Genomic DNA, 111,986 nt, shown 5'->3' on the forward strand with positions numbered 1-111,986 from the left:
CCATGTCTTCCCGCTGATCGCGCGCGACGGCGGCGTGCTGGTGCGCGCGGGGCATACCGAAGCCGCGGTCGACATCTCGCGCCTCGCCGGGCTCAACGCCTCGGGCGTGATCTGCGAGATCATGAATGAAGACGGGACGATGGCCCGGCTCGACAATCTGATCGACTTCGCCCGTCGCCACCGGCTCAAGATCGGGACCATCCGCGATCTGATCGAATACCGCATGAAGCACGACCACCTCGTGGAACGTGCTGGCGAAAGCACCTTCACCAGCGCGCATGGCGGCGAATGGCGGGCGATCAACTATCGCAGCACGGTGGATGGTAGCGTCTCCGTGGTGCTGCAGAAGGGGCAGGTCCATTCCGACCGCTCCACTCTTGTGCGCATGCACCGCATCTCTCTGTTCGACGACGTGCTCGGCCGGTCGGGAGACAAGCGCGACACCCTGCAGCGCGCAATGCGCACGATCGGCGATGAAGGCAGCGGGCTGATCGTGTGCCTGATGCCGGGCCAGCCCGACAAGCTGCAGGCGGAAGTCGCCGGCCGGCCTGCGAGCGGGGACCTGCGCGAATATGGTATCGGTGCGCAAATCCTTGCCGATCTCGGCGTATCCGAAATGACCCTGCTGACCAATTCCCACCGCAATGTGATCGGCCTCGAAGGCTATGGCATCACCGTGGTGGGCGAACGCCCTATTCCGGAGTAATTTGATGGCCCGTTTCCTGATCGTCGAAGCGCGTTTCTACGCCGAGCTGAACGATAAGCTGATCGAAGGCGCGCGTGCCGCGCTGGAAGACGCCGGACACCAGGCCGACGTGCTGACCGTTCCCGGCGCGCTCGAAATCCCCGGCGCCATCGCGCTCGCGGCGGAGAGCGGCCAGTACGATGGCTTCGTCGCCATCGGCGTGGTCATCCGGGGTGAGACCTATCACTTCGAAATCGTCGCCGGCGAAAGTGCCCGCGCGATCATGGCGCTGACGATGGACGGGATTGCGATCGGCAACGGGATCATCACGGTCGAGAACGAGATCCAGGCGCAGGTTCGCGCGGATCCGGCGCAGAAGAACAAGGGCGGCGAAGCGGCGAAGGCTGCCATCGCGCTGCTCGATATCGCAGGCAGGTTCGCCGACCGAAGCTAACCTTCCCTAATTGCGGGGCGTGGCTGGCGCCTCACGAATTGGTGCGGTCATGAACGGACCGCTCGAATGGATCGCCGCGATCGGCACGATGATCGCCGCAGGACTGATTGCCGCCGACCTCGGTCGCAAGGCGACCGGTTGGGGCTTCGTCCTGTTCTGCGCGGTTGCGGTGACGTGGGTTGCCTCAGGCCTGATCGAGAATGCCATCCCCATCGCGGCGATGAACGCGATCTTGCTGCTGATCAACGCATGGGGCGTGTGGCAGTACCTGCTCAGCCCCAAGAGCCGGAAGAAGATCGAGAAGCTCGAACGGCTCGAGCAAGAGGCCGAAGAGGAAGTGGAGGCGGAGGAGAGCCACGCACCCTCCTCCGCCTGATCGCTGTTACCAGACCTTCACGCGCTTTTCGGGCGGCAGGTACAGCTTGTCGCCTTCCTTCACGTCGAATGCCTTGTACCAGGCATCCATGTTGCGCACGGTCAGCGCACGGTACTGGCCCGGCGCGTGCCCGTCGGTCGCGATCCGCTGGCGCAGCGCGGCTTCGCGCATCTTGGTCGCCCAGGTCTGCGCATAGGCGATGAAGAAGCGCTGATCGCCGGTGAACCCGTCGATCACGGGCGCTTCCTTGCCGCCGAGCGAGGCGTGATAGGCATCATAGGCCGCCTGAAGCCCCGCGATGTCGGCGATGTTCTCGCCCAGCGTCAGTTCGCCCTTCACGTTGAGGCCGGGGAACGGTTCGTACGTATCGTACTGGTCGGCCAGAGCCTTGCCTGCTTCCTCGAACTTCTTGCGGTCGGCATCGGTCCACCAGTCGCGCATCGCGCCGGTCGAGTCGAACGCGGCGCCATTATTGTCGAAGCTGTGGCTGATCTCGTGGCCAATGACCGCACCGATCGCGCCGTAGTTATAGGCCGGGTCCGCCTTGGGATCGAAGAACGGCGGCTGCAGGATCGCGGCGGGGAAGTTCAGCGCGTTCTGGACCGGCAGGTTCACCGCGTTGACCAGCTGCGCGTTCATCCACCACTCACCCTTGTCGAGCGGCTTGCCCACCTTGGCCAGCTGCTGACGATAACGCAGCTTTTCCGCCGCCTGCACGTCTGCATAGGCATCGCCTTCCTTGATCGTCAGGCTGTCGTAGTCGGTCCACTCGTCGGGATAGCCGACGCCGACTTCCATGGTTTCGACCTTCTTCTTGGCTTCGGCTTTGGTCTCGGGCGCCATCCAGTCGACCGCTTCGATGCGGTTGGCGAAGGCATCCTTGATATTGTCGACCATGCCCTCGATCTCGGCCTTGGCCGAGGCCGGGAAGTATTTCTCGACGTAGAGCTTGCCGAGCGCATCCCCCATGTAGGTGTTGACCGCGGCCAGCGCGCGCTTGTCACGCGGGCGCTGCTGCTCGGTGCCCGACAGGGTCTTGCCGTAGAAATCGAAGCTCATCTGGTCGAGCTTGGTCGGCAACACGGCGGTGTTGGCGTTGATCTGGTGGAACACCAGCCAGTCTTTCCACGCCTCCAGCGGCTCGCTTTCGACCAGTTTGGAAAGCCCGGTGATCGCGCTCGGGTGGTAGGCGTCGAAGGTCTTGAAACCGTCGAGCTGCGCCGCCTTGAAGAAGGCGTCCCAGTCCATGCCCGGCGCCTTCGCCTCGAAGTCCTTCTTCGACCACAGCGAGCTGGCGGTGGCCCAGTCGTCGCTATCCTCGCGGCTGACATGCGCCCGGGCGATCTTCATCTCCAGATCGTAGATCCGCTTCGCCTTGGCATCGGCATCGTCGATATCCGCCGCTTTCAGCAGGTTGGCGATGTAGGTCTGATAGTCGCCGCGCAGCCCCGCCATCTTGGCGTCGGAGGAGAGGTAATATTCCCGCTCGGGCAGGCCGAGGCCGCCCTGCAGGATGTAGGGGACCACTTCGCCACCCTTGAGTGCCTGCGTCACGAACACGCCGAACAGGTTCTCGGTCTCGAAATCGGTCGCGTTGAGCGGGTCAACATCGGCGCGAACCTGGCTGCCGAGCACCTTGGCCAGCTGCTGCTTGTCCGAAATGCCCTCGAAGCGGTTCAGGTCCGCCTGGATCGGCTTCATGCCCGCAGCGTCGATCGCTTTGGTGTCGAGGAAGGCCTGGTAGAATTTCTTGACCTTGGCCGCGTCGGTGCCGGGTTCGGGATCGGAGCTGACGATTTCCTTGATCAGCGCGGCGATGTTCTTTTCGGTCTGCTGGTCGGCGATGAAGAACCCGCCCACGCTCGACCGGTCTGCCGGGATTTCCGTCTCATCGTACCACTTGCCGTCGGCATAGCGGAAGAAGTCGTCGCCCGGATTGGCCGAGGTATCCATCCAGTCGGGCCGGATGCCAAGTTCGGTGCCGGGGGTTGAGGCGACCTGCTCGCTCGCGTCGGGGCTGTTGCAGGCGACAGGGCCAAGCGTGGCGACAGCGGTGCCGAGCATCAGCGCGGCGATGAGACGTGTTTTCATAGGGGAATCCTCGCGGCCCGGCAGAGCGTCGGGTCTTCTGCGAGGGCCGATCTAGGCCCCTGATTCGGCTGCCGCAATCGCGGCTCGTCGAAAGAATGGTGGGTTTGGTCGAAAAACCGCCCCCGCCCTTCCCGGGTCAGCGCGCCAGGCGACCGAAACAGGCGTGGCCTGCGTAATGCGCGCTGTCGCCCAGCTCTTCCTCGATCCGGATCAGCTGGTTGTACTTGGCGAGCCGGTCCGACCGGGCGAGGCTGCCGGTCTTGATCTGCCCGCAGTTCGTGGCGACGGCGAGGTCGGCGATAGTCGAATCCTCGGTTTCGCCCGAACGGTGGCTCATCACGGCGGTGTAGCCTGCGCGGTGCGCGATATCGACCGCGTCCAGCGTTTCGGACAGCGTGCCGATCTGGTTGACCTTGACCAGCAGCGAGTTGGCGAGGCCGCGCGCGATCCCGTCGCGCAGGCGCGCGGGGTTGGTCACGAACAGATCGTCGCCGACCAGCTGGACCTTGTTTCCGATCTTGTCGGTCAGCGCCTTCCAGCCTTCGAAATCGTCTTCGGCCATGCCGTCTTCGATCGAGCGGATCGGGTAGTCGTTGCACAGCGCGGCGAGGTAGTCCGCCATCTCGACGCCCGAGAGCGTCGCGTCTTCGCCTGCCAGCACATACTTGCCGTCCTTGAAGAACTCGGTCGATGCGCAATCCAGCGCCAGCACGATGTCGCTGCCCGGTGCGAACCCGGCCTTCTCGATCGACTGCATGATCAGGTCGAGCGCATCGCGCGTGCTGCCGATATTGGGGGCGAATCCGCCCTCGTCGCCCACCGAGGTGGACAGGCCCTTGGCGCTCAGTTCCTTCTTGAGCGTGTGGAACACCTCCGCGCCCCACCGCACCGCTTCGGCGAGCGTGGGCGCGCCGACGGGCATGATCATGAATTCCTGAATGTCGATCGGGTTGTCGGCATGTTCGCCGCCATTGATGATGTTCATCATCGGCACCGGCAGGACATGCGCGGACACACCGCCGACATAGCTGTAGAGCGGCAGGCCGCGCGCATTGGCACCGGCCTTCGCCACCGCGAGGCTGGTGCCCAGCAGCGCGTTGGCGCCCAGGCGGCTCTTGTTCTCTGTCCCGTCGAGCGCGATCAGCATCGTGTCGATGTCGCGCTGGTCCTCCGCGTCCACGCCCAGCAGGGCATCGGCGATGTCGTTGTTGACCGCGTCGATCGCCTTGGTGACGCCCTTGCCCAGATAGCGATCCTTGTCGCCATCGCGCAGTTCCACCGCTTCGTGCGCGCCGGTCGATGCGCCCGAGGGCACCGCGGCGCGGCCGAAGCTGCCGTCTTCCAGCAGGCAATCCACTTCGACGGTCGGATTCCCCCGGCTGTCGAGAATTTCGCGCGCGTGCAGGTCGATAATGGCAGTCATTGGGCCTCCGGTCTCAGTCATGCTATCCAGGCCGGAGAATACGGGCCGACCTTGGTTTCGGCGCGGCTTATGCGGTGGAACGAACCCATGCAAGCTGCGTTGCAACATACGAGGACGGAGCCGCGTTCGGCCTGTCGAATACGAATTGCAATAAGAGGGAAACACCCATGGCTACTGACGACAAGATCAACGACACCAGTGCGGTTCCGCTGACCACCGATGCCGCGGGTGCCCCCGCCGGCTCGGCCGCTGCCGAAGGAACGCTCGGCGGCAAGGAAGAAGCCAAGTCGCGCTTCAACTCCGCGCTCGACGAGGCCAAGGCCGGTGCCCAGGCGCTGCGCGGCGAAGCCAGCCAGCGCGCGCAGGTCTACAAGGAACAGGCCGCCGCCAAGAGCAGCGAATACAAGGATCAGGCGCTGGCCAAGGGCGGCGAACTGGCCGTCGAAGGCAAGCACAAGGCGAGCGAAGCGCTCACCTCGCTGAGCAGGCTGGTCGCCGAGAACGCGGCCAAGATCGACGACAATTTCGGCCCGAAATATGGCGACCACGCCCGCAACGCCGCCCGCGGCCTGCAGGATGCGGCGAGCCATATCGACACCAAGTCCTACGACGAACTGGGTGACGAAGCGCGCCAGTTCGTGCGCAAGAATCCCGGCTTGTCCGTCGGCCTCGCGGCGTTCGGCGGCTACGTCCTCGCCCGCATGTTCCGCCGCTGAGCGGAGCCGGCGAGGAGGGGCTGTGCCGGATCGAAGCGATCATCACCACCAGCCTGCCGCGTCTCACGATGCGGCAGGCTCCCTTAACCCGAACCTGAACCCCGAGACACCGCATCCAGAAACGACCCGCGCTCACGAAGAGCCGCTGGGTTCGCTGTTCGACGATGCCTATGCGCTCTACGAGGACGGCAAGACCTATCTGGAAGCCGAAGTCGCCTTCCAGAAGTCGCGGGCGAGCTATGCCTCGCGCGAGACCGGGTCGGGCATCGTTTTCGCGCTGGGCGCGCTGGCCTTCCTGCACCTTGCCCTCATTGGGCTGGTCGTGGGGCTGATCATCGCGCTTGCGCCGATCATCGGGCCATTCGTCGCGGTCGCTGCGGTGGTCGGCACCCTGCTGGTGCTGATGATCATCGTCGGCTTGGTCGCACGTTCGCGCTTCAAGCGGGTCAGCCAGGCCTTCAAGGGGGACGGCGCATGAAGCCGCACAAGGCCCGGATGGAAGAAGACCGCGCGCTGCGCGATGCGGCGCGCGCGCTGGTCAAGGATGACATTGATCACCTGAAGGGCGATGTAGAGGAAAAGGGCATCGTCGCCCGGATCGCCAACTCCGCCCTGCTCGGCGCGACCGACATCTTCGAAGAAGGCAAGGAGCTGGCCGAGAAGCACAAACCGGCCTCCTACGGCATCGGCGCCGTGATCGCGGCGGTGATCGGCTGGTGGGCGCTGGGCGGTGGCCGGTCCGATGAATCGGACGATGAGGACTATGCGTGGGACGAAATCGACTGACCGCCGGGTTAAACCCGGAACTCTCGCGCAGTCCCAGCGCTTTACAATCAAAGCACACTTTTAAGGCTGGAGACCAAGCATGAGCACCCAGGAACAGCGCGACGAATTGCGCCGCAAGATCGAACAGAGCGAACGCCGCAACGAAGAACGCAGCCTTGCTGACATGGCGCGCGACGCGACGGACAGCGCGACCGAATTCGTCAAGGAACACCCGATCCTGACCGTCAGTGCCGTTGCCCTGATCGGTCTCGCGATCGGCTCGCGTACCTCCAAAGGCCGCGAACTGACAGGTCGCGCGGTCGGCTTTGCCGATCACTTGGCCGATCTGGGGATGGCCTATGCCAGCGGCATGGCGAGCAAGGTCGGCGATGCCACCCGCCACGGCGGTGACCGCTTGGTCGACTTCGGCGACGATGTCGCCTTCGGCAGCCGTGCGGCCCGTCGTAACGCGGCGTATTATGCCGATCGCCAGAAGGACGCCGCGCGTCACGCCGGTCGCCGTGCGGCGCGCAAGGCCGGACGCAGCTATCGCGATCTCAAGTCCGCCCTGCCCTTCTAGTCGGATAACGCGCGTGCGGGATTGCTCCTGCACAGCTTGTTGTTTTTGGGCCCGCGCGCGTTAAGGCGTGCGGGCCCTTTTCATATCCATTTCAAACTCAGCGGAAGGCCCCCGATGTCGCAAAATTCGGACAACAACGTTCAGGAAACCACCTCCCCCCAGTTGCTCCATCTGGTGATGGGCGGCCGGGTGAAAGACCCGCGCTCGGTCGAGTTTCAGGACCCGGAGAGCATCCACGTGGTGGGCGTGTTCAGCACCTACGAACAGGCCGAGGAAGCTTGGCGTGCCAATGCGCAGCGCACGGTCGACGATGCGGAAATGAAATACGTGATCGTCCACATTCACAAGCTGCTCGAACCGGCAGCCTGAGCGTCCGCGCGCGACCTGCTCACGCATGAGCTATCGCATCCGTCTTTTCCGCGAGGATGACGCGGATGCGCTGGCGACCATCGCCGTGCGCGCGATCGAGCTGATCGGTCCGCGCGCCTATTCGCGCGATCAGGTGGCGGCGTGGGCCGCGCGCCATGGCGACGACCGCTACTTTATCGAGCGGGTGCGCGATGGGCAGACGATCTTCATCGCGGCGGACGAAGGCGACCACCCCTGCGCCTACACGCTTCTGGAAGTACCGGAGGCCGATGGCTGCCACGTCGACCATCTCTACTGCGATCCCGGCCACACCCGGCGCGGTCTGGCAGAACAGCTGCTAGCCCGCGCCGAACGGTTCGCCCGGGATGCGCGCGCACCGCGGCTCTATACCGAAGCAAGCGAGCTGGCCCGCCCTGCGTTCGAGCGGGCAGGCTATCGCGTGGAGCACAGACGCGACTTTGCGATCGAACACGCGGGCCGCAGCGTGCCGATCCACAATTATGCGATGGAGAAGGCCCTGGCCTGACACCGCAGTTCAAGCGGGTCAGGCCGGCAGGCTCAGATAAATTCGATCTTGTCGACGAGGTAGAACTTGTCGCCCGACGGCACCGTCACCTCGACCTCTTCACCCACCTTCTTCCCGATCAGCGCGCGCGCCAAAGGCGAATTGTAAGAGATGCGGGCTGACTTTGCGTCCGCTTCGGTCTGGCCGACGATCTGGTATTTGATCGGCTTGTCGTCCTCGTCCAGCAGGGTCACGGTTGCCCCGAACACCACCTTGTCGCCAGACAAGGTCGAGGGATCGATAATCTGCGCGCGGGTTACGCGGTCCTCGATCTCGGCGATCTGCGCCTCGACCTGACCCTGACGTTCCTTCGCGGCGTGATATTCGGCGTTTTCCGAAAGATCGCCATGTGCACGCGCTTCTTCAATCGCGTCGACGATCTTCGGACGTTCCGCGCGCAGGGCTTTAAGATCGGTCGTAAGCCGCTCATAGCCTTCTGCCAGCATCGGAACTTTTTCCATGGGTACCCCCGATCTATCCTAAATGGTCTGCACGCCCGCCACATCTTTTCCGAAAGTCCCGCCTGCGCCGCGCCCGGATCGGGGCGGTAGAGGCAAGGAGCGGTTTTCGGGGAGGAGAGCGGACGTCAGGTCCCGGAATAATAGGATTGCAGAGAGCGAACTTCAAGCGGTTGAGACGTAAGGGCAGTAATCGCCTCCACAGCTGCGCGCCCGGCAGACGCCGTGGTGAAGTACGGCACCTTGTGTTCGAGCGCGCTCGCGCGGATCGACTGGCTGTCGCGCAGGCTCTGCCAGCCTTCGGTCGTGTTCAGGATCAGGTCGATTTCGTGGTCGATGATCCGGTCGACGATATGCGGGCGACCCTGAGCAACCTTGTTGACCAGCGTGACCGGGAGGCCCTGATCGGCGAGGTAGGCGTGGGTGCCACCGGTCGCGACGATCTCGAACCCGTCCTCCACCAGTTCGCGCACCGCATCGACGATTGCCGGCTTGTCGCTATCCTTTACGGACACGAACGCCCTGCCCCCGCGCGGCAAGATCATCCCTGCGCCCAACTGCGCCTTCGCAAAGGCCATCGCGAATTCGCGGTCCAGCCCCATCACCTCGCCGGTGGATTTCATCTCGGGTGAGAGAACCGGGTCCACGCCGGGGAAGCGGCCCCAGGGGAACACGGCTTCCTTGACCGCGACATAATCCAGCTCGCGCGTGATCGGCGGCAGGTCGGCCAGTTTCTCGCCCGCCATGATCCGCGCAGCATATTTGGCGATCGGCTGCCCGATCGTCTTGGCGACGAACGGCACCGTGCGGCTTGCGCGCGGGTTGACCTCGATCAGGTAGATTTCGCCTTCCTTGACCGCGAACTGCGCGTTCATCAGGCCAACCACCTTGAGCTCGCGCGCCAGCGCTTCGGACTGGCGCTCGATCTCCTCGACCACTTCCGCGCTCAGCGAATAGGGCGGCAGGGTGCAGGCGCTGTCGCCCGAGTGTACGCCCGCTTCCTCGACATGCTGCATCACGCCGGCGACCACGATGTCGGTCCCGTCGCACAGCACGTCGACATCGCATTCGATCGCATCGCGCAGATACTGGTCGACCAGCACCGGGCTTTCGCCCGACACCTTCACCGCGCTGGCAATGTAGTCGTCCAGCTGGGCTTCGGAATCGACCACCTGCATCGCGCTGCCGCCGAGCACGTAGGACGGGCGCAGCAGCACGGGATAGCCGATCTTGCGTGCGGCGGCGGCGGCTTCATCGCGGCTCTTGGCGATGCCGTTGTCGGGCTGCATCAGCTTCAGCTTGTTGACCAGCTTCGCGAAACGCTCACGGTCCTCGGCCAAGTCGATCGCGTCGGGGCTGGTGCCGAGGATCGGAATGCCCTCGTCCTCCAGCGCCTGCGCCAGCTTGAGGGGGGTCTGGCCGCCGAACTGGACGATCACGCCGACCAGCTCCCCCTTCACCATCTCGCGCGCGAGGATTTCGAGCACGTCTTCCGCAGTCAGCGGTTCGAAATAGAGGCGATCGGAGGTGTCGTAATCGGTCGAGACGGTTTCCGGGTTGCAGTTGACCATGATCGTCTCGAACCCGGCATCGCTCAGCGCGAAACAGGCGTGGACGCAGCAATAGTCGAACTCGATGCCCTGCCCGATGCGGTTGGGGCCACCGCCCAGAATGACGATCTTCTTGCGATCCGACGGATCGGATTCGTCTGCCGGGGCACCGAAGGCCGGGGCCTCGTAGGTCGAATACATGTAGGGCGTGACGGCCTCGAACTCGGCGGCGCAGCTGTCGATCCGCTTGTAGACCGGCAGCACGCCCAGCTTGTGGCGCAGCTTGCGCACTTCCTCGGCGCTGGTCGCGCCCGCCATCGCCTGCATCGCATCGTGCAGCAGGCCCGAACGGGCAGCCTGCGCACCCGGCGCCGCGCCGACCGACTGGACCGCAAGCCGTGCGAGCTGGGCATCGGAAAAGCCCATCGCCTTCAGCTTGCGCAGCTCGGCCGCATCGCGCGGCAGGCCGTTTTCGGCGACCTGCTTCTCCGCCTCAACGATGGCTTCGATCTGGCGCAGGAACCACGGATCATAGGTGGTCGTCTCGCGGATCGTTTCGAACGGCAGACCGGCGCGGAACGCCTGCCCGATGCCGAGCAGGCGCGAGGGCGTGCGGCGGCTGATCGCGGCGAGGATCTGGTCGTGCGAGGCGTCTTCCAGCTCCTCGACCGGGTCGAGCCCGTCGAGCCCGGTTTCCAGCCCGCGCAGCGCCTTCTGCAGGCTTTCGGGGAAGGAACGGCCGATCGCCATGACCTCGCCGACAGACTTCATCGCGGTCGAGAGCACCGGCTCGGCGCCCTTGAACTTCTCGAACGCAAACCGGGGAATCTTGGTGACGACATAGTCGATCGTCGGCTCGAAGCTCGCGGGCGTCGCGCCGGTGATCTCGTTGGTGATCTCGTCCAGCGTGTAACCGACCGCCAGCTTCGCCGCGACGCGCGCGATGGGGAAGCCAGTCGCCTTCGATGCCAGCGCAGACGAGCGCGAGACACGCGGGTTCATCTCGATCACGATCAGGCGGCCGTTCTCGGGATTGACCGCGAACTGCACGTTCGAGCCGCCCGTCTCCACGCCGATCTCGCGCAGCACCGCGATGCTGGCGCTGCGCATGATCTGGTATTCCTTGTCGGTCAGCGTCAGCGCAGGCGCGACGGTGATCGAGTCGCCGGTGTGCACACCCATCGGATCGACGTTCTCGATCGCGCAGATGATGATGCAGTTGTCGTTGCGATCGCGGACAACCTCCATCTCGTATTCTTTCCACCCGAGCAGCGATTCCTCGATCAGCACCTCGGTGGTGGGCGACGCATCGAGCCCTTCGCGCACGATCCGCTCAAATTCCGATTTGTTATAGGCGATCCCGCCGCCCGTCCCGCCGAGCGTGAAGCTGGGACGGATGATCGAGGGGAGTCCGGTACGCTCGAGCACCTCGAACGCCTGATCGACGCTCCGCGCGACTCCGCTGGCTGCGCTTTCGAGCCCGATCTTGTCCATCGCCTCGCGGAAGCGCTGGCGGTTCTCCGCTTTGTCGATCGCATCTGCATCGGCGCCGATCATCTGCACGCCGTGCTTTTCCAGCGCGCCGCTCTCGAACAGCTTCAATGCGCAGTTCAATGCGGTCTGCCCGCCCATCGTGGGCAGCAGCGCGTCGGGCTTCTCCTTGGCGATGATCTTCTCGACCACCTCGGGCGTGATCGGCTCGATATAGGTCGCGTCGGCGAACTCGGGATCGGTCATGATCGTCGCCGGGTTCGAATTGACGAGGATGACGCGATAGCCCTCCTCCTTCAGCGCCTTGATCGCCTGCGTGCCCGAGTAATCGAACTCGCACGCCTGCCCGATGATGATGGGGCCCGCGCCGATGACGAGGATGGAGGAAATGTCGGTACGTTTGGGCATCAGGACTCCGAGGGGGTTTTAGGCGCGGCGATGCGCAGGCCGGTATAGCGATTGACGTAGGCGAGATAGTCGACCGTGCCGACCTCATAGCCATGGACGAAGGAACAATTGCGACGAATCTGGACGAGCTGCGTGTCGCGCTTGATCGCGATGTAGCTCAGCACGTGGTGATCGTGCGGCTTGCGGCGGCGGGTGATGATGTCGAGCTCGCGCACGTCGCCGTCATAGGCGCGCGCGCGGTCTTCCTCGATATGCCCCTCGCGCTTGCGCTGGCTTTTTTCAGCTTCGTAGGTCGCTTCGAGGTCGAAGGCGGCGTCGCTGTAGCCTTGAGTGGCGGCGACCACGCGGCAATCCATCCGCCCGCCGACGGGGTATTTGCTCTCTTCGCGAAAGAGCACCGGCCGCCAGAAGGTGACCACCGGCACCCCGCCCGGCCCCGCCTCGATCTCGACCGAGCCATCGGCGGCGAAGATTACGCCAGGCGCGAGTTCGACCGCGGGCCATTCCTGCGCAGGCGCGGGAGCTTGGGCAAGCGCGGGGGCTGCCGCTGCAAGGCCGAGAGCCAGCATCGAGAGAGAGCGCGCGAACATCCTGTTAGAACTCGCGATCCTGCCGCAAGACAATAGCCCCCGCAGCGATGACGACAGAGAAGCAACTGTCAGCATATTTGCGCCTCTCGGTCCGGTGTCCGCTGTTGAAATACGCATCAATCGAGCTGTGCATGCCAGCCATCCATGATCGCGTTGTGCTTCTCGGCGAGGAGATAAAGGTCCCGAAGCGTGGAGGTTCGCCAAGGCTCATCGATAATTTCTGACCTGTCCGCCATCAAACAATCCGTGCTGACCAGCCACTCAACATCTCGCCCGGTCTCTGCGATAGAGCGATGTCTTTTATCCACGTGCCAGTATTGCTCATCGCCTTTGCGGTGAACCTGCAAGCCTAACGATCGCAGCTCTTCGGCAAGTGCGTCGAGATCGTCCCCATAGAAGAAATAGACCACATGTCGGGCCACGGTCAGATCGCTACCCTCATCGCGAATGAGGTCCAGCGTCGCCTTGGCTCGTTCCACTTCGTTGGCAACTCGACCGCTGACCGGAATGCCCCCGCAATTTTCCCGATACTCCGAAGGGTTGGTGTCACCGATTGGGCCGCGCTCATTTGTCGCCAGGCAGCCCCATCCATCGCACCGCACAGAGAAGGCATCTTCGATCTGCAGATAGGTTATCGCCATCTCGCGCATTGTTTCATCGTCGGTTTTCTGAGGCCGGACCAAAAAAAGCCAAGGCTTCCCGTCCTCGTCCTTTTCGATCAGTTCCAGAACCTCGAAGCCCCAGTTTGCGCTCGCTTCCGCGACTCTCTGCAAATCCGTCAGATCTCCGCGAAACGAGACATCGACAGGCCGCGTGACGTCGGAGACATCCCCATTTCTTCTCAATCTGGTCAGGACGACGCGGTCTTCATCCCACGCCTCGTCCCACCGAGCCTGATCGAGAAGAATGGACTTCACCCCAGCATCCCCACGAACTTTTCGAACAGGTAGAAGCTGTCCTGCGGCCCCGGGCTCGCCTCGGGGTGATATTGCACCCCGAACGCGCGCTTGCCCTTGATCGCGATGCCGCAATTGGTGCCGTCGAACAGCGAGACGTGCGTCTGCTCGACATTCGCGGGCAGCGTGTCGCCGTCGACTGCGAAGCCGTGGTTCATGCTGGTGATCTCGACCAGTCCGGTCGCATCGCCCCAGCCCTCACCCACACGCTGCACCGGATGGTTGGCACCACGGTGGCCCTGGAACATCTTGGCGGTCTTTGCGCCCGCCGCTAGGCCGAGCAGCTGGTGGCCCAGACAAATGCCGAAGATCGGCACGTCACGTTCCAGCAGGCCCTGAATCACCGGCACCGCATAGGCGCCGGTCGCGGCAGGGTCGCCCGGGCCGTTGGAGAGGAACACGCCGTCGGGCTCGTGCGCCAGCACATCCTCCAGCGAGGTTTCGGCGGGCACCACCGTCACCCGCGCGCCCGCGCGGACCAGCTGGCGGAAGATATTGTCCTTCGCGCCATAGTCGATCGCGACCACGTGCGGCTTGCTCGCCGCGCTCTCGCCGTAGCCCTTGCCCAGCTCCCACGCGCCGCCGCGCCAGCCTTCGTGCGCCTTGCGCGAAACACGCCGGGCGAGGTCCATGCCCTCCAGCCCCGGCCACTCGCGCGCTTTCTGCAAGAGCGCGTCGAGGTCGAACAGGCCGTCCGCCGCATGCGCGATCACCGCATTGGGTGCGCCGTTCAGACGGATGAGGCGGGTCAGCGCGCGGGTGTCGACGCCGGCGAGGCCGATCTTGCCCTCGTCCTTCAGCCAGGTGTCGAGATCGAGCGTGGAGCGGAAATTGCTCGGGCCCGTGGGAATTTCGCGCATGATGCAGCCAAGCGCGCTCTCAACCTTGCTCTCGATGTCTTCCGGATTCGCGCCGACATTGCCGATGTGCGGGAAGGTGAAGGTGACGATCTGCCCGGCATAGCTCGGGTCGGTCATCACTTCCTGATAGCCGGTCATCGAGGTGTTGAAACACACCTCCCCAACGGCGCTTCCCTCGGCTCCGCAGCCGATACCCCACAGGGCCGTACCATCGGCAAGAAGCAACAGGCCCGTCGCGCCTTCAGGCTGCGCAGGAGTGATCTCGGCTGAAGCCATGGGCTTGTCCGTTCCTTTAAATTTGTCCGGCGATGTGTGCTAAGCCATCCGGCTAGGCCTGCACTCCGCGCCCGTCAAGCGCGTGAAGCGTCTCCCACCCACAGGAACATTTGTTATAGGCGCTCGTCTGAAGAGATAAGAGATAAAGGCAAACCGGAAACCATGATTCGCGATACCATCAAGCAGGAAACGATCGCCGCAATGAAGGGCGGCAACAAGGAGCGGACGGCCGCGCTCCGCCTCATCCAGGCCAAGATCAAGGATCGCGATATCGAGCAGCGCACCGCCAAGGGCGAGGTCAACGACGACGAGCTGGTGACCGACGTGCTGATGAAGATGGCCAAGCAGCGCAAGGAATCGATCGCGATGTACCGCGATGGCGGGCGCGACGAGCTCGCCGCGCAGGAAGAGGCCGAACTGGCCGTGATCGAGGAATTCCTCCCCAAGCAGATGGACGAGGCCGAGACGCGCGCCGCGATCGACCAGGTGAAGACCGATCTGGGTGCAACCGATATCAAGTCGATGGGCAAGGTCATGGCCGAATTGAAGGCGCGCCACGGCGCGACGCTGGACATGACGCGCACCTCGGGCTGGGTGAAAGAGGCGTTGCAGTGATTTCACGCTTCGCCTGTTGTGCCGCACTGCTGGCACTGGCCGCCTGTTCGGGCGGATCGGAAGAGGCGGAGCCCGCCCCTTCTCCCTCACCCACGCTGACCAGCGATGCACCGTCGGAACCGCGCAATCTGGTGGCGTCCGATTTCGGCGAGTTGAAGATCGGGCCGAAGATCGAAGGGCCCGTGGGGCCGGAAGTTGAGGCTTCGATCGTCGCGGGCGGGCGGTCGATCGGCGATATCGTCAGCTATGTCGCGTGCCCCGAAGAATATGACACTTGCGACCCCGAGGATATGCCCGAAGGGACGGTCTATACATATGTCCATATCGTGACCCCGGGCACGGACGAGCCCAATGATCCACCTTTCACCCGGCCCGTGGGGCTGGACGAGGTGGAGGCAGCGACGGTGTTCGCCACCGTGCGCGAGGCTTACGGCTTCACCGGCGCGATCGGCTACGACCGAGAGCAAGCTGCAAAGGCCATCGGCCCCGATGGCGTGATCCGGGTCGAAGACGATAATGGCACACTGGTGTGGCGCGCCGTTGGCGGCAACAACTGGGGCACGGGCGAGCCGATCACCTTCTTCTGGCAGAGCACCCTGCCGCCCGAAGGCCCGGCGGAAGCCTACACGCTGCGCGCGGACGAAAAGATCGCGCTGGCAACCGGCCCCTTCCCGCCCAAGGTCGAAAAGCAGGACGACACCGCTCCCTGATCCGGCCGGCCGTTCGTATCTCGACTTCGTCGGGTGCGAACGGCTAGAACGCATCCAATGGCGCTCTCTCCACAATGGCTCGATCAGCTGCGTACGCGGGTGACGCTTTCCAGCGTCATCATGCGGACGACCAAGCTGCAGCGCGCAGGGCGCGAGTGGAAGGCGTGCTGCCCGTTTCATGACGAAAAGACGCCCAGCTTCACGGTCAACGACCAGAAGGGCTTCTACCACTGCTTCGGCTGCGGCGCGCATGGCGATGTGATCCGCTGGATGACCGACCAGCGCGGCCTCACCTTCATGGATGCGGTCAAGGAACTGGCGGTGACTGCGGGGATGGAAATGCCCGCACCCGACCCGCGAGAGGCGCAGAAGGCAAAGCGCCGCGCCGGGCTGCACGACGCGATGGGCGCAGCGCAGGAATTCTTCGTGCGCGAACTGGCCGGCCCGCGCGGCAACGCGGCGCGCGATTATCTGGACAAGCGCGGCTTCTCTCCGGCGACGATGCGGGAATTCGGCTTCGGCTATGCCCCGGACGAGCGGCAGGCACTCGCCACCGCGCTCGGCACGCTGCCGCCGCAACTGCTGGTCGAAGGCGGGCTTCGGATCGCGATCGACGGCAAGGATCCCTACGACCGTTTCCGCGACCGGCTGATGCTGCCGATCCACGATGTGCGCGGGCGGGTGATCGCGTTCGGCGGACGGATCCTCACGGCGAAGGACGGCGCGCCGAAATATCTCAACTCGCCCGAGACGCCTTTGTTCGACAAGGGGCGCACGCTCTACAACATCCATCGCGCCAGCCCGGCCGCGCGCAAGAGCGACCGGATCGTGGTGGTCGAAGGCTATATGGATGTCATCGCGCTCGCCAATGCAGGGATTGCCGAAGGCGTCGCCCCGCTCGGCACGGCGCTGACCGAGAATCACATCGCCGAGCTGTGGCGCCACGTGCCCTGCCCGATCCTGTGCTTCGATGGCGATGCCGCAGGCCAGCGCGCGGTGCGCCGCGCGATCGAGCGAGCACTGCCGCTTTTGAAGCCGGGGCACTCGCTCAAGATCGCATGGCTGCCCGCCGGGCTCGACCCGGACGACCTCATAAAGAAAAAAGGTGTTGCAGCTTTCGAACAGGTGCTGGGCAGCGCGCAGTCGCTGCTGGAGGCGTTGTGGACGCTCGAAATGCAGGCCGCGCCGCTCGACACGCCGGAGGCGAAGGCGGGGCTGAAGGCGCGCCTGATGACCCATATCGAGTCCATCGAAGAGCCCGATGTCCGCTCGCTCTACCGCCGCGACCTGCTCGACAAATTCTCCGCCTTCGCCTTTCCGCGCCGCGAAAAAGCGCCATTTCAGCCGCGCAAACAATGGCGCCGCGATGAGCCGGAGCCGCTTTCGCCCGAGCTTGCCAAGCGGCTCGCCAACCTTTCGCAAGGCGGCCAGCGGCAGCGCCTGCTGGCCGATGTGGTGGGCCAGCTCGCCCGGTTTCCCGAGCTGGTCGAGAGCCACCGCGAGGCGCTTGCAGAGCTGGGCGAGATCGACCCTGCGACATTTTCTTTGTTCGATCCTGTGCTCGAACGCGCAGAAACGCTTGAAGCCGACGGTAAAAAGGCCATATTCCACGAGCGCTGGGGCTCCCGGTCCGCTGAACAATCCGTATCTGGCTTGCCTAGAGAAGCCCACGATGCAGCGACCGCGCGCGAGGACCTGGCCGAAGCCATCGAGTTGCTGGTCGAAGGGCCGGCGCTTGAAAAGGCGCTGGCTGCCGCGACGGAGCGTTTCGAACACGATCCCGAAGGCGCGTTCGCCGAACAGCAGCGTCTGCTCAAGCGGAAGCTGGCGTTCGACGCTCGCTTGGGCCAGATGGCGACGAGACGGATCGCGCGAGCGACACCGATACGAGATTCAAAAGCCGCTGCTGTTCCTGACGAAAACGGGGAACACATCGGCAAGGAAACGGATTTTCAATAGCCCATGGCATCCGAAGCGAAGACCAAAGAGACCGAAGATGCTCCTCTGATCGACCTCAACGAGGCGTCGATCAAGAAGCTCATCTCAAAGGCGAAAAAGCGCGGCTACGTTACCTATGACGAGCTTAACGAAGCGCTGCCGCAAGGCGAGATGAGCTCCGACCAGATCGAGGACATCCAGGCCGCGATTTCGGAAATGGGCGTTCAGATCGTCGAATCGGACGATGAGGTTGAATCCGAGAAGGACGAGGTCGAGGAAATCGCTCCTGATTCGGGTGCGAAGAAAGATACCAAGTCCGCCGCTGCCGCGCCCAAGAAAACCGTCGACGCGCGCACCGACGATCCGGTGCGTATGTACCTGCGCGAAATGGGCGCGGTCGAACTGCTCAGCCGCGAGGGCGAAATCGCCATCGCCAAGCGGATCGAGGCCGGTCGCGACACCATGATCATCGGGCTGTGCGAAAGCCCGATCACCTTCCACGCGATCATCCAGTGGTCCGACGCGCTCAACGAAGGCGAGATGCAGCTGCGCGAGATCCTCGATCTCGACGCGATGCTGTCCAAGGAACCTCCCGTCGACAAGATGGAGGAGGAGAACGAGGACGACAGCGGCGAAATCTCCGAAGAAACCGCTGGCCCGACCATCCGCGAGGATGACGACGACGACGATGACGAGACCGCCGAGGGCGACGAAGACGGCGACGGCGAAAGCAAACGCCGCGACGACGACGACGAAGAAGACAACACGATGTCGCTGGCCCAGATGGAGGCCGCGCTCAAGCCCGACGCGCTGGAGCGCTTCGCGCGCATCACCGACCTGTTCAAGAAGTTCGAGAAGCTTCAGGCGGAACGCGTCGACGTGCTCGGCCGCGGCGATGCCTTCCCGGCCGCCAAGGAAAAGAAGTACGAGGATCTGCGTGAGCAGCTGACGGCGGAAGTTGAAAGCGTGCAGTTCCACGCGACCAAGATCGAATTCCTGGTCGACAACCTCTACGCCTTCAACCGTCGCCTGACCGCGCTCGGCGGCCAGATGCTGCGGCTTGCCGAACGCCACAAGATCAAGCGGATCGACTTCCTCGACGCGTATCTCGGCAATGAGATGGACGACGAGTGGCTGACCAGCCGCACCAAGGACAAGAAGTGGGCCGCCTTCGCCGAGAAGGAAGCCGAGTCGATCGAACGCATCCGCACCGAGATTTCCGACATCGCCAGCCAGACCGGCATGGCGCTGGAAGAATTCCGCCGGATCGTGAACATGGTCCAGAAGGGCGAGCGTGAGGCACGCATCGCCAAGAAGGAAATGGTCGAGGCGAACCTGCGCCTCGTGATTTCCATCGCCAAGAAATACACCAACCGCGGGCTGCAATTCCTCGACCTGATTCAGGAAGGGAACATCGGCCTGATGAAGGCGGTCGACAAGTTCGAGTACCGCCGCGGTTACAAGTTCAGCACCTATGCGACGTGGTGGATCCGGCAGGCGATCACCCGCTCGATCGCCGACCAGGCGCGCACGATCCGCATCCCAGTCCACATGATCGAGACGATCAACAAGCTGGTCCGCACGAGCCGCCAGTTCCTGCACGAGCAGGGCCGCGAGCCCACGCCCGAGGAAATGGCCGAGCGTCTTTCGATGCCGCTCGAAAAGGTGCGCAAGGTGATGAAGATCGCCAAGGAGCCGATCAGCCTCGAAACGCCGATCGGCGACGAGGAAGATTCGCACCTGGGCGATTTCATCGAGGACAAGAACGCGATCATCCCCGTCGATGCCGCGATCCAGAGCAACCTCAAGGAAACCGTTACCCGCGTGCTCGCCAGCCTGACGCCGCGCGAAGAACGCGTGCTGCGCATGCGCTTCGGCATCGGGATGAACACCGATCACACGTTGGAAGAAGTTGGCCAGCAGTTCAGCGTGACGCGCGAACGTATCCGCCAGATCGAGGCAAAGGCGCTGCGCAAGCTCAAGCACCCGAGCCGCAGCCGCAAGATGCGCAGTTTCCTCGATCAGTAACCAGAAAGGCCCCGGCAATCACCGGGGCCTTTTTTAAAGTGTCAGCTTTGCGAGGCGTTGTGGAACAACCCGGCAAGCGCAAGCCACCCCACACAGAACACGCCCGTGGCGACCCATTCGAAGCCCATGGGCTGCTGACCGACCAGCAGGATGACGAGTTGGCTCAAAGCGCAGAACAGCATCAGCACAGCCATCGCCCCTGCGCGGAAGCGCGTGACCGCTCCGCCGATCAATACAGAAGCCAGCATCGCGAAATAAGCAAGGTTCAGCGGATTTCCTTCGTCGCCGATAAAGCCGACGGCCAGGTTGATCCATACCAGCAGGAACGCCCCTAGCGCCGCGCCCATGGCGGCTACCCGATAGCTCCACCTGTCCGACAGGCGATAACCGAACTCGACCAGCACGCCGAGCGTGGCGAGCCCGACCGCAGCGACCACGAAGTCGCCGAAAGTCCAGAGCATCCCCGGATAGGTCGCCTTGGCGACTGTCGGGATCATGAAAATTGCGAGCAGGCTGCCCCATAAGGCGACCCTCAAGGGGAGCGGCATGGCGGTTCGGGCGGTCGGCGCGTCATTAGTCATGAAAAAGTCCTCGCTGTTGAAGTGTTGCGGGACATCATTTGCCAAGCGCGCGGGTGAGCGGCATGAGCACAAGGTGAGGATCATCTGAGCAATGGCTTCGACGCGTTATCTGTTCGGCGAATTCGCGATCGATTGCGATCAGCGCATCCTGCTGGGTGCCTCTGGCCCGGTACCGCTCAATGCCCGCTACTTCGACGCGCTGGTGCTGCTGGTCGAAAACGCAGGGAGCCTGATTTCCAAGGACCGGTTCAACGAAGAGGTCTGGCGGTCGATGCCGGTCACTGACGAGGCGCTGACCCAGTGTATCCGCTCGCTCCGATCCGCACTGGGTGACAAGGCGTGCGATCCGCGCTTTATCGAGACCGTGCCCAAGCATGGCTATCGCTTCGTCGGCGAGGTTCGACGCGAGGAGATGGCCGAGGGACCACCCTCCACCGCATCCGCGGACCCTATCCCTTATGACTCGGCCTTCGCACTGCTCTGGCGCGCGACGATCGGCGGCGCTGGAGCCGGCTTAATCGGCGGTGTGCTGTATGGGATGATCGGCCTGCCTGACGCGCCCGGTGCCTTGTCGGCCCTGCTTGTGATGGTGGCGTTGTGCGGTGTCGTCGGCGTCCTCGCCGGGCTCGGAGTGGGGGCTGGCCTCGGCGTCGCGGCCTTTTTCGCTCCGCAATCCCGCGCATGGCAGGTGGCAGGCGCAGCTCTTGGTGGCGGACTGGTCGGCGCGTTGAGCGAGTTGCTGGGCGTCGACGCGTTCACTCTCCTCTTCGGTAGGGCACCTTCCGATATGACTGGCCTGCCAGAAGGGCTGACCCTCGGCCTTGCCATCGGATGCGCGTTGCTGGTTCCACAGCGGGAGAGCGACGGACGCCGTAGTCTCATGCCGCTCGCCGTCGCAGTGCCGCTGGGCCTGGTATCCGGGGCGATGATCGCATTTGCGGGCGGGCGTCTGATGGCGGGCAGCCTCGAAAAGCTGGCCGAGGCATTCGGAGACAGCCGGATCGGGCTCGGCAGAATCGCCGCGATGTTTGGCGAGCAGGACTTCGGCCCGCTTTCGCTGGCTTTCGCGACGGCGTTCGAGGCGATGCTTTTCGTCACCATGGTGGTCGCCGCGATCCGGTTGTTGCCGGACCGGCACGGCAACCGAACGCCCGCCGGGGATGTGGGCCGATATGCGGGTAGCGTCTAAGGACACCAGGCACTATGTGCCCCCCATGCGTATCGCGATAGCTTCAGACCATGCCGCGCTCGATATGAAGGCGGCGCTTCACGAATGGCTCGTCGAGAAGGGGCATGAGGTCGCCGACCTTGGCCCGCATACTCCCGACAGCGTCGATTATCCCGACTATGGCTACAGGCTCGCCAGCGTGGTTGCCGATGGCACTGCGATGCGCGGCATTGCGCTTTGCGGCAGCGGTATCGGCATCTCGATGGCGGTGAACCGCAACCCGCAGGTGCGCTGCGCGCTCGTATCCGAACAGCTTTCCGCCCGCCTCGCGCGCGAGCATAACGACGCGAACGTGATCGCGATGGGCGCGCGGCTGATCGGGATCGAACAGGCCAAGGCCTGCGTCCAGACCTTCCTCGAAACCGCATTTGCGGGTGACCGGCACCAGCGCCGTGTCGACAAGCTCTCCAACCCCACCGCTACCGAAGGCGCCTGACACCATGGCCACACAGACCGCCCCCACCAGCGATTCGCGCACCCCGGAAGATCGCTTCTGGCACGACACCCTCGCCGATGCTGATCCCGAGATCCACGCGGCGATTCGCAGCGAGCTGGGCCGCCAGCGCGACAAGATCGAGCTGATCGCGAGCGAGAACATCGCCAGCACTGCGGTGCTGGAGGCCGCAGGCAGCGTGTTCACCAACAAGTATGCCGAAGGCTACCCGGGCAAGCGCTATTATGGCGGCTGCGAATATGCCGACGTGATTGAAACGCTGGCGATCGACCGCGCGAAGGAGCTGTTTGGCTGCGAATTCGCCAATGTGCAGCCCAACTCCGGCAGCCAGATGAATCAGGCCGTGTTCCTCGCCATGCTGCAGCCGGGCGACACCTTCATGGGGCTCGATCTCAATTCGGGCGGGCACCTGACCCACGGATCGCCGGTCAACATGAGTGGCAAGTGGTTCAACCCGGTACCCTATGGCGTGCGCGAGGGTGACGAGCTGATCGACATGGATGCGGTCGCGGCGACCGCGCGCGAGCACAAGCCCAAGCTGATCATCTGCGGCGGCACCGCCTATTCGCGCGTTTGGGACTTCGAGGCGTTCCGCAAGATTGCCGATGAAGTGGGCGCGATCCTGCTGTGTGACATGAGCCACATCTCGGGTCTCGTCGCGGGCGGCGCCCACCCCTCCCCCTTCCCGCATTGCGACATCGTCACCACCACCACGCATAAGAGCCTGCGCGGTCCCCGCTCGGGCGTGATCTTGTGGAATGACGAGAAGTATTCGAAGCCGCTCAACATGGCAGTCTTCCCCGGTATGCAGGGCGGCCCGCTGATGCACATCGTCGCGGCCAAGGCGGTCGCCTTCCGCGAAGCGCTGCGGCCCGAGTTCAAGGAATACGCGAGCCGCGTGGTCGACAACGCCCGCGCGCTGGCAGCGAGCCTCGAAGCGCATGGGCTGCGGATCGTTTCCGGCGGGACGGACAACCACTCGATGCTGGTCGATCTGACCGCCAAGGATGTGACCGGCAAGGACGCAGAAAAAGGCCTCGATCGCGCTTTTCTCACCTGCAACAAGAACGGCATTCCGTTCGACACACGCAGCCCCTTCGTCACCAGCGGGCTCCGGCTTGGCAGCCCCGCGGGCACCACTCGGGGCTTTGGCACCGACGAGTTCACCAAGATCGGTGAACTGATCGCGCGTGTGGTCGAAGGCCTCGCCAAGAACGGGCCGGAGGGCGATGCCCAGATCGAACAGGCTGTGCGCGCCGAGGTCGGCGAATTGTGCGCCGCCTTCCCCGTCTATCCCGGGAGATAAGCAATGGACGAAAAAGAACCCGGTAACGGCCAGGACTGGGTCGAGGACGCCCGCGCCGAACTCAGCGGCATGATGAAACAGAGGATGGATCATCCCTCCACCAAGCCGGTGCTGACCGGCGCGGCGGTCGGCGTGGTCGGTGCGGCTCTGCTGCCGGTCATCACCTGGCCGGTCGGCCTCGCGGCAGGGGCCGGCTACATGCTCTATCGCCGGATCAAGCGCTGAACGAGAAACCCGTCATCGTTCTCGTCCGCCCGCAGCTGGGCGAGAATATCGGCAAGGCGGCGCGCGCGATGGCCAATTTCGGCCTTGGCGAGATGCGGCTCGTCACCCCGCGCGATGGCTGGCCCAACCCTTCGGCCGGGCCAGCAGCGGCGGGCGCGGACTTCATCCTCGACAAGGCGCAGGTGTTCGAAAGCACCGCCGAGGCCGTGGCAGACTGCGCGCATGTCTTCGCCACCACGGTGCGCAAGCGCGGCGTGACCAAGCCGGTGGTGACGCCCGAGCAGGCCGCCGATGCGATCCACGCCGAACCGGGGCGCAGCGCGTTCCTGTTCGGGCCCGAACGTTCGGGCTTGGAAACCGAGGATGTCGCGCTCGCCCGCACGATCCTGACCGTCCCGATCGACCCGGAATTCGGATCGCTCAATCTCGCGCAGGCGGTGATCCTGTGCGCGTATGAATGGTCCAAGCGGAAGGGACTGGCGCAGCCGCCCAAGGAAGATCTGCTGCCACCTGCGCCGCAGGACGAACTCGAAGGGCTGATCGCGCATCTCGAGCGGATGCTGGAGCCCAAGGGCTATTTCCTGCCCGAGTCGCGGGCAGATGCGACCCGGCGCACGCTGCGCGGCGTGCTGACCAAGCCGGGCTGGAACCACCTCGAGGTGCGCACCCTGCGCGGTGTACTGTCTTCGCTGGAAAGGGAGCCTGGGCGCGGTGCCCCCGGGTCTGCGAAGAAAAGCTAAGTACCTGCAAGGCCCGAAGGTATCATTGCTAAACGCGATTTAGACAATTGCGAAAAATACAGGTATGAAGTTCCTGATCTTACGCAAAAAGCTAGATCAGGAGAATATCATGACTCCCATCGCTAAAATAGTGGCACTCGCAATGCTTGTCGCACCCGTCGCCCTATCCGCTCAGGACGCGCCCGACGATGCGACCAATGGCTCCCAAGTCGAAGCCAAGAAAGACAAGAAGGTCTGCCGCAGGATCAAGGTGACGGGCACGCGCATGCCCCAACGTGTCTGCATGCTGCAATCGCAATGGGACGCGGCGGCGACGCGGAACGTGGACGACGAAATCATGACCAAGGGCGATAATACGGATATGGGCGCATGGAGCCCGTTTTCCGGAAGGACCTCGAGCGTGATGGGAATGGGCAGCAAACGCCCCGACTAGAAAGGCATCGCCGATCTGGCTTTTTCGCGGGCGGACGCCACAGCCTCGAACTGTTGCAATCGTCCGTTGCCGGACGGCACCTCTCGGCCAGCGGAGGTTCGGCTTTTCGTTAGACAAACGCCTGCCTCTGACATAGCACAGGCAGCGGCTAACAACCGAAAACCTCCGTTATCAGAGAGTTCTATTTTATGTCCTTGATTGCACGGTCCGTCGCTCTGGCGGTCTTGATCGCTCCTGTGTCGCTGATGGCACAATCCGAACGGGATCAGAGCGATAGCAGCACGACCCAGTCGGAAGCGCAGGCCAAGCCGGCCAAGGAAAAGAAGGTTTGCCGCAAGGTCGCGAAGACCGGTTCGCGCATGGGCCGACGCGTCTGCATGACCGAGGCGCAGTGGGCTGCACTCGAATCCGGCGAAGTCGGTGCCGAGATCCAAATCAAATCTGGCGGTGCGATGACCGGCGGCGCCGGCGGAAACTGACGCGAACGCGGGGCTAGCTGCTCCGCAACCGCTCCCATTCGACCATTTCGTAAGCGATCGACGCTTCGACCAGGGCATCCCAGATGTCGCCCAGTGCGGCTTCGGGGATGCCTTCTCTACGCGCATCTTCGCGCACGTTGTCGATCACCTGAGCCTTGCGCGCCTCGTCGCGCACATGGCCCCGCTCCGGCTTGATCCGCGCGGCCGCTCTCATGTAGCCAAATCTTACCGCGATCAGCCGCATCAGTTCGCGGTCGAGCGTATCTACGCCGAGACGCACTTCGGCCATGGTTTCGCAGTCTTCGGGGGGCTTTACGGTTTCGCTCATCACGATTGCCTCTGCCCTGACCCGGCCATCCTGTCGAGACCTTGACCCACGCACGAATATTGCTATGTGCGCGCTTCGCTTCGCGAGCTTTCCTTAAAAGCCTCACGAGATTGGCCCCGCACCCCGGTGAAGCGGTGGCCGCGACGTGGATTTACTCCCGTCGGTGCGATGCCGGGTTCGATGCTCACCACTGGGGTGGGCCAGCAAATTGAAGGAATGGATTATGTCGAAGCGCAAAAGCGCCAAGTACAAGCTCGATCGCCGGATGGGCGAGAACATCTGGGGTCGCCCGAATTCGCCCGTCAACAAGCGTTCCTACGGTCCCGGCCAGCATGGCCAGCGCCGCAAGGGCAAGATGAGCGACTTCGGACTGCAGCTGCGCGCCAAGCAGAAGCTGAAGGGCTACTACGGCGACGTCACCGAAAAGCAGTTCAAGCGCACCTATCAGGAAGCCGCGCGTATCAAGGGCGATACCGGTCAGAACCTGATCGGCCTGCTCGAACAGCGTCTGGACATGGTCGTCTACCGCGCCAAGTTCGCGCCGACGATCTTCGCCGCGCGCCAGCTGGTCAACCACGGCCACATCACCGTCAACGGCGGCAAGTGCAACATCCCGAGCCGCCGCGTGGTCGTCGGTGACGTGATCGGCCTGGGTGCCAAGGCGAAGGACATGGCGCTGGTCATCGAAGCGCAGAGCCTGCCCGAGCGTGACATTCCCGACTATGTCGCGCCCGACGGCACCGACAAGGTGACATTCACCCGCGTGCCCAAGCTCGACGAAGTGCCCTACCCGGTTACGATGGAACCGAACCTCATCGTCGAATTCTATTCGCGCTGATCGGTTCGCTAAGCTGACAACAAGAGGCGGCCTCTCGGGGCCGCCTTTTTTGTGCGTGGGATCAAGAGGTTCCGACGACAAGCGAGCGAAATTCGACGCGAACGATTTCCTAATAGTTTCCCGTTATCGCGGTCGGATGGACTTACCCGATCTCGACAAGCACGCGCGCGACGAGGACCGACGCCTTGAAGCTTTGGCGGATCTGGCGGTGCTCGACACGCCGGTGGAGGCCGAATTCGACGAGCTGACCGCGCTTGCCGCGTCGACGTTCGGGGTTGAAAGTGCTGCCATCAGCTTGGTCGATCACGATCGGCAGTGGTTCAAATCACGGGTTAACCTGTCTTTTGCGGAAACGCCCCGCGATATCGCCTTCTGCCATTATACCGTCGAACAGCGCGACCTTCTGGTGGTAAACGACGCCGCGCAGGATCCGCGCTTCCGCGACAATCCGCTTGTGACGGCCAAGGGCGGGATTCGCTTCTACGCGGGGGCTCCGCTAATCCTCGACGATGGTTCGTGCATCGGCAGCCTGTGCGTCATCGACCCCGCCCCGCGGCCCGACTTCGACGAGAAGGGTGCCGGTCTGCTCAAGGGGCTCGCCCGCCTCGCTTCGAGCCTGCTCATCGCGCGGCGCGAGCGGCTAACCGGCGAAATTGCAGCTAAGGTCATCAATGCCACCACCGACGCGATCGTCGCTGCGGATCGCGAGGGTAAGATCGTTCTCATGAATGGCGGCGCGGAGGACATGTTCGGCCACCCTGCGGCAGACGTGCTGGGCAAGAGCATCGAGATTCTCATGCCCGAACGCTATCGCCATGGGCACAAGGAACGGCTCGACCGTGCGAGCGCCTCGGGTCAGATGGGCAAGTTGAGAACTTTCGGCGAACTGCCCGTTCAGACGGCCGACGGGGAGGAACTGCTTACCGATATGTCGCTCGCCCGCTGGGGAGGCGACGACTGCGCCGGCGGCTTCGCAGCCATTTTCCGCGATATCCGCGAGAGAAAAGCGCTGGAGACAGACCGCAACCACACCCGCAATCTGCTCGACGCGATAGTCGCCAACTTGCCCTCGCTGCTGTTCGTGAAGGATCTCTCGACCAAGAAATACGTCCTCGTGAACGACAAGGCATGTGAGATTATCGGTTTGCCGGAGAGTGAAGTCATCGGTCGAAGCGACCGTGAACTGTTCGGCGCCATCGGCGAAGAATTCGAGCGACGCGACCTGAAGGCGGCGCAGACCAAGCGACCGTTCCGCTACGAAAGCACATTTGTCAGCAAGAATGGCCAGTCCTTCGATATCCGGACAAGCCGCATCGTGATGGATGGCCCTGATCGTCTTGGGCAATATGTTCTCGGCGTGGGCGAAGACATGACCGATTTTCGCCGCACCGAAGCCGAGAAAAAGTGGCTCGCGCGCTACGACGAGCTGACTGGACTGCTCAACCGGACAAGCCTTTCGGAACTGCTTGCGGATTGTGTGGGCGAAGGCACGCCGTTCGCGATGCTGTGCGTCAACCTGGACCGGTTCAGGGCAGTAAACGAGCAATTCGGCCAGGCGGCAGGCGACGCAGTTTTGCAGGAGATCGGCACCCGGCTACAGATTCTCTGCGGCGCGCAGGCGACGATCGCCCGGGTCGGCGGCGACGAATTCATCATTCTTTTGAAGGGCGACCGGCTGGAAAGCCGGACTATTCAGCTCGCCCAGAAGATCGTTAGCACCGCTGCCGCGCCCATCGTGGCCAACGGGACCTTCTGCCATATCGGCGCGTCGGTGGGCGTGGCCTTCTTCCCCGAAGATGCCAGCTTCCCGCAAGCACTGCGCGACAGGGTCGAACTTGCTCTGGATCGCGCCAAGAAGCAGGGCGGCGGAAGGATATGCCTATTCGATGCGACGCTCGATGCGCAGGTTCGCGATCGCCGGATGCTGGAAAGCGATCTGCGCATCGCGATCGATCGGGACGACATCGTGCTGCATTACCAGCCGGTGATGTCCGTCCGTACCGGGATGGTCAGCAGCGTGGAGGCGCTCGCCCGGTGGGAGCATGAGACCCGCGGACCGGTCAGTCCGGAAATCTTCATCGCGCTGGCCGAGGATTGCGGCCTGATCGACAAGCTGGGCTGTAAATTGCTCAACCGGGCGTGCGAAGACATGCTTGCCCTTCCCGACACCGTGCGGGTCGCGGTCAATCTATCGCCGCAGCAGTTCAAATCGGGCGACCTGGTTCCGACTGTGCGTGCAGCGCTCAAACGTACCGGCGCGGACCCGCGTCGGCTCCAGCTGGAAGTAACCGAGCGTCTGGTGATCGAAAATGCGCAGCAGACCTTCGCCCAACTTGAGGCATTGCGGAGCCTGGGCATTCAGATCCTGATGGATGATTTCGGGGTCGGACATTCCTCGCTCAGCTATTTTCAGATGTTTCCGTTCGACAAGGTGAAGATCGATAAGTCGTTCATCGCCGACATCGAAACCTCGAAGACTGCGCGGGCAATCGTCGAGGCCGTGATCGGCCTCGCACACCAGCTGTCGATGGGCATCGTTGCCGAAGGCGTCGAGTGCGAAGAGCAGCGCAGCTTGCTGACCGAGCTGGGCTGCACGCATCTGCAGGGCTATTTCTTCGGCAAACCCGCACCGCTGCAAAAGGTCGCGCAACTCGTTGCGCGCAAGGGGGCGCCCGCAGTTGCCGGAGCGTTGCGCAGAAACCCACCGCATGGGGGCCACGCATTCACCTCCGGAATGCGTAGCGCAGGCTCCACCACAGGATAGCAATGTTGATCGCGCTGAGCACGATCGCCCAGAACCAGTAGGACAGGCCGAGCGCGGCGGAGATCGCGCCGGTGTCCGATATCTGCGGCATACCGCCCAGCATTCCGCCTTGGGTGAACAGATAGCCCGACTGCGCCCATACGCTGATGACTGCCTGAACGCCGAGCAGCTGGATCGCGAAGCGCTGCTGGTCCGCATTGGCATTGCGGGCGATGGCGAGGATGGCGATCCCGGCGATCGGCAGGACCAGCCAGCCCGTTACGCTGCGGACCCAGATCGCGGTCGTCAGCAACAGTGCTGCCCCAAGCACTGCGAGCGCGATGCGCGTGCCCTTCAGCGTGCGAGACGAAGCGATCAGCGCCGCGCCCGCCAGCGCCGGGCCGATCGGCCCGCCCGCCGCGATGATCGCATCCTGCAGCGCGGTGCGATCGGGCGAGACCAGCGACATCGCGACGCCCGATCCGTCCGGATAGATCACCAGCGAATCGAACCGCTCGCCCATCAGGATGGCGGACAGGCCATGGCCCATCTCGTGGAACCAAGTGGACAGGATGGTGAAGGGATACAGCAGCAGCGCGCCGAAGGGCGCATGCCAGATCATCAGCGATCCCAGACCGAGAATAACGAGCAGCGTGATCCGCTGCTGCCGGTCCTGTTCTGCGAGGTAACTCATCCTGTCCGCAGATAGGTATCGCGAAAGCCGCGCGCAAAGGCGGCGAAGCGATCCTGCGCGATGGCATCGCGCATCGCCTGCATCAGCTGCTGGTAGAAGCCGATATTATGCTCGGTCAGCAGCATGGCGCCCAGCATCTCGCCCGACCTGATCAGGTGATGCAGATAGGCGCGGCTGTATGTGGCACAGGTCGGGCAGGCGCATCTGCTGTCGAGCGGATCGGTATCCTCCGCGAAGCGCGCATTGCGAAGGTTCATCGGGCCATCCCAGGTGAAGGCCTGCCCGTTGCGACCGGAGCGGGTCGGCAGCACGCAGTCGAACATATCGACCCCGCGCTCCACCGCGCCGACCAGATCGTCCGGCTTGCCGACCCCCATCAGGTAGCGCGGGGCGTTGTCGGGCAACTGGCCGGGCGCGAAGTCGAGCGTGGCGAACATCGCCTCTTGCCCTTCGCCCACGGCAAGCCCGCCGATCGCGTAGCCATCGAACCCGATTTCGCTCAGCGCCTCGGCAGAGCGGCGGCGCAGGGTCTCGTCCAGCGCACCCTGCTGGATGCCGAACAGCGCCGCGCGGGCGGCGTGCTCACCGCCTGCATCGAAGGCATCGCGGCTGCGCTTCGCCCAGCGCATCGACATCTCCATGCTCGCCTCGATCTCGGCCAGCGGGCGGTCGGCGCGCGGGCACTCGTCGAACGCCATCACGATGTCGCTGCCCAGCAGTCGCTGGATCTCCATGCTGCGTTCGGGCGTGAGCATGTGTTTCGAGCCGTCGAGATGGCTGCGGAATTCCACGCCTTCCTCGGTCAGCTTGTTGAGCTCGGACAGGCTCATCACCTGATAGCCGCCGCTATCGGTCAGGATCGGGCGATCCCAGTTCATGAATTTGTGCAGCCCGCCCAGTCTCGCGACCCGCTCCGCCCCGGGACGCAGCATAAGGTGGTAGGTATTGCCAAGGATGATGTCCGCGCCCGCTGCGCGCACGCTTTCGGGCTTCATCCCCTTGACCGTGGCGGCCGTGCCGACCGGCATGAAGGCGGGCGTGCGGATCTCTCCGCGCATCATCTGGATCGTGCCGGTGCGCGCGGCACCGCTGCGGGCGGAAATCTGGAACTGGAAACGGGTGCTCATTGCGATCATCCGCTAATGCAGCACGGCGGCGCTGTCGATCCGCCAGCGCATTCGCTTTGTGCCCGCATTCACCTTTCGCTCAGTGCTTGCACTGCAACGCAGGCCGACCGACCAGCATGGAACCCTCGCGCCCTATGATCCGCCAGCTTGCCCCCCTCGCCTGCCTGCTCGCCGCGAGCACCACTGCCGCAGCGCAAACCCCAGCGCGGCCGTGCATCTCGCCTGCGGAGAACGAGGCGCTGGTCGCCTATGTCATGCCGGAGCTTGTCGGCGCGCTGGAACAGCGGTGCGCGGGTGCCCTGCCCGCCCAGCCTTTCCTCGGCACACGCTCGGCTTCGCTCAAGACCCGGCTCGCGCCGCAGGCGGAGCGTGCGTGGCCCCGCGCGCGCAAAGTCGCACAGCGGCTCGCAGGTTCGCGCCTGCCGGTGGACGGGCCTTTCGAAGGCGTCGCCAAGGCTGCGCTCGCACCCGCCGCGGCGACCATGATCGCGCGTGGCTTCGATGGGGAACGATGCCGGATCGCCGACCGCCTGCTGGCCGAACTTGCCCCGCTGCCTCCCGAAAACCTCGCCCGCGTGATGGCGCTGTTCCTCGAGGTGGGCAGCGCCGAGCGCGACGAGGTGCCGTTCCGCGTGTGCCCCGCGAACTAGCTTCGGTCAGAAACCGTAGACCAGCGTGAAGCGGGTCAGCGTATCGGTGCTGCTCTGGTCGGCACGCACATTGCTGTTGTATTCCAGCTGATAGGAAAGGCGCGACCGCAACCGGTCGCTGACCTTGAAATCGATGCCGCTGAGCAGATTGAACGTCGTGTTCGCGCTGTCCACGATCAGCAGCGCCTCGGCCCCGGTTTCGGCCACGGCATTGGCGTCCTGCGTGAAGGTGATACGGTCGGAAAGCTTCCAGTCGAAGTCCATCCCGAAAAGCCCGGCAATCCGGTCGACGCTGGTGCCGTCGGTGCGCTGCGTCACGCGATAGGCCGGGCCAGCCTTGATCGAGAGGGTCGCGGAATCGCTATCGAGCAACGTGTAACCGATCCCTCCTGAAACCGCGTAGCGATGGTCGAAGCCCTGGAACTTGTCATGCTCGTACTGCGCGAGGCCGTAGGCGAACAGGTTCTCGCCCATCTCGAAGCGCGGTTCGTAGGCGATCAGATACCGCTCCCGGCTCGTCACCCCGTTGGAGCGCTGGTAGTCCGCGCTCGCGCGCAGCGCATGGGTCCAGTCGATTCCCTCACGCTTCAGGTTCAGCGCGACCGAGAGACCCGCATCCTCGCTGTTGCCGGTCGACAGGAAGGCACCGACCTGTCCTTCGCCGGACCACAGGTCGAGCAGTCCGGCCTGGCGGATTTCTTCCTGCTTGTGCTGTTCGGCAAGCCGCTTGGCCTCTTCCTGATCGGCCTGCCAGGCGACCGCCAGCGCCTCGATCTCCTCGGCGTGATCGGGCTGGGTCTGCTTGGCCAGGTCGAACACGGTTTCCACCTTCGCCTTGTCGCCGGTGGCGATGGCGGCGTCGATCATCGCCTGCACATCGGGCGGGACTTCGGCGAAGGCGGGCGTTGCAAACAGGCCGCATAGTGCTGCGGCAACAATCGTTCTGGTCGGCATGGCGAGCCGCTTAACGCGTCAGTTGCGCAACCGCCACCCGGTACGGAAGATGTATGCGATGACTGCTGTACAGACCACGAGGAAGGCCAGCGTCAGCGCCAGCGAAACCCAGATGCTGACGTCGGCAGAGCCGTAGAATGTCCAGCGCAGCCCGCTGACGAGGTAGACGATCGGATTGGCCAGCGCGACCGTGTTCCACGGCGCGGGCAGGTCCGCGATCGAATAGAAGGTGCCACCCAGGAACGTGAGCGGGGTCAGGATCAGCATCGGGATGATGCCCAGCTTTTCGAAACTGTCCGCCCAGATGCCCAGGATGAAGCCGAACAGGCTGAAACTGGCCGCGACCAGCAGGATGAACACGAAGGCGAACACCGGATGTGCGATGTCGTAAGGCACGAATATCCGCGCGGTCAGGAGGATGATCGCCGCCAGAATCAGGCTTTTGGTCGCGGCAGCACCGACGAAACCGACCAGCGTTTCCGCCACGCCCACGGGCGCGCTCAGCAATTCGTAGATCGTGCCTGTAAAGCGCGGCATGTAGATGCCGAAGCTGGAATTGCTGGTCGTCTCGCCCAACAGGGTCAGCATCAGCAGGCCGGGAATGATGAACGCGCCGTAATCGACCGAGCCCACATCAGGCATCCGGTCGCCGATCGCGCTGCCGAAGACGAGGATATAGAGCGAGGTGGTAAGCACCGGTGCAAGCACCGACTGGAACGCCGTGCGCAGGAAGCGCCACAGCTCGCGCCGGTAGATCGACCATGCGGAACGCGCATTGAAGCTCATGCCGCCTGCTCCTCTTCATCGCCCAGCAGCGAGACGAAGATGTCCTCCAGGCTGCTTTCGCGCACATCGATGCCGACATAGTCGATCCCGCTCGCGATCAGCGCCTTGGTCAGTTCGGCCACTTCCTCGCGGCCCTTGCCCGTGCCGTCGCCGCCGCGATAGCAGATCGAACGTCCGCCCTCCTCCAGCTCGACCGGGAAGGCGGCGATTGCGGGCGGCAGTGCGTCGAGCGGCTGTGCCAGCATCACATGCGCCTCGGTCCGCCCGAGCCGCGCCATCATCGCGTCTTTCTGATCGACCATAAGGATCTTGCCGCCGCGGATGATGCCGACCCGGTCGGCCATTTCCTCGGCTTCCTCGATGTAATGCGTGGTCAGGATGACGGTGACACCGCGCGCGCGCATCGCGTCGATCTGGTGCCACATATCCTTGCGTAGTTCGACGTCGACGCCCGCGGTCGGCTCGTCGAGGAACAGCAGGTCCGGCTCGTGCGCCATCGCCTTGGCGATCAGCACGCGCCGCTTCATCCCGCCGGACAGCTCCATGATCCGGTTGTTGCGCTTGTCCCACAGGCTCAGTGAGCGCAGGATTTCCTCGATCCGCGCGGGATCGGGCGCGAGGCCGAAGAGGCCGCGCGAATATTCGACCGCATGCAGGACCGGCTCGAACATGTCGGTCGACAGTTCCTGCGGCACCAGCCCGATGCGCGCGCGGGCCTGCCGCCAGTCGCTTTTGGTATCCTGACCGAACGCGCGGATCGTACCCGATGTCGGTCGCACCAATCCGCACACCGCGCCGATCAGCGTGGTCTTGCCCGCGCCGTTGGGCCCGAGCAGCGCGAAAATCTCGCCGCGATTGATGGTCAGGTCGATATTGTCGAGCGCCTTGAACCCTCCGGGAAACACTTTTGTGAGGCCGGCAAGCTCTAGGATCGGTTCAGGCATGCGCGACTATTTGGCGCAAGCGGCAGGCATTACAAGTGAACCGGTCAGCGATTTAACCATCAATTCGCCGATTGCCTGCAATATCGCCCCGCCCGCTCGCGCGATGCCGCCCGGGCGGCGGGTCATCGTGGCGGCAATAGCAGCGAGGAATCCCCGTAGGAATAGAAGCGATATTCGTGCGCGATCGCGTATGCGTAGGCCTCCATCATCCGTTCCCGCCCCATCAGCGCGCTGACCAGCATCATCAGCGTCGATTTCGGCAGGTGGAAATTGGTCATCAGCCCGTCAACCGCGCGAAACTCATATCCCGGCGTGATGAAGATGTCGGTGTCGCCGGCGAATGGCTGGATCGTGTGGTTCTGATCCGCCGCACTTTCGAGCAGGCGCAGGCTCGTGGTGCCGACCGCAATCACTCGGCGCCCCTCAGCGCGCGCGGCGTTGAGGCGTGCGGCAGCCTCGGCGGTGATCTCGCCCCACTCGGCGTGCATCTTGTGCTGCGCGGTGTCATCCGCCTTCACCGGCAGGAAGGTGCCCGCGCCGACATGCAGCGTCAGCGTCTCGCGCACGATCCCCGCCGCATCGAGCCGCTCGACCAGTGCGGGTGTGAAATGGAGCGCGGCGGTGGGTGCAGCGACAGCACCCGCCTTGTCCGCGAACAGGGTTTGGTAATCCTGGGCGTCACGCTCGTCCGCCGCGCGGCGCTGCGCGATATAGGGCGGCAGAGGCATCGCGCCCGCCCGGGCGAGCAGTTCCTCGACCGGCTCCCCACCCGCAAAGGCCAGCGTCCAGCTGCCATCCTCGGCCCGCGCTTCCGCGGTTACCGAGATGCCATCGGGGAACCTGATCGTGTCGCCTTCGCGCAGCCGCTTGGCGTTGCGCACGAAGGCCTGCCAGCGGCGCGCGTCGATCCGCTTGTGCAGCGTCGCGCCGATCGCCGCGCCCGATGCACCCTCTCGGATACGCTCGCCTTCGAGCTGGGCGGGAATCACGCGGGTATCGTTGAACACCAGCACGTCGCCTGCGCGCAGCAGGTCGGGCAGGTCGCGCACCTGCCGGTCGGCAAAGGGCGCAGCGCCGTCCACCACCAGCATCTTCGCCGCGTCTCGCGGGGAGACGGGACGCAGCGCTATCCTCTCCGGCGGGAGGTCGAAATCGAACAGGTCGACTTTCATGAAAGTCGATCCCGATTATCCTGAGCTTGTCGAAGGGCGCGCATGGGGGCTGCCGCTAGCGCGTCGAAGCGACCGGGTCACTCCCCGATCGGGGCGTTCAGTTCGTCCACGCTCATCGTGCGCGCGTCGGTGTTCGCGGGCGCGGCCAGTTGCGCCGGGCTCGGCGCGGGGCGATTGTCCGATGCGATCGATGCCTGCACGATCCGGGTCGGATTGCTGGGCGGCTCGCCGCGTACGATCGCGTCGACCGCATCCATCCCGGCGATCACCCGGCCGAAATTGGTGTATTTCTTGTCGAGGCTGAAGCGCGGGTAGAACACGATGAAGAACTGGCTGTTCGCGCTGTCTTCCGACTGCGCGCGCGCCATGGACACGGTGCCGCGCACGTGCGGCATCGGGTTGAATTCTGCCTTGAGATCGGGGAGCTCCGATCCGCCCTGTCCGGTGCCGGTCGGATCACCGGTCTGCGCCATGAATCCGTCGATCACGCGATGGAAGATCACCCCGTCGTAAAAGCCCTCGCGCGCCAGTGTCTTGACCCGCTCGACATGGTGCGGCGCCCAGTCGGGCATCAGGCGGATCGCGACCCGCTGCCCGTTCGACAGGTCGAGGAACAGGATATTCTCCCGGTCTTCCTGCAGATTGTAGTCGATCGTCGCATAGTCGGACATCTGCCGCTGGGCCGGCGGCGCATCGGCGTCGATGTCCTGTGCCGCGAGCGGAGTGGCGGCCATCGCGGAAAGGACGGCGGCGGAAAAAAGGGTCTTGAGCATGTGTCTCACAAACGAATTGTGGAGGAATGGCGCGGCGATACTAAGCGCGCGCTGTCGGTGCAATGAACGAATGCTGCGGGGCGGCGGCTCTCAATAGTCTCCCTTGAGGCCGATCTTCTCCACCCGAGCGACCACATCGTCGCGCACGGTCGGGCTGACGAAGTTGGAAATGTCGCCGCCGTACAGCGCGATTTCCTTGACCAGCTTGGACGCGATCGGCTGCAGAGAGACGTCGGCCATCAGGAACACGGTCTCGATCTCGTCGTCGAGCTGCTGGTTCATGCCCGCCATCTGATATTCGTACTCGAAGTCCGCGACTGCGCGCAGGCCCCGCACGATCATGCTGGCCCCCTGCGCCTCGGCAAACTTCATCAGCAGCGCGTTGAACCCGATCACCTCGACATTATCGAGGTTCATGTTCGCGACCTCGCGCTTGACCATCACCAGACGCTCTTCGGTGTCGAACATCGGGTTCTTGGAGGGGTTGGTGGTAACTCCGATGATCAGCCGGTCGACCAGACGCGCGGCGCGGCGGATGATGTCCGCGTGCCCCCGCGTGATCGGGTCGAAGGTGCCGGGGTAGATGCCTATACGCTCACTCAACGATCCCGCTCCACAATATATCTGGCAAGGTCGCACAGCACGCCCGCATCCTCGCCGTAATGGGCCAAATGTCCGCAGGCCTGTTCGACCAGCGCCTTCGCCTGCGCGCGCGCGCCCTCGGCACCCATCAGCGTCACGAAGGTCTGCTTGCCCTGCTCGTCGTCCTTGCGCAGCGCCTTGCCCGCCTTGTCCTCGTCACCCTCGTGATCGAGCAGATCGTCGGCGATCTGGAAGGCGAGGCCAATGTCGCGCGCATAGGCGATCAGGTGCCCGCGCGCATCGTGCGGCACACGCGCAAGGATCGCACCCATCTCCACGCTCGCGGTTAGCAGCGCGCCGGTTTTCAGCTGTTGCAGGCGGGTGATCGTGGGCAGATCGTAGGTCGCGCTGTCGGCGGCCATGTCCATCGCCTGCCCACCTGCCATGCCGCTCATCCCGCTCGCCTGCGCAAGGCAGCGGACCAGTTCGGCCTGGATGAAGGGATCGCTGCTCACCGAACTGTCGGTCAGAATATCGAACGCGAGCGCATGCAGCGCATCGCCCGCCAGCACTGCAGTCGCTTCGTCGAACGCCTTGTGCACGGTCGGCTTGCCGCGGCGCATGTCGTCATCGTCCATGCACGGCAGATCGTCGTGGATCAGCGAATAGACGTGGATCGATTCGACCGCCGTACCCGCCAGCACCGCCGCTTCGCGCGACACGCCGAGCATTGTCGCGGTCGCGACCAGCAGCAGCGGGCGCACGCGCTTGCCCCCGCCGATCGCGGCGTGGCGCATCGCCTCCACCAGCGGGGCGCGGGTATCGCCGGGCACCGGGAGCAAGGCGTCGAATGCATCGTCCACATCCGTACGGATCGTGGCGAGTGCCATCTTGAGCCGGGCGCCGTGGGTATCCTCGAAATCCATGTCGGGCGCCTGCGTCACTCGGGGCCGTCGAACGGCTTCGTACCGTTCGGCTGGCCCTTCGCGTCGAGCACGATCGCCTCGATCCGGGCCTGCGCCGCGTCGAGCCGCGCCTGGCACGCCGCGCGCAGCTTCTCGCCCCGTTCGTACAGCGCGATCGACTGGTCGAGCGGCACCTCCCCATCTTCCAGCTGGCGCACGACCTGCTGGAGAGCCCTGAGAGCTTCCTCGAAGCTCATGTCGGAAATGTTCTGTGGATCCTCTGCCATCGCGGGCGAGCATTGACGCCCTGCCGATGCCGGGTCAAGCAAGCGCACGCGGGGTTTGGGGAAGAAAGCACATGTTCATCGGTCATTTCGCGCCTGCATTCGTGGCCGCGGCGCTGACGCCGAAGAGGCCAAGGCTGGCGCTCTATTTCATCGCGGCGCAGGCGGTCGACTGGGCGTTCTTCGCTTTCCTGCTGCTGGGTATCGAGCACATGCGGGTCTCCCCCGGGATCACTGCGATGAACCCGATGGACTTGTACCACATGCCCTATACGCACAGCCTGCTCGGCAGCGCGGGGTTCGCGGTTGGCTTTGCAGTGCTTGCATGGCTGGTCACGCGCGACCGGTTGGCGAGCGTGCTGGCGGGCTGCGTCGTGTTGTCCCACTGGCTGCTCGATCTTCTCGTCCATCGCCCCGATCTGACGCTGGCAGGCAATCTGCCCAAGCTGGGCCTCGGCCTGTGGAATTATCCGGCGGTGGAAATGCCGCTGGAACTGGCGCTGACCTTCGGCGCGCTGGCATTTTTCCTCTCCCGCACGCGCGGCCCCGCGGGGCCTGCGATCGTGCTCGGCGTGCTGCTGCTGGCGTTGCAGGCGGTCAACTGGTTCGGGCCGGAGCCGGAGGCGGTGACGCCGGCGATCCCGATCACCGCGTTCTTCGCCTACGCGCTCGCCACGCTTGGCGCATGGTGGCTGGGCCATACTCGGCGTGCGAAACGGTAGCGTAGGACTGGCGCTGGCACGCGGAGCGGTTTAAGCGCGCGTGCCATGACTACTACCACATCCGAGATCACCCCCGAAGTCGTCGAACAGCACGGGCTGAGCCCCGAGGAATACGAGCGTGTATTGAACGCGCTTGGGCGTGAGCCCAACCTGCTCGAACTCGGCATATTCTCGGTGATGTGGAGCGAGCATTGCTCGTACAAGTCCTCGCGCCTGCACCTGAAGAAGCTGCCGACCGAGGCCGAGTGGGTGATCTGCGGCCCGGGCGAGAATGCGGGTGTGATCGACATTGGCGATGGGCAAGCCGCGATCTTCAAGATGGAGTCGCACAACCACCCGTCGTATATCGAGCCCTATCAGGGCGCGGCGACCGGCGTGGGCGGCATCCTGCGCGACGTCTTCACCATGGGCGCGCGGCCGGTGGCGAATGCCAATGCGCTGCGCTTCGGGCGGCCCGACCATCCCAAGATGAAGCATCTGGTGCAGGGCGTGGTCGCGGGGATCGGCGGCTACGGCAATTGCGTGGGCGTGCCGACTGTCGCGGGCGAGACCAATTTCGACCCGGCGTATGACGGCAATATCCTCGTCAACGCGATGACCGTCGGCGTCGCGGACGCGGACAAGATCTTCTATTCCGCCGCCACCGGCGTGGGCAATCCAATCGTCTATGTCGGCTCCAAGACCGGGCGCGACGGCATCCACGGCGCGACCATGGCGAGCGCGGATTTCGAGGAAGACGCCGAGGCCAAGCGCCCCACGGTTCAGGTGGGCGACCCCTTCACCGAGAAGCTGCTGATCGAGGCGTGCCTTGAACTGATGGCGACCGACGCGATCGTCGCCATCCAGGACATGGGCGCGGCGGGGCTGACCAGCTCCAGCGTCGAGATGGCCACCAACGGCAAGGTCGGCATTCGCCTGAAGATGGACGACGTGCCTCAGCGCGAAGACGGCATGACCCCCTACGAAATGATGCTGAGCGAGAGCCAGGAGCGGATGCTCATGGTCTTGAAGCCCGGCAAGGAAGACATGGCGCGCGCGATCTTCGAGAAGTGGGAGCTGGACTTCGCCGTGATCGGCGAGGTGACCGATACGGGCCGCATGGTGCTCGACTTCGAAGGCGAGACCGTGTGCGACATTCCGCTCGGCCCCCTTGCCGACGATGCGCCGCTCTACGACCGACCCTACCTTAGCCGCGAGGAATACACGCAGTGGGCGAAAATCACGCCCATGACCAACGTGCCCGACAGCGCGGATGTCGGTGCCGACCTGCTCAAACTGATGGGCAGCCCCGCCCTCGCCTCGCGCCGGTGGATCTTCGAGCAGTATGACCGTCAGGTGGGTGCCGACACGCTCCAGACCGGCGGCGATGCAGGCGTGGTGCGCGTGCACGGCACCAAGAAGGCGCTCGCGATCAGCACCGATTGCACCCCGCGCTATGTCCATGCCGACCCCTACGAAGGCGGCAAGCAGGCGGTGGCCGAGGCGTTTCGCAACCTCTGCGCGGTCGGCGCAAAGCCGCTCGCGATCACCAACTGCCTCAACTTCGCCAACCCGCAGCGGCCCGAGATCATGGCCCAGATCGTCCACGCACTCGAGGGCATGGGCGAAGCCTGCCGCACGCTCGACTTCCCCGTGGTGAGCGGCAACGTGTCGCTCTACAATGAAAGCAAGGCGACCGGCGGCGGCTCGGCGATCCTGCCCACACCTGCCATCGGCGGGGTCGGGCTGGTCGCGGATTACGACAAGCTCACCAGCATCGGTTTCAAGGGCGAAGGCGATGCGATCTACCTGATCGCACCCGAGTTCTGGGCCAAGCCCGATCCGGTCCGCTCGCACCTCGGCAAGTCGCTGTGGCTCAAGGAAGTGCATGGCCGCGACGAAGGCCGCGCGCCGCCGGTCGATCTGCTGGCCGAGCGCGGCGCAGGCCAGATCGTGCTCAAGCTGATCGACGAAGGCCTGCTGAGCGCGGTGCACGACTGCTCGGACGGCGGGCTCGCCGTGACGCTGGCCGAAATGGCGCTGGCGGGTGGTCTGGGCGCGGAAGTGACCGCGAACGAGGCATATACCGCCGCACAGTGGTGGTTCGGTGAAGACCAGAGCCGCTACGTCGTCACCGTCAGCCCGGACAAGGTCGAAGCATTCAACGCGATCGTCGCCGAAGGGCCCGAGAGCGAGGCTGCCGCACTGGTCGGCTTCCGCCGTCTGGGCACGGTCGGCGGCGACAGCCTGCTGGGCGTGAAGGTGGAAGACCTGCGCGCCGCGAACGAGGCGTTCTTCCAGGAGTGGATGGAAGGCTAGGCGTGCCCGCAGGCTACTCCGAGACGCCGCTGGCGAAAAAGCTCAACCTGCGCGACGATCAGCGGGTGTGGTTTCACGCCATGCCCGAGAATGTGCAGGACGAGATCGGCGAATATGCGCTGGACCTGATCTTCGTCGCCGATCCTGCGGAGGGAATCGACGCGGCGCACATCTTCGTAACCACGCGCGAAGAGCTGAGCAGCCTGCTCGCCACGTTGCGCAAGCAGATCGCAGCCGACGGCCATATCTGGGTGAGCTGGCCGAAGCAGGCATCCAAGGTGCCAACCGATGTCTCCGAAGACACGATCCGCGAGGTCGCGCTGCCGACCGGGCTGGTCGACACGAAAGTGTGCGCGGTGGACGAGACATGGTCGGGCCTCAAACTGGTGATCCGCAAGGATTTGCGGTGACGCGCAGGCCGGATCGGCTTCCCGGTCGATCTGCTCGCTGCTAGATGCAGGCCCGGGTCGCCTCGATTTGGAGGGGATTCGATCTATGAAACACTGGGCAATGCTCGCCGGGCTGGCGGGCAGCATGGCGCTTTGCGCGCCCGCGCTGGCGCAGGACGAGGTGCTGTCGGTCACCAACCGCACCGGCTACACCATTTCCGAAATCTACATCTCGCCCACCGGCACCGACGACTGGGAAGAAGACCTGCTCGGCTTCGATGTGCTGGAGGACGACGCTGTCCTCAACATCGACTTCTCCCGCTCTGCCGACACCTGCTGGTGGGACATTCTGGTCGTCTACGAGGTCGATGGCGAACAGGTCGCCTGGCCGGAAATCAACTTCTGCGAGATGCAAGGCCAGGTGGCGCTGTATTATAACGGCTCCACCGGAGAGACCACGGCGCGGATGCGTTGAGCCTTTCGACACGCAGGAGCCGCGCGGATAAGGAGGGGCGATGAGCGAGCGCCATCCCCCCTTCCCCGCACTGCCCCACCTCACCGACGAAGAGCGGAACGCGCGCGCCCGCACCGCGTACGAGCGTCTGAAGACTCGCCACTCCTGCCGCAGCTTTGCCGATACGCCCGTTCCGCGCGAAGTGATCGAACATGCGATCCGCGCGGCAGGCACCGCGCCCAATGGCGCTAACCACCAGCCATGGCATTTCACCGTCGTCGGCTCGCCCGAGAAAAAGCGCGCGATTCGCGAGGCGGCGGAGGCAGAGGAGCGCGCGTTCTATGCCGGCAAGGCGGGTGAGCAATGGCTCGATGCGCTCGCGCCGCTGGGTACGGATGCGGACAAGCCCTTCCTCGAGATCGCGCCGTGGCTGATCGTGTGCTTCGCGCAGCGCAAGGGCGGGATCGCGGAGGATGGCACCACGCAGAACTACTACGTCACCGAAAGCGTCGGCATCGCGTGCGGCATGCTGCTGGCGACATTGCACGAGGCAGGGCTGGCGACGCTGACGCATACACCCTCACCAATGGGTTTCCTGCGTGAGATCTGCGGGCGGCCCGAGTGGGAGAAGCCGCTGATGATCGTGGTCGCGGGGCATCCGGCGGCCGATGCCACCGTGCCGGAGCACGCGCTCGACAAGAAGCCGCTCAGCCGGATCGCCAGCTGGCTTTGAAAATCTGGTGAGTCCCAGCGAAAGCTGGAACCTTCTACCAACCAAGCGCTCTTGCCGATGGAGGTCCCAGCTTTCGCTGGGACTCACGATTTAGGCTGCGGCGGGCGCGCCCTGCGGCTCGCTGCCGAGAAGGTCGTAGGGGTCGATACCCTCTTCCTTCCACACCCGGTGGCATTCGCGATACCAGTGCGGTTCGGGGATGTTGAGCTTGGCGCGAGCCTCGTCCAGCGGCATGGCAAGCAATTCGCGGATCGACATGCCGACCAGCGCGGGGCACGCGGTTCCGGTCCGCTGCGCCTGACGCACAGCCTTGTACACCGGCGCCTTGCTGCGCCCGGCCATCTTCTTGATGTTCCACGCCCCGGCATAGCCGATCAGCAAGTGGCCATGGCTGGGCTGCTGGCCATAGGTGAACAGCAGCACGCATTGCTCGCCCAGCGCATCGCGGCCGTAGCCGGTCAGCACATGCATCAGGTCGTGCGTGTCGCGGCTGCGGAAGCCGAACCACTGGACCAGGTCGTCGAACTTCTGCCGGCCCAGCTTGTCCGCCTCGGCCACCAGCCCGGCGGCCGACAGCCCTTCGCGCTCCATGAAGTCGCAATAGGCATGGGCCACGGTACCCTCCGGGAGTTTGCGCAGGGTTTCGTGGTCGTCGAGGATCGGCGGCAGATACGGCTCTTCGGCGCGCAGCCGCTCGCCCTGCTCGCTGAGCGTGAGTTCACGCACGCGCGGCATGAAGCTCTTGTGCGGCAAGGCCTCGAAAATGCGGAAGACGTGGCTGGTATCTTCCTTGTCCTTCAGCAGCTCGCGGAAGTGGTGGATCGCGGTCAGCGGGCGGTATTTGGGCACCGGACGCGCCGGATCGCGCAGCGGCGTACCGTCGCGCGCGCATTCGACTGCAGAGGCTGCGGGATCAACAGAGCTGGCTTCAGTCATGTGATTTTCCTTACTGACACCAGTGTAAATAAACGCTCTCCGCGTCCTGTTCAAGGGCTTTTCGTACAAGCGCACTCAGCGGCGGACCCAGCTCTTCCGGTCGATGCCGAGCAGCAGCAGCAGCGCGGTCATATCCTCGCAATCGATCCATCCGTTCGCCGCCGCGCGGGTCGCGGGCTTGGCGCGGTAGGCGACGCCATAATCCGCCGCGCGCAGCATCGGCGTGTCGTTCGCCCCGTCGCCAAGCGCGAGCGTGCGTGCCCCGTCGCCCAGTTCGGCGGCTTCCTCGCGCAAGGTCCGCTCCTTCGTGGCGCTGTCGCAGATCGGTTTCTGGACCTTGCCCGACAGCTTGCCATCCTCGATCAGCAGGCGATTGCCGACCACCCGATCGAACCCGAGCCGCTCCGCAATCGGATCGGCGAAGCGGTGGAACCCGCCGGTCACCAGCACGCAGCGCGCGCCGTGGGCGGAGAGCGTGGCGATCACCGTGCCCGCGCCGCGCGTGGGCGAAATCCGCTGAGCCAGGCATTGCTCGATCGCGGTTTCCTCCAGCCCTTCGAGCAGGGCGACGCGTTCATCCAGCGCGCCCGCAAAGTCGAGTTCGCCGCGCATCGCGCGCTCGGTTATCTCGGCGACCTCATCTTTCACGCCCAGAAAATCGGCCAGTTCGTCGATGCATTCCTGCCCGATCATGGTCGAATCCATGTCGCTCACCAGCAGGCGGGGAATCGCGATCGTATCGTCAGCGAACAGCGCGGCGATGGGTGCGAGATGCTCCTCCACCAGCGGGGCGACGACATCGCGGGTGCCCTCCGGAATGGAAATTTCGAGCACCTCGCCGCAATGTTCCAGCATCATCGCTTCGGCAAAGGGCTGTCCGGCAGCGGATAATGCGGCCTCCAGCGATTGCAGGCTTGCCTCGGAGGGCACGGGCTCTGCTAGGACACGGGCGATGAGCACGAACGAGATCTCCGGAAAAGCGGTGCAAGGGCCTCTGACGCTCATCGCAGGGCCGACCGCCAGCGGCAAGAGCGCGCTGGCGCTCGACCTGGCCGGGCGGCTGAAGAACGAAGGCCGCAAGGGCGTGATAGTCAACGCCGACAGCGCGCAGGTCTATGCCGACCTGCAGGTGCTGAGCGCGCGCCCCTCTGCAGAAGAGATCGCTCAAGCAGAGCACCGCCTTTATGGTGCGTGGGACGGGGCGGAGGCCTGCTCCGCCGCGCAATGGGCCGAGGCTGCGAAGCGCGAGATTGCCGACATCCACGCCCACGGGGATGTGCCGATCCTGGTCGGCGGCACGGGCCTCTATATCCGCACGCTGATGGAGGGGATTGCGCCCGTCCCCACCATCCCTGCGGATGTCCGCGACGCGGTGCGCGCCCTGCCCACTCCCGATGCCTTTGCCGAGCTCGCGACGGCAGACCCGGCAAGCCACGCGCGGCTCAACCCGGGCGACACGCAGCGCATCGCCCGCGCGCTGGAGGTGGTCCGCGCGACCGGGCTGACGCTGGGCGAGTGGCAACAGCGCAAGGAAGGCGGGATAGCGGACCGGGTCGCGCTGTCGCCGGTCATCCTGCTGCCAGAGCGCGAGTGGCTCTACGCCCGCTGCGATGCGCGGTTTTCGGCGATGCTGGAACAGGGCGCGGTGGCGGAGGTGGAGGCGCTGCTGGCGCGCGATCTGGACCCCGATCTGCCGGTGATGCGCGCGATCGGCGTGCGAGAGATTGCGGGCTGGCTGCGCGGCGAATGCTCGCGCGAAGAGATGATCGAGACAGGCCAGCGCGCCACCCGCAACTACGCCAAGCGGCAATATACCTGGCTGCGGCACCAGCCTCCGCAAGACTGGCCGCGCGTTGAAACCGCAGCGGATGCGCTGGCCGCGCTGGGATAACGGCCCTTCCCTACACGGCCCGGTTGCGGCAGGCTGCGCGCCAATGGATCTACTTCACACAGAAGAGACCGGAGAGAGGATGCAAACGAGGCTTCGCCCACAAAATGCGAAAGGTGACACTGCGCGGGCCGCTGTGCTGCCCATGCGATTGATCCCAAGGCGAAATCCCCTCGCAACCAGTTTTGCAGACACGCCCGGTCACTGTGCCATACGGACCAAGGAGACTGCATGACCCCGCCCGAAGCGATCATCGAACCCGACCTGCCGATCATCGACCCGCACCACCACTTGTGGGATCTTCGCGCACTGCTCGGCTCGTTCCCCGAACCGCTTCATCCGTTTCTCGAAACGGTTCGCCTCTCCGCGCACTACACATTCGACCAGTTCCTGGCCGACACGAGCAGCGGCCACCGGATCATCGGCACGGTCTTCATGGAATGCGGCGCGTTCTACGATGCGTCGCGCAGCGAGGCGATGAAGGTCGTGGGCGAGGTCGAGTTCGTCCGCGGAGTCGCCGCACAGGGCGCTAGCGGCCTCTACGGACCTTACCGCCCCTGTGCGGGCATCGTCGGCCATGCGGACCTGCGCCTTGGCGCGGAGGCGGGCAACGTGCTGGATGCACTGGCAGATGCAGGCGGCCCCCGCTTCAAGGGCATCCGCCATGCCGGCGCGTGGGATGCGGACCCAAGCGTGCTCGGCCCTGCATTCCACCATCCCGAAGGGCTCTACCGCGATGCCGCCTTCCGCGAAGGCTTTGCCGAACTGGGCAAGCGCGGGCTGACCTTCGATGCCTGGGTGCTCGAACCCCAGCTGGGCGACGTGATCGACCTTGCGCGGGCCTTCCCCGACCAGACAATCGTGCTCGACCATTGCGGCACGCCGCTGGGTACCGCCTGCTATGCAGGCAAGCTGGACGAGAACTTCGAGCGCTGGCGTGGCTCGATCCGCGAGCTTGCCAAGTGCCAGAACGTGGTCGTGAAGCTTGGCGGTCTCGCAATGCAGTTCTGCGGGATGCCCGCCGAAGGCCCGACCGACAGCGTGTCATCCGAAGAACTGGCGCAGATGTGGCGGCCTTATGTGGACACCTGCATCGAGGCGTTCGGCCCGGATCGCGCGATGTTCGAAAGCAACTACCCGGTGGACAAGTGGGCGGGCAGCTACGCCACGGTGTGGAATGCGTTGAAACGGCTCGCTTCAGGTGCCTCGGATGAGGAGAAGCGCGCGCTGTTCGCGGGCAATGCGGCGCGGGTCTATGACATCGAGCATCTGCTCGAGTTGACGTAACGGCAATCTCGACACCGCCGGAATCGGCGCATAGACCCCTCGCAAAGAGCTTATCCGGAGAGATCACCAATGCCCCTTCCCGCCCCGTTCGATCGCCTTCGCCTGCCCATCATCGGTTCGCCGATGTTCATCGTATCCGGGCCGGAACTGGTCATCGCCCAGTGCAAGGCGGGGGTCGTCGGCAGCTTCCCGGCGCTGAACGCGCGGCCTTCGGGCGTGCTCGACGAATGGCTCCACCAGATCACCGAAGAGCTGGCCGCGCACAACCGTGACAATCCCGATCGGCCCGCCGCTCCCTTCGCGGTCAACCAGATCGTCCACCGCTCCAATGCGCGCCTCGAAGAGGATATGCAGGTGTGCGAGAAGTGGCAGGTGCCGCTGGTCATCACCTCGCTTGGCGCCCGTGAAGAGGTGTTCCAGGCGGTCGACAACTGGGGCGGGATCACGCTGCACGATGTCATCAACAACCGCTTCGCCCACAAGGCGATCGAAAAGGGCGCGACCGGGCTGATCCCCGTTGCCGCCGGTGCGGGCGGCCATGCGGGCACGCAGTCGCCCTTCGCGCTGATGCACGAGATTCGCGAATGGTTCGACGGGCTGATCGCGCTGTCCGGCTCGATCGCGACCGGTCGTTCGGTGCTCGCCGCTCAGGCGATGGGCGCTGATTTCGGCTACATCGGCAGCGCGTTCATCGCGACCGAAGAAGCCAACGCCGATCAGGGCTACAAGCAGGGGATCGTGGACAGCAGCGCTGAAGGCATCGTCTACACCAACCTGTTCACCGGCGTGCACGGCAACTACCTGCGCAGCTCCATCGAGGCGGCCGGGCTCGACCCGGACGACCTGCCCGAAAGCGATCCGTCGAAGATGAACTTCGGCAGCGGCGGCAACTCCAAGGCCAAGGCGTGGAAGGATATCTGGGGCTCGGGCCAGGGTATCGGCGCGGTCAAGTCCGTCGGCAGTGTGGCCGACATGGTCGACCGGTTGGAGCGTGAGTACAAGGAAGCCAAGGCCGCGCTCGACGAGGCTTCTGCACCCTACTAGGGGCTCACTGGCGGCTCAGCCGGGCCACACGCGGATCGTGCGTCCGTCTGCCGCGGGCTCGATCCGCAGCGGGTGCCCATCGGGCGTGGACAGATTCCCGGTTTCCGACTGCGGCCCGGCATAGACCAGGTGGCGAAACAGCAGCCGGGCGAGCGTATCGACTTGCTGGGTTCCGCCGACCAGCTGGGGTTCGATGCGGAACTCCTGCCCGGTGAAGAAGGCGAGCCCGCTGCTCTGCACCGCCCCGTCGAGCGTGGGCTGAAAGCTGGCGAGCAGCGTCACGGGCAGCTCCCCTCGCGCGGCCCAGGCCTGCAGGTTGCGGGCAAGCAGCGCGGGGCCGAGTGCAAGGCCTGCCGGGGTCCACACGATGCCCGCAGCGCCCAGCGAATCGGCCAGCGCGGCGGCAAGCGCGAACCATTCGCGCAGGATCGCAAGGTTGCCCCGCCCCGCCTCGATATGCGGGCCGAGCCGCAGCGATACAGCGGCGATGCTGGCAGGCGCGAAGTCGTCCGGCAACTCGCGCGCGGACAGCGGGTGCGGCACTGGAAGCGGCACTCCGGGGGCGAGACCGGCAAGGTCGAAGCCAAGCCCGGCACGCTGCAACGCGATGGTGCCGCCTGCGGTGCCACCAAGCTCAGGGCCGGCATGGTCCAGCCATGGCGCATCCCGGGCCACCTGCGTGATCGCGTCGACAGTCGGCCGCGCCCCACGCGGGACCAGGATCAGCAGATCGTCGGCCGGTTCGGGTCGCGCCGGATCGTCAGTGTGAGCGGACATGCAGATCCCCTAGCCCGGCGCCTCACCGCCGGAAACGCCCGGGTACATCCCTTGCGGATAACAGCGCGTTACGTCGAGTGCCGCGGCGCAGGATTGCTCCGGAGTCGAACAGGTTGAGAAAGGTCAGAACACGCCCATCCGCAACCCCTCGGCCATTGCCTCGCCCAGCGCCTCGCATTCTGCCAGGCGATCGTCGGGCACGGTCTTCTGCGCCAGAATCTCTTCGGGCGTTTGCGCCTGCATGTTCACGATGATGCGATCCGCCACGCGTTTCAGCCGCCAGCCCTGCGCAATCCGGTTGATCTGCGCCTGCGCCCCCTCGCCGTCGGACCCGGCGGAGATGATCGTCGCGAAGGCGCGGCCTTCGATTCGGCCAAGCACCGGGTAATAGCAGCGATCGAACATCTCCTTCATCATCCCGCTCATCGTCGCGAGGTTCTCCGGGCAGACGAACAGGTACCCGCTTGCCTCCAGCAGGTCTTCGGGCATCACCTCGTGCGCGGCGAGCACCTGTGCGACGTCGCCGGCGCCTTTAGCGGCGGCCCGCGCCATCGCCTCGCTCGCACCGGTGCGGCTGTGCCATGCGATCAGAAGGGTTGCATCACTCATGCCCCTCACCCTCCGCCCGCGCTGTCGAAAGTCAACGGGGCCGCGCTTTGTTCTACCCGCAAGGCGCGCTAGGAAGCCCCATGGCCACCACTGCTCCAAATTCCAACGCCACCCTCGTCTGTGGTGTCGAGCGCTCGCTCGGCGGGCGCAGCTGGCGCTGGCGCGGAGGTCCGAACCAGTACGATGGCCCGGCCGCCAGCCTGGGCGACGACATCCTGACCCAGCTGCTGCTCGCCCGTGGTGTCGCGCGCGACGATCTGGAACGCCAGCGCGAACCCAAGCTTGCCGCCTTCCTCCCCGATCCGGCGATCTTCCAGGACATGGAGGCGGCCGCAGAGCGTCTGGCGCAGGCGATCCTGACGCGCGAGAAGGTGACGATCTACGGCGATTACGACGTCGATGGCGCAACCTCGGCGGCGCTGCTGATTCGCCTGTTCGGCATGCTGGGGCACGAAGCGGACTACTATATCCCCGACCGCCTGCTCGAAGGCTACGGCCCCAGCGGAGAGGCGCTGGTCAAGCTGGGCGAACAGGGATCGAGCCTGGTGGTCACGGTCGATTGCGGCGCGATGGCGCACGAGGCGCTGGCCGCCGCGCGCGATGCGGGCGTGGAGGTGATCGTGATCGACCACCACAAATGCTCGCACGAGCGCCCGCCCGCCCTCGCCCTCGTCAATCCCAACCGACTGGACGAGGCAGACGAAGCGGCGGCCCACGGCCATCTTGCCGCGGTCGGCGTCGCCTTTCTGGTCGCGATCGCGCTGGTCAGGAAACTGCGGACGCACGGCTATTTCAAGGACCGCAAGGAGCCGGACCTGCGCGGCCTGCTCGATCTGGTGGCGCTGGGCACGGTTGCCGATGTCGCCGCGCTCCACGGCCTCAACCGCGCGTTCGTGTCGCAGGGTCTCAAGGTGATGGCCAAGCGCGCCAATATCGGAATGAGCGCGCTGATCGATGCGAGCCGGCTGACCCGCGCGCCGATCTCGTCCGATCTGGGCTTCGCGCTCGGCCCGCGAATCAATGCTGGCGGGCGCGTGGGCGAATCGACGCTCGGCGTACGCCTGCTGACGACCGAAGACCCGGAAGAGGCCGCACAGATCGCCGCCCAGCTATCGCAGCTGAACGAAGAACGCCGCGCGATCGAGGCGGAGGTGCAGGAAGCGGGCGAGGCGCAGCTGGCCGGGCAAGGCAACCGGGCGGTGCGAATCGTCCATGGCGATGGCTGGCACCCGGGCGTGATCGGGATCGTCGCAGGGCGAATCAAGGAAAAGACCGGGCGCCCCTCACTGGTGATCGCGCGCGACAGTCAGGCCGGGCTCGGCAAGGGATCGGGCCGCTCGATTCCCGGCGTCGATCTGGGCGCGGCGATCATGGCCGCGCGCGAGGAAGGCCTGCTGGAAGCGGGCGGCGGACACGCGATGGCCGCCGGGCTGACCGTGCATGAAGACAAGATCGAGGCGTTTACCGATTGGCTCGAATCGCGCCTCGAACGACAGGTCGCTGCCGCGAGCGCGGAGGCATCGCTCGGTTTCGATCTCTCGCTCGGGCCGCGTGGGCTCACGGTCGAACTGGTCGAGACGCTGGAGCGCGGCGGTCCCTACGGCATGGGCTGGCCCGGCCCGCGAATCGCAATCGGCCCTGTGCATCTGGTGAAGGTCGACCGGGTCGGCAGCGATCATGTGCGCCTGCTTGCGGGATCGCGCGATGGCGGGTCGATCAAGGCGATCGCTTTTCGCGCAGCAGACAGCGACTGGGGGCAGGCTTTGCTCGCCGCGCATCCGGGCACGCGGATGTGGCTCGCCGGGCGCGCAAAGGTCGATACCTGGGCCAATACGCCGCGTGCGGAATTGCACCTTGAGGACGCAGCTTTCATCGAACCGTAAAATACCTGCACAATTGCGAATGACGGGGCTTGACCGCTTCAAACGACGCCCCTAGATGCGCGGCTCGCTTCGGCGGTCCCCGGCTTTTTAGCCGCTCCGCCAGAAGCAGTTCCGGATGTGGCCCCTTCGTCTAGCGGTTAGGACGCGGCCCTTTCACGGCTGAAACACGGGTTCGATTCCCGTAGGGGTCACCATCCGGATGCTGGCACGATGGCCGGCGACTTTGCTCCCGATGACATGTAGACTTCCCCTCCCCTTCAGGGGCCCGGCGAGGCTGCGTGCTGCGCATCTGCGGCCGTGCTCTTGCATGGCGCGAACCGAATTTTCCCCAAGCCAACTCCGCGTCCGTGCCCGCGCTCTGGCGCAGGCCGACAAATCACCCTAGGCAGGCCGCCATGCACAAGCCGCTCACATTCCCCTGGGCCGGTGTAATCATCGCCACCTGCAGCGTCTTCCTGCTGATGCTGGCCGGGATCGGCGTTGGCTATGCACTGGCGGTCTGGCTTGTCTGGACGCTGACCCTGTGGATCACCCAGCCCGACGAACAGCGCGCAGAACCCGATCCGCGACCGGAGGGGATTTCACGCGCCCGGCTCGCAGAGATGATCGAGAACGCCTATTCCCCGCTGCTGCTGGTCGACCGCAAGCGCGTGGTGATTGCCAATGGCTCCGCCCGCAAGCTGCTCGGCCATCATGTCGTCGGGCAGGATATCCGGGTCGCGCTGCGTCACCCGCGCGCGATCGCGCTGCTCGATTCCGAAGATCACGGCGAAGCGATCGTCACCGGGCTGGTTCGCCGCAAGGATGTGTGGCGGGTCAGCCGTTATGCGATCGACGACCGCTCGAGCGTGGTCGAGCTGGTCTCCAAGACCGCCGAATCCGATATCAGCCGCGCGCACACCGATTTCGTCGCCAATGCCAGCCACGAACTGCGCACCCCGCTGTCCTCGATCATCGGCTATGTCGAAACGCTGAGCGAAAACCCTGAAGACATCGACCAGGCGACCGCGCGCAAGTTTCTCGATACCATCCACCGCGAGGCGCAGCGGCTGCAGAATCTCGTCAGCGACCTCATGTCTCTCTCGCGCGTGGAAGCGGAAAAGCATGACCGCCCCGAGCAGCCCGTGCCGCTCAACGCGCTGGTCGAACGCGCCGCGCGCGAGGGTGCTGGGCCCAACCGAATCGAGCGACTGGCTTTCGAGGCGAGCGAGGACTTCGAAGTTCTTGGCGATCCGCAGCAGCTGGAGCAGCTGGTCCGCAATCTGGTAGACAACGCGCTCAAATACGGGCGCGAGGGCACGCCGGTCACCGTCCGGTTGAGCGAATCGGCGCTGGGCGAAGCCAAGCTTGAGGTGGAAGATCGCGGCGACGGAATCGAGGCGGAGCACCTGCCGCATCTGACGCGGCGCTTCTATCGCACCGATCCGGGCCGCAGCCGCCAGTCCGGCGGAACCGGGCTGGGCCTCGCGATCGTCAAGCATATCGTCGAACGCCACCACGGGCGGCTCGATATCGATAGCGAAGTGGGACACGGCACGATTGTCACCGTGCGCCTCCCACGGCTGGGCAGGAGCCGTCCGGCACCCGATGCGGTGCTGGAACGGTTTGCCCGAACGGCACAGCCGGACTCAATTCCAGACGAACCGGACAGACTGTCATAACCCTGCCACATAGTTTCAACAACGCGAGCCGGGGCCCGCTAGACACGCGGCATTTCACTCGCTTCTGATTCTCAAACAAGGGGATGATCGCGCTGGCGGCGGCATCTCCGAACACCACTCAAGGGGCCGCCAACCGCATGTCACCCGTCTTTCTCTTCCTGCTTGCGATCGGCCTCGGGCTGGCCGGCTGGCTCGCGGGGCGCGCGAAGGCCCGTGCCTTCAGCCGCGACAAGGATGCGCCGCGGATCGTCTCGCGGCCCGGTTATCACGCGTGGTACGTGGCGATCTGGGTAGCGGTGCCGCTCGCCCTGTTCGCCGTGTTCTGGAGCATCCTCTCGCCCATTCTGGTCGACCAGTGGGTGCTCGCAACGCCTGCGGGCCAGAGCCTGCCCACCTTCGGTTTCCAGCGTCAGTCGATGCTCGCCGAAGCGCGCGCGGTCGCCTACGGCCATGCGGCGGGCGTGTTCAATCCCGACGCTGCCGCTCTGGTCGAGCCGTTTCGCGAGGCTTCGCGCTTCTACACGCTGGTCGGCTTCGGCTTCGCCCTTGCGCTGGCGGTCATTCTGGGACTGTGGGCGTTCACCCGGGTGCGGCCCGCGTTCACCGCACGGGTGAAGGTGGAGCGCGCCGTGATGGGCGTGCTGCTGCTCGCTTCGCTGGTCGCAATCCTGACCACCTTCGGCATCCTCGCCAGCCTGGTGTTCGAGACGATCCGATTCTTCGGCATGGTCTCCCCGATCGATTTCCTGTTCGGGCTGAGCTGGAACCCCGATCCCATGTCCAATCCGGCGGCACCGCAGGGCGACCGCTATGGTGCGATTCCGCTGTTCTGGGGCACGATCTTCATCGGCGCGATCATTGCGATGATCGTGGCCATTCCGCTGGGCATGATGAGCGCGATCTACCTGACCCAATATGCCAGCTCTCGCTGGCGCAAGATCATTAAGCCTGCTCTGGAGGTGCTCGCGGGCGTGCCGACCGTGGTCTACGGCTATTTCGCGGCGCTGACGGTCGCCCCGGCGATCCGCGACGCTGCGCAAGCGGTCGGCATTCAAAACGCATCCTCCGAAAGCGCGCTTGCCGCCGGACTGGTGATGGGAGTGATGATCATCCCCTTCGTGTCCTCGATGGCGGATGACAGTATCGCTGCCGTGCCCGGATCGATGCGCGATGGCAGCCTGGCCATGGGCGCGACCAAGTCCGAAACGATCAAGAAGGTCCTCATCCCCGCCGCACTGCCGGGCATTGTCGGCGGCGTCATGCTGGCCGTGAGCCGCGCGATCGGTGAGACCATGATCGTGGTGATGGCCGCCTCTACCGCCGCCAATCTCACCGCCAATCCGCTGGAGGCAATGACCACGGTGACGGTGCAGATCGTCGCCCTGCTGACCGGCGAAGGCAGTTTCGACCATCCGGCGACGCTCAGCGCCTTTGCGCTCGGCTTCGTGCTGTTCATGGTCACCCTGCTGCTCAACTTCATCGCCCTGCGCGTCGTGAAGCGCTTCCGGGAGGCGTACGAATAATGACCAGTCCCGCAGATACCGAAGCACGCCGGCCGACCCGCAGCGCGGCGTTCGAAAAGCGCCTGAAGCAGCGCTACGCGCAGGAACGGCGATTCAAGCTGTTCGGCCTGTTCGCGATCATCGTGTCGATCGCGATCCTGTTCGTGCTGCTGGGCAACATGACCATCAACGGCGTCGGCGGCTTCCAGCGCGCCGAGCTGCAGGTGCCGATCGACTTCGCCGAATCGGGCCTCGCCGGAGACGCCGCCTCGCTGAGCCAGCCCGGTGCGGTGCAGACGCTCGAAATGCAGGGCCTGCCCGAGATCGTCGCCTTCGCGGCCGAACAGCGGATGGGCGCGGCAGGTGCCGAACAGCTCAGCCAGGACGCTTGGCGCGAGGTTGCCGAAGATCTTCGCGCCGACCCCGCCATGCTGCGCGGGCAGGAGACCTTCTGGCTGCCCGCCAGCGGCGATCTGGCAAGCGGAATGGACGGCGAGGGCTCGCCCGAAATGCAGGCGCTGGCCGCCCAGCTTGAACGCGAGGGCTATCTGGAAAAGCGTTTCGACTGGGGCTTCCTGACCCGCTCCGACGCGACCGACCCGCAGCAGGTAGGCGTGTGGGGCGCGCTCAAGGGATCGATCCTGACCATGATCGTGACCCTCGCGCTCGCTTTCCCGATCGGCGTGCTCTCTGCGCTCTATCTGGAAGAATACGCGCCCAAGAACCGCTGGACCGACATTATCGAGGTGTCGATCAACAACCTCGCGGCGGTCCCGTCGATCATCTTCGGCTTGCTCGGCCTCGCGGTGTTCCTGTGGATCTTCCCCAATATGCGATCCGCCCCTCTGGTCGGCGGGATGACGCTGGCGCTGATGACAATGCCGGTGATCGTCATCTCCGGGCGCAACGCGATCAAGGCCGTGCCGCCCTCGATCCGCGACGGTGCACTGGCGGTCGGCGCAAGCCCGGTACAGGTGGTGTTCCATCATGTCCTGCCACTCGCCCTGCCCGGCATCCTCACTGGCACCATCATCGGCATGGCGCGTGCGCTGGGCGAAACCGCGCCGCTGCTGCTGATCGGGATGCGCGCCTTCGTCGCCACCCCGCCCGACGGCTTCACCTCGCCCGCCACGGTGCTGCCGGTGCAAATCTTCCTGTGGTCGGATGAAATCGACCGCGGCTTCATCGAAAGGACCAGCGCGGCGATTATCGTGCTACTGCTGTTCCTGCTGGTGATGAACGCCCTCGCCATTTATCTGCGCAACAAGTTCGAGAAAACCTGGTGACCGTAATCCACGACATGGACGACAAGGCCGAGCCCAAGATGCGCGCAAGCGACGTCTCGGTCTTCTATGGCGACAAGAAAGCGATCGACGATGTGTCGATCGACATCCCGACGAAGTTCGTCACCGCCTTTATCGGGCCGTCGGGTTGCGGAAAGTCGACCTTCCTGCGCACATTGAACCGCATGAACGACACGATCCCTTCGGCCCGCGTCGAGGGTCAGATCGAGCTCGACGGCGAGGACATCTATTCCAGCGGCATGGATGTGGTTCAGCTGCGTGCCCGGGTCGGGATGGTGTTCCAGAAGCCCAACCCCTTCCCCAAGTCGATTTACGAGAACATCGCCTACGGCCCGAAGATCCACGGCCTGGCGGAGAGCAAGGGCGAGCTGGACGAGATCGTCGAACGCTCGCTGCAGCGCGCCGGTCTGTGGAACGAGGTCAAGGATCGCCTGGGCGAATCGGGTACCGCGCTTTCGGGCGGGCAGCAGCAGCGCCTGTGCATCGCGCGCGCGATCGCGGTCGACCCCGAAGTCATCCTGATGGACGAACCGGCCTCTGCGCTGGACCCGATCGCGACCGCCAAGATCGAGGAGCTGATCGACGATCTGGCCGGTCGCTATGCGATCGTCATCGTGACCCACTCCATGCAGCAGGCGGCGCGCGTTTCGCAGCGGACCGCCTTTTTCCACCTCGGCAAGATGGTAGAATATGGTCCGACGGACCAGATCTTTACCAATCCGCTCGAAGAACGAACCAAAGACTATATCACCGGACGCTACGGATGATCTCGGAACACACAGTCAAAGCCTTCGATGAGGACATCACCCGGCTGCGCGGGCTCATCACGGAAATGGGCGGCCTGGCCGAAACCGCGCTGGAAGGCGCGCTCGACGCGCTGATCCGCGGGGACGAAGTCCTTGCCGAGAGGATCGTGGCAGATGACCGCAAGCTGGACGCGCTGGAGAGCGAGGTCGACCGGCTCGCGGTGAAAATCATCGCCCTGCGCGCGCCGATGGCCGACGATTTGCGCGAAGTGATCGCCGCCCTGAAGATCGCCGGGGTGGTCGAGCGGATCGGCGACTATGCCAAGAACATCGCCAAGCGCGTCGGGCGGATCGAAGGGCGCACTCGGTTCGAACCGCTCACCCTGCTGCCCGCGATGGCCGACGTCGCGGCGGAGATGGTGCACGACGTGCTGACCGCCTATGCCGCGCGCGATGCCGCGCTGGCCCGCGAAGTGATCGCGCAGGACAAGAAGGTCGACGCCTTCTATAACTCTATTTTCCGCAATCTTGTCAGCCACATGGTTGAAAATCCTGCGACCATTTCGAGCGCTGCGCAACTGCTGTTCGTGGCCCGCAATATCGAGCGTATCGGCGACCACGCGACCAACGTGGCGGAGATGGTCTATTTCGCCGCGACCGGCGATTACCCGCTCGACGAAGACGAGAATTGACCCACGGCTGGTCCGCCATAACAGGCAAATCAGCCGCATATTAGCGAGACACCCAGTGCCTTCTGCCAAGCTGATCCTTGTCGAAGACGACCCGGCACTTGCCGAGCTGCTCGAATTCCGGTTCGCCAACGAGGGCTATCAGGTCCGTGTAACCGCCGATGGCGACGAAGCCCTGCTTATGGCGAGCGAGGACGTGCCCGACCTGATCATCCTCGACTGGATGATCGAGGGGACCAGCGGGATCGAGGTCTGTCGCCGCCTGCGCAGGGACAAGGGGACCGCGCACGTCCCGATCATCATGCTGACCGCGCGCGAGGCGGAGGATGACCGGGTCCGCGGGCTGGAAACCGGTGCCGACGATTACCTGACCAAGCCGTTCAGCCCCCGAGAACTGCTCGCCCGGGTAGCCGCCGTCATGCGTCGCATCCGCCCGGCGCTGGCCGGCGAGACGATCGAGGTCGGCGATATCAGGCTCGACCCCGTTGCGCACAAGGTCGAACGGCGCGGGCGCAACCTGCAGCTGGGGCCGACCGAGTACCGTCTGCTCAAGTTCTTTATGGAGAGCCCGGGCCGCGTGTTCAGCCGTGGGCAGTTGCTCGACGGCGTATGGGGCACGGGCAGCGACATCGAGCTGCGCACGGTCGATGTGCATATCCGGCGGCTGCGCAAGGCGCTGGAGCTGGAAGGCGCGAGCGATCCGATCCGTACAGTCCGCTCCGCCGGATACGCGCTCGAGGCGGTGTGAGCACAAGTGGTTGGCCGCGCTATGCGGTCCCGGCGGTTCTGATCGCGGGCTGGACCGGGGCATTGTTCCTCCCGGTTGCGACCACCGATCACATAAACGAAAATCAGACCTTTGCGGGTTGGATGGTACTGTTTCTCGGCACGCTTTTCGGCTGGATGACCCTCCAGTTCGCAGCGTACGCCAATCCCGTGTTTTTGCTCGCTCTGGCCTATAGTGCTTGGCGCGGCGAAAAGGCCGGGCGGCGGATTTTACGGATCAGTGCGGTGCTGCTTGCGCTGGGTATCGTCAGCGCGTTGTTCTGGCGCAATGTTCCGGACGATTCAGGCATGAACGAGATCATAACCTATCATACCGGATATTATGTGTGGCTGGGTGTGATGGCTGGCGCAGTTGGCTGGCTCTGGTTCATGGCCCGGAAATCACCGGCACACACCGCCTAACCCGCGCGCCGCCTGATCGAGGTGGAAGTGGTCGCGATGCGCTTCATTGTACTCGGGTGAGAGGACGGTGCCGAAGGCCCGGCATGCCCCATCGCGCACCTCGCGAAGGAAGCGGGCCTTGTCGCCCTCCCCCTGCCAGTCGTTGACCACCGCGATCCGGGTACCGTCCGCCAGCACGAAGCCCGCGATGTCGATCGCGTTGGCGGTGGCATGTTCGCTCCACGGGCCTTCGTCGCGCCCGTACATCCGCCGACAGCTGAAACTGCCGAAATGCTCGATCCGCGCGACCTCCTGCCCGAAGATGTCTCGCGCGGCGGGCTGCACGGCATCACGCCGCCAGATTTCCATCGCGGCGGCAGTCGCACAGGTCGTGTCGGGCCGCTCGCCAGCGTAGGGAAAGTCATCGAGCCGTGTGCGGTTGGCGCGAAGGCATGGCGCCTCGCCCAGCGGCTCCAGCGCGGTGAAGGCAACCGCGCTGCGCTCCAGCACCGCGTGGCATTGCGCCGGGTCGTCCCGCAGCGCCGCAATCTTGGAGCGTGTCGCCCAGCCCGGTTCGTCGCGCAGGTCGAGCGGGGCCCACGGATTGCTGCCCGGATTCTCGGCCAGCCACGCCCGCCCGCCGACGAATAGCGCCAGCAGGACCAGGATCGCAAGCACGCGCCGATCGGTCCCGAGGCTGGCGAGCGGCCTCAGCACGCGGACGACACCACGCAGCCATCGGGAATGTCGCTTGCCCTCGCTCATCCTCAATGAAAGTCGCGCGACTTGGGAATGATCCGGACATTGCGTGGATGGCCCCCGGTGCCGGGCAATTCGTCGATCAGGTCGCGGGTGCGGATCGCCCGTCCGCCAGCGGGATCCTCCGCCCCGTCGCGCAGGTCATCGCGCGGGTTGATCTTACCTGACGGCAGCGGTGAATTGACATGGTCCGCCCGCGCCAGCTCATAGCGCAGCGCATCGTCGGACAGGCGGGCAAGCATGTGTGTCGCGTCGGTCATGTGGTGGGCGATGACGTGGATCACCTCCTCATCGTACTCCACCCGCCCGCGCACCTCCATAAGCCGCGCGCCCATCACCACCTTGCGCTGTTTTTCCTTGAGGTCGGGCCACACGACCAGGTTCACCACCCCCGTCTCGTCCTCCAGCGTGATGAAGCATACACCCTTGGCGCTGCCCGGCCGCTGGCGGATCAGCACCACGCCCGCGACCTGTACCATGGAGCGGAACTTCCGCTCGCGCAGGTCGCACGCGCGCACGAAGCCACGCTCGGCCAGATCGGCGCGCAGGAAGGCCATCGGGTGCGCCTTCAGGCTGAGCCGGGTGGTCTGGTAATCGGCAACCACTTCTTCGGAGAGCGGCATCACGGGCAGCGCGGTTCGCACCTTCTCCGCCCCCTCCTCACGCTCTGCCGCCGCGCGAAACAGCGGCAGGTCTGGCGCGGCGATCAGGCTGCGCGCGTCCCACAGCGCCTGCCGACGCGGAAGGTCGAGCGACTGAAAGGCATCGGCGCTGGCGAGCCGTTCGACATACGAGGGAGCAAGCCCTGCGCGATCGCGTAGCTCTGCCACATCACGATAAGGGCCGTTTTCGATCCGTTCCGCCACCAGCTTGGCCGCGACATGCTCAGGGAAACCGTCGATCTGACGCAGGCCGAGGCGCAGGGCCATGTGTCTCTTATCCTCCCCGGCACGGGGAGGAATGTCCTCCAGCGTACAATCCCAGTCCGACCCATTCACATCCGCCGGCAGCACCGCGACCCCATGCTCCGCCGCATCGCGCACGATCTGTGCGGGCGCGTAGAAGCCCATCGGCTGCGAATTGAGCAGCGCGCAGGCAAAGGCCGCCGGATAGTGGCACTTGAGCCAGCTGGAGACGTAAACAAGGTGCGCAAAGCTGGCCGCGTGACTCTCCGGGAAGCCATATTCCCCGAAACCCTTGATCTGGTCGAAGCAGCGCTGGGAGAAGTCGGGGTCGTAGCCACGCTCGATCATCCTCCCGACCATCATTTCCTCATGCGCATGCACCATTCCCCGGCTGCGGAAGGTGGCCATCGCCCGGCGCAATCGATTGGCCTCTGCCGGAGAGAATTTGGCCGCATCGATGGCGATCTTCATCGCCTGCTCCTGAAAGATCGGCACCCCGAAAGTGCGCCCAAGGATCGAGGACAATTCGTCAGGCGGTCCATGCTCGGGCGCGGGCGCGGGAAGCTGGAAATCGGTCTTTCCCGCGCGCGCCAATCGCCGTTGCTTGAGATAGGGGTGAACCATATCGCCCTGGATCGGGCCAGGACGCACGATCGCGACCTGCACCACCAGATCGTAGAATTGGCGCGGTTGCAGGCGCGGCAGCATGTTCATCTGCGCCCTGCTCTCGACCTGGAATACGCCGAGCGAGTCTCCCTTGCACAGCATGTCGTAAACCGCAGGATCCTCCTGCGGGATGGTGGCGAGGGTCAGCGGCCGCTCGTAATGGTCCTCCAGCAGATCGAGGCCCTTGCGAATGCAGGTCAGCATCCCGAGCGCGAGCACATCGACCTTGAAGATGCCAAGATCGTCGATGTCGTCCTTGTCCCATTCGATGAAACTGCGATCGGGCATTGCGCCATTACCGATCGGCACGGTCTCGGTCAGTAACCCGTCGGTGAGGATGAAACCGCCGACATGCTGGGATAGATGTCGCGGCATTCCAATCATTTGACTGGTGAGCGTGAGAACGCGCCTCAAGTGCGGATCGGTGATATCCATGCCCGTTTCGGCAACGTGATCCTCGCCGATCTCGCGCCCCCAGCCACCCCACACGGTCCGCGCGAGCGACGCGGTTACGTCTTCCGACAGGCCCATCGCCTTGCCCACCTCACGGATCGCCATGCGCGGGCGATAGTGAATGACGGTGGCGCACAGGCCGGCGCGATCCCGTCCATACTCCTTGTAGATGTGCTGGATGACTTCCTCGCGCCGCTCATGCTCGAAATCGACATCGATATCGGGCGGCTCGCTGCGCTCTTCGGAAAGAAACCGGTCGAACAGCAACTGGTGCTCGGCAGGGTCGACGCTGGTGATGCCGAGGCAGAAGCATACGGCGGAATTGGCCGCGCTGCCGCGCCCTTGGCACAGAATCGGAGGCGTCTGGCTACGCGCGAAATCGACGATTTCCTTGATGGTGAGGAAATAGGGGGCGAGATCGAGCTTGCCGATCAGCTCCAGCTCATACTCAAGCGTGGTTTTAACTTTAGCAGGTATCACGTTGGAATAACGCCAATTTGCACCCTCCCAGGTCTGCTGTTCCAGATATTGCTGCGGGGTCATGCCGTCGGGATAAGCCCGCTTCGGGTACTCGTACTTCAGATCTTCAAGGCTGAAGGTGCAGGCATCCGCGATATCGCGTGACGCCATGATGGCATGGGGCCAGCGCGCAAACAGGCGGATCATTTCTTCGGGCAATTTGAGGTGCCGCTCGGCATTGGCGTGGAGCAGGTGGCCGGCGGCCTCCACGGTCGTCTTGTGGCGGATTGCCGTCATGACGTCATTGAGCGGCCGCCGCTCGGCCGCGTGGTAATGCACATCATTGGTGGCGAGCAGCGACAGGCCGTGCTCGCGCGCCATCGCGTCCAACCGATCGATCCGCGCGATATCGTCGCCGCGATAGAGATAGGCGGCGGCAAGGTGGCGCAGCGTCGGCAACTGCGCGGTCAGGTGCGCAAGGAGCCGGGGGAATGGCGCGGTCAGTTCGACCTTGTCGTTACCCCGGACCTGATCCGGGCTAACGCTTCCCTTCTGCAGCTCCGAAGAAGGATGACGGAAGGGGATCACATTGCTCGGCACCGCAATCGTGAATCGTACATCGAGATCGTCCGGCGGTAGCAGGATCAGTTGCACATCCTCAGCATGGTCAGCGAGCATCGCGAGGTCGATCTCGCACACACCCTTCTCCTGCCACTTTCCCGAAAGCGTCTGCATCCGGCCTTGGCTGATCAGACGACACAGGCACCCGTAAGCCGCGCGATCCTTCGGGTAGGCGAGAAAGGCGAGGCCTTCGACCGTCTCGATCCGGCAACCGATCACGGGCCGCAGCTTTAGCGTCTTCGCCTCGGTGTGAATACGGACCACGCCAGCCATCGTATTGGCATCGGCAATTCCGAGCGCGTCATAGCCAAGCATTCGCGCGGTGGTAACGAGGTCGACCGCGTCCGAACTGCCGCGCAGGAAGCTGAAGCACGAGACGAGACCCAGCTCGACGAAGGGCGCGCGGGGTGGCGGATCGACGCCATCCGGGTCGATCTCTATCCGGCGCTTGTCGGGGGTGAGTGGTGCGTCGGGCATGGGTGGATTGTCCTGCCCTCCCCGTCATTCGCGCGAAGGCGGGAATCCAGCTTTTCTCGGCGCACCGACCTGCAAAAGAAGCTGGACCCACGCCTTCGCGGGGGTGACGAGAAAAATGGAATGGCTCACTGCTCGGCCAAATCCGCCAACCGCGCGCGGACTGCAGCAAGGTCGGCATCGAACAACGCGGCCTGCTTCTCGCGCGCCTCGCCATCGAGGCGCAGGAGATAGGAAGGATGAGAGGTGACCCACAGCTCGCTGCCGTCCTCAAGCGGGATGGCCTGCCCGCGAACCTTGGAAATGCTGACGGTCTTGCCCAGCATCCCGCGTGCTGCGCTGGCACCCATGGCCAGCACCAGCTTCGGCTTCACCAGTTCGCGCTCGCCCTCGATCCACCAGCGGCAGGTGTCGATCTCCTTGGCAGTGGGCGACTGGTGCAGCCGCCGCTTGCCGCGCATCGTGAACTTGAAGTGCTTGACCGCATTGGTGACGTAGGCCGCACTGCGGTTGATCCCCGCGCGTTCCAGATGCACGTCGAGCAGTTGTCCGGCAGGGCCGACGAATGGCCGCCCTTCCTGATCCTCGTGATCGCCCGGCTGCTCGCCCACGATCATCAGCGCCGCATCGGAAGGCCCCTCGCCCATCACCGCGCGATTGTCCAAGCACCCGATCGGGCATTTGCGGCAGCCTTCGATAGCCTCGCCGATCGCCTCCAGGCTTTCGGGACGTGAGCCGTCATCGCGCTCTCCTGCCGCCACCATTTCGCTTTCCCGCTGCTGCGCACCCGCGATCAGTTCCGGGATAAGCGCGGCTTCGGGCAGATTCTTCCAGTATTTGCGCGGCATTTCGGAGAGCATCGCGCCCACTTTCAGTCGCGCGGGATTGAAGATCGACGCGTAGTAGGTGCGCCACAGGTCCTCGACCGGGTCGCCGTGCGGCGCGTCGGCCTTCTGCGCGGGTGGCCCCTCGCGCATGGTCTCGCCATCCCAGTGGAGCGTGCCCTGCGGCGTCAGGATCGACCAGCGCATGCTCGCAAACCGGCGCCGGAAGAAGCCCGCATTGGCGCGCAGGATGTGATGCTCGGGCTCGAACCAGGCGACGTAATGCTCGCCATCCTCTGCTTCGACCTGTCGGAAGCGGACGAAGGCGTGCATCTTGTGGCTGTCGCGCCGGACGTTCTTGTCGAGTTCCTCGACGCGGCCGACATCCGGATCGGCCTTGTCCTCCATGATCCGCGGATTGCGCTGGAGCCGCCAGAGCAGGCGATAGAGCAGCGCGAAACGCGCCGGATCGCGGTGCAGCGCGGCATTGCTCGCGAGGCTCAGGTAGCGCTTGCTCGCGCGGACCGGAGGGGCATCGGCGGGCGGCTCTGGCAGGCGCATGCCGCCGCTCGAAAAGAGATCGTCGGTCCCACCCGGCTCGACCCACGCGATCTTGTCGGGCGGAATATCGCATTGAATCAGCGCCCGCGCGCGTTCGCGCCAGAAAGCGAAGTCGTCGCTGCGCGGCAGCTGGACGGTGTAATGCGCGTGGGGTTTGACGTGCTGGAGCGCGGTCATGACGCATGCCCCAAGCCCTCACCCCCGCGCAGGCGGGGGTCCAGATAAGAGTGGTGGCACGAACCGGCGGTGTTAGCTGGGGCCCTGCTTTCGCAGGGGTGACGGGAAATGATGGTCATGCCGCAAACAGCTCCAGCTGCTCGGTCTTGGGTGCGAGCAGCGTGCGCAGGTCCGCGCGGTCGGTCAGCATCGTCGGGCGCCAGTCCACGGTGCAGATGAAGGGCCGCACCTTGGTCAGCGACACGGTCAGCCGCGCCACATCGTCGAGCCGCAAGGTCCGGTACCGACGCGAGGCGAGGATGCGGTGCACCGCTTTCACCCCCAGTCCCGGCACGCGCAGCAAATCCTCGCGGCTCGCGCGGTTGACGTCGACCGGAAAGCGTTCGCGGAATTTCAGCGCCCAGGCGAGCTTGGGATCGATGTCGAGTGGCAGGTTTCCGTCGGCCTCGGCCGCCTGCATGATCTCCTGCGGGCGGTAATCGTAGAACCGCATCAGCCAGTCGGACTGGTAGAGGCGGTGTTCGCGGATCAGCGGCGGGCGCTTCAAGGGTAGCACGGCGGAGGCATCGGGGATCGGCGAGAAGGCGCTGTAATAGACGCGGCGCAGGCCGAAACTGTCGTACAGCCGGCTCGCCCGGCCCACGATATCCGCATCGCTCGCCGCGTCGGCACCGACGATCATCTGGGTCGACTGGCCCGCGGGCGCAAAGCGCGGCGCGTGCTTGAACCGCTTCTTCGCATCCTTCGCCTCGACGATATCGCTACTGGTCTTGCCCAGTGCGCCCTCGATCTGGCGCGCATCCTTGTCCGGCGCGAGGCGCGTCAGCCCCGCATCGGTCGGCAGTTCGACATTGATCGAGACGCGATCGGCGTAAAACCCCGCGCGGTGAATGATCTCCGGGTCCGCCTCGGGGATCGTCTTCAGATGGATATAGCCCCGGAAATCGTGCTCCTCGCGCAGGATGCGCGCGGCCTCCACGATCATCTCCATCGTGTGGTCGGAGCTCTTGATGATGCCCGAGGAGAGGAACAGCCCCTCGATATAATTGCGGCGATAGAAACTCAGCGTCAGGTCCGCGACCTCCTGCGGTGTGAAGCGCGCGCGCTGCACATTGGAACTCTTGCGATTTATGCAATAGTGGCAATCGAAGATGCAGTGATTGGTCAGCAGGATTTTCAGCAGCGAGATACACCGGCCATCGGGCGCGTAGGCATGGCAGATACCCATCCCCTCGGTCGAGCCGATTCCCCCGCTTTTGCTGTTGCGCTTGGCCGTGCCGGACGAGGCGCACGACGCGTCATACTTGGCCGCATCGGCGAGTATTTTCAGCCGGTCGAGGATCGGAGAGCTCATTTGTTCTTTATATGTTCACTTTGCCTTCCTGCCTAGCCCCCTTGTCAAATCGTCCCTTTCATGCATATAGTGCAACTGCGGGACCGGGCCCCTCTGGCGCGTCAATGACGCGTGATGTCGGACCGCATCATTAGTCGAAGGGCTGCAACAGCCCTCAGGATGAAGATGCGCGTGCGACCGGGGAAAGCGATCTTTCCGATTACTCCATCGCACGCACAAGGGATGGAGAATGACGTGAAAAGTTTCGTTCTTGGTTTCACCGCAATTTCAATGATGACCGCCACCGCCGTGACTGCCCAGTCGCTCGACTGGCGCTATACCGATGGCACGGCGCCCGAACACTGGGCCAAGGCCAATGCCAGCTATGCTGCGTGCGATGCGGGCAAGATGCAAAGCCCGATCGATCTCAACCAGGCCAATGCGATCGGCGATATCGAACTTTCGACGAATTACGGCCCGGCAAAGGCGAAGCTCAGCCTGGGCCAGCACAAGGTGCAGATCGATGCAGCAGAAGGCCAGGGCATGGTTTCGGGCGACCGCCAGTTCAACCTGATCCAGGTGCACTTCCACACCCCCTCGGAGCATGCGATCGACGGCAAGCGCTATCCGCTGGTGGCCCACTTCGTCCACGCGACGGATGACGGCACGCTGGGTGTTCTGGGCGTGATGTTCGAGGAAGGCGAGGCCAATCCCGGGCTGCAGGCAATCATCGACGCGCTGCCGCAGGGAAACAAGGCGAGCTTCGACATAGACCTGGCCGAGATGGTGCCCGAGGAGCTGCAGGTCTATCGCTACATGGGATCGCTGACCACGCCGCCGTGCAGCGAAAACGTCAACTGGCATGTCGTCGAGGAGGTGCTGGAGGCAAGCCCGGCGCAGATCGCGGTCATGGAGCAGGCGCTCGGCATGAGCGCGCGTTCGATCCAGCCCGCCAACAACCGGCTGATTGTTGCTCCCGCAGACTGACCGGCCATGACAACCGATGGGTGCCGGCCCCCTGAGCGGGGTCGGCACCTGTGTCGACATCACGCAGCGGCCCTGCGCGCGTGCCGACCGGGCCGTGTCAGCGAGGAATTGACATAATGCGACATTTGGCACCTGCGATCGCGGTGGTGGCGGCCATCGCGAGTCCCGCCCACTCGTCTGACGAGGGGTTCGAAGTGTGGCTCAACCCGTCCATCTCAACCGATCTCGACGCGGACACCGCTGTCGAGCTGGAGACCGCTCAGCGCTTGCGCAGTGCAGACGACGGGCGGGTCGACACCTACTTCTTTCGCCTGTGGCTGAAGCAGGATCTGACCGACGCGTTCACCCTAGCGGGCGCGGTCGAGCGACGGATCAATGATGGCGGTTGCGACGAAACCCGTACCATGCAGCAGCTTTCGGGCCGGCACGGTGTGCTGCGCACGCGGCTACGGTTCGAACAGCGTTTCGTCGACGGGGCCGACCGCAGTGGGCTGCGGCTGCGCCCGCGGGTGGGCGTGTCCTTCCCACTGGATGAAGCCGGACGCTGGTCGGCCGGTGCCAATGCGGAACTGTTCTGGACCCTTCTCAGCACACGCGCGGGCGGTGACGATGGCATTACCGGCCTGCGCACGCAGATCGGGCTTGGATATGAAGTGAGCGACCGGGTCGAACTCAGCCTCACCTATCTGCGCCAGCAGGACTTTGAGCCGGGCGGCCCGGACAAGGTAGGACATGCGCCGCTGATCGGGCTCGAATATTCCTTCTAGCCATCACCTGGCGATCCCGGGCCTGGGGATATCGTACGCGCGGTCGGTGTACAAAAGCCCTTTGTGATCCGCATCTTGCGATCTCGTGTCCATTGACGCATGATTGCGTTGGAGGAGAGTACGACATGGATGATCTTTCGATCACGTCGGGTATTGCGAACCGCATCTGGCGCGTGGCGTTGTGGGGTTCCTTTCTCGCCATCCTGATTGCACCGCTGGTCGCGATGCAATTCACCGGCGAGGTGCACTGGACCCCCTTCGATTTTGCTGTGGCGGCGGTGCTGCTGGGCGCGACTGCGCTGGCGATCGAGTTCGCAATCCGCGCCATCGCCCGGCCCGTCTGGTGCGTGGCCGCCGTGCTCGGCATCCTCGCCGTGCTGCTGCTGGTATGGGCCGAGGTGGCGGTGGGGGTGTTCGGGACGCCTTTCTCGGGCAGCTAATAGGGCCGCGATCGCATCAGGCATACAGGCCCTGCAAGAACCACTCAGGCACCCCGCCGCGTCCGTCGCCCGCAATACCGTAGCGATAAATCCAGTAGCGGCGCCCGGCATCATCCTCGATCCGGTAATAGTCGCGCAGCCGCGCGCTGCCGCGTTCGCGCCACCATTCGGGCGCGATCCGTTCCGGACCCTCGACCCGCGCGATCTCGTGCACTTCGCCGCGCCAGCGAAACCTTTGCGGAAAACCGTCGGGCGTGGCGTAGAGCACCGCGATCGGCTCCGCACGGTCGAGCAGCTTGAGCGGGCGCGCGTGGAAGCGAAAAGCTTCCTGCTCAGGTGGTTCGGGCGATAGTGGCGGCTGCCAGGCTTGCGAGCGTTCGGGCACATGGCTTCCCTTCAGCACCGGGCGGCGCACTGCCTTGGGGCCGAGACGCGTGGTCAACCGGTCCACGAAAGCGGATAGCGAGGTGCCGTGCCGTTCGGCAGCGGCCTCGATGTCGTCCTGGCTAGCGGGCAGCGCCTCCGCCCAGCTCGCGCGCAGGCGAACCAGCTCGATCCCGAAGCCCGCGTCGATATCGCCCAGCTTTTCGCCTAACAGCCGCACGATATGGGTCGCATCGCGGGTCGCGGCGGCGAGTTCGAGCCGGCGCACGATCACCTCGCCATCCACGCGCCACATGCCCAGATCGAGCCGCCGGGCACCGGTGCCCTGCCCTTCCAGCTCGCAGATCATGTCTTGCGCAAGATCGGCGAGCACCCGGTCGAGCAGATCGCGATGGCGAATCGGCTCCATCAATCTGCGCTGCACCAGCGGCACTTGCTGCGGCACCACCGGCAGCAGCGGTTCGGGCACCCGGCCGAGCAGCTGGTCCATCCGGACCAGCGGGTTGGCGGCGGGCGATTTGCGGTTGCGGAAACGGCGATGGAGTGCGTCGCGGCCCACCGTGCCCAGCTCGCCGAGCCGCTTGAGCCCGAGCCGCCGCAGCACGGTGAGCACGTCGCCGTCGAGCCGCAGCGCGGCAACCGGCAGATCGGACAGGCGCGCCTCCATATCGTCTTGGGGGGCGAGAATGCTGCGATCCGGCCCGTAATGCGCCAGCGCCCATGCCGCGCCAGAGGTAGGCGCGATCGCCGCGCGCATGGCGAAGCCGCGATGCGTGAAGGCATGATGGACATCCGCCAGCAACTTCGCCTCGCCGCCGAACAGGTGCGCCACTGCGGTCACATCGACCAGCAGGCCGTTGGGTGGGTCGAGCGCGGACCACGGGCCCCAGCGCATGGCCCACGCGGCAAGCTTTTCCAGCTCGGCAAGATCGCCCGCCGGATCGCCGGGTACAGCGACGATCGAGGGACACAGCGTGCGCGCATCGGCGAGCATGGTGCCGATCCGCGCGCCTGCGTTTCGCGCTGCGCTGTTCGTCGCCTGGATGCGCGGGCCGTGCGCGGTCTCGGCAATCAGGACCAGCGGCTGCGCGTCCGCGCCTTCGCCCCGCGCGCAGCCTTCACCCAGACGCCAGCGGTCGATCGCGAAGGCGGCAAGCCAGATCGAGAGGATGCGGCGGGGCGCCATACTCAACCAAGAACCCTCTCCCCGTCGGGGGAGAGGATGGCGACACTTGCTCCGAAGGAGCTCACAGGGCCTAGAGAAGGGGACTTGCCATTTGGAACCTTAGTTCGCCCCTCTCCAACTCCGGCTAGGTCGCTATGCGACCAAGCCTTCGTATCCTCTCCCCGCACGGGGAGAGAGGTTTCGCGCTCCGCCACCAACGCCTCCGCATCCTCGCTCAATCGCCACAGGCCCGGCGGATGCTTGCGCGCGCGGAACAGTTCGGCCTGCCACGCAGGCACGCCCGGAGCCTGACGGTTCCATTGCGGCCTTGCCGAGGGAGCAGCCTGCACCGCCCACCGTTGCCGCGCGGACGAAAGATCGCGCGTCCCATCGAGGCGCACCAGCGTCAGCGGGACACCGTACTTTTCCGCAGCCAGCGTCAGCCGGCGCGAGGCGGTGAAATCGAGCGCGCGGGGGCTGCCCACGATCTCGCCGATCACGAAGGCAACATCGCGGCAGCGCACCGCCTCTTCCAGCGCGAACAGCGCATCCTCGTCCTTCTCGGCGAGCACGTGGATCAGGCGGTGACGAATTTCCTGCGGCAGGCCTGCCCGGAACGGGCGCCCACCGCGCTTCACCGCGGCGCGAGTCTGCACCCACACCACCGCGCGGCGATCCTCCGCCTCCTCCCCCTCTTCGCGCACCCGGTGTCGCCACGCGTCCAGCGCCAGAGCGAGCGCCGCGCCCGCCCCGCTGCCCTCTCGACCGGAGGCGAAGATTTCGCTTTGCGCGACGGCATCCAGCCCGGGCTGCCAGCGCTGTGCGGTGGCATCCGATGCAAGCTGGGCGGCGGTGGGAAGGCTGTCTTGGATCATGGCGGAACGACTCATATGTTCCTTTTATGTTCCATTTTATTCCGGACGGCAAGCATCCGGCGAAGGCCGTTCCATCCGGGGCTCGAAACCATCTCCCCTCCTCGCCGTTGGAGAAACAAAGGAGATCACAATGAGATACAATGAAGGCAAGGCCGACGAACTGCGTGAGAAATTCTGGAAGGCGCTGGCAGACAGCCCCTACCTGTTCCTCCAGCTTGACACCGATCCCAAGAGCGCGGTGCCGATGTCGCCGCAGCTCGACAAGGATGCCAACAGCTCGATCTGGTTCTTCACCCATACCAAGAGCGATTTCGCCAAGCTGGGCGCGGCGACCGCGACCTTCGAGGGCGAAGACCACAAGATGTTCGCGCGCTTCCACGGCACGTTGACCAAGGAGACGAGCCAGGAGCGGTTCGACCAGTTCTGGAATAACTTCGTCGAAGCTTGGTACGATGGCGGCAAGGACGATCCCGACATCCTGTTCCTGCGCATGGATCTGGGCGATGCCGAAATCTGGAACGGCGACATGGGCCTGCTCGACGTCGCCAAGATGGCGCTGGGCATGAACGTCCACGAGGACGCGAAAGACAAGCACGTCAAGGAAACGTCGCTCTAAGCGAGCATTTCCAGCTTATGGAAAAGGGGCACATCCGAGAGGATTGCGCCCCTTTTTCATGCATCAGGCAGGCGGCGGCTCGATCGGCACCATCGTTTGCTCACCCGCGACATCGTCGACCACTTCCACGATCCCGCGCCCCAGATGGCTGCGCGAGCGGCTGTAGGCGAAGTAGATCACGATCCCGAGCAGGCCCCAACCGGGCAGGAACAGCATCGCCTCGTATGGCAGGTTGAGGAACAGGAACACGCAGCCCGCAATCGTCAGCGGCGCAATCAACCACGCCGCAGGCACCCGGAACGCCCGTTTGCGCGAAGGATCGCGACGGCGCAGCACCAGCAGCGCGACCGCCACCATCATGAAGGCGTAAAGCGTGCCAGCGTTCGAGATATCGGCCAGCTTGCCGACCGGGAAGAACGCTGCACCCAGGGCCACCGCGCCGCCGGTGAGCATGGTCACGATATGCGGCGTCTTGAACTTCGGGTGCACCCGGCTGAGGCTTTCGGGCAGCAACCCGTCGCGCGCCATCACGAAGAAGATGCGCGTTTGCCCGTAGATCAGCACCAGAATGACCGATGGCAGCGCAAGGAACGCGGCGATGCCCAGCAGGTTACCGATGCCCGACCAGCCGATCTGGCGCAGTACATGCGCCAGTGCCTCGTTCGAGCAGACCAGCGGCAGTTGGTCCGCGGCATAGGTCGCGCACTGGCGCGCGAGCTCTTCCGACCCGGTCGGGAACGGCACGCCGTTCGGCCCCATGATCGGCTGCCCGCCAATGGTGCCGATCGCGCCCGCCGCGACCAGGATGTAGAACACCGTGCAGAACAGCAGCGATCCGACCAGCCCGATGGGCACGTTGCGCTGCGGGTTCTTGGTCTCCTCCGCCGCGGTGGAGACTGCATCGAAGCCCACATAGGCGAAGAAAATCGTCGCCGCCGCGCCGACTGCGCCGAGCCCCGAGCCAAAGCCGCCGAACACGCCGGCAGGCAGGAACGGGTTGAAATGGCTCGCGTCGAAATCCGGGCTGGTGAAGGTCAGCGCAATGAACGCCGTCAGCGCGGTCACCTTGATCAGCACCAGCACCGCGTTGACCTTGGCACTCTCGCTCGTCCCCACGATCAGCAGGCCGGTCACCAGCAGCGCGATGATCAGCGCGGGCAGGTTGATCAGCCCGCCCGGTGCGCCGCCCAGCACCAGCGGCCCGGCGGCAAGCCAGGCCGGCAGCTGGACGCCGAGAATTTCGTTGAGGAAAGTGCCGCTGAAATAGCCCGACCAGCCGACCGACACGGCAGCGGCGGCGATCGCGTATTCCATGATCAGCGCCCAGCCTACGGTCCACGCAAGCAACTCGCCCACGCTGGCGTAGCTATAGGTATAGGCAGAGCCCGCGACAGGAATCATCGAGGCGATCTCTGCATAGCAGAGCGCCGCGATGATGCAGACCGCTCCGGCGATGGCGAAGGCGAGCATCAGGCCCGGTCCAGCCTTCTGCGCGCCTGCCGCCGTCAGAACGAAAATCCCCGTGCCGATCACGCAGCCGATGCCGAACAGCATCAACTGGAACCAACCGAGAGTGCGATGGAGAGACTTCTTCTCCGCCGTCGCCAGAATGGCGTCGAGCGGCTTTACGCGGCCGAAAATCATGGGCGCAGATCCACGGTCCGGTTGCGAGACCCCCTCGCCCTGCCGACCGCGTCTGCGCCAATATTACAACTCGAAGACCTCGGGAAGCCGGATTCTTGCCTCAGCTCAGCAGGCTGGGGAACAATCCGGTAACCAGAATGGTCGCCACCGCCAGCGGGCACAGCCACGCGAGCAGGAAGCGCCACAGCGCAAAGACCGGCGCGGAAAGCTGGGTGGTCGTCTCCAGCAGCCGCCGGTCCGCCTTCCAGCCGATGAAGATCGAGGTCAGCAGCGCGCCCAGCGGCAGCATGATCTTGCCGGTGAACCCGTCCACCGTGTCGAGGATGTCGGTATCGGCGAAGATCGGCCAGAACGACAGCGGCCGCACATCCGACCACACGTTGTAGCCCAGCAGGCAGGCGATGCCGATCAGGAAAGCGCCCCCGCCGAAGACCAGCGCGGAGGTCGTCCGGCTCCAGCCCAGTTCTCCGATCCCGTAGGCGGTCGGCACTTCGAGCAGCGAGATCGAGCTGGTGATCGCGGCGACCAGCACCAGGATGAAGAACAGCAACCCGATGAGCGAGCCCGCCGGCATTGCCTCGAACGCGAAGGGTAGCGTCTGGAACACCAGCGTCGGCCCTGCTGCGGGGTCGAGCCCCACGGCGAACACGATGGGGAAGATCATGAGCCCGGCGATCAGCGCCACCGCGGTGTCGGCGATCGCGATGGTGACCGCAGTCGATCCCAGCGGAGTGCCTTCGCGGATATAGGAGCCATAGGTGATGATCCCCGCCACGCCGAGCGAGAGCGAGAACAGCGCCTGACCCAGCGCCGAGTTCATGACCTCAGGCGTCAGGCGCGACCAGTCGGGGGTGAAGAGGAAGGCTGCCGCCTCGCTAACGTCGCCGACGACGGCGCCGTAGATGGTGATTCCGATCAGCAACACGAAGAAGGCGGGCATGAGCCAGGTCGCGGCCTTTTCGATCCCGCCCGATACGCCGCGCGCCACGATGAACAGCGTGCCGCCCATGAAGGCGAAGTGCATCCCCAGCAGCAGGCTGGGGCTGGCGAACAGGTTGGTCAGGCGGTTGGCGATCTCGTCCTGGCTCTGCCCTTCCAGCGCGCCCCGGAAGGGATCACCCGCAGCAATGGCCGAACCGAAATCGGCGGCGAAGACGCCCGCGTAGTAGAGCACCCAGCCCGCGACGACCGAATAGAAGGAGACGATCAGGAAGGCCGCCAGCGCACCGATCGCACCGAACGAAACCCAGCCCTTGGAGACGTTCGATTCCTCGGCGACGCGGCGAATGGAGCCGATCGCATCGGTCTGCCCTGCCCGGCCGATGAAGATTTCCGCCAGCAGCAGCGGCAGGCCCAGCAGGAACACGCAGCCGATATAGAAAATCACGAAGGCCCCGCCCCCGCTCTCGCCAGCCAGTGTCGGAAACCGCCAGAGATTGCCCAGCCCCACCGCTGCGCCGATCGCGGCGAGGATGAATGCCGAGCGCGAGGACCAGCCCTCAGCCGAGGTTGTCCCCGTGGTTGTCGATGTGGCGACCATTGAAATTCTCTCCCTGCCGCACCTCTCGGGCGCGGTTTACCCTTTGCATTGGCGGGGCTTTTGCAATGTTTCTTCCGCCACGTCGAGTGCTGTGCTTTGCGTTTGTCCCGTCGAGGGGCTAGCACGCGGTCCATGTCGACAACCTTCCAGATCGATACGGCGACCAGCCGCGCGACCCCCACCCCGCAGCCGATGAAGCGGCTGACGGTCCCCAAGATCCAGAATCGCAAGGCGGATGGCGAAACCAAAGAGCCGCTGGTGATGCTGACCGCATACACCGCACGCCAGGCCCAGTTGCTGGACGAGCATTGCGACCTGCTGCTGGTCGGCGACTCGCTCGGCCAAGTGATCTACGGCTTGCCCTCCACGCTTCAGGTTACGCTCGACATGATGTGCGCGCATGGTGCCGCCGTGGTTCGCGGCAGCTATCACTCCGTGGTCGTGGTCGACATGCCTTTCGGCGCGTATGAGGGCAGCCCGCAGCAGGCCTTCGAAAGCGCGAGCCGGATCATGGCCGAAACCGGCTGTGCGGCGGTGAAGCTGGAAGGCGGCGAGGCGATGGCGGAGACCATCTCGTTCCTCTCGCAGCGCGGCATCCCGGTGATGGCGCATATCGGCCTCACCCCGCAGGCGGTGAACGCGCTGGGCGGCTATGGCGCACGCGGACGCAGCCAGGAAGAGCACGCCAAGATCATCTCAGACGGCAAGGCCGTGCAGGAGGCAGGTGCCTTCGCTGTCGTGGTCGAAGGCGTGGTCGAACCGATCGCGGTCTCGCTGACCCAGTCGCTTGAAATCCCGGTGATCGGCATCGGCGCTTCCGCCCAGTGCGACGGGCAGGTGCTGGTGGTGGACGACATGCTCGGCATGTTCGAACGCGTGCCCCGCTTCGTGAAGAAATACGGCAACCTCGCCGAAGAGATCACCGACAAGGTGCAGCAATACGCCAGCGAAGTGCGCGCGCGCAGCTTCCCGACCGAAGACCAGACGTACCAGCCCAAGAGCTAGTCTCCCCCTCAACCCACCGGATCGCCCCGGCACCGCACGGACACCAATTTCGTGAACACACTTCTGCGACATTACTGGGGCTCGCTGCTCTTCACTCTCGTGTGCTTCATCGCGGCCGGGTTCTACGCCTGGAACGCGGGCGGCAGTGTCGGCAGCGTGGCCCACGTGCTGTGGATCGTGCTGGTCCTCTCGATCCTCGAAATCTCGCTCAGCTTCGATAACGCAGTGGTCAACGCGACCGTGCTGCGCGAGATGGACGAGAAGTGGCAGCGCCGCTTCCTGACATGGGGCATACTGATCGCGGTGTTCGGGATGCGGATCGTCTTCCCACTCGCGATCGTGGCCGTAGCGGCCAACCTCGATCCGCTGTCCGCAATAGACCTCTCGCTCAACGATCCGGAGCGCTACGAGGCGATCGTATCATCGGCGCATGTCGGCATCGCAGGCTTCGGCGGTGCCTTCCTGACCATGGTCGGGCTGAATTTCTTCTTCGACGGCGACAAGGATGTCGACTGGATCCGCGGGCTGGAGCTGGCGCTGCGCCGCTTCTCCGAAATCCGCGCGGCGGAGATCGGCATCCTACTGCTGATGCTCTACGGCATTTCCACGATGCTGCCCGAAGGTGAGGCGATGGTCTTCCTGACCGCCGGCATCCTGGGCCTGGTCACCTACATCGCGGTAGATGCGATCGGCACGGTGCTGGACAAGGTGGAACGCCGCAAGATGGCCGAAGGCGCGGTGCGATCCGGCCTCGGCGGGTTCCTCTACCTCGAAGTGCTCGACGCGAGCTTTTCCTTCGACGGGGTGATCGGGGCCTTCGCGCTCTCGAACAACATGCTGATCATCGCACTGGGGCTGAGCATCGGGGCGCTGTTCGTGCGTTCGATGACAGTCCACCTCGTGCGCGCGGGCACGCTGACCAAGTACCGATTCCTCGAACACGGGGCCTTCTGGGCGATCATCGCGCTGGGCCTGATCATGCTGCTGTCCGCGAAATTCCACATTTCGGAGAGCATCACCGGTCTGATCGGCGCAGTGCTGATCGGCATCTCGCTGCTGTGGTCGATGCGCTACAACCGCAAGCACGGCATCGAGCGCGAAACCGCCTAGTTCTGCAGATCGTACTGCTTGAGCAGATCGTAGAGCGTCGGCCGCGACACGCCGAGCAGCTTTGCGCTGCCCGAGATATTGCCTTCCGTCCGCGCCAGCGCCTTGCGGATCACCTGCCGGTCGACCTGCTCGCGCGCGCCCTTCAGGTTGAGAGGCGCGGCATCGTCCATATCCGGTGATGCCAGATCGAGGTCTTCGGCGCCGACCAGCTTGCCGTCGGCCATGATCACCGCGCGCTTCACCCGGTTCTCCAGCTCGCGGACATTGCCCGGCCACTTGTGCGCGTCGAGCGCGGCGAGCGCATCGGGCGCAAAGCCCTTTACCGAGGGGTTCATTTCCTGCGCGAAGCGGTTGAGGAAGGCCTTGGCAAGCAGCGCAGCATCGCCTGCACGTTCGCTGAGCGAGGGGATGCGCACGACGATCTCCGCCATGCGGTAGTAGAGATCCTCGCGGAACGTCTCTTCGCCGATCATTGCGTCGAGATCGCGGTGGGTGGCGCAAACGATCCGCGTGTCGACCGCAATCGCCTTGCGGCCACCTATCCGCTCGATCGTGCGTTCCTGCAAAAAGCGCAGCAGCTTGACCTGCAGGGCCAGCGGAATGTCGCCCACCTCGTCGAGGAACAGCGTCCCGCCGTGGGCGGCTTCGATCTTGCCCTCGGTGGTCTTGACCGCGCCGGTAAAGGCGCCCTTCTCGTGCCCGAAAAGCTCGCTTTCGAGCAGGTTTTCGGGGATCGCGGCGCAGTTGATCGCAACAAAGGCCCCCTCGCGGCGCGGACTTGCGTCGTGAAGGCCGCGTGCGAGCAGTTCCTTGCCCGTCCCGCTCGCGCCCAGCAGCATTACCGATGCGTCGGTGTTCGCCACCCGCTCGATCGTGCGGGCGACCTTCACCATCTCGGGTGCGCCGGTGATCAGCGTGCCGAGCACGGTCTTGGTCTTGCCGACCTTCTCCGCCAGGCGACGGTTCTCCGCCTCGATCCGGTGGAGGTTGAGCGCACGCGATACGATCAGTTCCAGCGCCGCAATATCGACCGGCTTGTGGTAGAAATCATAGGCCCCCGCCGCGATCGCATCGAGCACGCTTTCATGCGCGCCGTGCCCGCTGGCGATAATCACCTTGGTCGCGGGGGCCTGTGCCATGATTGCGTCGAGCACTGCGAAGCCCTCGCTTGTACCGTCCGGATCGGGCGGCAGGCCGAGATCGAGCGTGACCACCGGCGGTGCCTCCGCGCGCAGGATCGCCAGCGCATCCTCGCGCGTACCGGCCACGAACACCTGATAGCCTTCGAAAGCCCATTTGAGCTGCGTCTGCAGGCCCTCGTCGTCTTCGACGATCAGCAGCTTGGGTTTGGGATCGCTCATCAGGCTGCCTCGCGGGAGAGTTTCTTGTCGACCGGTTCGCTTGCGACGCCGACCAGTTCGATGGTGAAGCGCGTGCCCAAGCCGACCCGCGACTGGACCAGCAGCCGCCCGCCCATCGCACGGATCAGTTCGCGCGCCTCCAGAGCGCCGATTCCGAAGCCATCGGATTTGGAGCTGACGAAGGGCGCATAGAGCTTGTCGCGCAGGAAGGCCGGGTCCATCCCTTCGCCGACATCGACGATATCGATGCTGGCGCCAATGTGGTCCCCGTGGATCGCAACGCAGACCGGCGCGTTCGCGGGGCTTGCGTCGAAGGCGTTCTGGATCAGGTGAACCAGCGCCTGCTCCAGCCCCTCACGATCGGCCATCGCGGCACCTTCTCCCGTGATCGAAACGCGGGCCTGCGACGAAGGCCCGAAGCGGGCCGCAACATCATCCATCAGGTGCGCCAGCTCGACCCGTTCGAGCTCGGGCGCGCGCTGGTTGCCATACCGGCCAAGCCGCTGAATCAGTCCGTTGAGCTTGGCGGTGCTGGTGCCCAGCGTCTTGAGCATATCCTCGCGAAACGCGGGATTATCCGCGTGGCGCTGCGCATTGTGCGACAGCAGCGAAAGCTGGCTGGCGAGGTTCTTGATGTCGTGGAGGACGAAGGCCATCCGCCGATTGAACTCGTCGAACCGCGCCGCTTCCATCAGCGCGTGCTGCCCCGCCTGTTCGGCAAGATAGCTGGCCAGCTGACGCCCCACGACCTTGAGCAGGTCGAAATCCTCCCAATCGAGCTGGCGATCGATCAGCGGCCGGGCAAGCAGCACCGCACCCTGCAACCGGTCGAAATGGCGCAAAGGCACGATCGCCCAGCTCGCGCTGTCTGCGTCGAGCCAGGCAGGCAGCGGATCGACATCGCCTGCCTCGGACTTTCCCGAACGCCATTGTTCGAGATCGATCACGTAGTCGTTTTGCGAAAGGAAGCCGGCCAGTTGATCCGGCAGGCTCACCACATCGTCAGCCAGCGTGGGCCAGCGCCAGGTCTCCGCAAGGACAAGCGTGCCTTCGGGATCGGGCAGGAACAGCGCGGCAGACGGGCTCTCGGTAATGTCCGCCATCGCCTTGGGCACGCGCAGATGTAGCGCATCGCCAGCCTCTCCGCCACGTCCGATCGTATCGGCAAGCCGCAGCCACTCGGCCCGGTAATCGTAGCGATGGCTGAACAGATGCTTCTGCGCGGTCACCTTCAGCCATGCGCGAAACCGTTCGGACGGCAGCCACAGCGCCATTACGGTCAGCAACGCGACCAAGAAACCGACCTGCGCAAGCCGCGCTCCATCCGCTTCCATCAGGTTCAGCACCCGCGCGAGACCCGCCATCGCAAGCAGATAGCCGCCGATCAGCAGCAGCGAGAGCGAACGGAACGCCACCTTGCGCGAGGCACGAAAGCGCAGAGCGCTCACATCCGCGCCCAGCGCCATCGCCAGCGGCACAAATGCGATTGCGACCACGACCCCGCGCAGCGCCGCGATCTGGTCCGGAAATTCGCCCGACAGCCAGGTCGCGGCGTAGTAATTCAATTCGAACAGCCACAGCGCAGACAGCGAGATCGCGACCCACCGCGTGCTCGCCCGGTCGCGATGCGAGGCACCGACATAGAGATTGTGCAGCAGGACCAGCGCGCCGATCGCGACGAGCATGTGGAACAGCGAGGATACGCGCAGTGCGGCGGCGGCAAATTCAGGCCCTGCATCGATCAGTGCGTCTGCGGCCAGCACGGCGCCCTGCAACAGCTCAACAAACACCAGGCTGACGATCACGAAGCGCACCTTGCGCGCGCTCTCCTGATCCACCCCGCCCGCGAACAGCGCATGGACCAGCGCCAGCCAGCTGAGGTTGCGCAACACCTCCGCCCCCGCAGTGACCAGCGCCGCCGGGCCGAGCGCGGCGAGCACGCCCGCCCACACACCCGTCAGGCACAGCGCGAACAGCCCCGCGATCCGCTCACGCCGCCAGGGCAGCGGCCTGCGGCACAGCCAGATCGCGGCCAGAGCGCAGGCCGCGGCGCATACGGTATGGCTAGCCAGAGCGATCACATGCCACAATCCCGCGTCGGCCATCAGCGCGCGCCTTCGGGATAGAGGATCACCCGCAGCGTCTGGAGCAGGATCAGCAGGTCGAGAAAGGGGGTGTAGTTCTTCGCGTAGTAGAGATCATACTCCAGCTTGTGCCGTGCATCCTCGATACTCGCGCCGTAGGGGTAGTTGATCTGCGCCCACCCGGTGATCCCCGGCTTCACCATATGGCGTTCGGCATAGAAGGGCAGCTGGTCCTCCAGATCGCCGACGAATTTCGGCACTTCCGGACGCGGGCCGACGAAGCTCATCTCGCCCTTCAGCACGCTCCAGGTCTGGGGCAGCTCGTCGATCCGGACCTTGCGAATGAAGCGGCCCAGGCGGGTTACTCGTGGATCGCCGACGGTGGCCCACTGCGCGCCATCCTTCTCCGCATCGGTGCGCATGCTGCGCAGCTTGAGCAGGACGAAGGGCCGCCCGTGGAGGCCGACCCTCTGTTGGCGAAAGAAGGCCGGGCCCTTGCTATCCAGCTTCACGAGGATGGCGAACAGGGCGATCACCGGCAGGGTGATGGTCAGCACGATCAGGCTGGCGATGATATCCACGGTTCGCTTGGTGATGCTCGACCAGCGCCGCCCGGCGGAAAACCCGTCCGAAAAGATCAACCAGCTGGGATTGAGCGTGTCGAGATCGACGCGTCCCGTCTCGCGCTCGAGGAAGCTGGAGACCTCGTGCACCGGCACGCCTTTCGTGCGCACGCGGACCAGATCCGCCAGCGGCAGCGCATTGCGACGTTCTTCCAGCGCGAGCACCACCTCGGTCGCGCGGACACGTTCGACGAAAGCGCCCAGATCGCCCAGATCGTCGCGCCCTATGGCCTGTTCGAGAATACGATGGGGTTCGTTCATCGCGATGAAGGCCACGATCTTGAAACCGCTGTCGCCACACTCTTCGAGCGCCTTGAGCCGGGCGGCGCGGGTACCGGCGCCCATTACGACGACGCGCCGTTTGAGGTTCTCGCGGTTGACCGCATGGCTGAGTGCAATGCGGGTTAGGCCCATCATGACCTGGGCCAGGCCAAGGGCATAGAGCAGCGTAGAACGCCAGAATCCGACGGTCGGCAGCACGAAGTCGAGCACCGCCAGTGCTACCCCGGCGAGCGAAAGCGCGACCAGCGAGCGGGCAAAGGCATAGCGCGGGCTGCGCAGCGCCTCGGGGCTGTAGAGCCCCAAGGCGATTAGCGACAGCGAGCAGATAATTGTAAAACCGATGATCGGCGGAAGCCGCTCGGTCCACGGGCCAACCTCGATCCCGATCTGCATCGCGCGCAGGTGCCACGCGAGATCGCCTGCAAGCAGCAGCAAAACAAGGTCGCAGAAGCCGTAAAGCAACACGGCCTGCGGGATATAGTGCTTGAACAGCCTGATCATCGCGCCCTGCCGGAACCCTTCTCCGCAACGTTCTGCGGAGGTTCGGCTTAGGGGCGAGTGATGAAATGTCGGTAAATTTTACACCCTGCCGAAAACCTCCGGCAGGGTGCTGCAATCACTCGGACGGGGCGACCCGGTCCGCCGCGTTCTCGATCGCGTCGCCGGCTTGGTTGGCAGCGTCGCCCACCTGGTTAGCCGCGTTCTCGACCGCGTTGTCCTTCGCCACTTCGGCATTGCTCATGTTGGAAAAAAGATAAATCGCCGCGACGACGGCGATGAGGGCCACGATCAGCAGCACGATCGTCGTGCCGCCGCTCTTGCTTCGCTCGCCATCGGTGACGATAGTGTGCGTGGTGTGCGTGTGGCCGTCCTGATCGGTGTGTTCGGTAATGCGTTCTTCGGTCATGGCGAATGCGCCCCTTGCGGTTTTACTGACTTGCACAAAGCGCAAGGAGCCTTGCGGTTCCGTGCAAGGGTCAGGCGACCGCCGTCTGGATTGGCCCGCGTAGCGAACGCGCGGGGCATTCGATCCGGCGGCAGGTGCGGCAGCCGGGGCCGATCGGCGTCGCATCATCTTCCTTCAGCGAGACACCGCGACCGATCGCGGTGGCATCGGCGAACTTCGCCTCCAGCCCCAGCAGCAGAACGTCGGTGCGCGGTTCGTCGGCATAGGGCGGCGCGGCGATATGCGCGACCAGCCAGTGTTCCGGTCCCAACGCACCGCTTTCCATCATGATCGCCTGCGAATGCCATTCGGCCCGCCGCTCCAGACCCAGACGCGGGCAGCCGGGCCGTCGGTCGAGCAGGCTGGTCCCACTCGCGCCCAGCAGCCGTTCGAACAATTGCACCGATCCGTCGATCCGTCCGACGAAGAACGGCAGGCCGCGCTGGCCGACCCGCTGGAGCGTGGTGAAACGGCGAGCGACCTCGCCCACATCGGTGGCGAAACGGCGGGCAAGCACCTGCGGCTCGTAAGCGGTCGCCTCGCACGCGCGCAGGAACCGGCCATAAGGCATGACCAGCGCGCGCGCGTAATAGGCGCGCAGGTAGCGGGCGAAGGCATCGCGCCCCTCGCGGTGATCGAACGACGCGCCATCGGCGATGTCCGCGATCAGCTCGCGCTGCTCGAGTTCGGCGACCTGCTTGGCCATCTCGATATTGCGCGCCGCGGGGGAGAGCATTTCGGACAGCTGGACCTGCCGCGCATGCAGGTCGAGCCGCCGGTTCGCCTCGGGCAGCACGGCGCGCGGGAGATATCGGATCGCGAGATCGTGCCGCTCGCGCAGGTGATCGGTGAGAGCTGCCCCGATATCCGCGCGGGCAAGGCGCAGCTCGTCGGCCAGATTCTCCGCCGCCTCGTCCAGATCGGCGAAGTGGTTGCGCCAGCGCTCGATCGCGCGCCACACCTCTTCCTCGAACGGGCGGGTTTGCGCGGCCGCCCTCCCCCGCTCGTCAAACAGGCGGGCGAAAGCAGCGGCGGCCTGTGGCGCGGCGGCGAGGAATTCGGTCACTTCCGCACGGTCGATCCCTAGATCTGCGAAGCGGTCGTCGCCCAGGCGGCGGGCGAGCCCGTCGACACCGCCGATTGAGCTGCTTTCCTGCAGGGAGCGTGGATCGTAGTCGAACTGGTCGACCAGCTCGAGCACCACGCGCGCGGTGACAGGGCGCTGGTTGCGCTCGATCAAATTGAGGTAGCTGGGCGAGATCGACAGACGCTGGGCCATGCTCGCCTGCGTCAGGCCTTCACGACGGCGAAGGCGCCGCAGCGCGGCACCGGCATAGAGGGAGGGTTCGCTCATGGCTTTGGGCTAGCTTTCGTTTGTAAACATCTTCACAAGAACACAAGCGCTCACTAGCGAATGAGGCATTTGAGACAAGATCGTTTGTAATAAACTCTGTCGGGAAACCCGTGCGAGCCCTACGTAAGGGATCACAGAGACCATTTCCTACGGAGTCCCCCATGAGCAATTCGAACTACGCAAGCGAAACCGAGCACCTGAAGATCCGCATCGGCCAGGGCGGTGACGCCTGGGCCGCGATCGATGCCGAGAGCGCTGCCCGCATGCGCCTGCAGAACCGCTTCCGCACCGGGCTCGACATCGCGAAGTACACCGCAAAGATCATGCGCGAAGACATGGATGCTTACGACGCAGATCCGGCGAACTACACCCAGTCGCTGGGCGCGTGGCACGGCTTTATCGGCCAGCAGCAGATGATCGCGATCAAGAAGCACTTCGGCAGCACCAAGCGCCGCTACCTCTACCTGTCGGGCTGGATGGTCGCCGCGCTGCGCAGCGAATTCGGGCCCCTGCCCGACCAGTCGATGCACGAGAAAACCGCCGTGCCCGAGCTGATCGAGGAGATATACACCTTCCTCAAGCAGGCTGACTCTCGTGAGTTGGGCGGAATGTTCCGCGATTTGGATGCAGCGCGCGAAGCGGGCAACGCGACCGAAGCGAAGCGGCTGGAGAACGCGATCGACAACTACGAAACCCACGTCGTCCCGATCATCGCCGACATCGACGCGGGCTTCGGCAATGCCGAGGCGACCTACCTGCTCGCCAAGCAGATGATCGAGGCGGGCGCCTGCGCGCTCCAGATCGAAAACCAGGTGTCGGACGAGAAGCAGTGCGGCCACCAGGACGGCAAGGTCACCGTGCCGCATGAGGACTTCCTCCAGAAGATCCGCGCAATCCGTTACGCCTTCCTCGAACTGGGCGTCGAAGACGGGATCATCGTTGCGCGCACCGACAGTCTGGGCGCGGGCCTGACCAAGCAGATTGCTTACTCGACCGAGCCGGGCGATCTGGGCGACCAGTACAACAGCTTCCTCGATTGCGACGAAGTCGATCCGTCCGACATCAAGAACGGTCAGGTCTTCATCAGCCGCGACGGCAAGCTGCTGGCGCCCAAGCGTCTGCCGAGCAACCTGTACCAGTTCCGCCCCGGCACGGGCGTCGACCGGGTCGTGCTCGACTGCATCACCTCGCTTCAGCACGGCGCCGACCTGTTGTGGATCGAAACCGAGAAGCCGCATGTCGAGCAGATCGCCGAGATGGTCGACAAGATTCGCGAGACGGTGCCCAATGCGAAGCTGGTCTACAACAACTCGCCCAGCTTCAACTGGACGCTCAACTTCCGCCAGCAAGTGTTTGATGCGTGGGAAGAAAGCGGCAAGGATGTCAGCGCCTATGATCGCGCCAAGCTGATGAGCGTGGACTATGACGGCACCGATCTGGCGATCGAGGCGGATGCGAAGATCCAGAGCTTCCAGGCCGATGGCGCGAAGCGTGCGGGTATCTTCCACCACCTCATCACGCTGCCGACCTATCACACGGCCGCGCTGAGCACGGACAACCTCGCCAAGCGCTATTTCGGGGAAGAGGCGATGCTGGGCTACGTCAAGAACGTCCAGCGCGAGGAAATCCGCCAGCAGATCGCCTGCGTGAAGCACCAGAACATGGCCGGTTCCGATATTGGGGACGACCACAAGGAGTACTTCGCAGGCGAGGCCGCGCTGAAGGCGGGCGGTAAGGACAACACCATGAATCAGTTCGCCGCCTAGGCTGCCAAGCCTTGTCACCGGGTCGCTGGGGAGGCATTGCAGCCCCAGCGACACCCGAATTGCCGATGGAGCGGATGCACTTATGACCGACGAAACCCCCAAAGAGCCCGGCCGCGCTCGCGCTTTGCTCTCCACTGCAGACTTCCGCCTGCTGCGCGCCGCTCTTGCGAGCCATGCACGGACAACGGAAGACCGCGAGGAACTGGCCAAGATCAACGCGCTGCACCACCGGCTTGGGACCTACGTTCCCGACGCCGAATAGGCAGCCGCACTGGCACCATCCGGGCGCGCGAGGTCACCATGGCCTCGCGCGCCCGCTTGCATTCGGGCGATGACCGGCTAGACCCCCGGCCACTTTACTAGCTGCAGATCGAGACTAGCGTGGCCATTCCCCGTTTCGCCCCCGGCGTGCTGAAATTCCAGCGAGATGTATTCCCCGCGCGGAAGGATTTCTTCGAGAAACTGAGCCAGGGCCAGTCGCCCGAGGCGCTGTTCATCACCTGCTCGGATTCGCGAATCGAAACCGGGATGATGACGCAAACCGATCCGGGTGAGCTGTTCATCTGCCGCAACGCGGGCAATATCGTGCCCCCGCATACCAATCAGACCGGCGGGATGACCGCCAGCATCGAGTTCGCCAGCGCGGTGCTCGAAGTGCCGCACATCATCGTGTGCGGGCATACCGAATGCGGCGCGATGAAGAGCGCGATGCAGCTGCACGACGATTCCAACTCGCTCGACACCCTGCCTCACGTGCGCGAATGGTTGGGTTACAGCCGCGCCGCGGTCGATATTGCCGATGCGCTGGGCAACGGGAAGAGCGACAAGGACCGTATGCGGCTGCTGCTGGAGCAGAACGTGGTCCTGCAGTTGCAGCACCTGCGCACCCACCCGACCGTCGCCCTGCGGCTCGCCCAGGGCGAGCTGCAGCTGCATGGCTGGGTCTACGACATCGCGACCGGCATGGTCGACGTCTACGACGATGCGCAGAACCGCTTCGTCCCGATCGACGAACGCTACAGCCTGTAGCGCTCAGCCGCCCTTGGCGGGCATCAGATCGATCGCGGCGGCGGCCAGCGCCTCCGCCCCGGTCTCGATCACCTTCTCGGCATCGGGCGCCCAGAACGGGCTGTGGAGCGACGGCAGCGTCGCCTCCCCGTTCTGCGCGGCCTGCCATTCGTCCTCCGGCACCCCGCCGATCCAGAAGATCAGCGACTCGACGCCATCGGGGTCGGCCCTGCGGTACTGGCTGAAATCCTCGCCACCCATCACGCTGGGCACCTGCATCACCCGGTCTTCGCCGAAGCGGGTGCGGAAGCCGCTCATCACGGTTTCGGTGAACTCAGGATCGTTGAAGGTGGAGGGCGTGTAGGGATCGGCCACGGTCACCACCGGCAGCTGATCCTCCGCAATACCCGCCGCAATCGCCTCACCGCGCGCGATCCGCGCGATCCCGTCGAGCAGCAGCTTGCGCGCTTCGTCGGTATAGCTGCGCACGGTAAGCTGCAGCTTCGCCTCGTCGGAGATGATGTTGTGCTTGGACCCGGCGCGGAAGCTGCCAACCGTAACCACGCCCGGCTCCAGCGGAGACAGCTCGCGGCTGACCAGCGTCTGGAGCTTCATCACGATCGAGCTCGCCAGCACGACCGGGTCCTTGGTCGATTGCGGATAGGCGCCGTGCCCGCCGACGCCCTTCACCGTGATATCCACGCTGTCGACATTGGCCAGCGCATAGCCCGGCGAATAGCCGATCGTCCCGGCGGGGAACTGCGCGGCATCGTGGAAAGCGATTGCGTAGTCGGGCTTGGGGAAGCGGGTGAACAGCCCGTCTTCCAGCATCGCCAGCGCGCCCTCGCCCACCTCTTCGGCGGGTTGCAGGATCATCACCAGCGTGCCGCTCCATTCGTCCTTATGGTCCACCAGCTGCTGCGCTGCGCCGATCCACGCGGTCATATGCGTGTCATGCCCGCAGGCGTGCATCACGCCGGTTTCCACGCCGGTCGCAGGGGTCGCCTTGACGGTGGAGGCGAACGGCAGCCCGGTCTGTTCGACCACCGGCAGGCCGTCCATGTCCGCGCGGATGAGCACGGTCGGCCCCTCGCCGTTCTCCATCACCGCAACCACACCGGTCTTGCCGACACCTTCGGTCACCTCAAAGCCCAGCTTGCGCATCCTTGCGGCGAGCTTGGCGGCGGTCTCGTCTTCCTCGAAGCTGAGTTCGGGATTGGCGTGGAGATCGCGGTACAGCTCCATCAGCTCGGGCATGTCTTCCTGCACGCCCGCGCGCAGGCCACCATCCTGCGCGAAGGCGCCGGTGGAGCACAGCAGCGCGCCCGCCGCCATCAGTGCCGCGCGCGTCATCCGAACCTGCTTGTGCATACCCTGTACTCCCCTTTGCCCCGATTTGCCTGACACACCTGACACACAGTCCAGGCGTTCAATTCCATTCGATATGTCGCCGCCCGTTGATCGATCCGGTCGATGAAAGGCTGGCTGTGCGCAACGTCATAACCGATCCATCGCAGATTTGCAGGGGGTAGGAAATGCTAGAGGCGATAGGTCAGCACCAGCAGGACCGAGAGCGTCGTCACCATCAGCAGCACCAGCGGCACGCCCGTGCGGATGTAATCCGAGAACTCGTAGGAGCCTTCGCCCATGATCAGCATATTGGTCTGATAGGCGATCGGGGTCGCGTAACACAGGTTGCAGCCGAACAGCACCGCGAGCACCAGCGGTTCCGGCGGCAGGCCCAGCTCGGTCGCGATGCTAAAGGCGATCGGGGTGCCCACCGTGGCGGCCGTCGCGTTGGAGGCGAAATTGGTCAGCACGGTCACGAACAGCATGATCGCGCCCAGCACGAGTGCGGGTGGCAGCGAGGAGAGGCCAAGCGACAGCGCCATACCAAGCCACGCGGCCGCGCCGCTCGCCTCGACGATCGAACCCACCGCGATGCTCGCCGCGACCAGCACGATCACCTTGGCCGACAACGCACGCCCGACCCGGTCGAACTTCACGCAGCCGGTGAGGAACATCAGGATCGCACCCGCCAGCGCGGAAATCGCGATCGGAAACAGGCCGATGGAAGCGGTGAACACCGCCCCACCCATGATCACCGCCGAGAGTACCGCCTTGGACCGGCGCGGCAGTTCGCGCATCCCTTCCAGCATCAGCAGGCTGTCGCCGCGGGCGAACTCTTCCAGATCGGCGCGCAGGCCCGTCACCATCAGCACGTCGCCTTCGGCAAAGCGCAGGTCGCCGGCGGAATAGTCGTTGAACTCGTCGGTCACGCCCGTCCATCGTTCGGGACGGTGCACGCCGAGCACCGCGACACCATATAGATCGGCGACGCCCGAACTGGGCAGCGTGCGGCCGATGAGGCGCGAATCTGCGGTGATCGCCATCTCGACGACGATCACATCCTCGTTCTGCGCGCTCGCCTTGCGCTTGATCTTCGACAGCACCCAGTCGGGCGCAGCCTCACCGCGCAGCGTGCGCATTGCCTCTTCCACAGCCTCCTGCGGGCCGGAGATGAGCAGGCGCTGCTGCGGCTGGAGTCTTCCGATCGGCGGATCGTGCACGGTCACGGTGTCGGGCAGGCGTGGCAGGATGTCCGCCAGCAACTCTCCGGTCAGTGGCCCGTCCTCGCTCACCCTCAGTCGCGCCTGGAAATGGCGCCGCGGGCGCGTGTCTTCCTGCGTGTTGTCCTTCAGCAGGCGGGGCATCACTAGCCACAGATAGGGCAACGCGACTGCAGCGGCGACCAGCACGATCGGCGTGTAATGGAACACGCTCATTTCCGGCAGGCCCAGGTCGCTCGCGATCGAGACGACCAGGATATTGGTCGAGGTGCCGATGGTGGTCGCCATCCCGCCGATCAGCACGGCTGCGTTGAGCGGGATCAGCGTCTTGGAGGCCGGCATCGCGCCGCGTGCGGCAAGACTGACGAAGATCGGCAACAGCAGCACGAGCACCGGCGTATCATTGACCGCCATCGACAGCGCCATCGCCGCGACCAGCGAGACCAGCAGACCGATCTGCAGGTTCCACTTGAACAGCCGTTCCAGCAGATGCGCCGCAGGCTCCAGCGCCCCGGTCACCACCAGCCCCCGGCCCATGATCATCAGCGCGCAGATCGTGATCAGTGCGTAATGGCCGAAGCCCGAGAAGGCGAGCGACAGGCCATCGGTCGGGCGCGTGTCGGGCAGCGGGAAGAAATAGAGGAACACCGCGATCACCGCGATGGTCATCAGCGAAACGATCTCGGTGGAAGGCTTGCTGCGCGCGAAGCCGATGAACATCGCGATCGTGACCACCATTGCGGCAATCGCGTGAAAGGAGGGAGCTTCGAGCATTGCTGGACCCAGCGATAGCGGGACGAGGCCCTGCTAGGCAATCGGTGACGCGCATATCGCGTGCGATCATGCACGGATCATCGCAGCTGGAGAGTGGTGGTGCCCCTGGCCCGACTCGAACGGGCACTCCGTAAGGAACTCGATTTTGAGTCGAGCGCGTCTACCAATTCCACCACAGGGGCACTGGGTCTGGCCGACCCATAAGACCAGGCCGCAGCCTAACGCAAGGCGTTGGCGACGACCTTGTGCATCTTGGAATGCAGGCCGTCATTGCCTGCCAGCACCTGTTCGTGATGGACCGGCTGGCTGCGCCCGCGATAATCGGTCACGAAGCCGCCCGCCTCGCGCACCAGCAGGCAGCCTGCGGCGGTATCCCACGGTTGCAGGTCGCTTTCCCAGAAACCGTCGAAGCGCCCTGCGGCAACCCATGCGAGGTCGAGCGAGGCGGCGCCGAAGCGGCGGATGCCAGCGACTTCGGGGCCGAGCGCACCGTAAATCCGGCTCCATTCGGCAATATTGCCGTGGCCCTGGAACGGCATGCCGGTCGCGATCAGCGCTTCGTTCAGGCGAGCGCGCGAGGATACCCGCAGGCGCCCGTCATGCAGCCATGCGCCGCGCGTCTTTTCCGCCCAGAAGGTTTCATCGGTAATCGGCTGATAGACCACTGCCGCAGTCACATCGCCCCAGCCCGATCCATCCAGCTTGCGCTCCTGCACCGCGATCGAGATCGCGAAATGCGGGATGCCGTGGAGGAAGTTACTCGTGCCATCGAGCGGGTCGATGACCCAGCGCGGCTGGCCATCCTCGCCTTTGATCTCGCCCGCTTCCTCCAGCAGGAAGCCCCAGTTGGGGCGTGCCTGCAACAGGTCGTCGTACAGCGAGCGTTCGGCCCGCATGTCCGCCTTGCTGACGAAGTCGGCGGGGCCCTTGCGGCTGACCTGGAGGTGTTCGATCTCGCCGAAGTCGCGCCGCAGGCGGTTGCCCGCGCGGCGTGCGGCACGTTCCATAACGCGGATCAGGCCGGTGATTGCTGCCATGTCGTGTCTTGGCCCGTCCTAGCGCGTTGCAGGTTCGGCAGGAGCCGCAGCCGGCGCGTCGGCCGACGGAGCACCCGCTTCACGCGCGCCGCACACGATCGCCGCGACCAGATAGACATTGGTCGGGTCGCTGGCATCGATCTGCGGATTTTCGGCCAGCGCCTTGCCGGTCGCCTCGCTGATCGTCTTGAGCGTGTTGGAATAGAGGCACCCGATCAGGGCGTCCTTTTCATCTTCCGCGATATTTTCCAGGTCCATCGCCTTGGCGAACAGGCTGAAGATGGTGCCCGCGCGCGACATGGTCTGCTGTTCCTGCTCCGTAACCGGTGCAGGCGCTTCGGGCGCGGTCTGCGCGGCGACGGGCGCAGTGGCGAGGCCGAGGCTCGCGGCGAGGATGATGCTATTCTTGAACGGCATGATCAGCCAGCCTTTCCGACGTAAGTCTGTTCGTACACGTCGACGATGATCCGCGTGCCGCTTTCGATATGCGGCGGGACCATGATGCGCACGCCGTTGTCGAGGATCGCGGGCTTGTAGCTGGACGAGGCAGTCTGCCCCTTCACCACCGCGTCGGCTTCGACGATCTGTGCCTCGACCTGTTCGGGCAGCGCGACCGAGATCGGCTTTTCTTCCCACAGTTCCAGCGTCACCGTCATCCCATCCTGCAGGAACGGGCGCGCATCGCCGAGCAGGTCGCTCGGCAGGTTGATCTGTTCGTAGGTATCGGTGTCCATGAACACCAGCTGGTCGCCATCCTCGTACAGGAACTGGTAGTCCTTGGTGTCGAGGCGGACCTTCTCGACCGTGTCGGCGCTGCGGAAGCGCACGTTGGTCTTGCGGCCATCCTGCAGGTTCTTCATCTCGACCTGCATGTAGGCACCGCCCTTGCCGGGCTGGGTGTGCTGGATCTTGGCGACCTTCCAGATGCCGCCTTCATATTCGATGATATTGCCGGGACGAATGTCGACGCCGCTGATCTTCATGGGGATACCTTGGGTTTAGCGAAACGGGGGCTGCCGATCGGGGCCGAAACCAGCGCCGCAGCTGCAAAGCGCGCGCCTTAGCCGAGCACTCATGGTCAGGCAAGGCAAGCAACGCTATATGGCCGCCCATGGACAGGACTTCTTGCTTCACCCGCGCGCTTCGTGCCGTACCCGCACTCGGCCCATCGCTCGCTCTCGCGCTCGCTGCCACGCCGCTGATGGCGCAGAGCGGACCGATCGACACCCTCCCGCTGGGCAAATACGAATGCACCCTTCCCGGCGATGCCGGCGGCGCCGCGTGGCACCGCATTCCGGGCCGCGATTTCACGATTCTCAACGCGTCCAGCTACGAGGCGGGCGGAGAACGCGGGGTCTACCTGCTGCGCGGCACCCACCTCACCTTCACCCGCGGTCCACTCAAGGGAATGATGCTGGAACGCTCTGGCCAGCGGATCCTGCGCGAGTGGGACGAGAAGGGCGAACTGGGCCCGATGCGCTGCGTGCTGACCTCCCCTCCCCGATAATATACGCTCCCGCAGGCCTCGACCGGTTCAGCGACCCTCGCCCGCCAGATAGGGATAAGGATTGATCGCGTTGGTCGGCTCCCACCATTCGGCATCCTGGGTGGTGCGCATGATCGCAAAGTGCAGGTGCGGTGCATCGGGCGCGGCATTGCCCGTCGTGCCCACTGTGCCGAGGCGCTGGCCCCGGCGGACCTTCTGCCCTTCCTTCAGCCCCGGCGCATATTGATCGAGGTGCGCGTAGTAAAAGATCGTCTCGCGGTCCGGCGAGCGCACGTAGAGCGAATTACCGCCGGTTTCGGACTGATAGATCCGCTCGATCGTGCCCGGCGCGGCGGCGATGACCGAGGTGCCCTTGGGTGCCATGATGTCGATCGCCTCGTGAAACCGCTCTCCGCCGTCACGCTCCGCCAGGAAGCTGTCGGACAGCTCGTCCGGCCTCACGTTGAGCACGGGGATCACCATCTGCGACAATTGCCGCATCTGCGGGCGGGTCGCAGTGGCGCGATCGTTCGACGCGACGTTGCGCGCGCGCTGCGCGGTGGAGGCCTGGGGCGCGCTATCCTCGTCCCCCTCCTCCGCAGCCACGGTTTCCTGCGTCAGCGGACGGGCCGCCTCGCTCGCCGAAGCGCCCGGGCGGGTCTTGTCTCTCTGACTGTCCGCACCGGACATCTCGATCAGGCTGCCGCCCGCCACGATCCACACCATCGAGGTGATCGTGGCGGTGACGAGGATGGTGACGATGCGATCGACGGTGCCCATGGCCTTGCGTTTAGCAGATTTAAGCCCGTCGATCATCCGGCTACCCCTCTATCGCCCTTACGAAGGCTTTAACGGCGGCAACCTCGTCACCGTTCCACACCGCACCAGACACCGCGAGGAAATCCGCCCCCGCGGCGATCAGAGGCGCGCAGTTATCCGGTGTAATTCCACCGATCGCCACGCTGGGAAGCTCGAATATCTGCGACCACCACTCGAGGATTTCGGGCTCGGGCCGCTCGGCATCGCCCTTGTCCTTGGTGGTGCTGGGATAGAACGCGCCGAACGCGACGTAATCCGCCCCCGCCTCGCCCGCTTCCATCGCCAGATGGCGGCTGGCGTGGCAGGTGACACCGATCTGCGCCTGCATGCCCAGCGCGTCGCGAGCCTCGGCCACCGTGCCGTCGTCCTGCCCGAGATGGACGCCATCGGCCTTGAGCCGCTTGGCGAGCGCGATGTCGTCGTTGACGATGAAGGCAACCTCGCGCTCGGCACAGATCTCGCGCAGAGGTGCCGCCAGCGCCGCCGCCTCGTGCTGACCGGCCGAGCCTTCGAGGCCTTTCACCCGGAACTGGAACGCGGTGACGTGGTCGGGCCCGGCGTCGATCGCGCGGGCAAGCCGTTCGGGAAAATCGCCGCCCACGTCGAGCGGGGAGATCAGGTAAAGCTGGGTCGGAATGTGCGGGATCGCGGGATTGCTGGTGCTCATGACCGCCGCACCTAGCGCTCGCGAGCCCGCCAGTCGATCTTTTGCAGCCGATCTTGCCGCAGGGCCATTCAGCTATTCGCAAGCGGACTGCGCGCTAGAGCCGGGAGGATGATGAAAAAGCCCCTCCTGCTCGCCACGCTCCTGCCCGGAGCGATCCTGTCCCTCGCCGCCTGTGCGGTGGTCCCCAATGCCGGGCCGGTGGTCGATTCGCCGCGCGAGGTGGCGCAGCAGGGCAGCGTGGTGCCGCTGCTGCAGCCGGTCCAGCTTGCCCGCACGGTTGTGGTGACGCCGATGCGCGTGACCGAAGACAGCCGTTGCCCGCAGGGCGTGCAGTGCATTCAGGCCGGCCGGGTGGTCGTGGAAACGCGGATCGACGGGCCCGGCTGGCGCCAGACGCAGCCGCTTACGCTGGGTGAGCCGCACACCGTGCGCGGCGTCACCGTAACGCTGGTTTCGGTGACGCCCGAACAGCAGGCCGATTCGCAGGTCAAATCGGCCGAGTACCGCTTCGCGTTCGAGGGCGGGTAGGGTCGCAGCGTAGGGGGTATCCCGCCTCGGCACTGAGCCTCAGCGGGTGCCCCTCCACCACTTCGTGGCCCCCCTCCCCGTTTCGGGGAGGATTGTCAGCCCGCCACGCTCGCGGCGTAGATCTCGTCGATCGCGGTTTCGAGCGCGTTGTCGAACTTCTGATCGTCCATCTGCGCGCGCAGCTCTTCCAGCAGCGCACGGCTGAAGCTGGCGATCATGCCGCGGTTCTTGGCCAGTTCACGGCAGGCTTCTTCCCGCTCGTAACCGCCCGACAGCGCGACCAGGCGCAGAACCTTGGGGTGCTCGACCAGCGGCAGGTACAGGTTCGGCTCGCTCGGGATGGTCAGCTTGAGCATGACCTGCTGCCCCTCGGGCACCCGCTCCAGCTGATCGAGGAACGCGGCGAGAAGGTGCGCTTCGGCAGTGCCGCGCGTTTCCGACTTCAGGCTGACTTCGGGTTCGAGGATCGGCATCAGCCCGTGGCTCAGGATTTCGAGGCCGAAATCCATCTGCTGGCGCACCGCGTCGGCGATGCCCTGCTGGTTCGCCTCGTGCACGACGGAGCGCATCTTGGTCCCGAACACGCCCAGTTCCTTCGCGCGCGCGCATTGCTGCGCCAGCTCGGGCATGTCCTTCATCAGCTGCACGCCGTTTTCGGTATCGTGCATCCCCTTGTCGACCTTCAGGAAGGGGACGATGCCCTTGCCCGCAAGCCGTTCGGGGATCGGCATGCCTTCCGGGTTGCAGCCTTCCATGGTCTTTTCGAACAAAATCGCGCCAACCACCTTGTCACCGGTAAAGGCCGGGCTTTCCACGATGCGGCAGCGCATTTCGTGGATCTTGGCGAACATCTCGTCTTCGCCCGAATACTCGTCTTCGCCGACGCCATACCCGGCAAGCGCCTTGGGCGTGGAGCCGCCCGACTGATCCAGCGCCGCGATAAATCCGTCGCCCGCTGCGATCTTCGCCTTCATCTGTTCGAAATTCATGGGAGAGTTCGCCTTCCTCACATTCGTATGCGTTGCAAGGCGCTTAGCCAGCCGGAACCGGGCTCGCAAGCCGTGGGCGCTCGCAAACAGCCGATCGAATCGTCAGACGAGGAAGGCAAATACCGCCGAGGCGGACCACGACTAGCCCTTGCGTGCCGCAATCAGGTTGATCGCGATCGAGATGCGGGTGCCGGAACCGTGGAACGGTCGCACCGCATGTTGCAACCAGCTGGGAAACAGCACGATCTCGCCCGTAGATGGCCGATGGAGATATTCGTTGGGCTGGCCGCTGCCCTGCCCGTCGGTCAGAAACAGATCGGGGGCGGTCATGCGGATCATCGGCATTCGCGGATCGAGCAACTGGAGCTCACCGCCAAGCGTCGCCTCCTCGGAACCGTCGTAGCCGTCATCCACATAGGCGACGGCCGACCAATAGCTGCCGGGATGGGCGTGATACTGGTTGGCGTGGCCCTTGCCGCTGACATTGGCCCACATCTCCGGCACCCATTCGAAACGGTTCTGCTGGGGGCTGCGCGCATCGACGGTGAACTGGTCCGCCATCGTCATCGCCTTGTAGGCAAGCGCACGCGCCGCCTCCCCGCCCCATTCCAGCATTCCGGTGTTGGAATGCCAGCCGCCGACGTTGGAAATCTGCATCCCTGCCGGATCGCGCAACCGCTCGGCCCCGATCGCCTCGCTCAGCAGGCGAAGCCCTTCCGCGCTCTGCAACCGGTCGACCACGAAAGGCGTGGCGAACAGCGAGCGCGCTTGCGACATCGCTAGCGCTGCCCGCTCACCTTGCGGATGATCCCGTCGAAGCGCAGCACGGGATTGCCGTCCGCCTTCACAATTCCGGCGACGAAGATCGTCTTGCCGCCTGCGCGCACGACCTCGCCGGTCGCCTCGATCAGTTGACCTTCGCGTGCCGGATCGAGGAAATCGCCGGTCAGCGTGAGCGTCACGCCGTGGCTGTCGCCCATCGCGTCGCGCGCGATGGTGAAGATGGCGGAATCGGCGAAGGTCATCAGGCAGCCGCCATGCATGAAGCCCGCACCATTCATGTGGCGGGCTTCCGCGCGAAACGCGGTCAGCATGGTGCCGTCGTCCTGCCGCCGCTCGTAGAACGGCCCAGCGCGCTGCTCGAACGCATCGGACTGCCACACCTGCCAGCCCGCGAACTCACCCTCGTGCACATCGACGAGGCCGTTGCCGCTCTCGCCCACTCCCTGATTTTCGCTCATTTGGAAGCCTTCAGTGCCGCAACGCCGGGCAGCGTCTTGCCTTCCATCCACTCGAGGAACGCGCCCCCGGCGGTGGAAACATAGGAGAAATCGTCGGCCACGCCGGCGACGTTCAGTGCGGCAACCGTGTCGCCCCCGCCCGCGACGGAGACCAGCGATCCTTCCTTGGTCAGCGCGGCGGCGGTGCGCGCCAGGCTGACGGTCGCCTGGTCGAACGGCTCGGTCTCGAACGCGCCCAGCGGGCCGTTCCACACCAGCGTCTTGCAGGTCTTGAGAACGTCGGCCAGCGCCTCGGTCGCCTGCGGGCCGATGTCGAGGATCATCTCGTCGGCGGCGACCTCATGCACGTTGCTGGTGCGCAGGGACGGCGGGTTGGCGGCGAATTCGGTGGCGACGACCACGTCATAGGGCAGATGTACGGTGCAGCCCGCATGGTCCGCCTCGTCCATGATCGCGTTAGCCTTGTCGACCAGATCGTGCTCGCACAGCGACTTGCCGACATCGGCCCCGCGCGCGGCGAGGAAGGTGTTGGCCATTCCGCCGCCGATGATCAGGTGCTGGACCTTCCCGACGAGGTTTTCGAGCACGTCGAGCTTGGTCGAAACCTTGGCACCGCCCACAACCGCCGCAACCGGTGTTTCCGGGTTGCCGAGCGCAGCATCCAGCGCTTTCAGTTCGGCCTCCATCGCGCGACCCGCGTAGGCGGGCAGCAGGTGGGCGAGACCTTCGGTGCTGGCATGCGCGCGGTGCGCGGCGGAGAACGCGTCGTTGACGTAGAAATCGCCATGCGCGGCGATTGCCTTGGCGAAGTCGGGATCATTGGCTTCCTCGCCCGCCCAGAAGCGGGTGTTTTCCAGCAGGCCGATATCGCCATTGCGCAGGATGCCGATCGACTGGTCGACCGTGGGGCCGGAGACCTCGGAGATGAACATCAGTTCCTTGCCCAGCACATCGGCCACGTCACCCTGGACGTAGCTGGTGCTCATGGTCGAGTTGCGCTCTCCCTTGGGCCGCCCGAAATGGGCGAGCAGCAGCACTTTCGCGCCACGATCGCACAGTTCGAGGATGGTCGGCCTGACCGCCTCGACCCGGGTCACGTCGGTGGCCGAGCCATCCTTCATCGGCAGGTTGAGATCGACGCGCACCAGCGCGACCTTGCCGGAAAGATCGGCAGGTAGATCGTCGAGGGTTTTGAAGTTGGCCAATGTAACATCCTTTCCTCTCCCCGTGGGAGAGGGATACGGAGCCTTGCGAGTATGCTCGCTAGGCGGAGTTGGGTGAGGGTCTCGGCGCCCGATACCCTCATCCAAGCTTCGCTAGTCGCGTTCGCGACAAGCTGCGCTGTCCTTCTCCCATCGGGAGAAGGATGCGCCGACCTTAGATCAGCTTCGCCATCACGCCGGCGGTGTCGATCATCCGGTTGGAGAAGCCCCACTCGTTGTCGTACCAGCTGACCACGCGAGCCAGCTTGCCTTCGAGCACCGCGGTTTCGAGGCTGTCGACCGTTGAGCTGGCGGGCTGGTGGTTGAAGTCGCTGCTGACCAGCGGCTTGTCGGTGAAGTCGAGAACGCCCTTCATCGCACCGTTCGCGGCGGACTTCAGCGCTTCGTTCAGCTCTTCAGCACTCGTGTCGCGGCCCGGGGTGAAGACCAGGTCGATCAGCGAGACATTGGGCGTCGGCACGCGGACCGACGAACCGTCCAGCTTGCCGTTCAGCTCGGGCAGCACCAGGCCGACCGCGCGGGCAGCGCCGGTGGTGGTCGGGATCATGTTCTGCGCGCCGCCACGGGCACGCCGCATGTCGGAATGCATCTGGTCGAGCATGCGCTGATCGTTGGTGTAGGAGTGGATCGTGGTCATGAAGCCACGCTCGATCCCGACGAGATCGTTCAGAACCTTGGCGACTGGCGCGAGGCAGTTGGTGGTGCAGCTGGCGTTGGAGACGATCAGGTCGTCCGAGGTCAGCACATCGTGGTTCACACCGAAGACCACGGTCTTCAGGTCGCCCTTGGCGGGGGCGGAGATCAGCACGCGCTTGGCACCGGCATCGAGGTGCGGCTTGGCAGCGTCGACCGACTGGAAGAACCCGGTGCATTCCAGCACGATGTCCACGCCCATCTCGCCGTGCGGCAGCTTGCCGGGCTCACGCTCGCTGGTGACGGCGATCTTCTTGCCGTTCACGACCAGCGCATTGCCGTCGACATCGACCGAACCGGGGAAGCGACCATGGGTCGAATCGAACTGGAACAGCAGCGCATTGGCGCTCGCGTCGGCCAGATCGTTGATCGCCACCAGTTCGAGGTCGTGATCGGTCCGCTCCAGAATCGCACGCGCAACAAGCCGCCCGATGCGCCCGAAACCGTTGATTGCAACCTTGGTCGCCATGATGTGTCTACTCCTGATCTACTCTTCGAGCTTGGCGACGACCTTGCGGATAATCGCCTCGCTGGTGAAACCGAACTTCTCGAACGCGTCCTCAGCCGGGGCCGAGGTGCCGAAACTGTCGATGCCGATCCGCAACCCGTTCGCCATCGTGTAGCGTTCCCACCCAAAGGTGGTGCCTGCCTCGATGCTGACCCGCAGGATCTCTTCGGGCCCGACATTGGGGAGGATGTTGTCGCGATAGGCCGGGCTCTGTTCGTCGAACAGTTCGGCACAGGGCATGGAAACAACGTCCGCACCAATGCCGCGCGCTTCAAGATCTTTCGCGCATTCCATCGCGAGGCCGACTTCCGAGCCCGTGGCGATGAGGATCACCCGGCGATCCGCCTCGGCATCCTTAACGCGATAGGCACCGCGCGCGGAGCGGTTCTCTTCCGCTTCCTCGTTCCGGAACTGTGCCAGCCCCTGCCGCGACAGCGCGAGCACGGTCGGGCGCTTCTTCTGCTGAAGCGCGATTTCCCAGCATTCCGCCGTCTCGACCGCATCGCCCGGGCGCATCACCAGCAGATTGGGGATCACCCGCAGCGATTGCAGATGCTCGACCGGCTGGTGGGTCGGCCCGTCTTCGCCCAGACCGATCGAATCATGCGTCATCACATAGATCACCCGCGCCTCTTGCAGGGCGGACAGGCGGATCGCGGGGCGGCAATAGTCGCTGAACACCAGGAAGGTACCGCCATAGGGGATCACCCCGCCATGCAGTGCCATCCCGTTCATCGCGGCGGACATGCCGAATTCGCGAATCCCGTAATAGACGTAGCGGCCGGAGCGATCGTCGGCCGAGAAAATCTCCTGCCCGGGGGTCTTGGTGTTGTTCGAGCCTGTAAGGTCGGCCGAGCCGCCAATGGTTTCGGGCAGCTTCGAATTGATCACCGCCAGCGCATTCTCGCTCGCCTTGCGGGTCGCGACCTTGGCCGGCTCGCGGATCAGGCCGGTGATGAACTCGCTGAGGTCGAAGCCTTCGGGCAGATCACCCGCCATCCGGCGTTGGAACTCCGCCTTGCGCTCGCTGTTGTCGAGCCGGGTGCCCCACTCGCTGCGGATCTCGTGCCCGCGCGATCCGGCAGAGCGCCATTCCTGGCGCACCTGATCGGGAATTTCGAAGGGGGCGGCCTGCCAGTTGAGCTCTTCACGCGCCGCAGCAACCTCTTCCGCACCCAGCGGGGCGCCATGCGTTGCCGCCGTGCCCTGCTTGTTGGGTGCGCCGCGACCGATCATCGTGCGGCAGGCGATCAGTGCGGGGCGTCCCGCCTCCATCGCTTCGTCGATCGCGCGGGCGATGTCGGCATAGTCGTGCCCGTCGCACGAATTGACGAACCATCCGGTCGCCTCGAACCGGGCGCGCACGTTCTCGCTCGTCGAAAGGTCGGTGCTGCCGTCGATGGTGATCTGGTTATCGTCCCAGAACACGACCAGACGGCTGAGGTTGAGGTGCCCGGCAAGGCCGATCGCCTCGTGGTTGATGCCTTCCATCAGGCAACCGTCGCCCGCGATCACCCAAGTCCGGTGGTCGACCAGCTCGTCACCGAATTCGGCATTCAGATGCCGCTCAGCCATCGCCATGCCCACCGCCATCGCGAGGCCCTGCCCCAGAGGGCCGGTGGTGCATTCGACGCCCGGCAGCAGGAAGTTTTCCGGGTGGCCCGCCGTCGGGCTGCCCAGCTGGCGGAAATTCTCGATCTCCTCCATCGTCGGATGCGCGTAGCCCGACAGGTGGAGCAGCGAATAGATCAGCATCGATCCGTGGCCCGCGCTCAGCACAAAACGGTCGCGATCCGCCCAGTGGGGCGCGGCCGAATCATACTTGAGGTAATTGGACCACAGCACGGTCGCCACGTCGGCCATGCCCATCGGCATGCCGGGGTGACCGCTCTGCGCTTTCTGCACCGCGTCCATGGAAAGGGCCCGGATGGCATTGGCCATCGGGATCATGCGGGCGGGGTCGAGACTCATGCGGGGTTTACTCCTGCGCGGCGCGTCCGGGCCGCGATTCGTTTGCCGGGATGCCTTCGCCGCGCGGGGCGCGAAGGTCAAGGCGGGCGGCGGCGGAGATGCCCGCCCCCTGCCCTCTGTCGCTTGCGCGGGAACGCACGCCTGCCGGTGCCGCGATGCGCAAACTGTCCAAAAATGCGAGCGCGCTCTTGGGGATATGGCCGGAGGCTATTACAGCTTTGCGGATGAGGGACCGACGGCTCGAACAGACGATCCAGCGGATCGAGCGGGCGCTGGCGCGGATCGGCGCGGCAGCCGATGCCGCCGCGAGTGGGAGCAAACCCACGCATGACCTGGCCGACCGGCACGAGGCGATGCGCAGCAAGGTGCGCGCAGAGCTCGACCGGCTGGACCGGGTCATCGGCGAACTGGAACAGTGAGACGATTCGCGTGAGCACGGTGGAAATCACGATCGGCGGACGCGAATTCCCGATCTCCTGCGGGCCGGGGGACGAGGCGCGCGTGCGTTCGCTCGCCGAAGCGATCGACGGGCATTATCAGCCGCGCAGCCCGCGCTTCTCGCAAAACCTGCTGTTCGCCTGCCTGCTGGCGGCGGACGAAGTGTTCGACAAGGCGGGCGTCTCGCCGGGCAAAGACCCGGAGCTGGCGCAGCTGCGCGAACGGCTCGACGAGGTAGAGCGTGAGCGCGACCTGCTGGAGACCGCGCTGTCCAGCGCCACCGATGCGCGCGGGCGCCTCGAGCGCGATCTGCGTACGGCACGCGAAGAAGCGGATAGCCGCAGCAATGCGGAAGCCAGCGCTCAGGCCGAACGGATCGCCACGCTGGAAAAGCGCTGCGCCGACCTGCAGCACAGGCTGGAAGATGCGCAGATGCAGGAGCTGCCGCTATCCGGCGGATCGTTCCGTTCGGCGGGGGAAGACCTGCTGCCCGCGCTGGAGCGTTTCGCAGGCCTGCTCGAATCCTGCGCAGACAAGCTTGAGGGTGGCCCCGGGAACGCCTAGATAGGGGTTGGCGGGACTGCCCGGCACGAGCCGTAGAACATCCCTGAGGCTATAAGTTTATCCTAGGGAGCTGTCCCTGTCCTGGTCCACCAGTTCGGCTGTGGGGCCGGGGTATACGGCGCCCACCTGACCTTTTGCGTCAGAGGATTTCCCAGGCACCGACCCATGGTGGTTCCGCCACTCCATCGGTCGAGTACCAATTCCCATTTTCGTCATTTCGAGAATAGCGAAGCATTTAATGGATCACGCCACGATCAAATCGCAGCTTCGCAAGGATATGCGTGCCGCGCGCAAGGCCGCCGCCGCCGCGCTGCCCGAGGCTGTGCGCACGCTGGTGTTCTCGCGCCCGCCCGCGCCGGTGCTGGCGCGTATTCCCGAAGGCGCGACGATCGGCCTGTATCGCGCGGAAGGGTCCGAAGCGCCCGCTGCGCGCTATGCGCAGTATTTCATGGAGAACGGCCACCCGATCGCCCTCCCCCGCCTCTCGGGCGAAGACGGGGCGATGCAGTTCGCCGCGCACAGCGATCCGCTGGAGGAGAGCGACCTGACAAAGGGCCCGCACGGCCTGATGCAACCGGGCGAAGATGCCGCGCTGCTGGTGCCCGACGTGGTCTTCGTCCCCCTGCTCGCCTTCGACGAGGATGGCGGCAGGCTGGGACAGGGCGGCGGATATTACGACCGCTGGATTGCCGCGAACCCGGATACGCTGCGGATCGGGCTCGCCTGGGATGCGCAGAAGGTCGATCGCGTTCCGATGGAGGCGCACGACCGCAAACTGCACATGGTCGTCACCCCGCAACGCATGTACGAGATGGGCGCATGAGCCACGAACCCAATTGGCGCATCCCGGTGGGCATGCTGATCCTGCTTGCAGGCCTGTCGGTCTATGCGATCCTGATCGCGCGCTACATGCCCGGCCTGATCGGCGGCTGGCACGTCGTCTTCCAAACCGTTATCTACCTCGTGCTGGGGCTGATCTGGCTGCTTCCGCTCAAGCGCTTCCTGATCTGGATGGAAAGCGGCCGGCGCAACTGACCGGAACCGCCTGAGCGCGGACGCCGTTCTGCGTTCATGCCCGAACTGCCCGAAGCCGAAGCCAATCGTCTGCGTGTGGAGCGCGACTGCCTCCATCGCACGATCGAGGCGGCGGAGCCGGGCGATGACACCAGCTATATCGAACTGCCCGGCGATAACGAGCGCGGTCGGCTGGTCGGCCACCAGTTCACCCGCACCCACCGCCACGGCAAGCTGATCTTCGCTGGCAGCGAAAGCGGCCCGTGGATCTGCGTCCACCTCGGCATGAGCGGATCGCTGCGCCCGTTCGACGAGGCGGATGGCCCGCCCGATTATGCGAAATTCCTGATCCGCTTCGAAGGCGAGCGCCGCCTCGCCTTCCGCTGCCCGCGCAAGCTCGGCTGGGTGCGCGTGGTCGACAGCCCCGAGGCGGAGATCGAGCGGATCGGCTTCGGCCCGGATGCGCTGGAGATCGGGAGGGACGCCTTCGCCGAGGTGATCGGCGATTCGCGCGGCGCGATCAAATCCGCGCTGATCGAGCAGAAGAAGCTCGCCGGGGTCGGCAACCTGTGGTCGGACGAGATCCTGTACCGCACCGCTATCGATCCGCAGCGCAAGGGCACCGATCTCTCCGACAGCCAGCTAGGCGACATCTACGATGCGATGCGCGACATCCTGCACGCGGTAGTCGATACGGAAGCGGACTACAGCAAGCTGCCCGACGACTGGCTGATCCATACCCGCGACGAAGGTGCCGAATGCCCGCGATGCGGTGGCGAGATCGTCAGGACCAAGGTGGGCGGGCGCAGCGCTTTTCACTGCACCCGCCACCAGGAATAGCGCCTAGAAGCTGAACACAAACGTCTCGCGCCCGTCCTTCTCCATCGCGCGCTGGAAGGATGGCGTCTCGCGCATCTGCTTCATCCAGCGCTGGCAGTTGGGCCGCCCCTCCAGCTTGCCCTGCGCATCGGCGGAGGCGATCGAGTAGCACATGGAGATATCGGCTGCGGTCAGCCGGTCGCCCGCCAGCCAGGTGTGGCGGCCCAGATCGCTCTCCAGCTTGTCGAAGATCACCTTGAGGCGCGGCGCGACCAGCATTTCACGGACCTTGTCGGTCGCGAGGCCGATCACCGAGCGGACCAGCGCAGGGCTGCGCGCCTTCATCATCGTCAGCAGGCCGTTGAAGAACTGCATCGGCATCAGGCTGCCCACCCCGGCGTGGAACCAGAACAGGTAGTCCACGCGCGCTGCCTCGCCCGGCGCAGGGCGCAGGGCGCTCTCGGGATGCATATCGAGGATGTAGTCGATCACCGCGTTGCTCTCGGCCAGCACCAGACCGTTCTCGTCGGTGATGACCGGCGCGGTGCCCAGTGGAGAGAGCGCCTTGTACTCGGCCGGCGCAAGCCGCGTTTCGGCATCGCGCTTGTAGACCTTCAGTTCATACGGCGCGCCGATTTCCTCCAGCAGCCAGAGGATGCGGAAGCTTTGCGAATATTCGAGGTGGTGCAGCGTGATCATGGCCGGGTCTCCTGACGGTCGATTGCCTGTCAGGTGCCCAATGGCGCGCATGGGCGCAAGCGGCCCGTGCCCGAAATCGGGGGGCGATGCACCATTCCATGAGAAAGGAAATGGCGCGAGTGACGGGACTCGAACCCGCGACCTCCGGCGTGACAGGCCGGCGCTCTAACCAACTGAGCTACACCCGCGCAAACACGTGGGAGAGAGTGTCTCCGCTGCGTGGGAGGGGCGCGATTAGGCCAGCATTCGCAGGGTGTCAATTGATTCGCGCACCCCTTTTTCACATCTGTCGAGAAAAGATGGTTAGGAGCGTTTTAACCGCATTTTGAGCTTTCTCTGCGAGCACCCCCAGAGCCCTGAAAATCGGCATGGGGAGCCGTTTCATGCGTATCGGAATGCTGACTGGAAGTGTGGCCCTATGCGTGGCGCTGTGCGCCGCCACCATCGCCTCTGCCCAATCGCTGGTCGAGATCGACCGCGAGGTGTTCGTGGAGCGCTCTCAGCAGCAGGGTGGACGCACGCAGCGCATTCTCGCCCCTGCCGACACGCTGGAGCGCGGGGACACGGTGGTGCTGATGCTCGCCTGGAGCACGCCGCACGACAGACCCTTCACCATTTCGAGCAGGGTGCCCCGCACCCTCGCCTTCCGCGCCAGCGGCGGCGATGCGCCGCAGGTATCGGTCGACGGAGGGCGCACCTGGGGCACGCTGGAGACCTTGCGTGTCGAAGGACGCAAGGCGACCTCCGCCGATGTGACCCATGTGCGCTGGGATGTCGCCAACCCGCGCGCCGCGAGGGGACGCGGCGTGTTTACCTACAGCGCGGTGGTTCGCTGATCAGTTCGCGAGAATCGTGGCAGGTGCTTCGAGGCGCTTCTTGAGCGCCTGAATGAAGCTTGCGGCATCCCAGCCATCGACCACGCGGTGGTCGCAGCTGATCGAGATGTTCATCAGCAGACGCTTCTCGACCCGCTCGACACCATCGGCACCCTTCACGAACATCGGACGCTCGACAATCTTGTTCGGGCCGATGATCGCGACTTCGGGACGGTTGATGACCGGCGTGGTCGCAATCCCGCCCAGCGGGCCGAGCGAGGTGACCGTCAGCGTCCCGCCCTGCATCTCGTCGGACTTGGCCTTGCCGGTACGCGCAGCCTCGGCCAGGCGGCCAATCTCGCGCGCGAGCTGCCACAGGTTCTGGCTCTGCGCGTCCTTGATCACCGGCACCATCAGCCCCGCATCGGTCTGCGCGGCCATGCCCATGTTGACCGATCCGTGGCGCGTCACCACGCCTTCCTCGTCATCATAGGTGGCGTTGATCATCGGGAATTCGGGAATCGACTGGCAGATCGCAGTGATCAGCAGCGGCAGGATGGTCAGCTTGGGCCGATCGCCGCGATTTTCGTTGAGCTGCGCGCGCATCGCTTCGAGATCGGTCACGTCGACCTCGTCCACATAGGTGAAGTGCGGGATGTTGCGCTTCGACGCGCTCATGTTCTGGGCGATCCGGCGGCGCATGCCGATGACCTTCACGGTCTCGTCAGAACGCGGGCCGGTGGCGGGCGAATAGCCGCCCGAATAGGCGAGGAACTGGTCGAGATCGCCGTGGCGGATGCGGCCATCCTCGGCCGGTTTCACCTGCGCGAGATCGATACCGAGATCCTTGGCGCGCTTGCGCACCGCCGGGCTGGCGAGGACCTTGGTTTCGGATGCTGCGGGCGCGCTCTTTTCGACCGGCTGCTTGGGCGCAGGCTCGGGATCGGCTTCGTGCGCGTCGTCCGCATCGCTCGCGTCGGGGTTCTCGACCTCGATCCGCTCTTCGACCTCGTCGTCCTTCGGCGCGGGGGCCGGAGCTGGCGCGGGAGTGGGCTCCGCCTCGGCGGCAGCGGCGTTTTCTTCCGCGACATCGTCCGGAATTTCGCCTTCGACTTCGATCGTGACGAGCATCGATCCGATCGCGATGGTGTCGCCCACCTCGCCCGCGACTTCGATAATCTTGCCCGCGACCGGGCTTTCCATTTCGACGGTCGCCTTGTCGGTCATCATGTCGGCGATCTGCTGGTCTTCCTCGACCATGTCGCCAACGCTCACATGCCAGGCGACGATCTCCGCCTCGGCGATGCCTTCGCCGATGTCGGGCAGGTTGAAGGTGAATTTCGCCATGTCGGTGTTACTCGCTCAGAAGCTTGTCGAGGGCCGCGCCGATGCGCACCGGGCCGGGGAAGTAGGCCCATTCGAGACTGTGGGGATAGGGGGTGTCGAAGCCGGTCACGCGTTCGATCGGAGCTTCGAGATGATAGAAGCAGCGTTCCTGCACCAGCGCGGAAAGCTCCGCACCGAAGCCGGAGGTGCGGGTCGCCTCGTGAATGATGAGGCATTTCCCCGTCTTCTTCACAGACTTTTCCACAGCCTCGATATCGAGGGGGACCAGCGTGCGCAGGTCGAGGATGTCGGCTTCGACGCCCTTCTCCTCCATCACCGCCTTGGCGACGTGGACCATGGTGCCATAGGTCAGCACGGTCAGCTGCTCGCCCTCGGTCACGAGGCGCGCCTTGCCCAGCGGAATCGCATAATGCCCCTCGGGCACGACGCTGTCGGGGTGCGACTTCCAGTTCTTCACCGGACGGTCGAAGAAGCCATCGAACGGGCCGTTATAGATCCGCTTGGGCTCGAAGAAGATGACCGGGTCGTTGTCCTCGATCGCGGCAATCAGCAGGCCCTTCGCGTCGTAGGGCGTCGCCGGGATGACCGTCTTGATGCCCGATGCATGGGTGAACAGCGATTCGGGGCTCTGGCTGTGCGTCTGCCCGCCGAAGATGCCGCCACCGAAGGGCGAGCGGATCGTGATCGGGGCGCTGAATTCACCCGCGCTGCGATAGCGCAGGCGCGCCGCCTCGCTGATGATCTGGTCGTAGCCGGGGTAGATATAATCGGCGAACTGGATTTCGGGCACCGGGCGCAGGCCATAGGCCCCCATCCCGATCGCCGTCGCGATAATCCCGCATTCGGAGATCGGCGTGTCGAACGCGCGCGTCTTGCCGTATTTTTCCTGCAGCCCTGCGGTGCAGCGGAACACCCCGCCGAAATAGCCGGCGTCCTCGCCGAACACGACCACGTTGTCGTCGCGGCCCATCGCCACGTCGAGCGCGTCGTTGATCGCCTCGATCATGTTGAGGCGGCGATCGTCGCCGGTCGCGTCGCGGCCCTGCTTGGGCTTTTCTTTCGTCTCGCTCATCAGTGCGGCACCCCGTCCGGATATTTCTTGTCGCGTTCAGCCTGCGACTGCGCGTTCTGTTCCTTGAGGTGCCAAGGCTCTTCCTCGAACACGTCTTCGAACATGGTGTGGAAGGGCTGGTGCATGCCGTGGCCCAGGATGCCGTTCTTCTCGGCCTCCTTGGTGTCGGCCTTGACCTTTTCGGCCGCCTTCAGGTCCATCTCGGCCTGCCGGTCCTCGTCCCACTCGCCCAGTTCGATGAGGTGGTTCTTGAGCCGCACCACGGGATCGCCAAGCGGCCAGGCCTCGCGCTCTTCCGCGCTGCGATAGCCGCTGGGATCGTCCGAGGTGGAGTGCCCTTCGGCGCGGTAGGTGAAGAACTCGATCAGCGTCGGCCCGCTATTGGTGCGCGCGCGGTTCGCCGCCCAGCGCTGCGCTGCGTAGCAGGCCAGCGGATCATTGCCGTCGACCCTTAGCCCAGCGAGGCCATAGCCGATGGCGCGGCTGGCGAAGGTCGCCCGCTCGCTGCCCGCAAAGCCGGAGAAGCTGGAAATCGCCCACTGGTTGTTGATCACGTTGAGGATCACCGGCGCGTTGTAGACGCTGGCGAAGGTGCACGCGGCGTGGAAGTCGCCTTCCGCCGTGCTCCCCTCGCCCACCCAGGTCGCCGCGATACGCGTGTCGTGTTTGATCGCGCTCGCCATCGCCCAGCCGACCGCCTGGGGAACCTGCGTGGCGAGGTTGCCCGAGATGCTGAAGAAACTGTGCTCGCGGCTCGAATACATGATCGGCAGCTGGCGGCCCTTCAGCTTGTCGCCGCTGTTCGAATAGATCTGGTTGATCATCTCGAACAGCGGATAACCGCGCGCGATCAGCACGCCCTGCTGGCGATAGCTGGGGAACACCATGTCGTCGGACTGCAAGGCCATCGAGGTGGAGATGCTGGTCGCCTCCTCCCCGGTGCACTTCATGTAGAAGCTGGTCTTGCCCTGCCGCTGCCCGCGGAACATGCGCTCATCGAACGCGCGCACCAGCGAGAAGTGGTGCAGCATTTCGCGCAAGGTATCGGGGTCCAGCTTTGGGTCCCACGGACCGTGCGCCCGGTTGTCATCGCCCAGCACCCGGATCAGGTCCGTGCACAAGCCGTGGGTTTCGGTCGGGTCGCAGGCCTCGTCCGGGCGTGGCTGGGCGCCAGCCTCGGGGATTTCGATGGCGGAAAAGTCCACCTCATCCGCCCCGGGACGATAGTTGGGCTCAGGAATGTGCAGCGAAAGCTGCGGCTTGTTGTCGGTTCGCTCGGGCCGATCGGCCATGCGTCTCTCTCCCGCGCCTCCGTTTGCCGAGACGCAATCTTTCACATCGGCGACCGGATATTGCGCAAGGCCCGAAGGGTCAAGCGCCCAGACCTTCCCCCGCGACCGCTCAGACCGCCACCGGTGCCTTGATCGGCGGATGGGGATCGTAGCCGCTGACCGAGAAATCCTCGATTGCGTAGTCGAAGATGCCCGGCGGACGCCTTGTAATCTCAAGCCTCGGGGCCCCGCGCGGTTCCCGGCCGAGCTGTTCCTCGATCAGGTGCGCGTGGTTGAGATAGAGGTGCGTGTCCCCGCCCATCCACACCAGCTCGCCTGGCTCCAGATCGGTCTGCTGCGCGATCATGCGTGTCAGCAGCGCCGCGCCGAACAGGTTGAACGGCAGGCCCAGCGCGACATCGCAGCTGCGCTGATAGAGCAGGCAGTTGAGCTGCGTACCATTCGCGCCGACGTGGAACTGGTAGGTCTTGTGGCACGGCGGCAGCGCCATCCGGTCCAGCTCGGCGACGTTCCAGCCTTCGATGATGTGGCGGCGGCTGCCCGGATTGGTGCGCAGCGAATCGATCACCTGGCTGACCTGATCGATCCCCTCCCCCTTCTCGTACAGGCCATCTGGGCGATAGCGGTAGGTCGGCCAGTCGACCCACTGCTTGCCATAGACCGGGCCCAGATCGCCCCAGCGCGCGGCGAAGCTCTCGTCATCGGCGATTCGCTGGACGAAATCGTCGAGCGGCAGGTCGTCGCCCGTCTCCTTGACGTAGCGCGCATGCGGCCACTCGTTCCAGATCTTGACCCCCTGCAGCACCAGCGGGCGAATATTGGTCGCGCCCGTCAGAAACCACAGCGTCTCGCGTGCGGCGGTTTTCCAGTAGACGCGCTTGGTGGTGAGCAGCGGAACGGCATTATCGGTGAGGCTGCACCGCAGCTGCGCGCCGAATACCGAGCGCGTGCCGATACCGGTGCGGTCCACCCGCTCGTCGCCGGTGCGCCAGATGTGCGCCATCAGGTCGAGATACTGCTGTTCGTAGTGCGATTCGGTCACGGTGATCGGCCTAATCCTTTCGGCGATCAGCGATAGGACAAACTTGTCTGCAATGTCCGCTTGCGTGTGCGGTGATCCACACCTATAGGGCCGCCTCTGCCTCGCGGGGTCCGCCCCGCAAGCATCGGTCGGGGAGTAGCTCAGCCTGGTAGAGCACTGTCTTCGGGAGGCAGGGGCCGGAGGTTCGAATCCTCTCTCCCCGACCAATTTGCGCCATTTCGCATAGCAAGCCGCATGAGCCCGCCGTATTCCTCTCCCTTGAGGAAACGACCGGGAATCCTGCGGTATCGGCAGGTACGACAGCACGCGCGGCAAACCAGAGCGGGATAACTGCCGGCTGCGCCTTTGCGCCGTGGCGCGGTGCACTTATTCGTGAGGCATATGAAAGCGCAGATCGAAATTGGCACGGATTCGGCCGGGCAAGGCATTTGCGTCGATGTCGAGGAATTGCTCGCTACGCGATTGCTCGTCCAGGGCAACTCGGGTTCCGGCAAATCGCACCTGCTGCGCCGCCTGCTCGAACAGACCGCCGGGCTCGTCCAGCAGGTGGTGATCGACCCTGAGGGCGACTTCACCAGCCTGGCCGATGCGTTCGACCATATCGTGATCGATGGTGCGGCGCATTCGGTGCGCGAGATCGAGGCGCTGGCCGGGCGCGTGCGCCAGCACCGTGTCTCGGTCGTGCTGGCGCTGGACGAGCTGGAGGTCGAGCAGCAGATCCGCTGCGCCGCACTGTTCCTAACCGCGCTGTTCGATGCCCCGCGCGAGCATTGGTATCCCGTGCTGGTGGTGGTCGACGAGGCGCAGATGTTCGCCCCTGCCGCGGCGGGCGAGCTGGCCGAGGATACGCGCCGGATGACGCTGTCCGCGATGACCAACCTGATGTGCCGCGGGCGCAAGCGCGGTCTGGCGGGAATCGTCGCGACGCAGCGCCTCGCCAAGCTTGCCAAGAACGTGGCCGCGGAAGCCTCCAACTTCCTGATGGGCCGCACCTTCCTCGACATCGACATGCAGCGCGCCGCCGATCTCCTGGGCATGGACCGCCGGCAGGCCGAGCGCATCCGCGATCTTCAGCGCGGCCATTTCCTCGGTCTCGGCCCCGCGATCAGCCGCCGCCCGGTCTCAGTGCATATCGGCGAGGTGCGCACCGGCGGCAAGAACGCCGCCGAGGGTCTGATGCCGCTGCCCCAGGCCTCGGGAGAGGATCTGGAGGCGCTGCTCCATTCCGAACTGGCGGAGGAAGCCGCCAAGCCCGCGGCGCCGCCCCCTCCACCGCCGAAACCCGCCGCCGATCTGGAGCAGGCGATCACCGCGCGCGCCGCAGAGCAGGCGCAGCGTAGCGAGAGCGGCGAGCGGACGGCGAGTGAGCCATCCTCGCCCGTCGATCAGGCTCCTGCCGAACCGCAGGACAAGGAAGCCGCCATCACGCGGGTCATCGTGGAGCTGGCAGCGGAGGAAGGCGCGACCTTCCAGTCTTCCGCCGCGCTGTTCCGCAATTTCGCGCAGCGCTGCCGCCAGCAGGGCGTGCCCAGTGCGCATGTCGACATGCTCGAATTTCGCCGCCTGTTCGCCTTCGCCGCGGCAGGGCTGCACGAGCTACCCGAAAAGCTGCGCGACACGATCGAGGAGCTCTCGCAGGCCGTCCCCGAGGACGTGCTCGCCCCCTATCTCGCGCTGGCGGTGTCGGTCGCGAGGGGTGCGTCCGCGCCCGACGAGGATGAGCTTGCGCGCGTTTACGGCACATCCTCGCCCAGCCGCATCCGCCGCCTGCTGGAGCATATGGAGCGGCAGGGACTGATCGTGGTGCGCGAAGAGTTCGGCGGCGGGCGCACGATCATCGTGGTCGGGCTGGAAGATCTGGCGGACGCGGCCGCGGCGTCGTGAGCTAAGCCGCTCTTTTTGCAAGGCGGCCATTCTGCACATTTGCGCGGAACAGGCAGGTTCAGGCGCGGTTGATCAGGCAAAGGAGAGTTTCTTACATGCCTATCATCATCCTCATCGCCACCATCCTGCTTCCGCCGCTGGGCGTCGCGCTCAAGCATGGGCTCGGCACGCAATTCCTCATCAGCCTGATCCTGACGCTTATCTTCTATGTGCCCGGCCTGATCTACTCGCTCTATGTGAACTACGCCTAAGACCATGGCGCGGGAGGATGACGCGAAGGGTCGCCATCGCGCGGTCCCTTCGTCCCGGATCGGAAGGCTGGGCGGCTTCGGTCGGCTCGCCGGCGGAGTCGCCGGCGGAATGCTGGCCGAGGGCGCGCGCCGCGTCGCCTCGGGCGAGCGGGTGCGGATGAACGATCTGGTTCTCACTCCCGGCAATATTGGTCGTCTGACCGAACGCCTGTCGCACCTGCGCGGCGCGGCGATGAAGATGGGGCAGATGCTCTCGATGGACGCGGGCGATGCCCTGCCCTCCGAGCTGTCCGAAATCCTCGCCAAACTGCGCGACAATGCCGACTTCATGCCCCCGCGCCAGCTCGACCGGGTGCTGGCTGAGGAATGGGGTAGCGACTGGCGCAAGAATTTCCGCCGGTTCGAGCCGCGCCCGATCGCCGCCGCGAGCATCGGCCAGGTCCACCGCGCGCTGACCCGCGACGGGCGAATGCTGGCGATCAAGGTGCAATATCCCGGCGTAGCGCAGAGTATCGATTCCGACGTCGATAATGTCGCCACGCTGCTGCGCGTGACCGGCCTGCTGCCCAAGGAACTCGACGTCACTCCGCTGCTGGCGGCGGCGAAGGAGCAGCTGCACGAGGAAGCGGACTATCGCCGCGAAGGGCGGATGATGCAGCGCTATGGCGAGCTGCTCGCCGGGCACGAGGCTTTCGTGGTGCCGACGCTCGACGAAGAGCTGACGCGCGACCGCATTCTGGCGATGAGTTACGAGGAAGGCCGCCCGGTCGAACAGCTTGGCGACCAACCGCAGGATGTGCGCGACAGCGTTTTCGCTGAGGTGATCGAGCTGGTC

Annotated in this window: 113 protein-coding genes and 4 tRNA genes (2 of these 117 running past the window's edge); 61 read left to right on the forward strand and 56 right to left on the reverse strand. The window is 64.9% G+C overall.

The genetic code is table 11. The features are described from left to right. The 3 genes in view from ribB to VO57_010170 are tightly spaced (at most 49 nt apart) and all read left to right on the forward strand, a layout consistent with a single transcriptional unit that may run on beyond the window. Window positions 1-706, forward strand: the 3' portion of a protein-coding gene (gene ribB, locus VO57_010160) for a 3,4-dihydroxy-2-butanone-4-phosphate synthase (GenBank protein ID XBL68501.1). It extends 560 nt beyond the left edge of the window; 706 of the gene's 1,266 nt are visible here — the last part of the coding sequence; its start codon lies off the left edge, out of view; its stop codon occupies window positions 704-706. 4 nt (window positions 707-710) lie between these two features. Continuing rightward, window positions 711-1,139, forward strand: a complete 429-nt coding sequence (gene ribH / locus VO57_010165) for a 6,7-dimethyl-8-ribityllumazine synthase (GenBank protein ID XBL68502.1) — start codon at window positions 711-713, stop codon at window positions 1,137-1,139. A gap of 49 nt (window positions 1,140-1,188) precedes the next feature. Beyond that, window positions 1,189-1,515: a hypothetical protein gene (locus tag VO57_010170; GenBank protein ID XBL68503.1), complete on the forward strand. Its 327-nt coding sequence runs from the start codon at window positions 1,189-1,191 to the stop codon at window positions 1,513-1,515. Between the two features lie 6 nt (window positions 1,516-1,521). On the opposite strand, the gene VO57_010175 is transcribed toward VO57_010170, so the two are convergent. Then, on the reverse strand, window positions 1,522-3,606 hold the full coding sequence (locus tag VO57_010175; protein ID XBL68504.1) for a M13 family metallopeptidase: 2,085 nt from the start codon (window positions 3,604-3,606) through the stop codon (window positions 1,522-1,524). Between the two features lie 136 nt (window positions 3,607-3,742). Next, window positions 3,743-5,029, reverse strand: coding sequence for a phosphopyruvate hydratase (gene eno, locus VO57_010180; GenBank protein XBL68505.1), 1,287 nt, complete (start codon window positions 5,027-5,029; stop codon window positions 3,743-3,745). Window positions 5,030-5,196: 167 nt separating this feature from the next. Between eno and VO57_010185 the strand changes: the two genes are divergently transcribed. From VO57_010185 to VO57_010210, 6 genes are all read left to right on the forward strand, one after another. After that, window positions 5,197-5,745 (forward strand): hypothetical protein, encoded by a 549-nt coding sequence (locus tag VO57_010185; GenBank protein ID XBL68506.1) that lies wholly within the window; start codon window positions 5,197-5,199, stop codon window positions 5,743-5,745. 22 nt (window positions 5,746-5,767) lie between these two features. After that, the gene (locus VO57_010190) at window positions 5,768-6,223 is read left to right on the forward strand and encodes a phage holin family protein (protein ID XBL68507.1); all 456 of its coding nucleotides are present in this window, start codon (window positions 5,768-5,770) and stop codon (window positions 6,221-6,223) included. Then, the gene (locus tag VO57_010195; GenBank protein XBL68508.1) at window positions 6,220-6,531 is read left to right on the forward strand and encodes a hypothetical protein; all 312 of its coding nucleotides are present in this window, start codon (window positions 6,220-6,222) and stop codon (window positions 6,529-6,531) included. Before VO57_010190 ends, VO57_010195 begins: the two co-directional genes overlap by 4 nt. A gap of 79 nt (window positions 6,532-6,610) precedes the next feature. Next, the gene (locus tag VO57_010200) at window positions 6,611-7,090 is read left to right on the forward strand and encodes a hypothetical protein (GenBank protein ID XBL68509.1); all 480 of its coding nucleotides are present in this window, start codon (window positions 6,611-6,613) and stop codon (window positions 7,088-7,090) included. Between the two features lie 114 nt (window positions 7,091-7,204). Then, a complete protein-coding gene (locus VO57_010205) occupies window positions 7,205-7,459 on the forward strand; it encodes a DUF4170 domain-containing protein (GenBank protein ID XBL68510.1) in 255 nt (84 codons plus the stop codon). Between the two features lie 25 nt (window positions 7,460-7,484). Beyond that, on the forward strand, window positions 7,485-7,985 hold the full coding sequence (locus VO57_010210; GenBank protein ID XBL68511.1) for a GNAT family N-acetyltransferase: 501 nt from the start codon (window positions 7,485-7,487) through the stop codon (window positions 7,983-7,985). A gap of 32 nt (window positions 7,986-8,017) precedes the next feature. Here the strand turns inward: VO57_010210 and greA are convergent, their stop codons facing one another. The 5 genes from greA to carA form a co-directional block, all read right to left on the reverse strand. Further along, a complete protein-coding gene (gene greA, locus VO57_010215) occupies window positions 8,018-8,485 on the reverse strand; it encodes a transcription elongation factor GreA (GenBank protein XBL68512.1) in 468 nt (155 codons plus the stop codon). A 125-nt stretch (window positions 8,486-8,610) separates the two neighbouring features. Beyond that, window positions 8,611-11,931, reverse strand: coding sequence for a carbamoyl-phosphate synthase large subunit (gene carB / locus VO57_010220; protein ID XBL68513.1), 3,321 nt, complete (start codon window positions 11,929-11,931; stop codon window positions 8,611-8,613). Then, window positions 11,931-12,521, reverse strand: a complete 591-nt coding sequence (locus VO57_010225; GenBank protein XBL68514.1) for a carbamoyl-phosphate synthase large subunit — start codon at window positions 12,519-12,521, stop codon at window positions 11,931-11,933. The genes carB and VO57_010225 overlap by 1 nt, the downstream gene beginning before the upstream one ends. A gap of 116 nt (window positions 12,522-12,637) precedes the next feature. After that, the gene (locus VO57_010230) at window positions 12,638-13,438 is read right to left on the reverse strand and encodes a ribonuclease E inhibitor RraB (GenBank protein XBL68515.1); all 801 of its coding nucleotides are present in this window, start codon (window positions 13,436-13,438) and stop codon (window positions 12,638-12,640) included. Then, window positions 13,435-14,613 (reverse strand): glutamine-hydrolyzing carbamoyl-phosphate synthase small subunit, encoded by a 1,179-nt coding sequence (carA, locus tag VO57_010235; GenBank protein ID XBL68516.1) that lies wholly within the window; start codon window positions 14,611-14,613, stop codon window positions 13,435-13,437. Before carA ends, VO57_010230 begins: the two co-directional genes overlap by 4 nt. A 162-nt stretch (window positions 14,614-14,775) precedes the next feature. On the opposite strand from carA, the gene VO57_010240 reads away from it, so the two are divergent. Genes VO57_010240 through rpoD form a run of 4 tightly spaced genes read left to right on the forward strand, consistent with a single transcriptional unit; the run spans window position 14,776 to window position 19,904 of the window. Next, window positions 14,776-15,228 carry a GatB/YqeY domain-containing protein gene (locus tag VO57_010240; GenBank protein ID XBL68517.1) on the forward strand — a complete coding sequence of 151 codons (453 nt, stop codon included), beginning with the start codon at window positions 14,776-14,778 and terminating at the stop codon, window positions 15,226-15,228. Then, a complete protein-coding gene (locus VO57_010245; GenBank protein ID XBL68518.1) occupies window positions 15,225-15,938 on the forward strand; it encodes a hypothetical protein in 714 nt (237 codons plus the stop codon). The genes VO57_010240 and VO57_010245 overlap by 4 nt, the downstream gene beginning before the upstream one ends. Before the next feature lie 57 nt (window positions 15,939-15,995). Next, window positions 15,996-17,897 (forward strand): DNA primase, encoded by a 1,902-nt coding sequence (gene dnaG, locus VO57_010250; GenBank protein ID XBL68519.1) that lies wholly within the window; start codon window positions 15,996-15,998, stop codon window positions 17,895-17,897. A 3-nt stretch (window positions 17,898-17,900) separates the two neighbouring features. Further along, window positions 17,901-19,904 carry an RNA polymerase sigma factor RpoD gene (rpoD, locus tag VO57_010255; protein XBL68520.1) on the forward strand — a complete coding sequence of 668 codons (2,004 nt, stop codon included), beginning with the start codon at window positions 17,901-17,903 and terminating at the stop codon, window positions 19,902-19,904. Between the two features lie 41 nt (window positions 19,905-19,945). Here the strand turns inward: rpoD and VO57_010260 are convergent, their stop codons facing one another. Next, window positions 19,946-20,569 (reverse strand): hypothetical protein, encoded by a 624-nt coding sequence (locus tag VO57_010260; protein ID XBL68521.1) that lies wholly within the window; start codon window positions 20,567-20,569, stop codon window positions 19,946-19,948. Window positions 20,570-20,576: 7 nt separating this feature from the next. Here VO57_010260 and VO57_010265 point away from each other — a divergent pair, with 7 nt between their 5' ends. The 7 genes from VO57_010265 to VO57_010295 all read left to right on the forward strand — a co-directional run bounded on the left by VO57_010265 (window position 20,577) and on the right by VO57_010295 (window position 25,350). Beyond that, complete coding sequence (locus VO57_010265; protein ID XBL68522.1) at window positions 20,577-21,674, forward strand: transcriptional regulator; 1,098 nt, start codon at window positions 20,577-20,579, stop codon at window positions 21,672-21,674. Window positions 21,675-21,699: 25 nt separating this feature from the next. Beyond that, a complete protein-coding gene (gene rpiB, locus VO57_010270; GenBank protein XBL68523.1) occupies window positions 21,700-22,149 on the forward strand; it encodes a ribose 5-phosphate isomerase B in 450 nt (149 codons plus the stop codon). 4 nt (window positions 22,150-22,153) lie between these two features. Beyond that, window positions 22,154-23,473 (forward strand): serine hydroxymethyltransferase, encoded by a 1,320-nt coding sequence (gene glyA / locus VO57_010275; GenBank protein XBL68524.1) that lies wholly within the window; start codon window positions 22,154-22,156, stop codon window positions 23,471-23,473. Between the two features lie 3 nt (window positions 23,474-23,476). Beyond that, complete coding sequence (locus VO57_010280; protein XBL68525.1) at window positions 23,477-23,698, forward strand: hypothetical protein; 222 nt, start codon at window positions 23,477-23,479, stop codon at window positions 23,696-23,698. A gap of 68 nt (window positions 23,699-23,766) precedes the next feature. Continuing rightward, a complete protein-coding gene (locus tag VO57_010285) occupies window positions 23,767-24,438 on the forward strand; it encodes a TrmH family RNA methyltransferase (protein XBL68526.1) in 672 nt (223 codons plus the stop codon). A gap of 64 nt (window positions 24,439-24,502) precedes the next feature. Then, a complete protein-coding gene (locus VO57_010290; protein XBL68527.1) occupies window positions 24,503-24,871 on the forward strand; it encodes a hypothetical protein in 369 nt (122 codons plus the stop codon). Between the two features lie 245 nt (window positions 24,872-25,116). Then, entirely contained in the window at window positions 25,117-25,350 is a 234-nt protein-coding gene (locus VO57_010295; protein XBL71324.1) for a hypothetical protein, read from the forward strand. 13 nt (window positions 25,351-25,363) lie between these two features. Here the strand turns inward: VO57_010295 and VO57_010300 are convergent, their stop codons facing one another. Further along, window positions 25,364-25,678, reverse strand: coding sequence for a chorismate mutase (locus VO57_010300; protein ID XBL68528.1), 315 nt, complete (start codon window positions 25,676-25,678; stop codon window positions 25,364-25,366). 223 nt (window positions 25,679-25,901) lie between these two features. Here VO57_010300 and rpsD point away from each other — a divergent pair, with 223 nt between their 5' ends. After that, entirely contained in the window at window positions 25,902-26,516 is a 615-nt protein-coding gene (rpsD, locus tag VO57_010305) for a 30S ribosomal protein S4 (protein XBL68529.1), read from the forward strand. A 136-nt stretch (window positions 26,517-26,652) separates the two neighbouring features. Beyond that, complete coding sequence (locus VO57_010310; protein XBL68530.1) at window positions 26,653-29,280, forward strand: EAL domain-containing protein; 2,628 nt, start codon at window positions 26,653-26,655, stop codon at window positions 29,278-29,280. Here the strand turns inward: VO57_010310 and VO57_010315 are convergent. Both VO57_010315 and tgt read right to left on the reverse strand, forming a co-directional pair. After that, window positions 29,240-29,953, reverse strand: a complete 714-nt coding sequence (locus VO57_010315; GenBank protein ID XBL68531.1) for a M50 family metallopeptidase — start codon at window positions 29,951-29,953, stop codon at window positions 29,240-29,242. The genes VO57_010310 and VO57_010315 overlap by 41 nt on opposite strands. Next, on the reverse strand, window positions 29,950-31,080 hold the full coding sequence (gene tgt, locus VO57_010320) for a tRNA guanosine(34) transglycosylase Tgt (protein XBL68532.1): 1,131 nt from the start codon (window positions 31,078-31,080) through the stop codon (window positions 29,950-29,952). Before tgt ends, VO57_010315 begins: the two co-directional genes overlap by 4 nt. Before the next feature lie 134 nt (window positions 31,081-31,214). On the opposite strand from tgt, the gene VO57_010325 reads away from it, so the two are divergent. Next, window positions 31,215-31,730 carry a hypothetical protein gene (locus VO57_010325; GenBank protein XBL68533.1) on the forward strand — a complete coding sequence of 172 codons (516 nt, stop codon included), beginning with the start codon at window positions 31,215-31,217 and terminating at the stop codon, window positions 31,728-31,730. Between the two features lie 6 nt (window positions 31,731-31,736). Here VO57_010325 and VO57_010330 read toward each other — a convergent pair whose 3' ends face one another. The 8 genes from VO57_010330 to VO57_010365 form a co-directional block, all read right to left on the reverse strand. After that, complete coding sequence (locus VO57_010330) at window positions 31,737-32,684, reverse strand: DUF481 domain-containing protein (protein ID XBL68534.1); 948 nt, start codon at window positions 32,682-32,684, stop codon at window positions 31,737-31,739. 18 nt (window positions 32,685-32,702) lie between these two features. Further along, window positions 32,703-33,470: an ABC transporter permease gene (locus tag VO57_010335; protein ID XBL68535.1), complete on the reverse strand. Its 768-nt coding sequence runs from the start codon at window positions 33,468-33,470 to the stop codon at window positions 32,703-32,705. After that, on the reverse strand, window positions 33,467-34,414 hold the full coding sequence (locus VO57_010340) for an ABC transporter ATP-binding protein (protein ID XBL68536.1): 948 nt from the start codon (window positions 34,412-34,414) through the stop codon (window positions 33,467-33,469). Before VO57_010340 ends, VO57_010335 begins: the two co-directional genes overlap by 4 nt. 122 nt (window positions 34,415-34,536) lie before the next feature. Next, window positions 34,537-35,586 carry a tRNA preQ1(34) S-adenosylmethionine ribosyltransferase-isomerase QueA gene (gene queA, locus VO57_010345; protein ID XBL68537.1) on the reverse strand — a complete coding sequence of 350 codons (1,050 nt, stop codon included), beginning with the start codon at window positions 35,584-35,586 and terminating at the stop codon, window positions 34,537-34,539. Window positions 35,587-35,663: 77 nt separating this feature from the next. Then, the gene (locus VO57_010350; protein ID XBL68538.1) at window positions 35,664-36,359 is read right to left on the reverse strand and encodes a peptidylprolyl isomerase; all 696 of its coding nucleotides are present in this window, start codon (window positions 36,357-36,359) and stop codon (window positions 35,664-35,666) included. Between the two features lie 90 nt (window positions 36,360-36,449). Next, window positions 36,450-36,962, reverse strand: coding sequence for a pantetheine-phosphate adenylyltransferase (coaD, locus tag VO57_010355; GenBank protein XBL68539.1), 513 nt, complete (start codon window positions 36,960-36,962; stop codon window positions 36,450-36,452). Then, window positions 36,959-37,867 (reverse strand): polyprenyl synthetase family protein, encoded by a 909-nt coding sequence (locus VO57_010360; GenBank protein XBL68540.1) that lies wholly within the window; start codon window positions 37,865-37,867, stop codon window positions 36,959-36,961. Before VO57_010360 ends, coaD begins: the two co-directional genes overlap by 4 nt. 14 nt (window positions 37,868-37,881) lie before the next feature. Beyond that, complete coding sequence (locus VO57_010365; GenBank protein ID XBL68541.1) at window positions 37,882-38,133, reverse strand: exodeoxyribonuclease VII small subunit; 252 nt, start codon at window positions 38,131-38,133, stop codon at window positions 37,882-37,884. Window positions 38,134-38,204: 71 nt separating this feature from the next. Between VO57_010365 and VO57_010370 the strand changes: the two genes are divergently transcribed. The 5 genes from VO57_010370 (at window position 38,205) to VO57_010390 (ending at window position 42,726) form a co-directional block, all read left to right on the forward strand. Continuing rightward, window positions 38,205-38,852, forward strand: coding sequence for a hypothetical protein (locus VO57_010370; protein ID XBL68542.1), 648 nt, complete (start codon window positions 38,205-38,207; stop codon window positions 38,850-38,852). Window positions 38,853-38,897: 45 nt separating this feature from the next. Further along, a complete protein-coding gene (gene purL, locus VO57_010375) occupies window positions 38,898-41,150 on the forward strand; it encodes a phosphoribosylformylglycinamidine synthase subunit PurL (protein XBL68543.1) in 2,253 nt (750 codons plus the stop codon). 2 nt (window positions 41,151-41,152) lie between these two features. Continuing rightward, window positions 41,153-41,560, forward strand: coding sequence for a DUF3052 family protein (locus tag VO57_010380; protein XBL68544.1), 408 nt, complete (start codon window positions 41,153-41,155; stop codon window positions 41,558-41,560). 85 nt (window positions 41,561-41,645) lie between these two features. Continuing rightward, window positions 41,646-42,014, forward strand: coding sequence for a hypothetical protein (locus tag VO57_010385; protein ID XBL68545.1), 369 nt, complete (start codon window positions 41,646-41,648; stop codon window positions 42,012-42,014). Window positions 42,015-42,054: 40 nt separating this feature from the next. Further along, a complete protein-coding gene (locus tag VO57_010390; protein XBL68546.1) occupies window positions 42,055-42,726 on the forward strand; it encodes a nitroreductase family protein in 672 nt (223 codons plus the stop codon). 90 nt (window positions 42,727-42,816) lie between these two features. Here VO57_010390 and VO57_010395 read toward each other — a convergent pair whose 3' ends face one another. Together VO57_010395 and serB are read right to left on the reverse strand one after the other, a co-directional pair. Then, window positions 42,817-43,662: a Coq4 family protein gene (locus VO57_010395; GenBank protein XBL68547.1), complete on the reverse strand. Its 846-nt coding sequence runs from the start codon at window positions 43,660-43,662 to the stop codon at window positions 42,817-42,819. A gap of 75 nt (window positions 43,663-43,737) precedes the next feature. Beyond that, entirely contained in the window at window positions 43,738-44,592 is an 855-nt protein-coding gene (serB, locus tag VO57_010400; protein ID XBL68548.1) for a phosphoserine phosphatase SerB, read from the reverse strand. A 22-nt stretch (window positions 44,593-44,614) separates the two neighbouring features. On the opposite strand from serB, the gene miaA reads away from it, so the two are divergent. The 3 genes from miaA (at window position 44,615) to VO57_010415 (ending at window position 47,881) form a co-directional block, all read left to right on the forward strand. Further along, window positions 44,615-45,553, forward strand: coding sequence for a tRNA (adenosine(37)-N6)-dimethylallyltransferase MiaA (gene miaA, locus VO57_010405; GenBank protein ID XBL68549.1), 939 nt, complete (start codon window positions 44,615-44,617; stop codon window positions 45,551-45,553). A gap of 228 nt (window positions 45,554-45,781) precedes the next feature. Continuing rightward, a complete protein-coding gene (locus VO57_010410) occupies window positions 45,782-46,837 on the forward strand; it encodes an amidohydrolase family protein (protein XBL68550.1) in 1,056 nt (351 codons plus the stop codon). A gap of 69 nt (window positions 46,838-46,906) precedes the next feature. Further along, the gene (locus tag VO57_010415; GenBank protein ID XBL68551.1) at window positions 46,907-47,881 is read left to right on the forward strand and encodes a nitronate monooxygenase family protein; all 975 of its coding nucleotides are present in this window, start codon (window positions 46,907-46,909) and stop codon (window positions 47,879-47,881) included. Window positions 47,882-47,896: 15 nt separating this feature from the next. Here VO57_010415 and VO57_010420 read toward each other — a convergent pair whose 3' ends face one another. Both VO57_010420 and VO57_010425 read right to left on the reverse strand, forming a co-directional pair. Further along, window positions 47,897-48,658 (reverse strand): hypothetical protein, encoded by a 762-nt coding sequence (locus VO57_010420; protein ID XBL68552.1) that lies wholly within the window; start codon window positions 48,656-48,658, stop codon window positions 47,897-47,899. Window positions 48,659-48,781: 123 nt separating this feature from the next. Further along, window positions 48,782-49,267, reverse strand: coding sequence for an NAD(P)H-dependent oxidoreductase (locus VO57_010425; protein ID XBL68553.1), 486 nt, complete (start codon window positions 49,265-49,267; stop codon window positions 48,782-48,784). An 80-nt stretch (window positions 49,268-49,347) separates the two neighbouring features. Here VO57_010425 and recJ point away from each other — a divergent pair, with 80 nt between their 5' ends. The 9 genes from recJ (at window position 49,348) to VO57_010470 (ending at window position 58,240) form a co-directional block, all read left to right on the forward strand. Next, the gene (gene recJ, locus VO57_010430; protein XBL68554.1) at window positions 49,348-51,150 is read left to right on the forward strand and encodes a single-stranded-DNA-specific exonuclease RecJ; all 1,803 of its coding nucleotides are present in this window, start codon (window positions 49,348-49,350) and stop codon (window positions 51,148-51,150) included. A 119-nt stretch (window positions 51,151-51,269) separates the two neighbouring features. Continuing rightward, window positions 51,270-51,344 (forward strand) — tRNA-Glu (locus tag VO57_010435). A 201-nt stretch (window positions 51,345-51,545) separates the two neighbouring features. Then, window positions 51,546-52,811, forward strand: coding sequence for an ATP-binding protein (locus VO57_010440; protein XBL68555.1), 1,266 nt, complete (start codon window positions 51,546-51,548; stop codon window positions 52,809-52,811). A gap of 137 nt (window positions 52,812-52,948) precedes the next feature. Beyond that, window positions 52,949-54,334 (forward strand): phosphate ABC transporter permease subunit PstC, encoded by a 1,386-nt coding sequence (gene pstC / locus VO57_010445; protein ID XBL68556.1) that lies wholly within the window; start codon window positions 52,949-52,951, stop codon window positions 54,332-54,334. Continuing rightward, window positions 54,334-55,599, forward strand: coding sequence for a phosphate ABC transporter permease PstA (gene pstA, locus VO57_010450; GenBank protein ID XBL68557.1), 1,266 nt, complete (start codon window positions 54,334-54,336; stop codon window positions 55,597-55,599). Before pstC ends, pstA begins: the two co-directional genes overlap by 1 nt. Window positions 55,600-55,613: 14 nt before the next feature. Then, on the forward strand, window positions 55,614-56,384 hold the full coding sequence (gene pstB, locus VO57_010455; GenBank protein ID XBL71325.1) for a phosphate ABC transporter ATP-binding protein PstB: 771 nt from the start codon (window positions 55,614-55,616) through the stop codon (window positions 56,382-56,384). Beyond that, window positions 56,381-57,055, forward strand: coding sequence for a phosphate signaling complex protein PhoU (gene phoU, locus VO57_010460; protein XBL68558.1), 675 nt, complete (start codon window positions 56,381-56,383; stop codon window positions 57,053-57,055). The genes pstB and phoU overlap by 4 nt, the downstream gene beginning before the upstream one ends. A 55-nt stretch (window positions 57,056-57,110) precedes the next feature. Continuing rightward, on the forward strand, window positions 57,111-57,800 hold the full coding sequence (phoB, locus tag VO57_010465) for a phosphate regulon transcriptional regulator PhoB (GenBank protein ID XBL68559.1): 690 nt from the start codon (window positions 57,111-57,113) through the stop codon (window positions 57,798-57,800). A gap of 122 nt (window positions 57,801-57,922) precedes the next feature. Continuing rightward, complete coding sequence (locus VO57_010470; protein ID XBL68560.1) at window positions 57,923-58,240, forward strand: hypothetical protein; 318 nt, start codon at window positions 57,923-57,925, stop codon at window positions 58,238-58,240. Here the strand turns inward: VO57_010470 and VO57_010475 are convergent. From VO57_010475 to VO57_010490, 4 genes are all read right to left on the reverse strand, one after another. Next, window positions 58,220-58,936, reverse strand: a complete 717-nt coding sequence (locus VO57_010475; GenBank protein XBL68561.1) for an extensin family protein — start codon at window positions 58,934-58,936, stop codon at window positions 58,220-58,222. The two genes, VO57_010470 and VO57_010475, sit on opposite strands and share 21 nt — an antisense overlap. 50 nt (window positions 58,937-58,986) lie before the next feature. Beyond that, complete coding sequence (locus tag VO57_010480) at window positions 58,987-62,559, reverse strand: error-prone DNA polymerase (protein ID XBL68562.1); 3,573 nt, start codon at window positions 62,557-62,559, stop codon at window positions 58,987-58,989. Window positions 62,560-62,684: 125 nt separating this feature from the next. Continuing rightward, window positions 62,685-64,118 carry a UdgX family uracil-DNA binding protein gene (locus VO57_010485; protein XBL68563.1) on the reverse strand — a complete coding sequence of 478 codons (1,434 nt, stop codon included), beginning with the start codon at window positions 64,116-64,118 and terminating at the stop codon, window positions 62,685-62,687. A 115-nt stretch (window positions 64,119-64,233) separates the two neighbouring features. Beyond that, window positions 64,234-65,472 carry a putative DNA modification/repair radical SAM protein gene (locus tag VO57_010490; GenBank protein XBL68564.1) on the reverse strand — a complete coding sequence of 413 codons (1,239 nt, stop codon included), beginning with the start codon at window positions 65,470-65,472 and terminating at the stop codon, window positions 64,234-64,236. A 270-nt stretch (window positions 65,473-65,742) separates the two neighbouring features. Here VO57_010490 and VO57_010495 point away from each other — a divergent pair, with 270 nt between their 5' ends. The 3 genes from VO57_010495 to VO57_010505 all read left to right on the forward strand — a co-directional run bounded on the left by VO57_010495 (window position 65,743) and on the right by VO57_010505 (window position 67,645). Then, window positions 65,743-66,438 carry a carbonic anhydrase family protein gene (locus tag VO57_010495; protein ID XBL68565.1) on the forward strand — a complete coding sequence of 232 codons (696 nt, stop codon included), beginning with the start codon at window positions 65,743-65,745 and terminating at the stop codon, window positions 66,436-66,438. A 116-nt stretch (window positions 66,439-66,554) separates the two neighbouring features. After that, window positions 66,555-67,205, forward strand: coding sequence for a DUF2490 domain-containing protein (locus tag VO57_010500; protein ID XBL68566.1), 651 nt, complete (start codon window positions 66,555-66,557; stop codon window positions 67,203-67,205). A 125-nt stretch (window positions 67,206-67,330) separates the two neighbouring features. Beyond that, window positions 67,331-67,645 carry a hypothetical protein gene (locus VO57_010505; protein XBL68567.1) on the forward strand — a complete coding sequence of 105 codons (315 nt, stop codon included), beginning with the start codon at window positions 67,331-67,333 and terminating at the stop codon, window positions 67,643-67,645. 16 nt (window positions 67,646-67,661) lie between these two features. Here the strand turns inward: VO57_010505 and VO57_010510 are convergent, their stop codons facing one another. Both VO57_010510 and VO57_010515 read right to left on the reverse strand, forming a co-directional pair. Continuing rightward, on the reverse strand, window positions 67,662-69,215 hold the full coding sequence (locus tag VO57_010510) for a DUF6504 family protein (GenBank protein XBL71326.1): 1,554 nt from the start codon (window positions 69,213-69,215) through the stop codon (window positions 67,662-67,664). A gap of 2 nt (window positions 69,216-69,217) precedes the next feature. After that, a complete protein-coding gene (locus tag VO57_010515; protein ID XBL68568.1) occupies window positions 69,218-70,084 on the reverse strand; it encodes a hypothetical protein in 867 nt (288 codons plus the stop codon). Window positions 70,085-70,199: 115 nt separating this feature from the next. Here VO57_010515 and VO57_010520 point away from each other — a divergent pair, with 115 nt between their 5' ends. Further along, window positions 70,200-70,685, forward strand: coding sequence for a pyridoxamine 5'-phosphate oxidase family protein (locus VO57_010520; GenBank protein XBL68569.1), 486 nt, complete (start codon window positions 70,200-70,202; stop codon window positions 70,683-70,685). A 63-nt stretch (window positions 70,686-70,748) separates the two neighbouring features. Here VO57_010520 and VO57_010525 read toward each other — a convergent pair whose 3' ends face one another. After that, window positions 70,749-72,329 carry an amino acid permease gene (locus tag VO57_010525; GenBank protein XBL68570.1) on the reverse strand — a complete coding sequence of 527 codons (1,581 nt, stop codon included), beginning with the start codon at window positions 72,327-72,329 and terminating at the stop codon, window positions 70,749-70,751. A gap of 100 nt (window positions 72,330-72,429) precedes the next feature. Beyond that, a complete protein-coding gene (locus tag VO57_010530) occupies window positions 72,430-73,869 on the reverse strand; it encodes a sodium-dependent transporter (protein XBL68571.1) in 1,440 nt (479 codons plus the stop codon). 132 nt (window positions 73,870-74,001) lie between these two features. On the opposite strand from VO57_010530, the gene panB reads away from it, so the two are divergent. Beyond that, window positions 74,002-74,874, forward strand: coding sequence for a 3-methyl-2-oxobutanoate hydroxymethyltransferase (panB, locus tag VO57_010535; GenBank protein XBL68572.1), 873 nt, complete (start codon window positions 74,002-74,004; stop codon window positions 74,872-74,874). A 51-nt stretch (window positions 74,875-74,925) separates the two neighbouring features. Next, entirely contained in the window at window positions 74,926-75,984 is a 1,059-nt protein-coding gene (locus VO57_010540; GenBank protein ID XBL68573.1) for a DUF475 domain-containing protein, read from the forward strand. On the opposite strand, the gene prsR is transcribed toward VO57_010540, so the two are convergent. The 5 genes from prsR to VO57_010565 form a co-directional block, all read right to left on the reverse strand. Further along, window positions 75,981-77,345 carry a PEP-CTERM-box response regulator transcription factor gene (gene prsR / locus VO57_010545; GenBank protein ID XBL68574.1) on the reverse strand — a complete coding sequence of 455 codons (1,365 nt, stop codon included), beginning with the start codon at window positions 77,343-77,345 and terminating at the stop codon, window positions 75,981-75,983. The genes VO57_010540 and prsR overlap by 4 nt on opposite strands. After that, window positions 77,345-79,450: an XrtA/PEP-CTERM system histidine kinase PrsK gene (gene prsK / locus VO57_010550; GenBank protein ID XBL68575.1), complete on the reverse strand. Its 2,106-nt coding sequence runs from the start codon at window positions 79,448-79,450 to the stop codon at window positions 77,345-77,347. Before prsK ends, prsR begins: the two co-directional genes overlap by 1 nt. Beyond that, window positions 79,450-80,835 carry a TIGR03013 family XrtA/PEP-CTERM system glycosyltransferase gene (locus VO57_010555; protein ID XBL68576.1) on the reverse strand — a complete coding sequence of 462 codons (1,386 nt, stop codon included), beginning with the start codon at window positions 80,833-80,835 and terminating at the stop codon, window positions 79,450-79,452. The genes prsK and VO57_010555 overlap by 1 nt, the downstream gene beginning before the upstream one ends. A 115-nt stretch (window positions 80,836-80,950) precedes the next feature. Beyond that, window positions 80,951-81,241: a hypothetical protein gene (locus VO57_010560; protein XBL68577.1), complete on the reverse strand. Its 291-nt coding sequence runs from the start codon at window positions 81,239-81,241 to the stop codon at window positions 80,951-80,953. Window positions 81,242-81,311: 70 nt separating this feature from the next. After that, a complete protein-coding gene (locus VO57_010565) occupies window positions 81,312-82,634 on the reverse strand; it encodes a short-chain fatty acyl-CoA regulator family protein (protein XBL68578.1) in 1,323 nt (440 codons plus the stop codon). Window positions 82,635-82,795: 161 nt separating this feature from the next. Between VO57_010565 and VO57_010570 the strand changes: the two genes are divergently transcribed. The 3 genes from VO57_010570 to VO57_010580 all read left to right on the forward strand — a co-directional run bounded on the left by VO57_010570 (window position 82,796) and on the right by VO57_010580 (window position 85,429). Continuing rightward, window positions 82,796-84,400, forward strand: a complete 1,605-nt coding sequence (locus VO57_010570; protein ID XBL68579.1) for an isocitrate lyase — start codon at window positions 82,796-82,798, stop codon at window positions 84,398-84,400. Window positions 84,401-84,482: 82 nt separating this feature from the next. Continuing rightward, the gene (locus tag VO57_010575; GenBank protein ID XBL68580.1) at window positions 84,483-84,662 is read left to right on the forward strand and encodes a hypothetical protein; all 180 of its coding nucleotides are present in this window, start codon (window positions 84,483-84,485) and stop codon (window positions 84,660-84,662) included. A 119-nt stretch (window positions 84,663-84,781) separates the two neighbouring features. Further along, entirely contained in the window at window positions 84,782-85,429 is a 648-nt protein-coding gene (locus VO57_010580) for a carbonic anhydrase (GenBank protein XBL68581.1), read from the forward strand. 3 nt (window positions 85,430-85,432) lie between these two features. Here the strand turns inward: VO57_010580 and VO57_010585 are convergent, their stop codons facing one another. The 6 genes from VO57_010585 to efp form a co-directional block, all read right to left on the reverse strand. Beyond that, entirely contained in the window at window positions 85,433-86,779 is a 1,347-nt protein-coding gene (locus tag VO57_010585; GenBank protein XBL68582.1) for an amidohydrolase, read from the reverse strand. A 167-nt stretch (window positions 86,780-86,946) separates the two neighbouring features. Beyond that, on the reverse strand, window positions 86,947-88,752 hold the full coding sequence (locus VO57_010590; GenBank protein ID XBL68583.1) for an SLC13 family permease: 1,806 nt from the start codon (window positions 88,750-88,752) through the stop codon (window positions 86,947-86,949). Between the two features lie 97 nt (window positions 88,753-88,849). Next, window positions 88,850-88,934: transfer RNA gene (locus VO57_010595), tRNA-Leu, on the reverse strand. A gap of 36 nt (window positions 88,935-88,970) precedes the next feature. Then, window positions 88,971-89,789, reverse strand: a complete 819-nt coding sequence (locus tag VO57_010600) for an inositol monophosphatase family protein (GenBank protein ID XBL68584.1) — start codon at window positions 89,787-89,789, stop codon at window positions 88,971-88,973. Window positions 89,790-89,807: 18 nt separating this feature from the next. Beyond that, window positions 89,808-90,206 carry a hypothetical protein gene (locus tag VO57_010605; protein ID XBL68585.1) on the reverse strand — a complete coding sequence of 133 codons (399 nt, stop codon included), beginning with the start codon at window positions 90,204-90,206 and terminating at the stop codon, window positions 89,808-89,810. Between the two features lie 2 nt (window positions 90,207-90,208). Then, window positions 90,209-90,772 carry an elongation factor P gene (gene efp, locus VO57_010610; GenBank protein ID XBL68586.1) on the reverse strand — a complete coding sequence of 188 codons (564 nt, stop codon included), beginning with the start codon at window positions 90,770-90,772 and terminating at the stop codon, window positions 90,209-90,211. Between the two features lie 128 nt (window positions 90,773-90,900). Between efp and VO57_010615 the strand changes: the two genes are divergently transcribed. Beyond that, entirely contained in the window at window positions 90,901-91,296 is a 396-nt protein-coding gene (locus tag VO57_010615) for a hypothetical protein (protein XBL68587.1), read from the forward strand. A gap of 27 nt (window positions 91,297-91,323) precedes the next feature. Here the strand turns inward: VO57_010615 and VO57_010620 are convergent, their stop codons facing one another. Further along, window positions 91,324-92,055, reverse strand: coding sequence for a M23 family metallopeptidase (locus tag VO57_010620; protein ID XBL68588.1), 732 nt, complete (start codon window positions 92,053-92,055; stop codon window positions 91,324-91,326). Window positions 92,056-92,095: 40 nt separating this feature from the next. Then, window positions 92,096-92,761 (reverse strand): thiamine phosphate synthase, encoded by a 666-nt coding sequence (thiE, locus tag VO57_010625; protein ID XBL68589.1) that lies wholly within the window; start codon window positions 92,759-92,761, stop codon window positions 92,096-92,098. A 111-nt stretch (window positions 92,762-92,872) separates the two neighbouring features. On the opposite strand from thiE, the gene VO57_010630 reads away from it, so the two are divergent. Continuing rightward, entirely contained in the window at window positions 92,873-93,289 is a 417-nt protein-coding gene (locus VO57_010630; GenBank protein XBL68590.1) for a hypothetical protein, read from the forward strand. 95 nt (window positions 93,290-93,384) lie between these two features. Here VO57_010630 and VO57_010635 read toward each other — a convergent pair whose 3' ends face one another. The 6 genes from VO57_010635 to tkt all read right to left on the reverse strand — a co-directional run bounded on the left by VO57_010635 (window position 93,385) and on the right by tkt (window position 99,914). Further along, a complete protein-coding gene (locus VO57_010635) occupies window positions 93,385-94,278 on the reverse strand; it encodes a fructose bisphosphate aldolase (GenBank protein ID XBL68591.1) in 894 nt (297 codons plus the stop codon). A gap of 141 nt (window positions 94,279-94,419) precedes the next feature. Continuing rightward, entirely contained in the window at window positions 94,420-95,055 is a 636-nt protein-coding gene (locus tag VO57_010640; GenBank protein ID XBL68592.1) for a 2OG-Fe(II) oxygenase family protein, read from the reverse strand. Between the two features lie 2 nt (window positions 95,056-95,057). Further along, a complete protein-coding gene (locus tag VO57_010645) occupies window positions 95,058-95,519 on the reverse strand; it encodes a PaaI family thioesterase (GenBank protein ID XBL68593.1) in 462 nt (153 codons plus the stop codon). Beyond that, window positions 95,516-96,724 carry a phosphoglycerate kinase gene (locus VO57_010650; protein ID XBL68594.1) on the reverse strand — a complete coding sequence of 403 codons (1,209 nt, stop codon included), beginning with the start codon at window positions 96,722-96,724 and terminating at the stop codon, window positions 95,516-95,518. The genes VO57_010645 and VO57_010650 overlap by 4 nt, the downstream gene beginning before the upstream one ends. A gap of 172 nt (window positions 96,725-96,896) precedes the next feature. Next, complete coding sequence (gene gap / locus VO57_010655; GenBank protein ID XBL68595.1) at window positions 96,897-97,904, reverse strand: type I glyceraldehyde-3-phosphate dehydrogenase; 1,008 nt, start codon at window positions 97,902-97,904, stop codon at window positions 96,897-96,899. Between the two features lie 18 nt (window positions 97,905-97,922). Beyond that, entirely contained in the window at window positions 97,923-99,914 is a 1,992-nt protein-coding gene (gene tkt, locus VO57_010660; protein XBL68596.1) for a transketolase, read from the reverse strand. Window positions 99,915-100,138: 224 nt separating this feature from the next. Between tkt and VO57_010665 the strand changes: the two genes are divergently transcribed. The 5 genes from VO57_010665 to VO57_010685 all read left to right on the forward strand — a co-directional run bounded on the left by VO57_010665 (window position 100,139) and on the right by VO57_010685 (window position 102,770). After that, window positions 100,139-100,333: a hypothetical protein gene (locus tag VO57_010665; protein ID XBL68597.1), complete on the forward strand. Its 195-nt coding sequence runs from the start codon at window positions 100,139-100,141 to the stop codon at window positions 100,331-100,333. A gap of 10 nt (window positions 100,334-100,343) precedes the next feature. Then, on the forward strand, window positions 100,344-100,916 hold the full coding sequence (gene zapA, locus VO57_010670; protein XBL68598.1) for a cell division protein ZapA: 573 nt from the start codon (window positions 100,344-100,346) through the stop codon (window positions 100,914-100,916). 238 nt (window positions 100,917-101,154) lie between these two features. After that, window positions 101,155-101,739: a 5-formyltetrahydrofolate cyclo-ligase gene (locus tag VO57_010675; protein XBL68599.1), complete on the forward strand. Its 585-nt coding sequence runs from the start codon at window positions 101,155-101,157 to the stop codon at window positions 101,737-101,739. Beyond that, complete coding sequence (locus tag VO57_010680; protein XBL68600.1) at window positions 101,736-101,951, forward strand: DUF2842 domain-containing protein; 216 nt, start codon at window positions 101,736-101,738, stop codon at window positions 101,949-101,951. The genes VO57_010675 and VO57_010680 overlap by 4 nt, the downstream gene beginning before the upstream one ends. A 36-nt stretch (window positions 101,952-101,987) precedes the next feature. Next, the gene (locus VO57_010685) at window positions 101,988-102,770 is read left to right on the forward strand and encodes a DNA-formamidopyrimidine glycosylase family protein (protein ID XBL68601.1); all 783 of its coding nucleotides are present in this window, start codon (window positions 101,988-101,990) and stop codon (window positions 102,768-102,770) included. A 3-nt stretch (window positions 102,771-102,773) separates the two neighbouring features. Here the strand turns inward: VO57_010685 and VO57_010690 are convergent, their stop codons facing one another. After that, window positions 102,774-103,448 carry a glutathione S-transferase family protein gene (locus tag VO57_010690; GenBank protein ID XBL68602.1) on the reverse strand — a complete coding sequence of 225 codons (675 nt, stop codon included), beginning with the start codon at window positions 103,446-103,448 and terminating at the stop codon, window positions 102,774-102,776. A 111-nt stretch (window positions 103,449-103,559) separates the two neighbouring features. Further along, window positions 103,560-103,636, reverse strand: a tRNA-Asp gene (locus VO57_010695). A 195-nt stretch (window positions 103,637-103,831) separates the two neighbouring features. Here VO57_010695 and VO57_010700 point away from each other — a divergent pair. Further along, window positions 103,832-104,284, forward strand: a complete 453-nt coding sequence (locus VO57_010700) for a hypothetical protein (protein XBL68603.1) — start codon at window positions 103,832-103,834, stop codon at window positions 104,282-104,284. Here the strand turns inward: VO57_010700 and VO57_010705 are convergent, their stop codons facing one another. The 4 genes from VO57_010705 to thyA all read right to left on the reverse strand — a co-directional run bounded on the left by VO57_010705 (window position 104,285) and on the right by thyA (window position 109,016). Next, the gene (locus tag VO57_010705) at window positions 104,285-105,610 is read right to left on the reverse strand and encodes a dihydrolipoamide acetyltransferase family protein (protein XBL68604.1); all 1,326 of its coding nucleotides are present in this window, start codon (window positions 105,608-105,610) and stop codon (window positions 104,285-104,287) included. Between the two features lie 7 nt (window positions 105,611-105,617). After that, window positions 105,618-106,682 (reverse strand): alpha-ketoacid dehydrogenase subunit beta, encoded by a 1,065-nt coding sequence (locus VO57_010710; GenBank protein ID XBL68605.1) that lies wholly within the window; start codon window positions 106,680-106,682, stop codon window positions 105,618-105,620. Then, entirely contained in the window at window positions 106,682-107,974 is a 1,293-nt protein-coding gene (locus VO57_010715) for a 3-methyl-2-oxobutanoate dehydrogenase (2-methylpropanoyl-transferring) subunit alpha (GenBank protein ID XBL68606.1), read from the reverse strand. Before VO57_010715 ends, VO57_010710 begins: the two co-directional genes overlap by 1 nt. A gap of 109 nt (window positions 107,975-108,083) precedes the next feature. After that, a complete protein-coding gene (gene thyA, locus VO57_010720) occupies window positions 108,084-109,016 on the reverse strand; it encodes a thymidylate synthase (GenBank protein ID XBL68607.1) in 933 nt (310 codons plus the stop codon). A gap of 129 nt (window positions 109,017-109,145) precedes the next feature. Between thyA and VO57_010725 the strand changes: the two genes are divergently transcribed. The 4 genes from VO57_010725 to VO57_010740 form a co-directional block, all read left to right on the forward strand. Next, window positions 109,146-109,222: transfer RNA gene (locus VO57_010725), tRNA-Pro, on the forward strand. Window positions 109,223-109,397: 175 nt separating this feature from the next. Beyond that, a complete protein-coding gene (locus VO57_010730) occupies window positions 109,398-110,900 on the forward strand; it encodes a DUF87 domain-containing protein (GenBank protein XBL68608.1) in 1,503 nt (500 codons plus the stop codon). 95 nt (window positions 110,901-110,995) lie between these two features. Beyond that, on the forward strand, window positions 110,996-111,151 hold the full coding sequence (locus VO57_010735; GenBank protein ID XBL68609.1) for a YqaE/Pmp3 family membrane protein: 156 nt from the start codon (window positions 110,996-110,998) through the stop codon (window positions 111,149-111,151). A gap of 4 nt (window positions 111,152-111,155) precedes the next feature. Continuing rightward, a protein-coding gene (locus tag VO57_010740; protein XBL68610.1) for an AarF/ABC1/UbiB kinase family protein crosses the window boundary here: on the forward strand, window positions 111,156-111,986 show its 5' portion. It continues 513 nt past the right edge of the window; 831 of the gene's 1,344 nt are visible here — the first part of the coding sequence; it begins with the start codon at window positions 111,156-111,158; its stop codon lies off the right edge, out of view.

The sequence above is a fragment of the Citromicrobium bathyomarinum genome (genome assembly GCA_001306305.2).
Lineage (GTDB): Bacteria > Pseudomonadota > Alphaproteobacteria > Sphingomonadales > Sphingomonadaceae > Alteriqipengyuania > Alteriqipengyuania bathyomarina.

What these genes read in the sequence shown, in the direction of transcription:
- ribH (XBL68502.1), top strand. Translation starts at nt 711, where the DNA reads ATGGCCCGTTTCCTGATCGTCGAAGCGCGTTTCTACGCCGAGCTGAAC.
- VO57_010170 (XBL68503.1), top strand. Translation starts at nt 1,189, where the DNA reads ATGAACGGACCGCTCGAATGGATCGCCGCGATCGGCACGATGATCGCC.
- VO57_010175 (XBL68504.1), bottom strand. Translation starts at nt 3,606, where the DNA reads ATGAAAACACGTCTCATCGCCGCGCTGATGCTCGGCACCGCTGTCGCC.
- eno (XBL68505.1), bottom strand. Translation starts at nt 5,029, where the DNA reads ATGACTGCCATTATCGACCTGCACGCGCGCGAAATTCTCGACAGCCGG.
- VO57_010185 (XBL68506.1), top strand. Translation starts at nt 5,197, where the DNA reads ATGGCTACTGACGACAAGATCAACGACACCAGTGCGGTTCCGCTGACC.
- VO57_010195 (XBL68508.1), top strand. Translation starts at nt 6,220, where the DNA reads ATGAAGCCGCACAAGGCCCGGATGGAAGAAGACCGCGCGCTGCGCGAT.
- VO57_010200 (XBL68509.1), top strand. Translation starts at nt 6,611, where the DNA reads ATGAGCACCCAGGAACAGCGCGACGAATTGCGCCGCAAGATCGAACAG.
- VO57_010205 (XBL68510.1), top strand. Translation starts at nt 7,205, where the DNA reads ATGTCGCAAAATTCGGACAACAACGTTCAGGAAACCACCTCCCCCCAG.
- VO57_010210 (XBL68511.1), top strand. Translation starts at nt 7,485, where the DNA reads ATGAGCTATCGCATCCGTCTTTTCCGCGAGGATGACGCGGATGCGCTG.
- greA (XBL68512.1), bottom strand. Translation starts at nt 8,485, where the DNA reads ATGGAAAAAGTTCCGATGCTGGCAGAAGGCTATGAGCGGCTTACGACC.
- carB (XBL68513.1), bottom strand. Translation starts at nt 11,931, where the DNA reads ATGCCCAAACGTACCGACATTTCCTCCATCCTCGTCATCGGCGCGGGC.
- VO57_010225 (XBL68514.1), bottom strand. Translation starts at nt 12,521, where the DNA reads ATGTTCGCGCGCTCTCTCTCGATGCTGGCTCTCGGCCTTGCAGCGGCA.
- carA (XBL68516.1), bottom strand. Translation starts at nt 14,613, where the DNA reads ATGGCTTCAGCCGAGATCACTCCTGCGCAGCCTGAAGGCGCGACGGGC.
- VO57_010240 (XBL68517.1), top strand. Translation starts at nt 14,776, where the DNA reads ATGATTCGCGATACCATCAAGCAGGAAACGATCGCCGCAATGAAGGGC.
- dnaG (XBL68519.1), top strand. Translation starts at nt 15,996, where the DNA reads ATGGCGCTCTCTCCACAATGGCTCGATCAGCTGCGTACGCGGGTGACG.
- rpoD (XBL68520.1), top strand. Translation starts at nt 17,901, where the DNA reads ATGGCATCCGAAGCGAAGACCAAAGAGACCGAAGATGCTCCTCTGATC.
- VO57_010260 (XBL68521.1), bottom strand. Translation starts at nt 20,569, where the DNA reads ATGATCCTCACCTTGTGCTCATGCCGCTCACCCGCGCGCTTGGCAAAT.
- VO57_010265 (XBL68522.1), top strand. Translation starts at nt 20,577, where the DNA reads ATGGCTTCGACGCGTTATCTGTTCGGCGAATTCGCGATCGATTGCGAT.
- rpiB (XBL68523.1), top strand. Translation starts at nt 21,700, where the DNA reads ATGCGTATCGCGATAGCTTCAGACCATGCCGCGCTCGATATGAAGGCG.
- glyA (XBL68524.1), top strand. Translation starts at nt 22,154, where the DNA reads ATGGCCACACAGACCGCCCCCACCAGCGATTCGCGCACCCCGGAAGAT.
- VO57_010280 (XBL68525.1), top strand. Translation starts at nt 23,477, where the DNA reads ATGGACGAAAAAGAACCCGGTAACGGCCAGGACTGGGTCGAGGACGCC.
- VO57_010285 (XBL68526.1), top strand. Translation starts at nt 23,767, where the DNA reads ATGGCCAATTTCGGCCTTGGCGAGATGCGGCTCGTCACCCCGCGCGAT.
- VO57_010290 (XBL68527.1), top strand. Translation starts at nt 24,503, where the DNA reads ATGAAGTTCCTGATCTTACGCAAAAAGCTAGATCAGGAGAATATCATG.
- VO57_010295 (XBL71324.1), top strand. Translation starts at nt 25,117, where the DNA reads ATGGCACAATCCGAACGGGATCAGAGCGATAGCAGCACGACCCAGTCG.
- VO57_010300 (XBL68528.1), bottom strand. Translation starts at nt 25,678, where the DNA reads ATGAGCGAAACCGTAAAGCCCCCCGAAGACTGCGAAACCATGGCCGAA.
- rpsD (XBL68529.1), top strand. Translation starts at nt 25,902, where the DNA reads ATGTCGAAGCGCAAAAGCGCCAAGTACAAGCTCGATCGCCGGATGGGC.
- VO57_010310 (XBL68530.1), top strand. Translation starts at nt 26,653, where the DNA reads ATGGACTTACCCGATCTCGACAAGCACGCGCGCGACGAGGACCGACGC.
- VO57_010315 (XBL68531.1), bottom strand. Translation starts at nt 29,953, where the DNA reads ATGAGTTACCTCGCAGAACAGGACCGGCAGCAGCGGATCACGCTGCTC.
- tgt (XBL68532.1), bottom strand. Translation starts at nt 31,080, where the DNA reads ATGAGCACCCGTTTCCAGTTCCAGATTTCCGCCCGCAGCGGTGCCGCG.
- VO57_010325 (XBL68533.1), top strand. Translation starts at nt 31,215, where the DNA reads ATGATCCGCCAGCTTGCCCCCCTCGCCTGCCTGCTCGCCGCGAGCACC.
- VO57_010330 (XBL68534.1), bottom strand. Translation starts at nt 32,684, where the DNA reads ATGCCGACCAGAACGATTGTTGCCGCAGCACTATGCGGCCTGTTTGCA.
- VO57_010335 (XBL68535.1), bottom strand. Translation starts at nt 33,470, where the DNA reads ATGAGCTTCAATGCGCGTTCCGCATGGTCGATCTACCGGCGCGAGCTG.
- VO57_010340 (XBL68536.1), bottom strand. Translation starts at nt 34,414, where the DNA reads ATGCCTGAACCGATCCTAGAGCTTGCCGGCCTCACAAAAGTGTTTCCC.
- queA (XBL68537.1), bottom strand. Translation starts at nt 35,586, where the DNA reads ATGAAAGTCGACCTGTTCGATTTCGACCTCCCGCCGGAGAGGATAGCG.
- VO57_010350 (XBL68538.1), bottom strand. Translation starts at nt 36,359, where the DNA reads ATGCTCAAGACCCTTTTTTCCGCCGCCGTCCTTTCCGCGATGGCCGCC.
- VO57_010360 (XBL68540.1), bottom strand. Translation starts at nt 37,867, where the DNA reads ATGGATTTCGAGGATACCCACGGCGCCCGGCTCAAGATGGCACTCGCC.
- VO57_010365 (XBL68541.1), bottom strand. Translation starts at nt 38,133, where the DNA reads ATGGCAGAGGATCCACAGAACATTTCCGACATGAGCTTCGAGGAAGCT.
- VO57_010370 (XBL68542.1), top strand. Translation starts at nt 38,205, where the DNA reads ATGTTCATCGGTCATTTCGCGCCTGCATTCGTGGCCGCGGCGCTGACG.
- purL (XBL68543.1), top strand. Translation starts at nt 38,898, where the DNA reads ATGACTACTACCACATCCGAGATCACCCCCGAAGTCGTCGAACAGCAC.
- VO57_010385 (XBL68545.1), top strand. Translation starts at nt 41,646, where the DNA reads ATGAAACACTGGGCAATGCTCGCCGGGCTGGCGGGCAGCATGGCGCTT.
- VO57_010390 (XBL68546.1), top strand. Translation starts at nt 42,055, where the DNA reads ATGAGCGAGCGCCATCCCCCCTTCCCCGCACTGCCCCACCTCACCGAC.
- VO57_010395 (XBL68547.1), bottom strand. Translation starts at nt 43,662, where the DNA reads ATGACTGAAGCCAGCTCTGTTGATCCCGCAGCCTCTGCAGTCGAATGC.
- miaA (XBL68549.1), top strand. Translation starts at nt 44,615, where the DNA reads ATGAGCACGAACGAGATCTCCGGAAAAGCGGTGCAAGGGCCTCTGACG.
- VO57_010410 (XBL68550.1), top strand. Translation starts at nt 45,782, where the DNA reads ATGACCCCGCCCGAAGCGATCATCGAACCCGACCTGCCGATCATCGAC.
- VO57_010415 (XBL68551.1), top strand. Translation starts at nt 46,907, where the DNA reads ATGCCCCTTCCCGCCCCGTTCGATCGCCTTCGCCTGCCCATCATCGGT.
- VO57_010420 (XBL68552.1), bottom strand. Translation starts at nt 48,658, where the DNA reads ATGTCCGCTCACACTGACGATCCGGCGCGACCCGAACCGGCCGACGAT.
- VO57_010425 (XBL68553.1), bottom strand. Translation starts at nt 49,267, where the DNA reads ATGAGTGATGCAACCCTTCTGATCGCATGGCACAGCCGCACCGGTGCG.
- recJ (XBL68554.1), top strand. Translation starts at nt 49,348, where the DNA reads ATGGCCACCACTGCTCCAAATTCCAACGCCACCCTCGTCTGTGGTGTC.
- VO57_010440 (XBL68555.1), top strand. Translation starts at nt 51,546, where the DNA reads ATGCACAAGCCGCTCACATTCCCCTGGGCCGGTGTAATCATCGCCACC.
- pstC (XBL68556.1), top strand. Translation starts at nt 52,949, where the DNA reads ATGTCACCCGTCTTTCTCTTCCTGCTTGCGATCGGCCTCGGGCTGGCC.
- pstA (XBL68557.1), top strand. Translation starts at nt 54,334, where the DNA reads ATGACCAGTCCCGCAGATACCGAAGCACGCCGGCCGACCCGCAGCGCG.
- pstB (XBL71325.1), top strand. Translation starts at nt 55,614, where the DNA reads ATGGACGACAAGGCCGAGCCCAAGATGCGCGCAAGCGACGTCTCGGTC.
- phoU (XBL68558.1), top strand. Translation starts at nt 56,381, where the DNA reads ATGATCTCGGAACACACAGTCAAAGCCTTCGATGAGGACATCACCCGG.
- VO57_010470 (XBL68560.1), top strand. Translation starts at nt 57,923, where the DNA reads ATGGTACTGTTTCTCGGCACGCTTTTCGGCTGGATGACCCTCCAGTTC.
- VO57_010480 (XBL68562.1), bottom strand. Translation starts at nt 62,559, where the DNA reads ATGCCCGACGCACCACTCACCCCCGACAAGCGCCGGATAGAGATCGAC.
- VO57_010485 (XBL68563.1), bottom strand. Translation starts at nt 64,118, where the DNA reads ATGACCGCGCTCCAGCACGTCAAACCCCACGCGCATTACACCGTCCAG.
- VO57_010490 (XBL68564.1), bottom strand. Translation starts at nt 65,472, where the DNA reads ATGAGCTCTCCGATCCTCGACCGGCTGAAAATACTCGCCGATGCGGCC.
- VO57_010495 (XBL68565.1), top strand. Translation starts at nt 65,743, where the DNA reads ATGATGACCGCCACCGCCGTGACTGCCCAGTCGCTCGACTGGCGCTAT.
- VO57_010500 (XBL68566.1), top strand. Translation starts at nt 66,555, where the DNA reads ATGCGACATTTGGCACCTGCGATCGCGGTGGTGGCGGCCATCGCGAGT.
- VO57_010505 (XBL68567.1), top strand. Translation starts at nt 67,331, where the DNA reads ATGGATGATCTTTCGATCACGTCGGGTATTGCGAACCGCATCTGGCGC.
- VO57_010510 (XBL71326.1), bottom strand. Translation starts at nt 69,215, where the DNA reads ATGGCGCCCCGCCGCATCCTCTCGATCTGGCTTGCCGCCTTCGCGATC.
- VO57_010515 (XBL68568.1), bottom strand. Translation starts at nt 70,084, where the DNA reads ATGAGTCGTTCCGCCATGATCCAAGACAGCCTTCCCACCGCCGCCCAG.
- VO57_010520 (XBL68569.1), top strand. Translation starts at nt 70,200, where the DNA reads ATGAGATACAATGAAGGCAAGGCCGACGAACTGCGTGAGAAATTCTGG.
- VO57_010525 (XBL68570.1), bottom strand. Translation starts at nt 72,329, where the DNA reads ATGATTTTCGGCCGCGTAAAGCCGCTCGACGCCATTCTGGCGACGGCG.
- VO57_010530 (XBL68571.1), bottom strand. Translation starts at nt 73,869, where the DNA reads ATGGTCGCCACATCGACAACCACGGGGACAACCTCGGCTGAGGGCTGG.
- panB (XBL68572.1), top strand. Translation starts at nt 74,002, where the DNA reads ATGTCGACAACCTTCCAGATCGATACGGCGACCAGCCGCGCGACCCCC.
- prsR (XBL68574.1), bottom strand. Translation starts at nt 77,345, where the DNA reads ATGAGCGATCCCAAACCCAAGCTGCTGATCGTCGAAGACGACGAGGGC.
- prsK (XBL68575.1), bottom strand. Translation starts at nt 79,450, where the DNA reads ATGGCCGACGCGGGATTGTGGCATGTGATCGCTCTGGCTAGCCATACC.
- VO57_010555 (XBL68576.1), bottom strand. Translation starts at nt 80,835, where the DNA reads ATGATCAGGCTGTTCAAGCACTATATCCCGCAGGCCGTGTTGCTTTAC.
- VO57_010560 (XBL68577.1), bottom strand. Translation starts at nt 81,241, where the DNA reads ATGACCGAAGAACGCATTACCGAACACACCGATCAGGACGGCCACACG.
- VO57_010565 (XBL68578.1), bottom strand. Translation starts at nt 82,634, where the DNA reads ATGAGCGAACCCTCCCTCTATGCCGGTGCCGCGCTGCGGCGCCTTCGC.
- VO57_010570 (XBL68579.1), top strand. Translation starts at nt 82,796, where the DNA reads ATGAGCAATTCGAACTACGCAAGCGAAACCGAGCACCTGAAGATCCGC.
- VO57_010575 (XBL68580.1), top strand. Translation starts at nt 84,483, where the DNA reads ATGACCGACGAAACCCCCAAAGAGCCCGGCCGCGCTCGCGCTTTGCTC.
- VO57_010585 (XBL68582.1), bottom strand. Translation starts at nt 86,779, where the DNA reads ATGCACAAGCAGGTTCGGATGACGCGCGCGGCACTGATGGCGGCGGGC.
- VO57_010590 (XBL68583.1), bottom strand. Translation starts at nt 88,752, where the DNA reads ATGCTCGAAGCTCCCTCCTTTCACGCGATTGCCGCAATGGTGGTCACG.
- VO57_010600 (XBL68584.1), bottom strand. Translation starts at nt 89,789, where the DNA reads ATGGCAGCAATCACCGGCCTGATCCGCGTTATGGAACGTGCCGCACGC.
- VO57_010605 (XBL68585.1), bottom strand. Translation starts at nt 90,206, where the DNA reads ATGCCGTTCAAGAATAGCATCATCCTCGCCGCGAGCCTCGGCCTCGCC.
- efp (XBL68586.1), bottom strand. Translation starts at nt 90,772, where the DNA reads ATGAAGATCAGCGGCGTCGACATTCGTCCCGGCAATATCATCGAATAT.
- VO57_010615 (XBL68587.1), top strand. Translation starts at nt 90,901, where the DNA reads ATGGACAGGACTTCTTGCTTCACCCGCGCGCTTCGTGCCGTACCCGCA.
- VO57_010620 (XBL68588.1), bottom strand. Translation starts at nt 92,055, where the DNA reads ATGGGCACCGTCGATCGCATCGTCACCATCCTCGTCACCGCCACGATC.
- thiE (XBL68589.1), bottom strand. Translation starts at nt 92,761, where the DNA reads ATGAGCACCAGCAATCCCGCGATCCCGCACATTCCGACCCAGCTTTAC.
- VO57_010630 (XBL68590.1), top strand. Translation starts at nt 92,873, where the DNA reads ATGAAAAAGCCCCTCCTGCTCGCCACGCTCCTGCCCGGAGCGATCCTG.
- VO57_010635 (XBL68591.1), bottom strand. Translation starts at nt 94,278, where the DNA reads ATGAATTTCGAACAGATGAAGGCGAAGATCGCAGCGGGCGACGGATTT.
- VO57_010640 (XBL68592.1), bottom strand. Translation starts at nt 95,055, where the DNA reads ATGTCGCAAGCGCGCTCGCTGTTCGCCACGCCTTTCGTGGTCGACCGG.
- VO57_010645 (XBL68593.1), bottom strand. Translation starts at nt 95,519, where the DNA reads ATGAGCGAAAATCAGGGAGTGGGCGAGAGCGGCAACGGCCTCGTCGAT.
- gap (XBL68595.1), bottom strand. Translation starts at nt 97,904, where the DNA reads ATGGCGACCAAGGTTGCAATCAACGGTTTCGGGCGCATCGGGCGGCTT.
- tkt (XBL68596.1), bottom strand. Translation starts at nt 99,914, where the DNA reads ATGAGTCTCGACCCCGCCCGCATGATCCCGATGGCCAATGCCATCCGG.
- VO57_010665 (XBL68597.1), top strand. Translation starts at nt 100,139, where the DNA reads ATGAGGGACCGACGGCTCGAACAGACGATCCAGCGGATCGAGCGGGCG.
- VO57_010675 (XBL68599.1), top strand. Translation starts at nt 101,155, where the DNA reads ATGGATCACGCCACGATCAAATCGCAGCTTCGCAAGGATATGCGTGCC.
- VO57_010680 (XBL68600.1), top strand. Translation starts at nt 101,736, where the DNA reads ATGAGCCACGAACCCAATTGGCGCATCCCGGTGGGCATGCTGATCCTG.
- VO57_010685 (XBL68601.1), top strand. Translation starts at nt 101,988, where the DNA reads ATGCCCGAACTGCCCGAAGCCGAAGCCAATCGTCTGCGTGTGGAGCGC.
- VO57_010690 (XBL68602.1), bottom strand. Translation starts at nt 103,448, where the DNA reads ATGATCACGCTGCACCACCTCGAATATTCGCAAAGCTTCCGCATCCTC.
- VO57_010700 (XBL68603.1), top strand. Translation starts at nt 103,832, where the DNA reads ATGCGTATCGGAATGCTGACTGGAAGTGTGGCCCTATGCGTGGCGCTG.
- VO57_010705 (XBL68604.1), bottom strand. Translation starts at nt 105,610, where the DNA reads ATGGCGAAATTCACCTTCAACCTGCCCGACATCGGCGAAGGCATCGCC.
- VO57_010710 (XBL68605.1), bottom strand. Translation starts at nt 106,682, where the DNA reads ATGAGCGAGACGAAAGAAAAGCCCAAGCAGGGCCGCGACGCGACCGGC.
- VO57_010715 (XBL68606.1), bottom strand. Translation starts at nt 107,974, where the DNA reads ATGGCCGATCGGCCCGAGCGAACCGACAACAAGCCGCAGCTTTCGCTG.
- VO57_010730 (XBL68608.1), top strand. Translation starts at nt 109,398, where the DNA reads ATGAAAGCGCAGATCGAAATTGGCACGGATTCGGCCGGGCAAGGCATT.
- VO57_010735 (XBL68609.1), top strand. Translation starts at nt 110,996, where the DNA reads ATGCCTATCATCATCCTCATCGCCACCATCCTGCTTCCGCCGCTGGGC.